At 63.2% G+C, this 109,132-nt stretch carries 123 protein-coding genes, 2 tRNA genes and 1 rRNA gene (1 of these 126 cut by a window edge); 52 read left to right on the top strand and 74 right to left on the bottom strand.

What is annotated here, in order from left to right; genetic code table 11:
• The 8 genes from ppx to HA052_RS11295 all read right to left on the bottom strand — a co-directional run.
• Positions 1-1,450 carry the 5' portion of an exopolyphosphatase gene (ppx, locus tag HA052_RS11330; RefSeq protein ID WP_439823238.1) on the bottom strand. The gene continues 38 nt to the left of window position 1, outside the view, so the window shows 1,450 of its 1,488 coding nt (coding positions 1-1,450); the start codon lies at positions 1,448-1,450; the stop codon falls past the left edge of the window.
• A gap of 179 nt (positions 1,451-1,629) precedes the next feature.
• Positions 1,630-2,331, bottom strand: coding sequence for a phosphate signaling complex protein PhoU (gene phoU / locus HA052_RS11325; RefSeq protein ID WP_081550253.1), 702 nt, complete (start codon positions 2,329-2,331; stop codon positions 1,630-1,632).
• A gap of 142 nt (positions 2,332-2,473) precedes the next feature.
• Positions 2,474-3,133, bottom strand: coding sequence for a ribose-5-phosphate isomerase RpiA (gene rpiA, locus HA052_RS11320; protein ID WP_166452026.1), 660 nt, complete (start codon positions 3,131-3,133; stop codon positions 2,474-2,476).
• A 113-nt stretch (positions 3,134-3,246) separates the two neighbouring features.
• Positions 3,247-3,723, bottom strand: a complete 477-nt coding sequence (ispF, locus tag HA052_RS11315) for a 2-C-methyl-D-erythritol 2,4-cyclodiphosphate synthase (RefSeq protein WP_166452025.1) — start codon at positions 3,721-3,723, stop codon at positions 3,247-3,249.
• Between the two features lies 1 nt (position 3,724).
• Positions 3,725-4,408, bottom strand: a complete 684-nt coding sequence (gene ispD, locus HA052_RS11310) for a 2-C-methyl-D-erythritol 4-phosphate cytidylyltransferase (RefSeq protein ID WP_166452024.1) — start codon at positions 4,406-4,408, stop codon at positions 3,725-3,727.
• Positions 4,405-5,124, bottom strand: coding sequence for a DNA polymerase III subunit epsilon (gene dnaQ, locus HA052_RS11305; protein WP_166452023.1), 720 nt, complete (start codon positions 5,122-5,124; stop codon positions 4,405-4,407). The genes ispD and dnaQ overlap by 4 nt, the downstream gene beginning before the upstream one ends.
• Positions 5,125-5,194: 70 nt before the next feature.
• Entirely contained in the window at positions 5,195-5,638 is a 444-nt protein-coding gene (gene rnhA, locus HA052_RS11300; protein WP_081550245.1) for a ribonuclease HI, read from the bottom strand.
• A 46-nt stretch (positions 5,639-5,684) separates the two neighbouring features.
• Positions 5,685-6,410 carry a class I SAM-dependent methyltransferase gene (locus HA052_RS11295; RefSeq protein WP_166452022.1) on the bottom strand — a complete coding sequence of 242 codons (726 nt, stop codon included), beginning with the start codon at positions 6,408-6,410 and terminating at the stop codon, positions 5,685-5,687.
• Between the two features lie 13 nt (positions 6,411-6,423).
• Here HA052_RS11295 and gloB point away from each other — a divergent pair, with 13 nt between their 5' ends.
• Positions 6,424-7,188, top strand: coding sequence for a hydroxyacylglutathione hydrolase (gloB, locus tag HA052_RS11290; protein WP_166452021.1), 765 nt, complete (start codon positions 6,424-6,426; stop codon positions 7,186-7,188).
• 314 nt (positions 7,189-7,502) lie between these two features.
• Positions 7,503-9,314, top strand: coding sequence for a lytic transglycosylase (locus HA052_RS11285; protein WP_081550239.1), 1,812 nt, complete (start codon positions 7,503-7,505; stop codon positions 9,312-9,314).
• Between the two features lie 56 nt (positions 9,315-9,370).
• Here the strand turns inward: HA052_RS11285 and HA052_RS11280 are convergent, their stop codons facing one another.
• Both HA052_RS11280 and dtd read right to left on the bottom strand, forming a co-directional pair.
• Positions 9,371-10,450, bottom strand: a complete 1,080-nt coding sequence (locus tag HA052_RS11280) for an FUSC family protein (protein WP_166452020.1) — start codon at positions 10,448-10,450, stop codon at positions 9,371-9,373.
• Between the two features lie 3 nt (positions 10,451-10,453).
• Positions 10,454-10,906, bottom strand: a complete 453-nt coding sequence (gene dtd, locus HA052_RS11275; protein ID WP_081550235.1) for a D-aminoacyl-tRNA deacylase — start codon at positions 10,904-10,906, stop codon at positions 10,454-10,456.
• 135 nt (positions 10,907-11,041) lie between these two features.
• On the opposite strand from dtd, the gene yaaA reads away from it, so the two are divergent.
• A complete protein-coding gene (gene yaaA, locus HA052_RS11270; protein WP_166452019.1) occupies positions 11,042-11,815 on the top strand; it encodes a peroxide stress protein YaaA in 774 nt (257 codons plus the stop codon).
• Positions 11,816-12,073: 258 nt separating this feature from the next.
• Here the strand turns inward: yaaA and HA052_RS11265 are convergent, their stop codons facing one another.
• The 7 genes from HA052_RS11265 to HA052_RS11235 all read right to left on the bottom strand — a co-directional run bounded on the left by HA052_RS11265 (position 12,074) and on the right by HA052_RS11235 (position 18,867).
• Positions 12,074-13,069, bottom strand: coding sequence for a 2-hydroxyacid dehydrogenase (locus HA052_RS11265; RefSeq protein WP_166452018.1), 996 nt, complete (start codon positions 13,067-13,069; stop codon positions 12,074-12,076).
• Between the two features lie 148 nt (positions 13,070-13,217).
• A tRNA-Met gene (locus HA052_RS11260) sits at positions 13,218-13,294 on the bottom strand.
• Between the two features lie 424 nt (positions 13,295-13,718).
• On the bottom strand, positions 13,719-14,345 hold the full coding sequence (locus HA052_RS11255; protein ID WP_346774556.1) for a VC0807 family protein: 627 nt from the start codon (positions 14,343-14,345) through the stop codon (positions 13,719-13,721).
• A 173-nt stretch (positions 14,346-14,518) separates the two neighbouring features.
• Positions 14,519-14,704 carry a hypothetical protein gene (locus tag HA052_RS11250; protein ID WP_019103612.1) on the bottom strand — a complete coding sequence of 62 codons (186 nt, stop codon included), beginning with the start codon at positions 14,702-14,704 and terminating at the stop codon, positions 14,519-14,521.
• Between the two features lie 255 nt (positions 14,705-14,959).
• Complete coding sequence (gene metG, locus HA052_RS11245) at positions 14,960-17,020, bottom strand: methionine--tRNA ligase (RefSeq protein ID WP_166452016.1); 2,061 nt, start codon at positions 17,018-17,020, stop codon at positions 14,960-14,962.
• Positions 17,021-17,170: 150 nt separating this feature from the next.
• Positions 17,171-18,433: an MFS transporter gene (locus tag HA052_RS11240; protein WP_166452015.1), complete on the bottom strand. Its 1,263-nt coding sequence runs from the start codon at positions 18,431-18,433 to the stop codon at positions 17,171-17,173.
• Positions 18,433-18,867, bottom strand: coding sequence for a hypothetical protein (locus tag HA052_RS11235; protein WP_166452014.1), 435 nt, complete (start codon positions 18,865-18,867; stop codon positions 18,433-18,435). The genes HA052_RS11240 and HA052_RS11235 overlap by 1 nt, the downstream gene beginning before the upstream one ends.
• Before the next feature lie 127 nt (positions 18,868-18,994).
• Here HA052_RS11235 and HA052_RS11230 point away from each other — a divergent pair, with 127 nt between their 5' ends.
• The 8 genes from HA052_RS11230 (at position 18,995) to HA052_RS11195 (ending at position 26,454) form a co-directional block, all read left to right on the top strand.
• Positions 18,995-20,389, top strand: a complete 1,395-nt coding sequence (locus tag HA052_RS11230; RefSeq protein ID WP_166452013.1) for an L-cystine transporter — start codon at positions 18,995-18,997, stop codon at positions 20,387-20,389.
• 179 nt (positions 20,390-20,568) lie between these two features.
• Positions 20,569-21,906 (top strand): CoA-disulfide reductase, encoded by a 1,338-nt coding sequence (locus tag HA052_RS11225; RefSeq protein ID WP_166452012.1) that lies wholly within the window; start codon positions 20,569-20,571, stop codon positions 21,904-21,906.
• Between the two features lie 153 nt (positions 21,907-22,059).
• Positions 22,060-23,151 (top strand): iron-sulfur cluster carrier protein ApbC, encoded by a 1,092-nt coding sequence (apbC, locus tag HA052_RS11220; RefSeq protein ID WP_081550219.1) that lies wholly within the window; start codon positions 22,060-22,062, stop codon positions 23,149-23,151.
• A gap of 10 nt (positions 23,152-23,161) precedes the next feature.
• Positions 23,162-23,944, top strand: coding sequence for a glutamate racemase (murI, locus tag HA052_RS11215; protein ID WP_166452011.1), 783 nt, complete (start codon positions 23,162-23,164; stop codon positions 23,942-23,944).
• Positions 23,941-24,393, top strand: a complete 453-nt coding sequence (locus HA052_RS11210) for a ribonuclease domain-containing protein (protein WP_081550215.1) — start codon at positions 23,941-23,943, stop codon at positions 24,391-24,393. Before murI ends, HA052_RS11210 begins: the two co-directional genes overlap by 4 nt.
• Positions 24,384-24,662 (top strand): barstar family protein, encoded by a 279-nt coding sequence (locus HA052_RS11205; protein ID WP_166452010.1) that lies wholly within the window; start codon positions 24,384-24,386, stop codon positions 24,660-24,662. The genes HA052_RS11210 and HA052_RS11205 overlap by 10 nt, the downstream gene beginning before the upstream one ends.
• Positions 24,663-25,017: 355 nt before the next feature.
• Complete coding sequence (locus HA052_RS11200) at positions 25,018-26,250, top strand: dicarboxylate/amino acid:cation symporter (RefSeq protein ID WP_166452009.1); 1,233 nt, start codon at positions 25,018-25,020, stop codon at positions 26,248-26,250.
• A 114-nt stretch (positions 26,251-26,364) separates the two neighbouring features.
• A tRNA-Ser gene (locus tag HA052_RS11195) sits at positions 26,365-26,454 on the top strand.
• Positions 26,455-26,468: 14 nt separating this feature from the next.
• On the opposite strand, the gene HA052_RS11190 is transcribed toward HA052_RS11195, so the two are convergent.
• The 19 genes from HA052_RS11190 to HA052_RS27945 all read right to left on the bottom strand — a co-directional run bounded on the left by HA052_RS11190 (position 26,469) and on the right by HA052_RS27945 (position 39,506).
• Entirely contained in the window at positions 26,469-27,575 is a 1,107-nt protein-coding gene (locus HA052_RS11190; RefSeq protein WP_369598568.1) for a tyrosine-type recombinase/integrase, read from the bottom strand.
• Positions 27,458-27,778 carry a helix-turn-helix domain-containing protein gene (locus HA052_RS28245; protein ID WP_369598567.1) on the bottom strand — a complete coding sequence of 107 codons (321 nt, stop codon included), beginning with the start codon at positions 27,776-27,778 and terminating at the stop codon, positions 27,458-27,460. The genes HA052_RS11190 and HA052_RS28245 overlap by 118 nt, the downstream gene beginning before the upstream one ends.
• Positions 27,779-28,018: 240 nt before the next feature.
• Positions 28,019-28,615, bottom strand: a complete 597-nt coding sequence (locus HA052_RS11185) for an ead/Ea22-like family protein (protein ID WP_166452007.1) — start codon at positions 28,613-28,615, stop codon at positions 28,019-28,021.
• Between the two features lie 301 nt (positions 28,616-28,916).
• Positions 28,917-29,690 (bottom strand): hypothetical protein, encoded by a 774-nt coding sequence (locus tag HA052_RS11180; RefSeq protein WP_166452006.1) that lies wholly within the window; start codon positions 29,688-29,690, stop codon positions 28,917-28,919.
• Positions 29,683-30,603, bottom strand: a complete 921-nt coding sequence (locus HA052_RS27370) for a hypothetical protein (protein ID WP_206118868.1) — start codon at positions 30,601-30,603, stop codon at positions 29,683-29,685. The genes HA052_RS11180 and HA052_RS27370 overlap by 8 nt, the downstream gene beginning before the upstream one ends.
• Entirely contained in the window at positions 30,588-31,016 is a 429-nt protein-coding gene (locus tag HA052_RS11170) for a hypothetical protein (protein WP_166452005.1), read from the bottom strand. The genes HA052_RS27370 and HA052_RS11170 overlap by 16 nt, the downstream gene beginning before the upstream one ends.
• A 2-nt stretch (positions 31,017-31,018) precedes the next feature.
• Positions 31,019-31,309, bottom strand: coding sequence for a hypothetical protein (locus HA052_RS11165; RefSeq protein WP_166452004.1), 291 nt, complete (start codon positions 31,307-31,309; stop codon positions 31,019-31,021).
• A 6-nt stretch (positions 31,310-31,315) separates the two neighbouring features.
• Entirely contained in the window at positions 31,316-31,966 is a 651-nt protein-coding gene (locus HA052_RS11160; RefSeq protein ID WP_166452003.1) for an ASCH domain-containing protein, read from the bottom strand.
• 88 nt (positions 31,967-32,054) lie between these two features.
• Positions 32,055-32,384 carry a hypothetical protein gene (locus tag HA052_RS11155; RefSeq protein ID WP_166452002.1) on the bottom strand — a complete coding sequence of 110 codons (330 nt, stop codon included), beginning with the start codon at positions 32,382-32,384 and terminating at the stop codon, positions 32,055-32,057.
• 413 nt (positions 32,385-32,797) lie between these two features.
• The gene (locus HA052_RS11150; RefSeq protein ID WP_166452001.1) at positions 32,798-33,091 is read right to left on the bottom strand and encodes a hypothetical protein; all 294 of its coding nucleotides are present in this window, start codon (positions 33,089-33,091) and stop codon (positions 32,798-32,800) included.
• On the bottom strand, positions 33,091-33,474 hold the full coding sequence (locus HA052_RS11145; RefSeq protein WP_166452000.1) for a hypothetical protein: 384 nt from the start codon (positions 33,472-33,474) through the stop codon (positions 33,091-33,093). Before HA052_RS11145 ends, HA052_RS11150 begins: the two co-directional genes overlap by 1 nt.
• A gap of 48 nt (positions 33,475-33,522) precedes the next feature.
• Positions 33,523-34,425 carry a ribosome modulation factor gene (locus tag HA052_RS11140; RefSeq protein WP_166451999.1) on the bottom strand — a complete coding sequence of 301 codons (903 nt, stop codon included), beginning with the start codon at positions 34,423-34,425 and terminating at the stop codon, positions 33,523-33,525.
• A 12-nt stretch (positions 34,426-34,437) separates the two neighbouring features.
• Complete coding sequence (locus HA052_RS11135; protein WP_166451928.1) at positions 34,438-34,650, bottom strand: hypothetical protein; 213 nt, start codon at positions 34,648-34,650, stop codon at positions 34,438-34,440.
• Positions 34,651-34,653: 3 nt separating this feature from the next.
• Positions 34,654-35,262, bottom strand: coding sequence for a 3'-5' exonuclease (locus HA052_RS11130; protein WP_166451998.1), 609 nt, complete (start codon positions 35,260-35,262; stop codon positions 34,654-34,656).
• A 32-nt stretch (positions 35,263-35,294) separates the two neighbouring features.
• Positions 35,295-37,109 (bottom strand): AAA family ATPase, encoded by a 1,815-nt coding sequence (locus HA052_RS11125; RefSeq protein WP_166451997.1) that lies wholly within the window; start codon positions 37,107-37,109, stop codon positions 35,295-35,297.
• Between the two features lie 7 nt (positions 37,110-37,116).
• Entirely contained in the window at positions 37,117-38,133 is a 1,017-nt protein-coding gene (locus HA052_RS11120) for a hypothetical protein (protein WP_166451996.1), read from the bottom strand.
• A complete protein-coding gene (locus HA052_RS11115) occupies positions 38,130-38,948 on the bottom strand; it encodes a PD-(D/E)XK nuclease family protein (protein ID WP_166451995.1) in 819 nt (272 codons plus the stop codon). The genes HA052_RS11120 and HA052_RS11115 overlap by 4 nt, the downstream gene beginning before the upstream one ends.
• Positions 38,948-39,292, bottom strand: coding sequence for a hypothetical protein (locus HA052_RS11110; protein WP_166451994.1), 345 nt, complete (start codon positions 39,290-39,292; stop codon positions 38,948-38,950). Before HA052_RS11110 ends, HA052_RS11115 begins: the two co-directional genes overlap by 1 nt.
• 79 nt (positions 39,293-39,371) lie before the next feature.
• The gene (locus HA052_RS27945; RefSeq protein ID WP_277345091.1) at positions 39,372-39,506 is read right to left on the bottom strand and encodes a hypothetical protein; all 135 of its coding nucleotides are present in this window, start codon (positions 39,504-39,506) and stop codon (positions 39,372-39,374) included.
• A gap of 243 nt (positions 39,507-39,749) precedes the next feature.
• On the opposite strand from HA052_RS27945, the gene HA052_RS11105 reads away from it, so the two are divergent.
• The 3 genes from HA052_RS11105 to HA052_RS11095 all read left to right on the top strand — a co-directional run bounded on the left by HA052_RS11105 (position 39,750) and on the right by HA052_RS11095 (position 42,140).
• On the top strand, positions 39,750-40,058 hold the full coding sequence (locus tag HA052_RS11105) for a hypothetical protein (RefSeq protein WP_166451993.1): 309 nt from the start codon (positions 39,750-39,752) through the stop codon (positions 40,056-40,058).
• Positions 40,059-41,013: 955 nt separating this feature from the next.
• Entirely contained in the window at positions 41,014-41,772 is a 759-nt protein-coding gene (locus HA052_RS11100) for a helix-turn-helix transcriptional regulator (RefSeq protein WP_166451992.1), read from the top strand.
• A 170-nt stretch (positions 41,773-41,942) separates the two neighbouring features.
• Entirely contained in the window at positions 41,943-42,140 is a 198-nt protein-coding gene (locus tag HA052_RS11095) for a hypothetical protein (RefSeq protein ID WP_166451991.1), read from the top strand.
• A gap of 22 nt (positions 42,141-42,162) precedes the next feature.
• Here the strand turns inward: HA052_RS11095 and HA052_RS11090 are convergent, their stop codons facing one another.
• The gene (locus HA052_RS11090; RefSeq protein WP_166451990.1) at positions 42,163-42,525 is read right to left on the bottom strand and encodes a hypothetical protein; all 363 of its coding nucleotides are present in this window, start codon (positions 42,523-42,525) and stop codon (positions 42,163-42,165) included.
• A gap of 106 nt (positions 42,526-42,631) precedes the next feature.
• Here HA052_RS11090 and HA052_RS11085 point away from each other — a divergent pair, with 106 nt between their 5' ends.
• From HA052_RS11085 to HA052_RS11000, 18 genes are all read left to right on the top strand, one after another.
• Positions 42,632-42,877, top strand: coding sequence for a hypothetical protein (locus HA052_RS11085; RefSeq protein WP_166451989.1), 246 nt, complete (start codon positions 42,632-42,634; stop codon positions 42,875-42,877).
• The gene (locus HA052_RS11080) at positions 42,874-43,332 is read left to right on the top strand and encodes a phage regulatory CII family protein (protein WP_166451988.1); all 459 of its coding nucleotides are present in this window, start codon (positions 42,874-42,876) and stop codon (positions 43,330-43,332) included. The genes HA052_RS11085 and HA052_RS11080 overlap by 4 nt, the downstream gene beginning before the upstream one ends.
• Before the next feature lie 37 nt (positions 43,333-43,369).
• Positions 43,370-44,266: a YdaU family protein gene (locus HA052_RS11075; RefSeq protein ID WP_166451987.1), complete on the top strand. Its 897-nt coding sequence runs from the start codon at positions 43,370-43,372 to the stop codon at positions 44,264-44,266.
• Entirely contained in the window at positions 44,256-45,092 is an 837-nt protein-coding gene (locus tag HA052_RS11070) for a hypothetical protein (protein WP_166451986.1), read from the top strand. Before HA052_RS11075 ends, HA052_RS11070 begins: the two co-directional genes overlap by 11 nt.
• Positions 45,089-45,532, top strand: a complete 444-nt coding sequence (locus tag HA052_RS11065) for a RusA family crossover junction endodeoxyribonuclease (protein WP_166451985.1) — start codon at positions 45,089-45,091, stop codon at positions 45,530-45,532. The genes HA052_RS11070 and HA052_RS11065 overlap by 4 nt, the downstream gene beginning before the upstream one ends.
• Positions 45,529-46,101: a hypothetical protein gene (locus HA052_RS11060; protein WP_166451984.1), complete on the top strand. Its 573-nt coding sequence runs from the start codon at positions 45,529-45,531 to the stop codon at positions 46,099-46,101. The genes HA052_RS11065 and HA052_RS11060 overlap by 4 nt, the downstream gene beginning before the upstream one ends.
• A 187-nt stretch (positions 46,102-46,288) precedes the next feature.
• Complete coding sequence (locus tag HA052_RS11055; protein WP_166451983.1) at positions 46,289-46,591, top strand: MDR/zinc-dependent alcohol dehydrogenase-like family protein; 303 nt, start codon at positions 46,289-46,291, stop codon at positions 46,589-46,591.
• A gap of 12 nt (positions 46,592-46,603) precedes the next feature.
• Positions 46,604-47,053 carry a terminase gene (locus HA052_RS11050; protein ID WP_166451982.1) on the top strand — a complete coding sequence of 150 codons (450 nt, stop codon included), beginning with the start codon at positions 46,604-46,606 and terminating at the stop codon, positions 47,051-47,053.
• 2 nt (positions 47,054-47,055) lie between these two features.
• On the top strand, positions 47,056-48,534 hold the full coding sequence (gene terL, locus HA052_RS11045; protein ID WP_166451981.1) for a phage terminase large subunit: 1,479 nt from the start codon (positions 47,056-47,058) through the stop codon (positions 48,532-48,534).
• Complete coding sequence (locus tag HA052_RS11040; RefSeq protein ID WP_166451980.1) at positions 48,516-50,714, top strand: phage portal protein; 2,199 nt, start codon at positions 48,516-48,518, stop codon at positions 50,712-50,714. The genes terL and HA052_RS11040 overlap by 19 nt, the downstream gene beginning before the upstream one ends.
• A gap of 15 nt (positions 50,715-50,729) precedes the next feature.
• Entirely contained in the window at positions 50,730-51,911 is a 1,182-nt protein-coding gene (locus tag HA052_RS11035; RefSeq protein WP_166451979.1) for an HK97 family phage prohead protease, read from the top strand.
• A gap of 69 nt (positions 51,912-51,980) precedes the next feature.
• On the top strand, positions 51,981-53,507 hold the full coding sequence (locus HA052_RS11030) for a hypothetical protein (RefSeq protein WP_166451978.1): 1,527 nt from the start codon (positions 51,981-51,983) through the stop codon (positions 53,505-53,507).
• A gap of 51 nt (positions 53,508-53,558) precedes the next feature.
• Entirely contained in the window at positions 53,559-53,885 is a 327-nt protein-coding gene (locus HA052_RS11025) for a hypothetical protein (RefSeq protein ID WP_166451977.1), read from the top strand.
• 3 nt (positions 53,886-53,888) lie between these two features.
• Positions 53,889-54,407 carry a head-tail connector protein gene (locus HA052_RS11020; protein WP_166451976.1) on the top strand — a complete coding sequence of 173 codons (519 nt, stop codon included), beginning with the start codon at positions 53,889-53,891 and terminating at the stop codon, positions 54,405-54,407.
• Positions 54,404-54,892: an HK97 gp10 family phage protein gene (locus tag HA052_RS11015; RefSeq protein ID WP_166451975.1), complete on the top strand. Its 489-nt coding sequence runs from the start codon at positions 54,404-54,406 to the stop codon at positions 54,890-54,892. Before HA052_RS11020 ends, HA052_RS11015 begins: the two co-directional genes overlap by 4 nt.
• Positions 54,889-55,320 (top strand): hypothetical protein, encoded by a 432-nt coding sequence (locus HA052_RS11010; RefSeq protein WP_166451974.1) that lies wholly within the window; start codon positions 54,889-54,891, stop codon positions 55,318-55,320. The genes HA052_RS11015 and HA052_RS11010 overlap by 4 nt, the downstream gene beginning before the upstream one ends.
• Positions 55,321-55,387: 67 nt before the next feature.
• Positions 55,388-56,161, top strand: coding sequence for a hypothetical protein (locus tag HA052_RS11005; RefSeq protein ID WP_166451973.1), 774 nt, complete (start codon positions 55,388-55,390; stop codon positions 56,159-56,161).
• A gap of 43 nt (positions 56,162-56,204) precedes the next feature.
• Positions 56,205-56,540, top strand: a complete 336-nt coding sequence (locus HA052_RS11000) for a hypothetical protein (protein WP_166451972.1) — start codon at positions 56,205-56,207, stop codon at positions 56,538-56,540.
• Here the strand turns inward: HA052_RS11000 and HA052_RS10995 are convergent.
• On the bottom strand, positions 56,537-56,875 hold the full coding sequence (locus tag HA052_RS10995) for a hypothetical protein (protein ID WP_166451971.1): 339 nt from the start codon (positions 56,873-56,875) through the stop codon (positions 56,537-56,539). The two genes, HA052_RS11000 and HA052_RS10995, sit on opposite strands and share 4 nt — an antisense overlap.
• Here HA052_RS10995 and HA052_RS10990 point away from each other — a divergent pair.
• The 16 genes from HA052_RS10990 to HA052_RS10915 all read left to right on the top strand — a co-directional run bounded on the left by HA052_RS10990 (position 56,865) and on the right by HA052_RS10915 (position 72,170).
• Complete coding sequence (locus tag HA052_RS10990; RefSeq protein ID WP_166451970.1) at positions 56,865-57,269, top strand: hypothetical protein; 405 nt, start codon at positions 56,865-56,867, stop codon at positions 57,267-57,269. The genes HA052_RS10995 and HA052_RS10990 overlap by 11 nt on opposite strands.
• A 55-nt stretch (positions 57,270-57,324) precedes the next feature.
• Positions 57,325-57,609: a phage holin family protein gene (locus tag HA052_RS10985; protein ID WP_048408939.1), complete on the top strand. Its 285-nt coding sequence runs from the start codon at positions 57,325-57,327 to the stop codon at positions 57,607-57,609.
• Entirely contained in the window at positions 57,606-58,037 is a 432-nt protein-coding gene (locus HA052_RS10980) for a lysozyme (RefSeq protein ID WP_114154663.1), read from the top strand. The genes HA052_RS10985 and HA052_RS10980 overlap by 4 nt, the downstream gene beginning before the upstream one ends.
• A gap of 30 nt (positions 58,038-58,067) precedes the next feature.
• Positions 58,068-61,355, top strand: coding sequence for a tape measure protein (locus HA052_RS10975; protein ID WP_166451969.1), 3,288 nt, complete (start codon positions 58,068-58,070; stop codon positions 61,353-61,355).
• Positions 61,352-61,645 (top strand): hypothetical protein, encoded by a 294-nt coding sequence (locus tag HA052_RS10970; protein ID WP_081545947.1) that lies wholly within the window; start codon positions 61,352-61,354, stop codon positions 61,643-61,645. The genes HA052_RS10975 and HA052_RS10970 overlap by 4 nt, the downstream gene beginning before the upstream one ends.
• Complete coding sequence (locus HA052_RS10965) at positions 61,645-62,241, top strand: DUF2460 domain-containing protein (RefSeq protein ID WP_166451968.1); 597 nt, start codon at positions 61,645-61,647, stop codon at positions 62,239-62,241. Before HA052_RS10970 ends, HA052_RS10965 begins: the two co-directional genes overlap by 1 nt.
• 3 nt (positions 62,242-62,244) lie before the next feature.
• Positions 62,245-63,099, top strand: a complete 855-nt coding sequence (locus tag HA052_RS10960; protein WP_166451967.1) for a phage/gene transfer agent baseplate hub protein — start codon at positions 62,245-62,247, stop codon at positions 63,097-63,099.
• A 31-nt stretch (positions 63,100-63,130) separates the two neighbouring features.
• Positions 63,131-63,328 carry a hypothetical protein gene (locus HA052_RS10955; RefSeq protein ID WP_166451966.1) on the top strand — a complete coding sequence of 66 codons (198 nt, stop codon included), beginning with the start codon at positions 63,131-63,133 and terminating at the stop codon, positions 63,326-63,328.
• Positions 63,329-63,384: 56 nt separating this feature from the next.
• Positions 63,385-63,822 carry a C40 family peptidase gene (locus HA052_RS10950; protein ID WP_114154653.1) on the top strand — a complete coding sequence of 146 codons (438 nt, stop codon included), beginning with the start codon at positions 63,385-63,387 and terminating at the stop codon, positions 63,820-63,822.
• Positions 63,823-63,824: 2 nt separating this feature from the next.
• On the top strand, positions 63,825-68,879 hold the full coding sequence (locus HA052_RS10945) for a phage tail protein (RefSeq protein WP_166451965.1): 5,055 nt from the start codon (positions 63,825-63,827) through the stop codon (positions 68,877-68,879).
• Positions 68,880-68,921: 42 nt separating this feature from the next.
• Complete coding sequence (locus HA052_RS10940) at positions 68,922-69,350, top strand: hypothetical protein (RefSeq protein WP_166451964.1); 429 nt, start codon at positions 68,922-68,924, stop codon at positions 69,348-69,350.
• Positions 69,351-69,389: 39 nt separating this feature from the next.
• Positions 69,390-69,899 (top strand): hypothetical protein, encoded by a 510-nt coding sequence (locus HA052_RS10935; protein WP_166451963.1) that lies wholly within the window; start codon positions 69,390-69,392, stop codon positions 69,897-69,899.
• Positions 69,900-69,936: 37 nt separating this feature from the next.
• Complete coding sequence (locus HA052_RS10930) at positions 69,937-70,269, top strand: hypothetical protein (protein ID WP_166451962.1); 333 nt, start codon at positions 69,937-69,939, stop codon at positions 70,267-70,269.
• A gap of 340 nt (positions 70,270-70,609) precedes the next feature.
• Positions 70,610-70,987: a hypothetical protein gene (locus HA052_RS10925; RefSeq protein ID WP_166451961.1), complete on the top strand. Its 378-nt coding sequence runs from the start codon at positions 70,610-70,612 to the stop codon at positions 70,985-70,987.
• A 232-nt stretch (positions 70,988-71,219) separates the two neighbouring features.
• Positions 71,220-71,540, top strand: a complete 321-nt coding sequence (locus tag HA052_RS10920; protein ID WP_166451960.1) for a hypothetical protein — start codon at positions 71,220-71,222, stop codon at positions 71,538-71,540.
• Between the two features lie 198 nt (positions 71,541-71,738).
• The gene (locus HA052_RS10915) at positions 71,739-72,170 is read left to right on the top strand and encodes an excinuclease ATPase subunit (protein WP_206118867.1); all 432 of its coding nucleotides are present in this window, start codon (positions 71,739-71,741) and stop codon (positions 72,168-72,170) included.
• Between the two features lie 15 nt (positions 72,171-72,185).
• Here the strand turns inward: HA052_RS10915 and HA052_RS10910 are convergent, their stop codons facing one another.
• The 28 genes from HA052_RS10910 to hemE all read right to left on the bottom strand — a co-directional run bounded on the left by HA052_RS10910 (position 72,186) and on the right by hemE (position 97,569).
• The gene (locus HA052_RS10910; RefSeq protein WP_166451959.1) at positions 72,186-73,409 is read right to left on the bottom strand and encodes a beta-ketoacyl synthase N-terminal-like domain-containing protein; all 1,224 of its coding nucleotides are present in this window, start codon (positions 73,407-73,409) and stop codon (positions 72,186-72,188) included.
• A gap of 2 nt (positions 73,410-73,411) precedes the next feature.
• Positions 73,412-73,879: a hypothetical protein gene (locus tag HA052_RS10905; protein WP_166451958.1), complete on the bottom strand. Its 468-nt coding sequence runs from the start codon at positions 73,877-73,879 to the stop codon at positions 73,412-73,414.
• Positions 73,880-73,898: 19 nt separating this feature from the next.
• Positions 73,899-75,122, bottom strand: a complete 1,224-nt coding sequence (locus HA052_RS10900; RefSeq protein WP_166451957.1) for a beta-ketoacyl-ACP synthase — start codon at positions 75,120-75,122, stop codon at positions 73,899-73,901.
• A complete protein-coding gene (locus HA052_RS10895) occupies positions 75,122-75,847 on the bottom strand; it encodes a 3-ketoacyl-ACP reductase FabG2 (protein ID WP_166451956.1) in 726 nt (241 codons plus the stop codon). Before HA052_RS10895 ends, HA052_RS10900 begins: the two co-directional genes overlap by 1 nt.
• A complete protein-coding gene (locus tag HA052_RS10890; protein WP_166451955.1) occupies positions 75,844-76,302 on the bottom strand; it encodes a hotdog family protein in 459 nt (152 codons plus the stop codon). The genes HA052_RS10895 and HA052_RS10890 overlap by 4 nt, the downstream gene beginning before the upstream one ends.
• The gene (locus HA052_RS10885) at positions 76,299-77,480 is read right to left on the bottom strand and encodes a beta-ketoacyl-[acyl-carrier-protein] synthase family protein (protein WP_166451954.1); all 1,182 of its coding nucleotides are present in this window, start codon (positions 77,478-77,480) and stop codon (positions 76,299-76,301) included. The genes HA052_RS10890 and HA052_RS10885 overlap by 4 nt, the downstream gene beginning before the upstream one ends.
• Positions 77,477-78,028 carry a DUF3261 domain-containing protein gene (locus HA052_RS10880; RefSeq protein ID WP_166451953.1) on the bottom strand — a complete coding sequence of 184 codons (552 nt, stop codon included), beginning with the start codon at positions 78,026-78,028 and terminating at the stop codon, positions 77,477-77,479. The genes HA052_RS10885 and HA052_RS10880 overlap by 4 nt, the downstream gene beginning before the upstream one ends.
• A complete protein-coding gene (locus tag HA052_RS10875) occupies positions 78,022-80,367 on the bottom strand; it encodes an MMPL family transporter (RefSeq protein WP_166451952.1) in 2,346 nt (781 codons plus the stop codon). Before HA052_RS10875 ends, HA052_RS10880 begins: the two co-directional genes overlap by 7 nt.
• Positions 80,367-80,996 carry a LolA family protein gene (locus tag HA052_RS10870; protein WP_166451951.1) on the bottom strand — a complete coding sequence of 210 codons (630 nt, stop codon included), beginning with the start codon at positions 80,994-80,996 and terminating at the stop codon, positions 80,367-80,369. The genes HA052_RS10875 and HA052_RS10870 overlap by 1 nt, the downstream gene beginning before the upstream one ends.
• Before the next feature lie 2 nt (positions 80,997-80,998).
• Complete coding sequence (locus HA052_RS10865) at positions 80,999-81,445, bottom strand: acyl-CoA thioesterase (protein ID WP_166451950.1); 447 nt, start codon at positions 81,443-81,445, stop codon at positions 80,999-81,001.
• Positions 81,445-82,983 (bottom strand): HAL/PAL/TAL family ammonia-lyase, encoded by a 1,539-nt coding sequence (locus tag HA052_RS10860; protein WP_166452039.1) that lies wholly within the window; start codon positions 82,981-82,983, stop codon positions 81,445-81,447. The genes HA052_RS10865 and HA052_RS10860 overlap by 1 nt, the downstream gene beginning before the upstream one ends.
• Before the next feature lie 48 nt (positions 82,984-83,031).
• On the bottom strand, positions 83,032-83,940 hold the full coding sequence (locus tag HA052_RS27630; RefSeq protein ID WP_240937339.1) for a lysophospholipid acyltransferase family protein: 909 nt from the start codon (positions 83,938-83,940) through the stop codon (positions 83,032-83,034).
• Positions 83,937-84,686 carry a glycosyltransferase family 2 protein gene (locus tag HA052_RS27625; RefSeq protein ID WP_240937338.1) on the bottom strand — a complete coding sequence of 250 codons (750 nt, stop codon included), beginning with the start codon at positions 84,684-84,686 and terminating at the stop codon, positions 83,937-83,939. The genes HA052_RS27630 and HA052_RS27625 overlap by 4 nt, the downstream gene beginning before the upstream one ends.
• Positions 84,683-85,042, bottom strand: a complete 360-nt coding sequence (locus tag HA052_RS10850) for a 3-hydroxyacyl-ACP dehydratase FabZ family protein (RefSeq protein ID WP_166451949.1) — start codon at positions 85,040-85,042, stop codon at positions 84,683-84,685. The genes HA052_RS27625 and HA052_RS10850 overlap by 4 nt, the downstream gene beginning before the upstream one ends.
• Before the next feature lie 20 nt (positions 85,043-85,062).
• On the bottom strand, positions 85,063-86,394 hold the full coding sequence (locus HA052_RS10845) for an AMP-binding protein (protein WP_166451948.1): 1,332 nt from the start codon (positions 86,392-86,394) through the stop codon (positions 85,063-85,065).
• A complete protein-coding gene (locus tag HA052_RS10840; protein WP_166451947.1) occupies positions 86,391-86,957 on the bottom strand; it encodes a COG4648 family protein in 567 nt (188 codons plus the stop codon). Before HA052_RS10840 ends, HA052_RS10845 begins: the two co-directional genes overlap by 4 nt.
• A 1-nt stretch (position 86,958) precedes the next feature.
• Positions 86,959-87,204 (bottom strand): acyl carrier protein, encoded by a 246-nt coding sequence (locus HA052_RS10835; protein ID WP_166451946.1) that lies wholly within the window; start codon positions 87,202-87,204, stop codon positions 86,959-86,961.
• Between the two features lie 2 nt (positions 87,205-87,206).
• A complete protein-coding gene (locus HA052_RS10830) occupies positions 87,207-87,467 on the bottom strand; it encodes a phosphopantetheine-binding protein (protein ID WP_166451945.1) in 261 nt (86 codons plus the stop codon).
• Positions 87,464-88,246, bottom strand: a complete 783-nt coding sequence (locus HA052_RS10825) for a 1-acyl-sn-glycerol-3-phosphate acyltransferase (RefSeq protein ID WP_206118866.1) — start codon at positions 88,244-88,246, stop codon at positions 87,464-87,466. Before HA052_RS10825 ends, HA052_RS10830 begins: the two co-directional genes overlap by 4 nt.
• The gene (locus tag HA052_RS10820; RefSeq protein ID WP_166451944.1) at positions 88,233-88,961 is read right to left on the bottom strand and encodes a beta-ketoacyl synthase chain length factor; all 729 of its coding nucleotides are present in this window, start codon (positions 88,959-88,961) and stop codon (positions 88,233-88,235) included. The genes HA052_RS10825 and HA052_RS10820 overlap by 14 nt, the downstream gene beginning before the upstream one ends.
• A 141-nt stretch (positions 88,962-89,102) precedes the next feature.
• Entirely contained in the window at positions 89,103-89,801 is a 699-nt protein-coding gene (locus HA052_RS10815; RefSeq protein WP_166451943.1) for a class I SAM-dependent methyltransferase, read from the bottom strand.
• Positions 89,802-89,949: 148 nt separating this feature from the next.
• A complete protein-coding gene (locus HA052_RS10810) occupies positions 89,950-90,954 on the bottom strand; it encodes an NAD(P)H-dependent glycerol-3-phosphate dehydrogenase (protein WP_166451942.1) in 1,005 nt (334 codons plus the stop codon).
• A 9-nt stretch (positions 90,955-90,963) separates the two neighbouring features.
• Positions 90,964-91,407 (bottom strand): SH3 domain-containing protein, encoded by a 444-nt coding sequence (locus HA052_RS10805; protein ID WP_081550203.1) that lies wholly within the window; start codon positions 91,405-91,407, stop codon positions 90,964-90,966.
• A 13-nt stretch (positions 91,408-91,420) separates the two neighbouring features.
• Positions 91,421-91,873: a protein-export chaperone SecB gene (gene secB, locus HA052_RS10800; protein ID WP_081550201.1), complete on the bottom strand. Its 453-nt coding sequence runs from the start codon at positions 91,871-91,873 to the stop codon at positions 91,421-91,423.
• A 131-nt stretch (positions 91,874-92,004) separates the two neighbouring features.
• Positions 92,005-92,262, bottom strand: coding sequence for a glutaredoxin 3 (gene grxC, locus HA052_RS10795; RefSeq protein ID WP_166451941.1), 258 nt, complete (start codon positions 92,260-92,262; stop codon positions 92,005-92,007).
• 98 nt (positions 92,263-92,360) lie between these two features.
• The gene (dacB, locus tag HA052_RS10790) at positions 92,361-93,743 is read right to left on the bottom strand and encodes a D-alanyl-D-alanine carboxypeptidase/D-alanyl-D-alanine endopeptidase (RefSeq protein ID WP_240937337.1); all 1,383 of its coding nucleotides are present in this window, start codon (positions 93,741-93,743) and stop codon (positions 92,361-92,363) included.
• A gap of 16 nt (positions 93,744-93,759) precedes the next feature.
• The gene (locus HA052_RS10785) at positions 93,760-95,934 is read right to left on the bottom strand and encodes a primosomal protein N' (protein WP_166451939.1); all 2,175 of its coding nucleotides are present in this window, start codon (positions 95,932-95,934) and stop codon (positions 93,760-93,762) included.
• 567 nt (positions 95,935-96,501) lie between these two features.
• A complete protein-coding gene (gene hemE, locus HA052_RS10780) occupies positions 96,502-97,569 on the bottom strand; it encodes a uroporphyrinogen decarboxylase (protein ID WP_166451938.1) in 1,068 nt (355 codons plus the stop codon).
• 108 nt (positions 97,570-97,677) lie between these two features.
• Between hemE and HA052_RS10775 the strand changes: the two genes are divergently transcribed.
• Entirely contained in the window at positions 97,678-98,358 is a 681-nt protein-coding gene (locus HA052_RS10775; RefSeq protein WP_166451937.1) for a Dph6-related ATP pyrophosphatase, read from the top strand.
• On the opposite strand, the gene HA052_RS10770 is transcribed toward HA052_RS10775, so the two are convergent.
• From HA052_RS10770 to HA052_RS10755, 4 genes are all read right to left on the bottom strand, one after another.
• Positions 98,346-99,191, bottom strand: a complete 846-nt coding sequence (locus tag HA052_RS10770) for a substrate-binding periplasmic protein (protein ID WP_166451936.1) — start codon at positions 99,189-99,191, stop codon at positions 98,346-98,348. The genes HA052_RS10775 and HA052_RS10770 overlap by 13 nt on opposite strands.
• 92 nt (positions 99,192-99,283) lie before the next feature.
• Positions 99,284-99,799: a chromate transporter gene (locus HA052_RS10765; RefSeq protein WP_166451935.1), complete on the bottom strand. Its 516-nt coding sequence runs from the start codon at positions 99,797-99,799 to the stop codon at positions 99,284-99,286.
• Positions 99,796-100,353, bottom strand: a complete 558-nt coding sequence (locus HA052_RS10760) for a chromate transporter (protein WP_081550184.1) — start codon at positions 100,351-100,353, stop codon at positions 99,796-99,798. The genes HA052_RS10765 and HA052_RS10760 overlap by 4 nt, the downstream gene beginning before the upstream one ends.
• 95 nt (positions 100,354-100,448) lie before the next feature.
• Positions 100,449-101,327 (bottom strand): LysR family transcriptional regulator, encoded by an 879-nt coding sequence (locus tag HA052_RS10755; RefSeq protein ID WP_166451934.1) that lies wholly within the window; start codon positions 101,325-101,327, stop codon positions 100,449-100,451.
• A gap of 106 nt (positions 101,328-101,433) precedes the next feature.
• On the opposite strand from HA052_RS10755, the gene HA052_RS10750 reads away from it, so the two are divergent.
• Entirely contained in the window at positions 101,434-102,033 is a 600-nt protein-coding gene (locus HA052_RS10750; RefSeq protein WP_166451933.1) for a short chain dehydrogenase, read from the top strand.
• A gap of 9 nt (positions 102,034-102,042) precedes the next feature.
• Here HA052_RS10750 and HA052_RS10745 read toward each other — a convergent pair whose 3' ends face one another.
• The 3 genes from HA052_RS10745 to HA052_RS10735 form a co-directional block, all read right to left on the bottom strand.
• Positions 102,043-102,759 carry a substrate-binding periplasmic protein gene (locus HA052_RS10745; protein ID WP_166451932.1) on the bottom strand — a complete coding sequence of 239 codons (717 nt, stop codon included), beginning with the start codon at positions 102,757-102,759 and terminating at the stop codon, positions 102,043-102,045.
• Positions 102,760-102,861: 102 nt separating this feature from the next.
• Positions 102,862-104,826: a DNA topoisomerase IV subunit B gene (gene parE, locus HA052_RS10740; protein WP_166451931.1), complete on the bottom strand. Its 1,965-nt coding sequence runs from the start codon at positions 104,824-104,826 to the stop codon at positions 102,862-102,864.
• Positions 104,827-104,942: 116 nt separating this feature from the next.
• Positions 104,943-105,470: an RNA pyrophosphohydrolase gene (locus HA052_RS10735; RefSeq protein ID WP_019103838.1), complete on the bottom strand. Its 528-nt coding sequence runs from the start codon at positions 105,468-105,470 to the stop codon at positions 104,943-104,945.
• A gap of 198 nt (positions 105,471-105,668) precedes the next feature.
• On the opposite strand from HA052_RS10735, the gene pssA reads away from it, so the two are divergent.
• Positions 105,669-107,009, top strand: a complete 1,341-nt coding sequence (pssA, locus tag HA052_RS10730) for a CDP-diacylglycerol--serine O-phosphatidyltransferase (protein ID WP_166451930.1) — start codon at positions 105,669-105,671, stop codon at positions 107,007-107,009.
• A gap of 94 nt (positions 107,010-107,103) precedes the next feature.
• Positions 107,104-108,891, top strand: a complete 1,788-nt coding sequence (locus tag HA052_RS10725; protein ID WP_166451929.1) for a GAF domain-containing sensor histidine kinase — start codon at positions 107,104-107,106, stop codon at positions 108,889-108,891.
• Between the two features lie 118 nt (positions 108,892-109,009).
• Here the strand turns inward: HA052_RS10725 and rrf are convergent.
• Positions 109,010-109,124, bottom strand: a 5S ribosomal RNA gene (gene rrf, locus HA052_RS10720).
• Positions 109,125-109,132: the final 8 nt, after the last annotated feature.

Below are 109,132 nucleotides of genomic sequence, written 5' to 3'. Positions count from 1 at the left end.
TCCACTGGCCAATCTCCTGTTTGAAGCCGCTGGCGGTCAGCGGGCTGCCTTTCAGCCAGACTTTGTTCAGAGTCAGCGCGAAGCCGGTGGCGTGCTGACGCAGGTCCAGCATTTCCGGCAGCGCGATGCTGTTGCGGCTGCGGTGGAACAAGACCGCCAGCCGCAGCGACACCACCGCCTGCCACAGGCTGGAGTCTTCCATGTATTGCCGCATCTTGCCCATGTCGCCACGGTGGCCCAGCACGATGGCGGCCAGCGTGGCCTGCTCGCGCTTGGAGAAGCCGGGCATGTCGGCGTGCTGCAGGATGTAGGAAGAGTGCTTGTGATAAGCGGTGTGCGAGATGGTCAGTCCGATCTCGTGCAGCTTGGCGGCCCACAACAGGCGCTTGAGCATGGCCTGGTCCACATCTTCGCCGGCCACCATCCGGTACAGACGCTCGGCCAGCGTGGTGACGCGCTCGGCCTGGCCGGTGTCCACATGGTAGCGGCGTTTGAATTGGGCGACGGTGGTATCGCGCATGTCCTTTTCACGCTGGCGGCCTAATAGATCGTATAGCACGCCGTCGCGCAGAGCGCCTTCGGCCACCGTCATCTTGTCGATGGCCAACTCCTGAAACACCGCGATCATGATGGCGAGGCCGCCTGCCAGCACCGGCGCGCGGTCGGCCTTGAGGCCGTTGACGTCGATGGCGTCTATGCTGCCCTGGCGGATCAGCAGCGCCTTGAGCTTTTCCATCCCGGACAGGGTGATGTCGGCCGTGCTCCAGTCGTTGATTTCCAGCACGTCGCGCAAGGAGCGCGCGGTGCCGGAGGTGCCCACAGCCAGTTGCCATTCCTCGCGTTGGTATTGATGGGCGATGCGCTGGATCTCATTGCGCGCGGCCAGAATCGCGTCCTGAAAATTGGCCTGGGTCAGCTTGCCGTTGCCGAAATAACGCAATGTGTAGCTGACGCAGCCCAAGGGCAGGCTTTCCGTGACCAAAGCCTTGTAATGGCTGCCGATGATGAACTCGGTGGAGCCGCCGCCGATGTCCACCACCATGCGCCGCTCCTTGGTGTCCGGCAGCGAATGGGCGGCGCCCAGATAGATCAGCCGCGCTTCTTCGCGGCCGGCGATCACTTCAATGGGGAAACCCAGCAGCGGCTCGGCCTTGGCGATGAAATCCGCCGCGTTCTTGGCCACGCGCAGGGTGTTGGTGCCCACCGCGCGTACTTGGGCCGGGGTGAAGCCGCGCAGACGCTCGCCAAAGCGAGCGAGGCAGGCCAACGCCTTGTCCTGGGTTTCCTGGTCCAGCTGTTTGTCGGCGGTCAGGCCCGCGCCCAAGCGCACGGTCTCCTTCATCACGTCCAGCGCGTACAGCTGGTCGTCCACCACCCGCGACACTTGCAGGCGGAAGCTGTTGGAGCCCATATCGATGGTGGCGAGCACGTTGTTTGGGGGCGTGGTCAGTGTCAAAGACACCCCTTCTCTCTTTATCAAGGCCCGCGCCGAGCGCGGGGTGGATTCGTCATGGATTGAAACGCCGAGGCGGGCACGGACGCCAGACGCGACAATGGCGGCAACACCGAATGTTACCGCCATTTTAGGCAAACCGTCATGTCAAGTCGCCGTGGCCGGCGCTGCCGGGCTCAGCCCAGGGTTTCTCGCTTCTTGGTTTCCAGCGTGGTGTGACGGATGTCCTTGCCCTTGACCAGGTAGACCACGTATTCGGAAATATTGGTGGCGTGATCGCCGATGCGCTCTATCGCCTTGGAGATGAACAAGGTATCGATGGACATGCTGATGGTGCGCGGGTCTTCCATCATGAAGGTGATCAGCTGACGCAGCTCCGCGGCGAAATCCTCGTCCAGCTCCTGGTCGGCCTCGGCCAGTTCCAAGGCGGCGCTGGTATCCAGGCGGGCGAAGGCGTCCAGCGCGCGGCGCAACATGCCCAGCGCCGAGTCCGCCATTTTCTCGATTTCGCGGAAGCGCGGCACCTGATAGCGCTCCGACTGATAGATGGTCTTGCCCATGCGCGCAATCTTCTTGGCTTCGTCGCCGATGCGCTCCAGATCCGTGATCACCTTGATCACGGTGAACACGATGCGCAGATCGCTGGCGGCCGGCTGACGGCGGGCGATGATGTGCAGGCAGTCGTCGTCGATGGTGACTTCCATCGCGTTGACCAGCGCGTCTTCGGCAATCACCTTGTCCAGCTTGTCAATGTCGCCTGCCAGCAGGGCTTCCATCGCGGACAAAATCTGCTGCTCCACCAGTCCGCCCATCTGCAGGACGCGGGTGCGGATGGTTTCCAGCTCCATATCGAACTGTTTGGAAATATGCTCTGCCATGTCTGCCCCAAACCAAAACCTGTCAAAAAACGCTATGTTAATGCGGACAGATGACGACGATGTGACAATTCATCTGCCCGCGTCCGGGCGGCGCAAGCCTGTTCAGAGGCAGGTACGCGCCGTCAGGACTTTGAGCTGGCCGTTAACGGATTTCTTCGACGCCGCTCTGACGACCCAACACCAGCACATCGGCGCGACGGCGCGCGAACAGGCCGCAGGTAACCACGCCGGCCAGGTGGTTGATGATTTCTTCCAGTTCCACCGGCTTCTGAATCTTCAAGCCGTGCACGTCCAGAATCACATTGCCGTTGTCGGTGGTCACGCCCTGGCGCAGCTCCGGGTGGCCGCCGAGCTTGACCAGTTCGCGCGCCACATAGCTGCGCGCCATCGGGATGACTTCGATGGGCAGCGGGAAGCCGCCCAACATGGCGACGTATTTGGTTTCGTCGGCGATGCAGATGAACTGCTCGGCCACGCTGGCGACGATCTTCTCGCGGGTCAGCGCGGCGCCGCCTCCCTTGATCATGTGCAGGTGGTGGTTGATTTCGTCGGCGCCGTCGATGTATACCGGCAAGGCGTCCACTTCGTTCAGGTCGAACACCGGGATGTGGTGGGCTTTGAGACGGGCGGTGGAGGCGTCGGAGCTGGACACCGCGCCGCGGATGCGGCCCTTGATCGCGGCCAGTTCTTCGATGAACAGATTGACGGTGCTGCCGGTGCCCACGCCGACGATGCTGTCTTCCGGCACGAATTCAATGGCCTTCTTGGCCACGGCCAGCTTCAGTTGGTCCTGAGTCAACATGGTAATGCCTCCTGTGTTTGGATGGTGTTGCGCCGGGCGGATTATGGCACGGGGCGATCCGCCAGACACCTGTCATCAATTGCGAGCCGCAAACCGCGAAGCGCGGCGCGGTTTTACACGGACGTCAGCAGGCAGACGGCTTGCGCCTCTATCGCCTCGCAACGCCCCAAATAACCCAGCTTCTCGTTGGTTTTGCCCTTGACGTTGACCGCGCCTAAGTCCAGGCCAAGGTCTTCGGCGATGGCGGCGCGCATCGCGTCGATGTGCGGCGCCAGCTTGGGCTGCTGCGCAATCAGCGTGCTGTCCACATTCACCGGTCGCCAGCCGGCGGCGCGCACGCGCTTGGCCGCCTCGCGCAGCAGCGCGCGGCTGTCAGCGCCCTTGAACTCGGGATCGGTGTCCGGAAAGTGACGGCCGATATCGCCCAGCGCCGCCGCGCCCAACAGCGCGTCGGTAATCGCGTGCAGCAAGGCGTCGGCGTCGGAGTGGCCCAACAAGCCCTTGTCGTGCGGAATACGCACGCCGCCCAGGATCAACGGCCGGCCGGCCACCAGCTGATGCACGTCGTAGCCCTGTCCCACTCGAAACATATCAATCCTTTCTTGCCGACAGCACCGCGCGCGCCAAGGCCAGATCGCGCGGATAAGTCACTTTGAAATTCTGGGCGTCGCCCTCCACCAGCCGCGGCTTGCCGCCGCAGCGCTCTATCGCGGAGGCTTCGTCGGTCACATCCGCCAAGTCGCCGCCTTGCAGGGCCTCCCGCAATTTGCCGTGGCGGAACATCTGCGGGGTTTGCGCCAGCCACAGGCCGGCGCGCGAAACGGTGACCGCCACGCGCTGTTCGGCGTCGGCGCGCTTGACGGTGTCCGGCACCGGCAGGGCCAGCAAGCCGCCCACCGGATCGTCGCCCACCTCGGCCAGCAGCCGCTCCACCGCGTCCGCGGTCAGGCAGCAGCGCGCGGCGTCGTGCACCAGGATCCAGTCGTCGGCCTCGCAGTCCAGCGCCTCCAGGCCGTTGCGCACGCTCTCGGCGCGGCTGACGCCGCCCACGCGCAGCACTTGCAGCTTGGGAATGTCCCAGTCGAAATCGTCGAACCACTCGTCGCAGGGGGAAATCACCACCGCCACCGCCTCGACGGCGGGCACCGCGGCCAGGGCCTGCAGGGTATGCCACATCAGCGGCTTGCCGTTCAGCTGCAGGTATTGCTTGGGACTGGGCGCGCCGAAGCGGCTGCCGTGGCCGGCGGCCGGCACCAGCGCCAGATAGCGGCTCACGCGCCCTCTCCGGCCGGCGTCTCCAGGCTGCGCCACAGGCAGGTTCCCTTCACCGATTTGTCCAGATCGTTCAAATAGGTTTGATGATCCGCCAGTTCCCGCTCGTTGGCGCGCTTGACGATCAACGGCTTGCGCTCGAAATCCATCGCGCCGTGCTGGCCGCCGGGCAGATCGACGTCGATGTCCATCACCAGGCTTTCCTGGCCGCGGGTCATCCATAGATAGACTTCGGACAGCAGTTCGCAGTCCACCAGCGCGCCGTGCAAGGTGCGGTTGGAGCGGTCGATCTCGAAGCGGTCGCACAAGGCGTCCAGGCTATTGCGCTTGCCGGGGAACTGGTCGCGCGCCTCGCGCAGGGTGTCAATCACATTGGCGCACAGGTTCTTGATGGACGGCAGGCCCACTCTTTCGAATTCGGCGTTGAGAAAGCCGACGTCAAACGGCGCGTTGTGGATGATCAGCTCCGCGTCGCGCAGGAAGTCCGCCATTTCCTCTGCCACCTCGCGGAACTTGGGTTTGCCTTCCAGAAACTCCAGAGAGATGCCGTGCACGCGCTGGGCGTCCGGATCGATGTCGCGCTCCGGATGGATGTAAAGATGCAGATGTTTGCCGGTGAGCTTGCGGTTGATCATTTCCAGGCCGGCGAATTCGATGATGCGATGGCCTTGGGCGTGTTCGAGACCGGTGGTTTCGGTATCGAGAATGATTTGTCTCATGCGCTATCCTGGCGGCGGCCGCAGCCGGCGGCGCCGCTCTGAATCCTGAATAAGGGCGGGCGCGGCCGGGTCAGGCCAGCTCTACGCCGCGGTTGGCCAACTGATCGGCCCGTTCGTTGAATTCATGGCCGGCGTGGCCTTTGACCCAGCGCCACTCCACGTGCAGGTGGCGGTTGCGTTCGGCGTCCAATTGCTGCCACAGATCGGCGTTCTTCACCGGCTCCTTGGCCGCGGTCTTCCAGCCCCGCGCTTTCCAGCCGTGAATCCACTCGGAAATGCCTTTTTGCACATATTGGGAGTCGGTGTACACCACCACCTGGCAGGGCCGGTTCAAAGTGGCCAGGCCCTTGATCACGGCCAGTAACTCCATTCGGTTGTTGGTGGTGTTGGCCTCGCCGCCGCACACTTCCTTTTCCTTGCCCTTGAAGCGCAGCAAAGCGCCCCATCCGCCCGGTCCCGGATTGCCCTTGCAGGCGCCGTCGGTATACATCTCTACCTTGTCTTCAGTCGTCATGCTGTCTCGTCATTGCCGGGGCTTGCGCCCCGCTTGCTGTGTTGTCTCATGGTTCCCTGTGGCTGTGATGGCGCTCGTTGCCGGCGGCCACCGCCAGACCGGTTTTGGCCTTGGCCTGCTTCCAATTGGGCAGGATCAAACGCATGCCGCGCTGGCGTTTGATCGCCTCAATGCCGTACACGCCGGCAGCCAGCGGCCACCAGCGGTCCCCGGCCCGCTCCATGAAGCGGAAGCGTTGCACCCAGTCGCAACGGGAAAACGGCGGCGCGTAGCCCATGAAGCCTCCGCTCGCGGGCTCCAGCTCCAACAGGGTCAGCCAGTCCTTGATGCGCACCAGCGACAGAAAGTTGCCGCTCCACGGCGTGTTTTCGCGCCCCTGAATCAGCCTGCGCACGCCCCACAACGACACCGGATTGAAGCCGGTGAGGATCAGCCGGCCCTCCGGCATCAACACGCGCTCGGCTTCCCGCAGTACCTGATGCGGCACAGTGGTAAAATCCAGCACATGCGGCATCACCAACAGGTCCAGGCTGCGGCTTTCGAACGGCAGTTGCTCCGGATCGCACAGGATCTGCGCCGGCCCGGAATCCGCGACGCGGCACTGCCAGGGAATGCGGTTGGCGCGCAGGAAATCGACTTCCGGCAATCCCAGCTGCACCGCATGAAAGCCGAACACGTCGGCGACGGCGCGATCGAAATAAGCCTGCTCCCGCTCCAGCAGATAACATCCCAATTCGCTGGAGCTCAGCCAGTCGCTAAACGAATTCTTCATTGAGAGAAGCCTTATGCCAGCCAAATTCACCGTCAGCCCGGTAGGGGCCTTCAGTGACAATTATATCTGGGTTTTGCATCACAGCGGCCGCGCTGTCGTGGTGGACCCGGGCGAGGCCGCGCCGGTCTTCGCCTTCCTTGAGCGGGAAGGGCTTCAGCTGGAAGCCATCCTGATCACCCACCACCACGCCGACCATATCGGCGGCGTGGCCGAGCTGTCCGCGCACTGGCCGGACGCCGCCGTCTACGGCCCGGCCGACATCGCCTTGGTCTCCCGCCCGGTGATGGACGGGGCTCGCGTCGAGCTCTCCTTCGGCGCGGCCACAGTGCTGGAAGTTCCGGGCCACACGCTGAACCACCTGGCCTACGTGATCGACGACGCGCTGTTTTGCGGCGACACCCTGTTCGGCGCGGGCTGTGGCCGGCTGTTCGAAGGCACGCCGCGGCAAATGCACGATTCGCTGACCAAACTGGCCGCGCTGCCGAACGCCACCAAGGTCTACCCGGCTCATGAGTACACCGTGGCGAATCTACGCTTTGCGCTGACGGTGGAGCCCGGCAACCCGGTGTTGGCCATCCGCATGAGCCGGGACCTGAAATTGCGCGAACAGAACCAGCCCACCCTGCCCTCCACCATCAGCCTGGAGCGCGCCAGCAACCCTTTCCTGCGAGCGCATGAGCCGGCGGTGCGTCAGTCCGTCGCGCACTGGAGCGGCCAAGCTCTTAATGATGTTGTCGAAGTCTTTGCCGCGTTGCGCGAGTGGAAAAATCGCTTCTGAGGGCTTTGTTCACGATCTCGCGAGTTAAGGCGAAACAAGGCGAAAACGACTGAGAAAACGGAAAGCACGTCGCTGTCCATCAGTGTTTCAAAGGGGTTTTCAAGGCCGCATCGCCAGCGCTCAGCGGGCCGTGAACAAGCGCTGAAACCATGACAAGGAACTGAATCCTGATCGCCACTGTTAAAAATAACTGGCACAGGACAGTCTGCATGGCCTATATGTCAGCAAAGCACATGAAGTTATTTGGTTTTTTGGTTGACACCCCTATGTTGGCTGTTTAGCATCAGCCGAAATCAGAATTCCGGGCCCGCCAAATGAATCGCTTCACCCCGTTGGCACTTTCGCTGTCATTTGTTTTTTTATTTGCCTCCGCCGCGCATGCGGACGGGGCGTTTCGCCAATCCGTCGGCGTGGACGAGGGCCTGGCCGCCGGCCTGGACATGATGCTGCTGAACTCCAGCCTGCTTCGCAACGGCGACAACGTCTGGGAGCGCGCGCGCGAAGGCTTCCAACTGCCGGAAGTGAACGCGGACATCGTACGCCGCCAGGAACGCTTTTATGCCAGCAAGCCGGAATACTTCCGCCGCACGCTGGACCGCAGTAGAAAATATCTGTTTCACATCATGAACGAGGTGGAGCGCCGCGGCATGCCCACCGAGCTGGCGCTGTTGCCGCTGGTGGAAAGCGCCTTCGTTCCCACCGCGAAATCCCATGTCGGCGCCTCCGGTCTGTGGCAGTTCATGCCGGCCACCGGCCGCCACTACGGTCTGGAACAGACCTGGTGGTACGACGGCCGCCGCGACGTGATGGAAGCCACCCGCGCCGCGCTGGACTACCTGGAAAACCTGTACGGACAGTTTGGCGACTGGAATATCGCCTTGGCCGCCTATAACTGGGGCGAGGGCAACGTCTCCCGCGCCATCGCCCGGCTGCAGGCCAGCGGTCAGGAAGTGACTTACGAAAACATCCGCATGCCCAACGAAACGCGCAACTACGCGCCTAAGTTGCTGGCGGTGCGCAACATCCTCAACGATCCGGCCAAGTTCGGCGTGCGCTTGGACAAATTCCCCAACAAGCCTTATTTCGTCGCGGTTTCCACCGGCAAGCACATGAATATCGACATCGCCGCCAAGCTGGCCGGCGTGTCCATCGGGGAATTCAAAGAACTGAACCCGGCCTTCAACCTACCGGTATACGCGCACAAAAACGGCCGCCAGATGCTGATCCCGGCGGCCAAGGCCGACAAGTTCCAGGCCAATCTGGCCAAGTGGGACAAGCCGCTGCTCACTTGGGAAGTCTACACTCCGCCCGCGGACGCCAACGTCAGCCTGATCGCCAGCGAGCACGGCATGAGCGCCGGCCAACTGATGAGCGCCAACAATCTGAGCAGCAGCTCGCTCAAGGCCGGCCAGCCGGTGCTGGTGGCGATGAGCAAGGATCAGCGCGACATCCGTCCGCTGGACGCCACCGACACCGCCTTGCCGGAAAGCGGCGACAGCGCCACCCTGTTGGCGCAGGCGGAAACGCCGCGCGCCGCGCCGGCGGTGATGGTCGCCTCGGCCCAAGCCGTCCCGCAAGCCACCCCCGTCGCCCAGGTTCAGACGCCGCCGGCCTCCGGCCAGCCCGCTCCTGTCCTGGCGGCAGCGCCGGAAGCCCCGCCGGCCCCAGCCAAAACCGTCCTCGTGGCGGCCGCGCCCGCGACAACAGCCACGGCCGACGCCGACGGCAATTACACCGTGGCCGCAGGCGACACCCTGTACAGCGTCGCCCGTCGCTTCAACCTTAGTCTGGACGATTTGAAAACGGCCAATCAGCTGGATTCCAACACCGTTCTGGTCGGCCAGGTGCTGAACGTCAACAAAACCTTGGACAAGAGCGTGACCCTGCTGGCGGACAGCCGCGCCAGCCAGGCTCAGCAAGACGCCTTGCTGAAAGTCAGCGGCCTGCAGATCAACCAGCGCGCCACCGGCAGCGTGCCGGCGGAATACGTGGTGCAGCGCGGCGATACCCTGTTCAGCATCGCCCGCCGCTTCGGCGTCAATCACAACGACATCCAGCGCTGGAACGATTCCCGCCAGTTGACCCGGCTGCAGCCGGGCCAGAAAGTGCGCATCCAGGGCCTGTAAGGGCTTGGGCCGCAAGAAAAAGCCAGGGCTCGCCCTGGCTTTTTTCATGCCCGCCGCTAGCGGCTGCGCCCCTGGCTGGCGCTGCTCAGCCAGTGCCACACCATCAGCAGCACCCCGCGGCTGGGCGGCGGCACCTGCATCAGGCTGGGCAGCAGCAGCGCCAAATCCTCGCGCAAATGCTCGGCGACCAGATTGAACTCTGCGGTCAGCCAGTGGCAATACGAGGGCTTGTCCAGCGCCAGCGGACTGACCGCCTCGCTCAGCACCTCCGCCAGCATCGCCGGCTGATTGAAGCGCATGCCGTGAGCGGCGCGCATCAGCGTGCGCACGATGGCGCGGCGTTGTTCAGCGCCATCGCTCAGGGCCGGCGTATCCTGGGCCACCTCGCCCATACGGTCCAGCAGGCTGCACAGCGCGCGCTGACGCCGCTGGATGGCGTCGAAACCCGCCGCGGGCAGGCCGGACTCCTGCACCGCCGCCGCCACCAAGGCCCGCATCCGGATCAAACGGCTGTTGAAACGCTCCAGCGCCAAGCCGGCGTCCACCTCGCGCCGCCGCGCGATCTTGCTATACAGGGTGGCCGCTTCGCGCAAATTGTCCGCCAGCAAAAAACGCCAGCTGTCTATCGCCCGCAAAGGGAACAGGCCGGCGGCCACCAAGCCCAGCAGGGAACCGGCCAGCACATTGAAGCCGCGCCACAGCGCGGCCTCCACCGGCTCGTTGCCCAGGCCGGCCACGATCACCATGGTCAACCCTACCAGCAGCGCCAGATACTCGCCCTTGCCCAGCGCGAACCAGGCGCTGAGCATCACCAGCGCCGTCATCCACAGATAGCAGGACAGCGGCGAATGGCGGTACAAGGCCATGGCCACCAGGCCGGCCGCCGCCCCCAGCAAAGAGCCGCCCATGCGCTGCAAGGCCTTGCGCCTCACCCCGCCCCAGTGCGGCACGCTGCCCAGCACGATCAGAATGGTCACCAGCATCCAGCTGCCATGCGGTATCTCGAACAGCAGGTTCAAGGCCAAACCCACCAAAAACGCCGCAGCCACCCGCAGCACATGCGCCTGCCGGGCGTACAGGTTCAGATAATACGGCGTCAATAGAATGCGCCAGGACCGCCAACGGCTGCCTTCCATCGTTTACTCCATCGTCTTGCTGTCCAGCCAGATCGTCACCGGACCATCGTTGACCAGCGCCACTTGCATGTCCGCGCCAAACACCCCGGTGGGCACCGGCTTGCCCAAGGTCTGCGCCACCGCGGCGACAAACTGATCGAACAAGGGACTAGACCGCTCCGGCCGCGCCGCGCGCGAATACGAGGGCCGGTTCCCCTTCTTGGTGCTGGCGAACAAGGTGAACTGGCTGACCGCCAACACCTCGCCTCCGCAATCCAGCACCGAGCGGTTCATTACCCCGGCCTCATCGTTGAAAATCCGCAACTGGCTGAGCTTGCGCGTCAGCCAAGCGATATCCTCCGCCCCGTCTTCCTCCTCAATGCCCACCAGCAACAGCAGGCCGGGACCGATCTCCCCGGTCACGCGCCCCTCCACCGTCACCGAAGCCTGCCTCACCCTTTGCACTAATACCCGCATGTCCTCTCCTTGCCAAACCATCATAGATTCAAATCCCGGCCTGCATTCTAGAGCCAAGCGCGCCGCCGGTCACGACGGCGGGCCAAGCCCGACGCAGTCCAGTACAATGGCGGTTGCTCAATAAGGATTCGCCTCATGCTGATGGTCATCTCCCCAGCCAAGACGCTGGACTTCGACACCCCCGCCGCCACCAATCACTACACCCAGCCGGACTTTCTGCACCACAGCGCCGAGCTGATCCAGGTACTGCGCGCCAAGAGCCCGCTGGAAATCGGCAAGCTGATGAGCATCAGCGACGCGCTGGCGCAATTGAACGTGGGCCGCTACCACGATTGGCAAGCGCCGTTCAGCCCGGCCAACGCCAAACAGGCGGTGCTGGCCTTCAAGGGCGACGTCTACGAAGGCCTGAACGCCGCCAGCCTGGAGCCGGGACAGATGAGCTATCTGCAAAACCATTTGCGCATTCTGTCCGGCCTCTACGGCACGCTGCGGCCGCTGGACCTGATGCAGCCCTACCGGCTGGAGATGGGCACCCGCCTGAACAACCCGCGCGGCAAAAACTTGTACGAGTTCTGGGGCGACACCGTCACCCACGCGTTGAACGCCGTGCTGGAGCAAAGAAAAGACCCGGTACTGGTGAACCTGGCCTCGGAGGAATACTTCAAGGCGGTGAAGCCGACCAAGCTCAACGGCAGCCTGATCACCCCAGTGTTCCAGGACCGCAAGAACGGCCAGTACAAAATCATCAGCTTCTACGCCAAACGCGCGCGCGGCATGATGGCGCGCTGGGCCGCGCTGCATCAGGTCAGCCAGCCGGAGCAGCTCAAGCACTTCGACAGCGCCGGTTACGCCTTCGATTCGGCGGCCTCCAGCGAACTCACCTGGGTATTCCGCCGCGACCTACCCTAAGAACCTGTTTACGATCTACTGCGCGTCGGCGATACGGCGTTGAAAACCTCGTCGAAATGCTCATGTACCACGTGTACATTCCGCTTTCTCAGCCGTTTTCGCCTTGTCTCGCCTTAGCTCGCGAGATCGTAAACAGGCTCTAAGACCCGCTAACAAAACCCCTGATCCTACGTTGCGCCTCCTTGTCGTACGACTCGTACTGCCTGCGTCGGCGCGCCTTGGCTCAGCTTCTCTGCGTGGTTTTGTTAGCCGCTCCAACTAGACGGAGATGGCGTTGACCAGCGCCTCTCCCCGCTCGAAAGCGCCGGCATTGCCCAAGGTGGTGTCGGCGATATTCATCAGCGCCTCCCGCGTCAGAAAGCCCTGGTGGGAAGTCACCAGCACATTGGGAAAGGTCAGCAAACGCGCCAGCTGATCGTCCTGCAGCCCGCTTTCCGACAGGTTCTCGAAAAACACGCCCTCTTCCATCTCGTACACGTCCAGGCCCACGCCGGACAAGCGCCCAGCCTTCAACGCCTCCAACAAGGCGGCGGTGTCGACCAGGCCGCCTCGGCTGGTATTGATCAGCACCGCGCCCGGCTTCATCCGCCCCAGCGTATCGCGATTGATCAGGTGCCGGCTCTCCGCCGTCAACGGCAAATGCAGGCTGATCACATCCGCCTGTCGCCATATTTCCTCCAAAGAGACAAACTCGCAACCTAGACTAGCCGCCAGTTCGGCGTTGGGGTACAGATCATAGGCCAGCACCCGCATGCCGAAGCCGCGGGCGATGGACATCGTGGCCCGGCCGATTCGGCCGGCGCCCAACACGCCCATGGTCTTGCCGTGAAGATCGAAACCCACCAGCCCATCCAGCGAGAAGTCCATCTCCCGCACCCGGGTGTAGGACTTGTGAATGCGGCGCACCACCGCCAGCAATAAAGCGAAGGCGTGCTCGGCCACTGCGTGCGGCGAATAGGCCGGAACCCGGGTCACCGCGATGCCGTGCTGACGGCAAGCCGCCAGATCCACGCCGTTGTAGCCGGCGCAACGCAAAGTCACCAGCTTCACCCCCGCCGCAGCCAGCTTCGCCACCACCGCGGCGTCCAGCCTGTCGTTGACGAAAGGGCACACCGCAGCCACTCCCTGAACCAGCCCCACGGTGTCCAAGCTCAAGCGCGGTTCGAAAAACTGCAGTTGATGGTGGTGGTTTTGATTGGCGGCCTCCAGTGCCTGGCGGTCGTAATTCTTGGCGTCAAAAACGGCAATGCGCATGCTGAGGCTCCCGAATGTGAATAGATGAAACCACTATAAAGCAGCTCTTCTCTCAACTAAAAGCCTGGCGCGCAGCCAATTCCGGCCCTCCCGGGCGAGACTAAAAAAGCAAAAAGCCCGAAGCTTGTAAGCTTCGGGCTTTTTAACTTGGTTGCGGGGGCAGGATTTGAACCTACGACCTTCGGGTTATGAGCCCGACGAGCTACCAGACTGCTCCACCCCGCGTCTGATCTGTCTGCCGTGTTTCGTGCAGAGGAGTGAACTATACCCCGCCCCGTTTCCTTGGTCAAGTCTTTTGACAAAAAAGATTACGGGCACGCAGAAAGTCCGCACCAAGACGATTCATACTTGTTAACAGTTGATCTTTACTGCCACACACCTGATCAACAAAGACCGGCTAAAGTGAACTCAAGGTCAGCGCAGTCGTTCTCCCCGAGCGATTGCGGCCCGAGAAGTCAGCCGCCTGTCTGCCAACAGGCACTGCCGATGCGGTCGCGATCTTGTGCATTTTGGAAGACATTGCCGCTGCGGTTTCGACTGCCAGCGAAGCCGCAAAACAAGCAGCCGTGTCTTTCCTCCTAAGTGTTCATCACGGAACTTCAGGGCCGCTTTTGCGGCCCTTTTTTTTGTCTATTCGCCGCGATCCGCTTCAAAGCGCGGCCATGGCCACGGCGGCTTCTCGTCGCATCCGCCGGCGATACAGCAAAGTCATCAGGCACAACCCGCCCATCACGCCGTAGCTGATGAAGGGCGCTACCAGCAGAAAACGCTCCACCGGCCAAGTCCAGGCCAGATAAGCGCGCACCCCGGCCTCCAGGCTCAGGCCCAAACCCCACCACAGCGTCATCTGCTGGATGGCGCGTCTAAAACCGTCAACGCGCCACAACTGTTCAAACCGTTCCCGCCCCTGCTCCGACTCCCGCGCCAAGGTCGCCCGCGCCAGATAAAACACTAGCGGCCGACGCAGCGCCAAAGACAACAAGAAACCGCAACCGATCAAACCGGTGATCAGGGACTCGCGCAGCAACAACAACCGCGCGTCGCCGCCCAGCAGCATGGCCAGCAAGGACAAGCCTATGCCCAGCAGCACCAGCAGGCTCAAGGCGTCCACTCGCCGGAAGCGCAGCAACTCGACCACGCTCCACAATACAGGCGGCAAGGCGGAGAACATCAGCGCGCCGGCTTCTCCCCAACGCGGCTCGCCATAGCGGTAACACAGCCAGGGCAGCAGGAAATTAACGATGATTTCCAGTATCAGTTTTGCTCGTTGCGGCACGGAACCTCCGCCATCAAATGCAAAAAGCATGAACAATTTGCATCGAAACGTCAACTGCCTGACTTGAGTTTTTCGCAGGGGAAGAAACAGACCGGCCAAAAACAAAGCCCCGCGTTTTGCGGGGCTTCATCTGTAATCTGCGCAATGGAATGGACAAACGCAGGGAAGTGGCATCAGGCGGCCGCCTGAATGAAGGCATTGGCGGGATACAAGGCGCTGGCCAAGCCCAAGGCGGACTTGAAAGTCACTTCAAACATCTTGCCAACCTGTCGAATGCTGACCACTTCGTAATGCATGGTAGAGCCGCTGTCCTTGTGCTCAAGGATTTTGTAGCCGGGTTTCAGTTGAGAAATTTTCATGATGGTTCATTCCTTTTTCTTTTTTTTGGGTTGTTCAAAATTCATTTCATCTAGAGACATACCATATTTTCAAAAGTTCCGCCAGCCGGACGAGAATGTTTCGCATTTGGCTTGCAGTGAATGTAACAGCCTCAGATGACAGCCCGGTGAAGATTTCGGGGCCGCGAAATGACGCGGCCCCTGCATGCCAATATGACAGCAGGGGCCGCGGGACCCAACTAGCAAAAAGAACAGTCAGGATTAGGAACTACCGGCTCAGCCTATGCGCATGCCCGGCTTGGCGCCTTGATCGGCGTCCAGCAGGAACAGGCCTTCGCTGTCGTCCTGGCCGGAAGCGCAGACGATCATGCCTTGCGATACGCCGAAGCGCATCTTGCGCTCGGCCAGATTGGCCACCACCACCACATTGCGGCCCACCAGTTTTTCCGGCTCCTGATAAGCCTTGCGGATGCCGGAGAAGATGTTGCGCTTCTCAAAGCCCATATCCACGGTGAACTGCAGCAGTTTGTCCGAGCCTTCGACGAAGTTGCACTCCAGCACCTTGCCAATGCGCAGGTCCAGCTTGGCGAAGTCGTCGATCTTGATGGTTTCGGCCAGCGGCTCGTATTGAGCGGCGGCCGGGGCGTCTGCGGTAGCTTGCATATTCTGTTTGTTCGCTTCTATCAGTTTGTCGATCAGCACCGGGTCGATGCGCTGCATCAGGTGCTGGTAGGCATGGATCTTCTTGCCCAACAGCAGGTTTGCGGCGTCGCTCCAGGCGAGCGGCGCCACGTCGAGGAAGGCTTCCACGCCTTCGGCCAGCTTGGGCAGCACCGGCTTCAGGTAAATGGCAAGCAGGCGGAAGGCGTTGATCAACACGGTGCAGACTTCCTGCAAGCGCGCGTCCTGGCCTTCCTGCTTGGCCAGCTCCCACGGCTTGTTGGCGTCCACGTAGGCGTTGACCACGTCGGCCAGCGCCATGACATCGCGCAGCGCCTTGGCGTATTCGCGCGCTTCGAAGGCGGCGGCCAGTTCATCGGCGGCGGCCTGCAGCTTGGCGAGGATGTCGCCGTCGCTGACCTGGCTAGCCAGCATGCCGTCAAAACGCTTGGCGATGAAGCCGGCGGAGCGGCTGGCGATGTTGACGAACTTGCCCACCAGATCGGAATTCACCCGCGCGACGAAGTCGTTCAGGTTCAGATCGATGTCTTCGATGCGGCCGTTCAGTTTGGCGGCGATGTAATAGCGCATCCACTCCGGATTCAGCCCGCAATCCAGATAGCTCTTGGCCTGGATGAAGGTGCCGCGAGACTTGGACATCTTCTGCCCGTCCACGGTCAGAAAGCCGTGGGCGAACACGCCGGTAGGCGCGCGCAGGCCGGAGTAGTTCAGCATCGCCGGCCAGAACAAGGCGTGGAAGTACAGGATGTCTTTGCCGATGAAATGGTACATCTCGGTCCGGCTATCCTTGCCGAACCATTCGTCGAAGTTCAGGCCGCTGCGATCGCACAGATTCTTGAAGCTGGCCATGTAGCCGATAGGCGCGTCCAGCCACACATAGAAGTACTTGCCCGGCGCGCCGGGGATCTCGAAGCCGAAATACGGCGCGTCGCGGCTGATGTCCCAGTCCTGCAAGCCGCCGGAAATCCACTCGTTCATTTTGTTCAGCGATTCCGGCTGCAGATGCGGCTGGGTCGCACCGTCTGAGCGCACGCTGCTGCCGCCGGTCCACTGCTTGAGGAAGTCGGCGCATTCGCCCAGGCGGAAGAAATAGTGCTCGGAGGTTTTCAGCACCGGCTTGGCGCCGGACACCGCCGAGTACGGGTTCTTCAGTTCGGTGGGGTTGTAGGTGGCGCCGCAGACTTCACAGTTGTCGCCGTACTGATCCTTGGCGCTGCACTTAGGGCATTCGCCCTTGACGAAGCGGTCCGGCAGGAACATTTGCTTTTCCGGATCGAACAGTTGTTCGATGGTGCGGCAGGCGATTTTGTCGTCGGCCTTCAAGGCCAGATACACCTGCTCCGCCAGCGCCTTGTTCTCCGGGCTGTTGGTGCTGTAGTAGTTGTCGTGGCCGATCAGGAAGCCCTGGGAATCCGCCAGGTGCAGTTCGCGCACGCTGTCCACCAGCTGTTCCGGGGTGATGCCCTGTTTTTCCGCCGCCAGCATGATGGGGGCGCCGTGGGTGTCGTCGGCGCAGACGTAATAGCATTCGTGGCCGCGCATCTTCTGGAAGCGCACCCAGATATCGGTCTGAATCTGTTCCAGCATGTGACCCAGATGCAGCCCCGCGTTGGCGTAAGGCAGTGCGCTGGTCACCAGAATCTTGCGTTTGCTCATTAGGATTGTTCCAAAGGTGCGATCTGAAACGATCGATTATAGAGGCAGTCGCCCCCGGCGGTCACGATGGATTCCGGGATGCGGCCGCAGATAAAACAAAGCCCGACCCGCATGCGCGGCCGGGCTTTGTTTGCGGAATCAGGCGCCGGCTCAAGAACCCTGGCTAGCCAGTTCCAGCTGCTTGGCTTCTGCTTGCTGCGCGCGCTCCAGCATCGCCCAGCGCACGGTGCGGCGCGCCACTCGCACATAGGCCAGCGAGAAGGCCAGCGACAGGCAGGCAAAACCGAGCATGCCCGCCTGCTGATAAGCGATGCGGAACAGTTCCACGCCCAGCGCGTAGCCGGCCATGGACAGCATGCTCATGCTGGCGGACACCGTGCCCTTGCCGACGGCGTCGCAGGACATCAACGCGAAGCGGTACAGCACGCCGAAGGCCAAACCTTCGCCGAAGGCCATCAGCGTCATGCCGGCCACCATGAAGTATTGCGGATGCGCGGACCACAACACGCCGGACAACATCAGGCTGAGGCCGATCACGATGGGCCACATGCCGATCAGCGCGGAACGGCCCAACGGCCAGCGGCCTGCCACCAGCACCAAAGCCAGATTGCCGGCGATCAGGCCGCCAAACACCGGCAGCTGCATCAAGCCGTATTCCAGCGCGCTCATGTGCAGATCATGGATCAGCAGCACCGGCGACATGGCGATCCAGCCCATCAGCGGCAGCGCCAGCAAGGGAATGCACAGCGCGGACAACACAAAGCGGCCGTTGCTGAACACTTTCAGGTAATCACGCCCCATCTGCGCCAGCGGCAGCTTTTCATGGCTGGGCTGAGTGGTTTCCGGCATTTTCCACAGCAGGCCCAACAAGGCCAGGAAAGACAGCGCGGCAATCAGCAGGAAGCTGGTGCGCCACGGCGCCAGCTCCATCAGCGCGGCGCCGGCCAGCGGACCGGCCAAGGGCGCGATCAGCGCCACATTGGCCATCAGCGCGGTGACCTTGACCGCGGCCTTTTCTTCAAAGGCTTCCTGCACCGCGGCATAGCCGACGGCGTTGATGAAGCACAGGCCGATGCCCTGCAGCAGGCGCAGCGCGATGAAGGCTTCGATGGAGCTGACCAGATAGGTGGCCAGGCAGGTCACGGTAAAGTAGGCGACGCCGAACAGCAGCACCGGCCGCCGGCCGATACGGTCGGACAAGGGGCCGGTCAGCCAGGACAGCAGCGCGCCGCCCAGCAGGAAGGCGGTCATGGACGCAGGCACCCAGGAGGCGTCGACCAGGAATTCCCGGGTCACGGCCAACATCGCCGGCTGCACCATGTCGTTGCAGATGTAGACGGCGAATTCAAACAGAACCAGAGCCAGCGGGAACAATAGATTGGAACGGCTAAGCTTTGCGTGTAGAGCGGACATTACGGAGATGCAGCCTTTCTGAGACCGGCAAGCGGCGGCGCGCTTGCCCATGCGGCCGGGACAAGGGCCAATAAAGCGAAAAAAGGGCGTAATTGTACCTGCAGAACACCTACCGCGCAAAGCAATTTTTGCCACAAACGCAATAAAAACAGCCATTTGCAGTCAAGACAATCAATCTTACCCATGCAAGAGGGACAACGCGCCACGCCATTGCGACCCTTCGCTTTATCGCCCCGGCCCAAAATCGCCGCACGGCTGATAGAAAAACAATCAATAAGCTTATTCTTATTAATATAAGTAAAACGAGTGGAAACTCGGTAAAATCGCGCCTTTATCACTGTATCTCCCGGCTTGGCCGCGCGTATTCCCTCGCGTATCGCCCGGCCTGGATGAAGCTTTTTATCAGGATTCCACGCTCGTCTGACCTCGCTCAAAATGCCGACGCCAAGCCGTCGCTACCCTGAGCCCAGCTCGCCGCCCCACCCAAAATCTCCAGTACTCAGCCGGCCTGGGCGGCCAGTGAAACCTGACGACAAAACCAAATAGATTAAGGGGTTTCCCATGACCTTGACCGTCATCGCCACGCTAGCCGTCACGCTGGCCTTGCTGGCGCTGCTGTGGCAGCAGCAACGCACCCACGTTTCCTTCACCAAGCGGGTCTTCACCGGCCTGGCGTTGGGCGTCGCCTTCGGCGCCGCGCTGCAATGGCTGGTTCAACCCGGTTCGCCGGCGCTGGCCGCCTGTCTGGAGCTGAGCGAAATCATCGGCTCCGGCTATGTGAAGCTGCTGCAGATGATCGTGATCCCGCTGATCATGGTGTCCATCATCGCCGCGCTGCTGAAACTGGAAGGCGGCTCCTCGCTGGGCAAGATCAGCGCCGCCACCCTGGGCGTGCTCTTGTTCACCACGATGCTCGCCGCCGGCGCCGGCATTCTGATGGCCAATCTGTTCGGCCTCAGCGCCGAGGGCCTGACCGCCGGCGCCGCCGAAGTGGCGCGCGGCGAATCGCTGGTGAAGAACCTGAGCACGGTGGAAGACCTGTCCTTCAGTAAGCTGGTGCTGGACTTCCTGCCGGCCAACCCCTTCCTGGACATGACCGGCGCGCGCAAGACCTCCACCATCGCGGTGGTGATCTTCTCCGTGCTGGTAGGCCTGTCCGCCACCGGCATCGCCCGCAAAAAGCCCGAGCTGTTCGCCAGCTTCAACCATTTCATCGCCGTGACCCAGGCCATCGTGATGCGGATGGTGACCCTGGTGCTACGCCTAACCCCCTACGGCGTGTTCGCGCTGATGACCAAGGTGGTGTCCGGTTCCAGCTGGGCCGACATCGTCAACCTGATCAACTTCGTACTGGCTTCCTACGGCGCGATGCTGCTGATGTTCGCCGTGCACCTGCTGCTGGTGGGCCTGGCCGGCGTCAACCCACTGCGCTGGACGAAGAAAGTGATCCCGGTGCTAACCTTCGCCTTCACCTCGCGCACCAGCGCCGGCTCCATTCCGATGAATGTGGCCACGCAGAACAAGCTGCTGGGCATTCCGGACGGCATCGCCAACTTCGCTGCCTCCTTCGGCGCCACCATCGGCCAGAACGGCTGCGCCGGCATCTACCCGGCCATGCTCGCAGTGATGATTGCCCCCACCGTGGGCGTCAATCCGATGGATCTGCACTTCATCGTGCCCTTGATCGCCATCATCACCATCAGCTCCTTCGGCGTGGCCGGCGTTGGCGGCGGCGCCACCTTCGCCGCCCTGATCGTGCTGTCCGCGCTGGACTTCCCGGTAGCGCTGGCCGGCCTGCTGATCTCGATCGAACCCTTGATCGACATGGGCCGCACCGCGCTCAACGTCAGCGGCTCCATCACCGCCGGCACCGTGACCAGCCGCCTACTGGGCCAGACCGATATGCAGGTGTTCAATAGCGACCGCGAGATCAATCTGGACGAAGAAATGGCTTAACGCTCTGCGCGCGAATCAGCCTTGAAAACCGCCTGGGAATGCCTATTTACAGCCTGTAAACTAAGCATCCTCGGCGGTTTTTCCATGAAAGCGGCCAACAGCCCCGCGATGCAGACCGAGCCCGCCCCAGCGCGAGCCGGCGCCGCGCGGCACAGCAATAACCCCGACGGGAATACACTATGAAAATCGTCATCATCGGCGGCGAAGCCGCCGGCATGAGCGCGGCGGCCAAGGCGCGCCGCAGCGCGCCCCAAGCTGAAATCGACGTCTACGAGATGTCGGAGGTCATTTCCTTTGGCGCTTGCGGCCTGCCCTACTTCGTCGGCGGCGAGTTCGACGAGCCCGGCTATATGGCCGAATTCAGCGTGGAAGACTTCGCCAAGCGCCATATCCGCGTGCATACCGGCCACCAGGCGCTGAGCATAGACCCCGCCGCCAAGCGGGTGCGGGTGCGCCGGCTGGCGGACGGCGAAGCCTTCGACGCCGCTTACGACAAGCTGATGATCGCCACCGGCGCCAGCGAAATCCGGCCGCCGCTGCCTGGCCTGGACTTGCCGGGCGTGCACACGCTGCGGGTAATGGAGGACGGCCTGGCGCTGCGCGCGGCCGCGGCCCGCGAGGAAGTGCGCGAGGTCACCATCATCGGCGCCGGCTTCATCGGCCTGGAATTGGCCGAAGCCATGGTCCGCCTGGGCAAGCGCGTACGCCTGATCCAGCTGGCCGAGCGGGTAATGCCGGACGCCTTCGACGCCGAAATCACCGGTCTGATGGAGCAGGAATTGCGCGAACACGGCGTGGCCTTGCACCTGTCCGAGGCCGTCACCGCGCTGCGCGGCGACGGTAAGGTGCAAAGCGTGCTCACCGATCGCGGCGAATACCCGGCCGATCTGGTGGTGCTGAGCATAGGCATCCGCCCCAACACCGCCTTCGTCGCCGACGCCGGCCTTACGCGGCTGGGCAACGGCGCCATCGTGGTCAACGCTTACGGCGAAACCAGCCTGCCGGACATTTACTCCGCCGGCGACTGCACCGCCGCGCCGCATCAGCTGACCGGCCAACCGGTCTACGTGGCGCTGGCCACCGGGGCCAACAAGCTGGGCCGGCTGGTGGGCGAGAACCTGGCCGGCGGCCGCCAGGCCTATCCGGGCACCCTGGGCTCCGCCGCGGTGCGGATGCTGTCTCTGGACGCCGCGCGCACCGGCCTGTCCGAAACCCAGGCGCGCGCCGCCGGCTTTGATTGCCAAAGCGTGCTGGTCAAGGACAAGAATCACACCAATTACGTGCCGGGCCAGGCGGAAGTCCACGTCAAGCTGACTTACGAAACCGGCAGCCAACGGCTGCTGGGCGCGCAGATGATAGGCCGCAACGGCGATGTGGTGCACCGGCTGGACGCGCTGGCCGTGGCCATCGCCAAAGGCGTCAGCGCGCGAGAACTGGGCATGATGGACTTCTGCTACGCGCCCCCCTTCGCCCGCACCTGGGACGTACTCAACGTCGCCGGCAACGTGGTCAAATAAACCTGGCCGGCGGGACGCCCTTCCCGCCCGCGCCGATGCCAGCGCGGGCAAGTTGGGGTACACTGCCGGACAGCCACAGATTCAACGGATGTCCTCCCCATGCTCTCCAAGCTCACCCGCCTTTTCCAGTCCTCACCGGGAACCGAAAACAGCATGTCACTCAGCGATGCTCAAGTGCTGGAAGCCGTGTCCAGCCTGATCGACGACAACACCGGCAAACCCTTCGTCGCCGCCAAGGCGGTGAAAAACATCAAGATCAGCGATGCCGAACTGTCGCTGGACGTGGTGTTGGCCTATCCGGCCAATAGCCAGCACGAGCCCGTGCGCCAGCGCTTCGAAGCCGCGCTGGCGCCGCTGGCCGAGCAACGCAAACTCAGCGTGCGCGTGGGCAGCCTGATCACCAGCCACTCCGCCCAGCGCGGCGTGCCGCTGCTCTCCGGCGTCAAGAACGTGATCGCCGTCGCCTCCGGCAAGGGCGGCGTGGGTAAATCCACCACCGCGGCCAACCTGGCGCTGGCGCTGTCCGCGGAAGGCGCGCGCGTCGGCATCCTGGACGCAGACATCTACGGCCCGTCCCAGCCGCTGATGATGGGCTTGCAGGGCCAGCGTCCGGAAACCCCGGACGGCAAGAGCCTGAAGCCGCTGGAAAGCCACGGCGTGCAGACTATGTCCATCGGCTATCTGGTGGACGCGGACCAGGCCATGGTCTGGCGCGGCCCCATGGTCAGCCAGGCGCTGCAACAGCTGCTCAACGACACCCGCTGGGACAATCTGGACTATCTGGTCATCGACATGCCGCCGGGCACCGGCGACATCCAGCTGACGCTGTCGCAAAAAGTGCCGGTCACCGGCGCCGTCATCGTCACCACCCCGCAGGACATCGCGCTGCTGGACGCGCGCAAGGGCGTCACCATGTTCCAGAAAGTGGGCATTCCCATCCTGGGCATGGTGGAGAACATGGCCATCCACGTCTGCACCCACTGCGGCCACGCCGAACACATCTTCGGCGAAGGCGGCGCGGCGCGGATGGCGGCGGACTTCGGCGTGGACGTGCTGGGCTCCCTGCCGCTGGATATGGGCATCCGCCTGGCGGCGGACGGCGGCACCCCCACGGTGGCGGCCGATCCGGATGGCAAGGTGGCAGAACTGTACAAGGCCATCGCCCGCAAAGTGGCGGTGAAGGTGGGCGAGAAAGCTCAGGACTTCTCCGGCAAATTCCCCAAGATCGTCATCCAGAACAACTGACACACGCCTCATGATCGCGATGTTCGACTCCGGCCTCGGCGGCCTTTCGGTATGGAAGGCCGTGCGCGCCGCGCTGCCCGGCTGGGGCATCACCTATCTGGCCGATCAGGCCTACTGCCCCTACGGCCAACGCAGCCACAGCGACATCGCCGAGCGCAGCGTCAGGATGGGCCGCTACCTTCAAGAACAAGGCGCCACCCTGCTGGTGGTGGCCTGCAACACCGCCACCACCGCCGGCATCGCCGCCATGCGTCGCGAACTTTCCATTCCGCTGGTGGGCATAGAGCCGGCGATCAAGCCGGCTGCGGCCATGAGCCGCACCGGCCGCATCGCGGTGCTGGCCACCCAGGCCACGCTGCAAAGCGAGCGGGTGCGCAAACTGCTGGACACCCACGCCGGCCACGTTGAAGTGCTGCGCCGCGTGGGCGCGGGCTGGGTGGAACAGGTGGAGGCAGGCGAACTCGACAGCCCGCGCACGCGCGAACTGGTGGCGGACGTAGTGCGGCCGCTACTTGGCGAGAACGTCGACCACATCGCGCTGGGCTGCACCCATTATCCGTTTTTAGAGCCGCTGATCCGCGAGCTGACCGGCGACGGCATCGCCTTGTACGATCCGGCCGAAGCCATCGCCCGTCGCGTGACCTCGCTGCTGCCGGACGCCGCGCCCACAGCCGAGCCGGCCTACCGCTTCATCACCACCGACGCCGATAGCGCCGGCATGCGCCGCATCCTGCCGCTGCTGATAGGCGCCGATTATCCGGTTGAATCCCTGCCCATGGAGCAAGCCCAATGATTCCACGTCTATCGCGCCTGCTGGCGCTGGCCTGCCTGATCGCCGCCCCCGCCGCCTGGGCCTTGCCCCAATGCTCGCTGGTGGCGGCCCAGATCAATCAGCAAGCCGGCAACCGGCTCAACCAGAACGAACTGAGCGCGGTGCTAAGCCAGTTGGGCAAGAACGGCCAGCTACCGCCGCAATTCATCAATAAACGCCAAGCCAAAAACGCCGGCTGGCAGCCTGGCCGCAGCCTGTGGAGCGTGCCCGGCCTCAACGGCAAATCCATAGGCGGCGACCGCTTCGGCAATTACGAAAAACGCTTGCCCAAAGGGCAATGGCAGGAAGCCGACTTGAACTATAAAGGGGGCAAGCGCGGTGCTTACCGCATCGTGTTCTCCGGTTCCGGTCAACGTTTCATCACCGTGGACCACTACAACCGCTTCATCGAGGTGCCACCATGCCAGTGAAAGTTTGCGAACTGCACCACATCAAGAGCCTGGACCAGCTGTTTGACGAGCTGAGCCGCCAGTTGCTCCTGCCGGCCCACTTCGGCCGCAATCTGGACGCGCTGTACGACAGCCTGGCCAAAGACGTGGCGGGCCCATTCGAAATCGTCTGGCGCGAAACCGAGGAAGCGCGCAAAGCGCTGGGCGTGGACCTTTACGCCACCATTCTGGAAATTCTGGAAACCGTGGCCGAAGAGCGCGGCGACGTCACGCTGGACATCCACCACTGACATACTAGGCCGCCGCCGCAAGGCGCCGGGGGCGGCCCCTCATCCCGATGGCAAGTTCATCATCATTCGTTTCCGCAACACACACTCCGCTGCGAAATTCAAGACTCGAAATACAACAAAGACAAGCGTTCGCTAATTCACTATAATCCCACCCCTAAATAGGTCAACAACTGTCCTACAACTGGCAGCAATGCCAATAAAATCAAACAACAATAACGTAGGCAGGCCACTACATCGGCAACCTTGACACACACGAAGCGGCTGCTCCCTCCACCGGACCGGCGCCGGCATTGTTTCATTGCGAACTTGCCGTGTTGTTATCAAAACGCTCTCAAATACAGGTAGGAACTTCTCAATGCAGTCGAAAAAACTCACAGGGCTGATCCTCATCGGCCTGGTGCTGGGCATCATCACTGGCTATCTCTACCGCGAGAACGCCGCCAATGAAGCCGACATCCAAGCCTTCGCCAGCAATATCTCCATTCTGACCGACATCTTCCTGCGCCTGATCAAGATGATCATCGCGCCCTTGGTGGTTTCCACCCTGGTGGTAGGCATCGCCAAGATGGGCGACGCCAAGACCGTCGGCCGCATCGGCGGCAAAACCATGTTGTGGTTCATCAGCGCCTCGCTGATGTCGCTGACGCTGGGCCTGATCATGGTCAACCTGCTCAAGCCGGGCGTGGCCCTTGGCCTGCCGCTGCCGGACAGCCACGCCACCAGCGGCATCCAGGTCGGCGCGCTGTCGGTGAAGGACTTCATCACCCACGCCATCCCCAAGAGCGTGTTTGAAGCGATGGCCACCAACGAGATTCTGCAGATCGTGGTGTTCTCGGTATTCTTCGGTTGCGCGATGGCGGCCTTGGGCGAACGCGCCAAGCTGCTGATCGACACCATCGACGTGGTGGCCCACGTGATGCTGAAAGTGACCAGCTACGTGATGCTGTTCGCGCCGCTGGCCGTGTTTGGCGCCATCGCCGCCACCGTGGCCAAGGAAGGCCTGAGCATCCTCGCCACCTACGGCAAGTTCATGGCGGAGTTCTACCTGTCCATCGGCATCCTGTGGGGCCTGCTGATCCTGATCGGGGGCCTGTTCATCGGCACCCGCGTGCTCAAGCTGATGGGCATGATGCGCGAACCGCTGCTGCTGTCCTTCACCACCGCCAGTTCCGAAGCCGCTTACCCCAAGACCCTGGAACAGCTGGAGCGCTTCGGCTGCTCCAACAAGATCGCCAGCTTCGTGCTGCCGATGGGCTACTCCTTCAATCTGGACGGCTCGATGATGTACTGCACCTTCGCCGTCATCTTCATTGCCCAGGCTTACGGCATTGATCTGACGCTGGCGCAGGAAATCTCCATGCTGCTGATCCTGATGCTCACCTCCAAGGGCATGGCCGGCGTGCCGCGCGCCTCACTGGTGGTGATCGCCGCCACCCTGGCTCAGTTCAACATTCCGGAAGCCGGCCTGCTGCTCTTGCTGGGCATCGACCACTTCCTGGACATGGGCCGCTCCGCCACCAATGTGGTGGGCAACTCCATCGCCACCGCGGTGGTGGCCAAGTGGGAAGGCGAGCTGAAAAAACACTGAGCATGGTCTGCTCCGTTGAACTCGCCGCCCCTCCGGGCGGCGTTTTTTATCGCTCATCGCAGCAAGGCTATTGACAGCTAAACCCTTGCCCAATAGAATGCCCCACTCTGAGTCGGAGAGGTGGCAGAGTGGTCGAATGTACCTGACTCGAAATCAGGCGTACGTGCGAGCGTACCGAGGGTTCGAATCCCTCCCTCTCCGCCAGAAACCCAGATGAATCAAGGCGCTGCCGCAAACAGCGCCTTTTTTCTTGTCTGCGTTTCCTCTTCAGTCAGGGACACCTGTGACAGATTTGTACCGCTGTCGATCAGGCTGTCGATACTCTCCACATGCTCGCGCAGATGCTCCGGCGCAAGGTGTGCATACCGCTTCACCATCTCGATCGAGTGCCATCCGCCCAGCTCCTGGATGATGTGCAACGGCACCCCAGCTTGAACCAGCCAACTCGCCCAAGTGTGTCTCAAGTCGTGGAAACGGAAATTGTTGATCCCCGCACGCTTAAGCGCATTCTTGAACCCCGTCGCGGCCTTCTGTTTCAGCTTTGACCCACGGTAAGTAAACACATACTTCGGATGCTTCCCTACCTGGGCAACCAAAACTTCCAACGCTGTTGCGTTCAACGGCATCCCGATGGCCTCGCCGGCCTTTGCTTGGTCCGGGTGAATCCATGCCATTTTATTGACCAGATTGACCTGCGACCACTCCAAGCCGATGATGTTGGCGTGACGGAATCCAGTAGCGAGAGCAAATTGCACTATGGACCTCAAGTGCGGGGCGAGCTCGGATAGCAGCCGGGCTGCCTCGCTTTTCTTAAGCCACCGAATCCGGCTCTTGGCTTCCTTGCGCTTCTTAAAGACCGGAGCTTTCGGAATCCACTCCCACTCGTTCGCAGCCAGCCTGAATAAAGCAGACGCAAACGCCAGATACCGGTTCTTTGTCGAATCGCTGACCGGCTTGCCGGTTTCCCAGCGATGGCCAATCGACACACCCCGCACATGAACCAGCTTTGAGACCGCATCCATTACCTCGTCACGCTTGATCGAGCGCAACTCACGGCCGCGGAAGTAGCCGGTGAAGTACTTGATCTTCGTGACGTCGTCGGACAAGCTCTTCTTGCTGTCCTTCTCACGCAAGTAGCGGACGCACGCTTCATCCCAGGTGTAAGCCGGCGTCTCGCCCAACTGCTCGACCCGCCAGCGCTCCGACTTCAATTTGTCGTAGAGTTCCTGGGCTTGCGTCCTGTCACGCGTGCCAAGAGATTGTCTAACTCTGCTTCCGCCTGGCGTTGCGAAATCGCACCACCAAGTCTTTCCTCTTTGATAGATCGGCATACTGCTCCTTTCTCTTCGCCGACCTGTGCCTCCTGCCGGCCTTCATTCTGGTCCGCCCGGAGGTAGCTCACAAGATCAGATTTCAAAAACACCCATGCACGGCCAACTTTGCGACCGTGTAACTTCTGTTTCCGCGCCAGCTGATATACCGTGTCTTCGCAGCAATGAAGGAACACGGCAGCCTGGCCAATGCCCATCGTCGATTCGTCCATGCCCATGCCCATATAAAGAAGAAGGGCCACCCTCGGGCAGCCCTCAAAACACAATCTCCGGCGGTGACCAATCCCCGCCCCACTCCGCCGTTTTGTCCGGCAGCCACTCGCTACGGGTGCAGCTCGTACCAGGCGTAGGCTCAGGCGGCTCCGGGCCCAGGTAGATGACCTCGGCGCCGCGCCGCTGGATGTAGCGGTATATGGGCGGCGCCGGCGGCGCGGTTGTCACGCCGACTCCGGCGGATGCCGCGTGCACGGCCAGCGAAGCGAGCCACCCGATGGGCAGGTGCAGCGCGGTGGCGCCATCACGGCGTCGATGGCCGCGTCGAATTCCGCTGCTGTTGGAATGGCATCATGGCCGCGTTCCCCGCATACTCGTTCCCCAAGCTCATACATCGCCTCGCCCATCGGGTTGTTTTCCAGCTCGCCAGATACCAGCCCATCGCGCATAGCGCGATACCGCGCCGCGTCCTTTTCCTGAGAAACTATGCGCTGGCCCAGCTCCCGACGAACCTGCGTGACCGTACTGTCTCGCGACGTCTGCGCTTCCTGCGCGGCCAGTTGAGCCTCGCGACGTGCTTCGTGTGCTTGCGCCAACTCAGCGATCAGTGCAAGGACCATAGCGGGGTTGGCTGCGGCGATGAAGGACATGTCCGCCGGTGAGGCCGCGCCGTTGGCCACGACGTCACCATCTATGCACCCGCGGCTTGCGGAGGTTGTGCCCACGCGGCGCCATCCGTTGCTGGTCTGGTTTTCCCACGGCCCGGGCGTCGCCGCGCGCGCCAGGCTGGTCAGCTCTGCCAGTTGTTCCTTGGTGATCATGCTGCCGCTCCTCTCTTAATGGGTGCCCACCACCCGCGCCGGCACCGGCCGGTGTAACCGCATTCGCTGCAGCCAGAACCGGTTCCGTAATAGCTGTCGCGCCCCTCGTAGCATCCGCTGCAGGCCTGGCTCCAGGTCGCGGACTCGCAAACCTCGCCGTCGATAATCGCGTAAGCCTTCCTACGATCCAGCCGCCGGCCCGCAATCCGGTCTGCTTCTTCGAAGGTGCTTGGGTGGTCGTCATGCTTGATGAACCCGTTCTCCGTCGTGGTGCTGAAGCGCTTGATTACGCTGCCGGCCATCACTCGCCCCCTTTCGCCTCTGCCGCCAGGCGCGTGGCGGCCGCGCGGATTGCTGCGCCGATGTCGATGCCGTCGTACTCGCACTCATCCCACTGCTGTGCGATCTGCTCGACGATCTGAGTCGCGTCGATAGCCGGCGCCTGCTGTTCGACCTGGGCCGACGCCGGCGCTGGGCCTGTGAGGATGTAATCAACGAACAGCATGTCGCCCAGGCCGTCGCGCCCGTCGTAGTCATCTTCAACGGCGACTTGCTGAGTCGTCCCGTGGACTACGCCCCAGCACACATTCTCGACGCCTTCGTCCCATCCATCGCCAGCCGCGTCGCGGTACGCGTCGATGGATTCCTGCGCAAAACTCATGGCCTCGGCTTCGGTGTTGAACTGTTCAAATCCCGTGTCTGGGTCGTAAGCAAAGTACGACAGCCGGCCGGCCGGCGCCTGCTGAACTATCAAGGAATCCTTGACGGTTGCCGGCGGCGCGGTGGCGACCATGGCATCAAGCATTCGCTGAGGCAGGCCGTCGACACCGTTCGCCCGAACCAGCACTTTCACCGCGGCGCGATGCATGTCCTCGGTAATCGGCGACTTCACGAGGGCCCAACCCTCCGGAACGGCCGGATAGTTGGGCGCCGGCTGGGCGCTGGTGGCTGCGGCCTCGGCGGCGGCGATGGCAGAGCGAACCTTGGCCACATACTCGGCCGGCAGAAGCGGCAGCATGTCGTCTGCCAGTATCGAGCGCGCTACATCGAGCAGCTGCTTTTCCAGTTCAGTCATGTCCACGCTCCAATCTGGTCCTGTTGACCTGCTTGATGGCTCCTTGATTCACGCCTCGGCCATCCGGAACCGCTTCAAACAACTGGACCTTTGCGGCTGCGTACTTGCGTCCGGCGCCAAGGCCAAGAGCGTTTATCAAGTACAGCGCGCGGTTGGCTCCGGCCATATCGGTATGGTCGCCATCCACTAATTTCGGGCTGCCATACTGGTCCAGTTCGGCAAGCCACCACTGCGTGGATATCGGGGCCGTGGATTCGACTGGCCTTGCACCAGCCGCTTCAGCCAACACCGACGGATCGGCGCCGCGCTGGTGCAGCATCATCGCTAAATTGGCCACGTCCTCGAAGTTGCCGGCGTTGTCTTTGCCGATGTGGCCGACGAGCAGCTGCGCCAGGAACTCGACAGAGCATTTCGCCGGGTCGTCCCAGCCGGTGCGGCCCTTGGCGCGCGCGTCCGCGAGCTTGGCCTTCATCGCCAAGGCGAAACGGTCGACTGCCAGGTCATCGGGGTGCTGTTTTGCAGCTATGGCGGCAAATGTGTGCTGCTCCGGGTTAATGTGTGCAATCGCTGCCTTGGACACCAACGAGCTGCGATCGAACGTCTCGCACATATGGTCAGCAGGAGACCTGCTGCAGTCATGGTTGAGCGTGCACCGATCAAGATCTGCTTGAGTGGCTTGACGAAGAGTCAAGGTTTCCCCGTGCGCCACGTCGTACCACCATCCGCGTTGCCCTTCCGGAATGTCGCGCTCCATCTGAGCGCGTGTCTTAAGCTGCGCGCGGTACACCTGCGCCATCTGGACATCCGGCGTATCGGTTTCCTTCTCCAGCGCGTCGATCAGTTCGTCGGTCAGCTCGCCGGCGCGGTCTGCTGCGATAACAGCGCGCGCCGCGTCGATCAGGTTCTGTTGCATTCTGCCTCCCTCTCTTCCTTGTCGTTTTGCGCCTTGAGCGCTGCAAGAGCGATTGTGAAATGCTCCGGGCCTTGGCCGTCGCCATCACCGCCGTATAGAGCGATGCGGACCACGTCCAGCGCCAGCTTGATTGCCCAAGTTTCAAACCCTTCTTCTGTGAGCAGAGCACCAAGGGTGCACAGCTCCTCCTCCGCGACTTCAAGGGCTTGCTGCATCATCACGATGGTTTGGATCACCGGCTTGGCTTCGGCGTTTTTGACAATGTGCTGGGCTTGGTCCCAGGCAACGTACATCTCGGGGGTGATCGGTCCAGCGTGCTGAGCCGAAACCATCGCCTTGCAGGCGTGCAGCATGGTCCCGTATGCAATTGCGACGGACGTCGGCGGCGTGTTGGGCTTGGAGTTCTGTTGCATTGTCATTCCATCACCTCCGCGTCTACTTCCAGGTTGCGAACCTGGTATTTGATGGCAGCCTCTGCATCCGGATCGCAGGTTTTTTCCCACTCAGCCTTGCCGACCCCCTCAACAAAACGCGGGTCAGATTGGTCAGCAAACTGAGAGGCGACATATTTGAAAATACCGTCTTGACTTCCGCCTACATCGAACATGAAGCTCTCGAATTCAGCGATAGATTCGGGCGTCAGGTGTTCGTCAGCAATGTCCAGTTCGACTTCAAATGTCATGGTGACTTCGACTGTTTTCTTCATTTGCGCTCACCTCTCAACTCGTTTGAACGAAATTCGCCACACATATGGGTTCGCATCCCAGCTGCCGGCGCCGTATAGCTTCTCCCATAACTGCTCGAACCACCCACGGGCAGTGCCATTGGGGTGATCTACCGGGCCGCCCTCTGCCACAGCATCCGCCTCGCTGATATCCTGCAACCGCTCAACACGGACGTCGGTTATCTCCAGCATCAAGCGGCAGGCAGCCCGCGGCATGTGGATCGATGGATGCCACAGCGAACGGGGCTCGCCGCCACCATCGTCGTCGTCTGACCATTCATTCGGGCCATCAGCGGCATAGATGACGTGGCCGGAGTAGTAGCCATTGCCGAATGGCATCTCGCTGATTGCCGTGGCCGGCCGGTTTGGGGTCCACTTAACCCTATTGCCGTGCCTGTCCCACGAGTGGCTGATGACGCCCCACGTCTCCCGCACCCAAAGCCGGTCGCCGGGCTCCCCGTAGGGGCAGATGATGGGGCGGCCATGTTCGTCCTCCCAACCGGCGCGGCCGGCAACCACTATCGGATTCCAGCGGACAAGCGACGGTGCACCTTTCACAACCCGCCGCGTCTGGGTCTTTGCATCCGCCAGGACTTTTCGAACCATGGCGCCGGTGTACAGCATCGGGCGTTCTTTCATGCTCACTCCCAATAAGTAAGGGCCGCCGCGGCGACCCATCGAATTACCATCCGGCCATCTCGATAGCCGGTGTGGACCCGGCGGCCGGTCATGCCGAGCGCTGCGCCATCAGGCCGCGCGCCTCCCTCAACACATCCGGGTAGTAATCGACATGGCCGCACGGGTTGGTCCAGTTGTGGACGCTGTAAAACCAGCCCTCTTCGCAGTAGCGCTGCATGGCCGGCTTGCCGCGCGGGCCGCCGCATTTCGGGCAGGCGCTGGATATCGTCACGGTCACGACGTTGAGGCTGTGGTTGTGGTCGCGCTCGCTGACGATCACTTGCATGGTCTGCTTGGCGTTAAAAAGCCCACTTGCGTGGGCTTCGTTGATCGCGGCCAGGGCGGCGCCGGTATCGGGTATCAGTTCCAGGTGTTGCATGGCGTTTTCCTTCAAATAGGTTTCAGCCTCCCGATAGCAATGACATCTGCTAAATTTGCCTCTCGTTAACTTTTGTCGGAGTTGCTATGGATGATCGGGAGCCTTACAGGCAAAAACTGAAAAGGGAGGGTCCAGAGGGATTAAGGCGCTGGATCTCTCAAAATCAAAACCATGAAAGCGCAGTGATTGCCCAAGAAGTTCTGTGGGAATTTCAATGCGCTGAGGAGGCAGAGAGAAAGAGAGAGACGGCTGAGTCGATAGCGGCAGCACAAGATTCGGCCAGACACGCGAGAACCTCTGCCTTCTGGACCATGATGGCTGCTTTGGCTACGGCGGCAGCGGCACTTCTGAGTGTCGCAGATAATCATTGGTTTGGATGATCGCCCCGACAAACGTCGGATAGATCGCCGAGATCATGCGCTCACCTTCTTGTATATCTTGAGCTGCCGCTCCCTGCGCACGATCTGCAACAGCCCGGCGTTGACAGCATCGGTACAGATCAGCCGCGCAGACTCGATGCTGAGACAGAGCAATTTGGCGACGTCAGCGCTCGTGAACTCGCCCCTGGGCATGTCCTCGACGCGATGCTCCACCCGATCCAGCGAGTACCGCGCGCCGGCGGGGCGCTTCTTCTTCGGCTCAGGCCGATAGAAGAGATGCGCGAGCCCGGGGACGACGCGCGGATCGCTCTTGATGTCGGGGTACATCACGCCGCGGCCTGTACGAGATCGATCACGTTGCTGCGGGACTCGGTCGGCAGCAGCGCGACATGCAACGCGGCTTCCAACTCGATGACACGGCGGTCGCGCGCTTCGAGCTGGCGCTCCAGCAGTTCGACACGCTCGGCCTCGGCGCGCAAGCCTTCGATCTCGACGCCCTGGTCGGCCAACTGGCGCTGTTGCTGGCGCACCTCCAGCTCCAGAGCCTGGCGGAGCTTTGCATTCCACTCCACCGCCTTCTGCGAATCATTTCTCTGCTCTTCAAGAATGATCGCCCGCGCCTTCAGTGCGCGATGCGCGGTCGTCAGCCGCTCCAAGCGGCCGGCCAGTTCTTGGGGCTCTGCCGGGATGGCGATAGCGATGATGGTCATGTTGTGGTCCTCAGCGGGCGCCCACGGCGCCCGGGTGTGATTCGGTGATTACGCGGCAGCCGCGGTGTCTGCGTCGTTGCTGCTATTGGCGTCCAACTGCTCCAGCGTGCCGCCGGCGTCAAGCCAGGCCTGAACCCAAGCCGGCTTACGGCCGCGGCCGGTCCACGTCAGGCGGGAATCGTCCGGATGCTGGTAGCGCACCGCCGGGCTCGTGGTAGCGGCCGGCGCATCGGGTTCCGGGCCGTCCCCGCCGTTCGGCTCTGCCTGATCGCCGCCGGCCAGCTCCTTGTGGAACTCCTTCCAGCCTTTGACCCATTCGATGCACAGCGCGCCGGACATGATCGGGCAATCGCTCTCCGGCTTGCCGGAGAGCGCCGCGTCGTAGCCGTCATCGAAGGCTTTGTCGAGCTGTTCTTCCGTCGGCGTTTCATCGCCCGGCGCCGGCAACTGCGGCGCGTCGGATACGAACTCCGCGTCGACTACATCGCCGCCGAAGATGTCGTCCATGCCGCCGCCGTCGTTGTCGTGGTACTCGTGTCCGAGGTCCATCGCGCGCTGGTCCGGTTCGCCGACGATCTCGTCCATGCCGCCGAGGTTTTCGTCGGCGTTGGCCACCACCAGCAAGCAAGTCTTGCCTGTGGCGCGCATCAGATCCACGACGCCGGCGGCGTTCTGATTAACTTTAAACTGGACCTTCACGCCGTCCTTGCTGACGAACTGCTCAAGATGGGCGGGCACGGTGACGCGGCCTTCCGAGCTAAGCAGGTGGATGGCCATTTTGACGTTCGACTCCACGCGCTTGCGCATACGCTCGATCACGTCGTCCTGCTTGGCCTGGCTGAGCTTCTGCCAGACATCCGGCAGCAGCTTCACTTCAGCCACCAGCGCGCTGAGCAGGTCTTTACCGATTGTGTCGGAGGTCATCGCGCGGAAGTCTTTGTTGTCTTGCATGGGGTGATCCTTTCAGATTGAGGAGGCAATGCGTTCAAGGTGATGGCGCTGCAGACTGCTGATGTGCATGCCCATGCCATACTGCTTCAGCCGTGCATGCATGGTTTCGATGAAGTCGCGGTCCCAATCGCTGTGGGCGTTGGTTTCCGCGTCTGAGAGAAGGTCTCGCAGCCGGTCGGGCGTATAGAGCGAGCTTGCCGGCCGCGTGGAGATGACGCGGCTCATGGCCTACGCCGCTTTGCGGTGTTTCAGAATCCCGAAGTACACGTCGCGGCAGCCGGCGACATCCACCATGGCATTGTGCGCGCCGTCCAACTTGCGGCCGGTGAAGAACTCGAAGGCCTCGCCCAGGTTCGGCGGCTTGGCGTTTTTCTTGCCGGCGGCCAGCATCTTCTCGGTCGGCGGCAAGTTGACGATCTTGGTGCTGTTCGAGCATGTGCAGAACGCCGAGCCCTCTTTCCAGTCATCGGCCACGGCCTCGCCATACACGCGCATCAGCTCGATGCGGACCATGCGCATATCGAACGATTCGTTGTGACCGACGCGGATATCCGCACGGCTCCACAGCCCCAAGAACAGGTCCATAACCTGGCCGAGCGCGACGCCGAAGGCTTCGCAGAGCTCGGTGGTAATGCCGGTCAGCTCGGCGACATCGTCCGGGATGACCCAGCCGTCCGGCTTGATCAGCAGATTCATGCCGGCAAGAACAAGGCCGCTGTCCTCGTCGACCAGCTCGGCAGCGATCTGGGTAATGTGGGGCTGGGACAGGTCTTCGGACGGCAGATTCCACTGCGGCAGTCCAGTCGTCTCGGTGTCGTAGAACAGAATGGGTTTCATGGGTTTTCCTTTGGTAATCATGGTCAGAAAGGTCAGGCGGCTTTCGCGAGATCCTGGCCGGCGACCTCGCCGTCCTGAATCCAGATGGCTTGGACGATCTCGTCGCTCTCCGGCGCCGCTTTCAGCGCTCCGAAGACCAGCGCGGTGTCGATCTGGTCGTCCAGGCCTTCAAGCAGGTCCAGCAGTTGGCCGCGGCCGGCCATGCTCAGCACGTCGAACCGGTCAAGCAGCACAATGCGCAGTCCGCTCATGATCGACAGCGCCAGCGCAATAACGCAGTCCGCGCGCCACTGCTCAGACTCGGACAGCAGGCCGTACAGACGTCCGTCGGCGCTGATGTCCATTTCGCGGCTGATCTGCACCCGCGACCAGCCAGCCATCTGCGAGAGCTCGAACAAGCGGTCGTTCACCGGGCGCAGCGCCTCGGCCAGAATTTCGGCCGGGATGCCGTCCGGAGCCATGGCGCTGGTCACCGCCGACCAGGCTTGAACGTCGGCGTGGTGCAGAGCGGCCTGCTTGGTGCGCTGGACCGCCTCGGCGGCTTCGCGGTGCTTCTCCAGCAGCCGCGCCAAGTCAGCGGCCAGTTGCTTGTGGCTGTCCTGCAACGAGTTGATCCGCTCGGCCAGCTGGCTTACCTCATGCTCGGATACCGGCGCCGCAGCTCCGTCGCTCAATGCTTTCAGCTGCGCCTCTGCGTCTTCTGCGATCTTCAGGTCGCGCTCATCGTTGGCCACCGCGCGGCTCATCATGTCCAGCGAATGCTGGAGATCCGGCAGGCGCGCCAGATCCTGAGCGCTCGGCGGGATACCGTCGTCGGCCAAGCTGCCATGCTCCGCTGAGTACTGATCCAGCACCTGGCCGGCGGCCTTCAAGTGCCCACGTTGTTCCGCATTCATGTCGCCAAAAGGAATGGCCATGGTCAGCGACACATTCAGCGCACGCGCCAGGTCATGAACAAGACCAACGCGCCGCACAGGGCCGGCGGTGATGGATTCCACTTGATCACGGACATTGGCCAGATCAAGCTGGTCTTGCTTCAGCTTGTTCCTGATGCGAGGGAGCATTGCCGCCAGCTCAGTCAGTTTGGCGGCCTGGCGCTGCCGGTCATCCTGCTGCTGCTTGCGAGCCCGCAACTCGCCCAGGCTCTGCTGGCACTGGCCGATTTCATCCTGAACCGCCTGTGCGGCTGACTTGGCCCGCTGGATTTCCGCATCCGGCACTTCCACCGCGTCGACGCTCCAGTCCTCGGCTTTCTTGTCGCCGTACACCTCGCCCGTCACCCCTTTCCATGCGCCGCGCGCTTCGGTTGCGCGCCGCTTTGCGTCGGCCTCGGCCGCCGGAAACCCCGCGCCCACCACCGGCAGCACCGCGTCTATATAGCGCTGCTCCACGCCGCGTTCGAGCAAGCGCTGCTCCACGCCGCGTTCGTCCACGCCGCAACCGGTCAAGGCAAACAGCGCGGAGCGCCGCGCATCCGGATCTGCAGCTGCGAATGCCGCCGGGTTCAGAGCGAACGGCAGCGCAGCGCGGAAGCTTTCCGAGTCCTCAAGCGCGCCGCCGCCAGCGAAGACGACCTTGCCGTCCGGCAGTTTCAGCGTGGCGACGCGGCCGTCGTCAAACTCGACGCTTACCGACGCCCCCTTCTGACCTTCCATCACCAGTTGGCCAAAGTCCTTTTTCTTGGCCACCCGCGACGGCAGGCCGGACAGCGCCATCGCGATGGCGTCTCGCAGCGAGCTTTTGCCCGCGCCGTTGTCGCCGGCGATCAGCGCGATGCGGCTGGAAAGAGAAAGGCCCGCGTGTCGCAGGCCTTGGAAGTTTTTCGCGATAATCGCGTTGATTTTCATGTCGTGATTACTCCAGATTCCGCTGGCGGCGCGGGCGGTCCGCGCTGGCCTGCTGGTTGTTGATGGTCTGCTCGACGATTGCTTGATCCTTCTCCGACAAGCTGCGAGCAATGTCGCGCGCCATGTCCGGATCACCCTTTCTCACGAAGGCCAGCGCCTCTTCCAAGGTCGGCTGGTTGATCTGGTCGAACTGCTCGGGCTCGCTGGCGTCGCCGCGGTCGTCATTGACGCGCACCTGTTCAGCCTGGCGCCGCTGCTGCATCGCGTTTCGGAACTGCTGCTGGGACAGCACTTCGCCGGTGCTGGTATCTACGTCGTCCGGGGCGCTCAAAGCGGCGGCCTGCGATGCCGTAGCCCTGGGCGCGCGTCTCTGCTTTTGCAGATCCTCAAGCGGAACCTCGTAAACGCCATCCTCGCCGCGCTTGGCATCGTAGGTGTCGGCCAACTCCTCCTGCGACGGCAGGCCCATGCTGATTTCCGGCGCGTATGCACGCTGCCAAAATGCGGCCGAGCGGTAGACGAACATCTGGTCCTCCATCGTCAGCCACTTGCTCCCGCTTTTCTTATTCCAGCCCTCCGCCTTCACCATCTTCCAATCGATCCAGACGCCATGGAGCTTCTCGCCGGTCGACTTCTCGACAGTCCAGGCTCGGCAACCGTAGTCGTCCGCCCCTTTCTCGCCACGCCACTCGTAGCGCAGAGACTCGTAACGGCCGCAGGTGTTGACGCTGGCGATCAGGAACTTGGAAGACCAGCCCGGATTACCGTGAACGATGTACAGGTTCTGCATGACCATCAGCGCATCGGCGCGCAGGCGCTCGGCCAGGTTCAGCGCGATCATGCAGTTGGCCACATTGCCCTGATAGGTCTGCGGGACCAGCGTCGAGCTGGCGAAGGCCTTGGCAACGCGCTGCAGGAGCTCGAAGCCCTGCAGGTCAAAGAAACTTGCCCGGACAACCGGGAGGCTGGCTTCCGCCGGCGGTTGATTCCGGAGAGAGTGGATAGAGGTCGCGACTTCGGTCATTGCTGGTCATCCTTGAATTTGCACACCTTCCAGCGCGCGCAATACTTGGCGCTGCACAGGTGGCTGGTTGGGTTGGGTGGGAAAAGCCCGCTGCGGAACATGTCCGCGGCGTAGTCCATCAGGCCGGGCGAATCATCGGTGCCGATCAGCTGGTCGCGGGCGCCGACGATCTGGCCGGTGGCGACCTCCGGCGAGCCGCTGGTTTTCAGGCCGATAATGTCTGCCGGCAACGTCACCGCCTGGCCGGTGGTGCGCTCGTACAGCAGTTCATAGGTGCCGATCTGCGGAGCGTGCCCTTTCGTTTTCGCGCGCCCTTGCGTTACCGCGCTTACGCCGCTCTTGATGTCGCAGATGCCGACGCCGCCGGCGCCATCGGCGCGCGCGCGGCTGCGGTCCAGCGTCCCGCGGATCTCGATGACGATGCCGCCGCCGCAATCGATCCGCCAGGGCACGACCTCAAGCTCCACCGCGACATAGTGGTAAAGCGGCGCGATCTCTTGGCAGTACCGGGTCAGCAACTTGCGCCCGATCACCTCGGCGTCGCGCCGGCTCAGCTCGTCGGCGGACCAATCAACATCCCGCTCCGGCGAGGTCAACTCATCAACCAGCACCGGCACAACGTCCAGGGCGCGGAGCTCTTCGCCGCGCATCCTGGCTTCATCGAAAGCGGCGGTTGCCGCATGTATTGCGGTGCCAAGCTGAGCACGCGGGCTGCTTGGCATCCGCATGCCAAGGATGTTTGCGCCCTCCCAGCGATGGGCGCAGTCGAACAGGCTGGCCCAGCTGGAAGCGCGGACACGGAAAGCACCAGACATCACTCGGCCTCGCTCTTCAGCTGGTTAGCTGCCGCCGCATCGACGAAGCGCCGCGCCGCGCTCGTCAATTGCGCAAAGCTCGGCCCCATCGGGTTGCGATCGTGCACCCGGCGCAGCAACTGCTGCCCGATATAGAGGTGCAGCTCGTCCAGCAGGCCGGACGGCGTGCCGGCGATCAGTTGGTCGATGAAGGACTCGCCCATGCCGCGGGCGCAATCGGTGTCCGACAGCATCAGATCCGCTTCGCGTTCAATGGCGAGCGTTTCCAGCTCATCCGCCGCCATCGCGGCGCCGTGCCGTCCCAGGTCGGCAAGCACTTTGCAAGACAGGTTTTGCAGGCTCATGGTGATCAACTCCAAAAAGGTTGCAGCGCCAGCAGCAGCACGATGGCCGCGCCGATGGCGATTGATTGAAGGGCGTAGCTCATCGCGCCCTCGCGACGACTTGGTGAACCGGTGTACCTCGGCGGCTGAACCACATGAAGCGCAAACACTCGCCGTTGGCGCGCAACTGCTGCGCCTGGGCGTCGCTGAGCCAGCCGATCATGAAGCGAGGCATGCTGTGACCTCCAAAAAGAAGCCGCCCGGCGGGGAGCACGGGCGGCCAAGGTACTGCGGGGGGAAACTGGTGGGGCCACGCTGGCCCCTGAAGCCGTTGTACTCAGGCCGCTCTCGCCTGTTTGCTGCTGCGCGTTCTCTCACGCCGTCACGAATCTTTCGTCCATCGTTGCGCCGCTATCGGCAATGCGGTATGCCGCTCGAGTACAATGGCAATTCCACTCACCTATACTCGGAGAAAAAAATGTCAAATGACATAATCGACCCTACGGAAGAGATCAATGCTGTCTTTGCAGGAATTCACGGTCGCATAGATGCTTTACAGCTGGTTCAAGTTGCAATGCTTAAATTGCTTACCAAAGAGACCGCAGCCGATATCTATCCGTTAATTGATCAAGCAATAAAAGCGCTAGAGAACGATGTTTCCGATGGCGAGGCCAAGATTCGAACGCTATCTGCATTGAAGCCGTTGCGCGAAATTGGTGAGATCATCAAAGACGCGCAACAAGGGAAGAGCTCCCGTCTGGATTCATGCTCCGTATCGTTAAGCTAGGAATGGACTGATCAAGGAATTTTCTTAGTTTTGCTTCGCCCTGCCGCCGCAGGGCTTCTGCTTTCTCAAGCTCCAATATCCGCTTGTTCAGCATGCTCACTTGATTGTTTAAGGCTCCAATTTCCGCCCGAAGCATTTCCATGTCATTTCCCATACTGTATCTACCTCCTTTGTTATGCTGCTCACATCGAAGCGGGCCAGGTTCGACACTGGCTGTGGCAGGACTCCCCTTCTCGGTAACGGCGCTTCTGCGCTGACTGTGTTCCTGCCCGGAACTTCCAAGCCTTTCGGCCCCATATGCGCGCTTGTTCCCGCGCTTCCCGCACGTCCATCCGTGCTGCCGCTTCAATGTGCCGCCTCTTTCGAAGCGGCGATTCACTCCACACCACCCTCCCCTCATCTGCGATTTAAGGCCCTTGCCATCGTCCGGGTTTAGCCTCTGCCTCCCGGATCGCGCATTGGTTTGAGTGGTACTTTGTGTTTGGCGATGCGCCACCATGAATGCTTGTTGTGATGGGTTTGCGCTTTTGCTCGTGCTGGCGCCCTCGCCGGGCGCTATCCCCACATCCACGTCAGCATGTTGAAACTGGATCGTTGTGCCGTTAGGAGCGCTCACGCGCTTGCACCCGGTCTGATGACTCTCCACACACACTGGCCTTACTGTCGTCTTGCAGGCACCGTTTCGGGATTGCTCCCGGTGGGCGGTTGAACTGGGTTGTTAAGGATCGGCGCCCGGTGTGCTGGGCTGGTGACCTGAATACTATCTTTTCGATATTGGTTAAGCAATATCTTTTCGCTAGCGCTCGTGAAAAAAGTTGGCTTACTGCAACAAACACACAACGAATTCGCTAGCAATGGAGGTATCTATAAGGAAGAAAAAGGGGGCAACACCATCACCTGGCTGTGGTTTTTCTAGCCCGGCAAATAGCCTAATGTGAACAATGAGGAGGTCTTAATGCAGATAACGCTTTCAAACCTGCCGGAGGCCGTGGAGCTTTTCAGGCAGCGGACTGGCGCCGTGGTACACGACGTGGCGGTGCTCAGGCGGGTGCTAATCAAGGTGCGAACTGCGCACGATCTTGAAGCGGCCCTGGCCCTGGTGCGTGCGGCCGCCGGCGGAGTACCGCTCATCTTGGTGGCGTTCTTCGGCGACCAAGGGTTCGACAAAGCACTGAACATAAACCTCGGCTGGCCCAAGGCCTGGATCACGACTTACTCGGCGAACCAGTTCCATCGCGTTGATCCTGTTGCTTACGGCCCGGCCGGCGCCGTGTTCCCGTGGTCGCCGATGCTGACGACGCTGGAGCCACGAACCAAACTCGACGAGCAGTTCGCGCGGGCCGTCAAAGAAAACCAGATGCAATACGGTCTGTCATTCATTGGAGAGTGGCAGGACTGCCGCGTGATTCTGTCGATGATAGGGAAAGAGATAGAGGACGACAGGGAGACTCGCGATTTGCTGGAAGTGCTAATGCCGGATCTGGTGGACGTTGCCTATAGAGTTTTTGCTTCAAACAGAAAAACTTCCCAAATGGAAGTAATTCAGCAAACACTAATAGAACTGTATTGTCACAAGGGATTAAAAAAAGACGAGATAGCATTAGAATTAGGCATGACAAGAAAAGGCGTGGATTACCACATAAACCAGCTCATGGACCGTTATTCTGCCAACACTATAGAACAATTGATGTTCAAGATTGGTGCATGCGAATAGATCATATCTCTTAAATAGTTACTTCAAAAATACGTAGAAATACTGTGTACAGTTTTGACTTCCTCTAGGGAAGTGACACTGAACTCCGTCAAATGGGAAAATATCGTCACAACACAACAACATAGTGACAAATGACAGGCCCTACGCTCGACGAAGAAACGGAGTAAGAAATGCAATGCGGTAAAAGTAGCAACACGAATCACCCATGCATCCACGCGACAAACTGCCATCACTTCAAGGCAATCGTGGACGCGGACGACGAAGAAGGGCCTATCGCCCAGCTGCTGGTTCAGATCCTGCCGTCTGGAAAGCTGCGATTGAGCGGCGCAGATGGTGAGGTTGGGAAAATCCTGAAGTTCTTCTCGTGATAAATGGCGCCTCCCGGCGCCATTATGCTTTCTTGGCGTGCTGGGCCAGCGCGTCGGTGATCAGCTTGTGCAGCGCGCCCGTCTCCAGCTCGCCCAGAATGCCGGCCAACTCTTCAAGCGAGCTCGCCTCAATCCGCTGAATTGCGCCATCACCATTCGGGTGCGGGTGATCCATCCAGCCAGTCGGCTTGCCACAGCCCTGTTCCAGCTTTCTTGCAAGTGCGTGCCCCACTCCTCGCGGGCGACCGCTCGGGAGCAGCACACCGTTCAGGATATGTGAGAGGTAGGCCTCATTGGTATCTGACTGCCGTGCAACCTGGGCGATCGTCTCAAACTCCGCGACCAGCGCCTTCAGATTGACCAAGCGAATGTCTTTAATGTCCATGTCGAACTTATAGCAAAAAGATAGCCAAGCAAGAACGAGCGAAAAGATATTGCCTTTATGCTATCGAAAAGATAGTATTCGACTCATCACCACCAAAGGATGAGTCATGAAGCTTCAAGACCTCTCTCGGCAAGAGCGACTTGTTCTTGCCGAGGCCACCAGCACGAACGAGCAATACCTCTATCAGTGCGGCGTCGGCCTCAAAAACCCCAGCCCCAAACTCTGCAGACGAATCATTGAAGCCGATCCGCGCTTCACTCTGCCCGAGCTCCGTCCTGACATCTGGGACGTCAATACGAGCGTAGCAGTCAGCTCGAATGATGAATGCATGAATAGCGAGGTGCAATCATGAGCTCCCGCTACATTCACATCACGGCCGCGGCCCAGACGATCGCGAAGAGCTACCACAACGGCATTGCCGGCCTCGCCATGGTCATGCGCAAAAGCCCGACCATTTTTGCCAACAAGCTGAACCCCAACTGCGAAACCAACCAGCTGACGCTGGAGGAGGCCGCAGAGATCACCGACCGCACGCAAGACCCCGCGATCGCTGACGCGCTGGCAGCCCTCTGCAACCGCGTGACTGTGGCCCTGCCCGATGCGGAGATAACGCTCAAAGAACTCTCCCGCGAGTGCTGCCGGCTGACGACGGAATGCGGCGACGTCGCGCGCGAGATTTCCGAGGCAGAGCAGCCGGAATCAGAGTGGGGCGAGCGCGTCAGCCCGGCTGAAGCCAAGCGGATCGAGGCCGCGCTCTGGGATCTGGTCTCGGTGACCATGGGCATGATCCAGCGAGTCAGGGGGTAGGCATGGAACCCCGCAGCATTGCTCATTGGGGGCAGGCATGAACTATTACGAGCACCACCTCGGCGACTACGCCGAAGCCACGGCGCACCTCTCGTTCGTTGAGGATGCCGCCTATAGCCGGCTCATCCGAAAATACTACGCGACGGAGACCCCACTCCCGGCGGATCTGCGAACCGTGCAGCGGCTGGTCGGCGCCAGATCTGAGGAAGAGCGCCAGGCCGTCGAAATCGTCCTCAGCGAGTTCTTCACTCTGGCCGATGACGGTTACCACAACGCGCGCTGCGATCAGGAAATTGAGCGCTTCCGCGATAAGCAAAAGAAGGCTCGCCGCAGTGCGAACGCACGCTGGAATAAGGACAAGGAGCAATGCGAAGACGATGCGAGCGCACCAGGCCATGCATTGCAACCGCAATGCGAAGGCAATGCGAGCGCATCCGAGCCGCATAAGCCTAGCAATGCGAACGCATCGAAAAAGGCATGCGAACGCATAGATTCAGGATGCGAAGGCAATGCTCACCAGTCACCAGACACCAATACGCAATCAGTAGATTGCTATGTGAGTGATACGCGCGCAGGAATTCCCGTCCCTGACGACTTTCAACCGGCACGGGTTGACGTGGCGAAAGCACAATCGCAAGGCCTGGATCTGGCGACCGAAGTCGATCGCTTCGTTGCCCACTACCAAGCCCGACGCGAGACCCGTGCCGATCTGCAAGCCTGGCAGGCCCAATTCCGCAAGTGGATGCTGGACCAGCAGCAGTTCAACGCCGACCGGCAGCGCGTCACCGACGCAAAGGTTCAGGCTGCGCAGAAGTCCACCACCAGCACCACCGCCAAGCAGGCCGCCCTAGGCTCAGCCCTCAGCCCACCACCGCGCGACCCATACCCGATCGAGCGAGAAATCCACGGAGAGGTGATCCAGCATGCACCCTGACCTGATCCTGAACGCCGCAGGCAGCATCCCGCTGCGCTGGGTCGATGAGATTTTCCGCCGGCTCTCCGGCCGATTCGGAGCCCAGTTCACGGAGAAATTCCGCAGCGGCATCATCGTCGATCAACGCACAGGCAAAGCCCCGAACCCGAGCGACAGCATGGACTTCGCCGTTGACTCTGGCCTCGAGGAAGCGAAAAAGGTCTGGGCAGAAGAACTGGACCTGGCGCAGATCACGCCCGACCAGATCAAGCGCGGCCTGCTGGCCCGCCATCAGTACCCGCCGAGCTGTGACGAGTTCATCCGTGGCTGCAAGGGCACTGACGGCGCCAGCCAAGACCCGGAAGCCCTGTTCTACCGCGCCCAAGCCGAGATGGGGAAACGCCGTGCACGCCAAGCACAAAACTGGCCGAGCTCGTCGCTGTTTTGGGCTGCCGCATCCCTTGGCAACGATCTGCTGCACAGCGACTACCGCAGCATGCGTGGCCGCTGGATCGCCGCACTGGACTCGAATCAGCACCACGTCGGCGATATTCCCGATGTGAGCGACGACGTGGCCTTGCCGGCGCCGAAGATGACCCGCGAAGAGGCCGAAGTGCAAATCGCACAGGTCAAGCGCGCAACCCGCAGCATGACATTCCCCAACGACAACAAGCGCCGGCTGGAATGGGCATACGCCATCGCAGATGAGACCGCGCGAGGCGTCTACAAGGGCGGGATGCATGGCAAGCGTATGGCGGCCGAAGCGATCCGAGAATCGCGCAAGCCGGTGCCGGAAAGCCTGGTGCCGTTCCTGACGAAAATCAACCCCATGGAGGATGTGGCGTGACCCCGATCCGCTTCACCGTACCCGGCGCGCCAGTCGGAAAAGGTCGCCCAAAGGTCTCCACCCGCGGCGGCAAGTTCGCCCGGATGTACACGCCGGAGAAGACCGCGAGCTACGAGGGAATGGTCGCGCTTGCCGCCCAGCAAGCCATGGCCGGCCGCGCACCGCTCACCGGTCCTGCTGACGTCCGCATGCTGATCACGCTCCCGATCCCCGCGAGCTGGAGCAAGAAAAAACAGGCTGCCGCCCTCGCCGGCCAGGTGCTGCCCACCAAAAAGCCCGACGCCGACAACGTGGTCAAAGCGCTGTTCGACGGCATGAACGGCATCGTGTGGGCCGACGACGTCCAGGCCTGCGACATCGTCGTCCGTAAGCGCTATGGCGAGACGCCTGGGGTTGTCGTGCAGGTTCAGGAAATACAGGGCGCGCTGTTCGCCGCATGACCGTGATGACCAAACAAGACCAAAACGAAATCGAGGGCGATATGCAGTTCTCAACTATCCGCGCGCTGGTTGGCTGGGCGTTTCAGATGTCCGAGGCGATCCCGGTGAAAGTCCAGAAGTTCGCAGAGGCGGCACCTCGCGAGTTCGACGCGCTTACACCGGACGAGTTGAAAATGCTGGCTGTGGACATCCTTGCGAAGGTGGCCCGGCTGCCGGCGCGAGAACAGCAGGTGCTGGCCGCATACTTCACAGCGGATACCCGGGCAGTAATTGAGGCTGCCCGGCTGCTGCCAGGTGGCTGGCCAACTGCGTTGCGCCGAGAGCTCACCCGCGGTTGGGTGAACGAACAGGAGATGGCCCGGAGTCAGGAGGACATGGGCCAGACCTACATGCTGTCACAGCCCACCATCTGCCGGCGCCAGCATGAGGCGTTCCGCATCCTCAGCGGCACGTTCTCAACCGCGCTTGCTGTAATCGAGGTGCAGGTGCTGGATTTGGTGAAGCATGCAACATACCGGAACGCCAAGCGCAGCAAGGCTTTCCACAGTAACACTTGCGTTGCTACGTGAATAAATTTATACTGTTTTACAGCAGCCCAAACCACGTCCATGGTTTGGGCTGTTTTGTTTTCAGGCCTCCTCAAGACCCTCTGCACATCCCCATAATGCAAGGGTTTCGCCCCAGATACCACATGAATAATCCCCCTTATTCATGACCTCGCCCCGCCTCCTGCGGGGATTTTTTTTGGAGCTCCAAATGCTGACCCTCACCCCCATCAACGAACCGATGTGCTTCTGCATCCGGCCGGTCAACGTCAACCAGGACGGCTCGATCTCCGCAACCGTCTCCCTGGGCGTGGTCCGGGAGACTGCCCCCGCAGCCGAGGGTCAGCCCGCAAGCCGGACATTCGTCACCTTCGCCCAGCAGTCCCACTTCATCACGCCGGAAGAAGCTGTGACCGTCCTGGCAACCCGCCCGGATGAAGGCGAATCCCTCAATGACGCGCTTTCCCGCGCAGTTCACACCGCGCTGAAGGCCAAGGGCGTTATCCAGTTCTGAAGGAAATAGCAGATGGCGAACCATACAAAGCTGACAGCTGAAAAAATGGCGCGCTTTCTGGAAGTGCTGTCGAACACCGCCAATGTTTCGGCGGCGGCCAAGACGATACGTGTGTCGCGCGGCCATCTGTACGAGGTCCGCGCCGGCAACGACGACTTCGCCGCCGCATGGGACGAAGCGGTCAAGCTGGGCACATCGGCACTCGAAGACGAGGCCGTGCGGCGCGCCACCGAGGGCACGCTGAAGCCGGTCTTCTACAAGGGCCAGAAGTGCGGAACGATCCGCGAGTACTCCGACACCCTGCTGATCTTCCTGCTGAAGGCACGCGACCCGGACAAGTACGCTGACCGCGTGCGGAAAGAGCTGACAGGCCCAGGCGGTGGACCGATTCAGCAGCAAACCCAGCTCAGCAGCGTTGCCGAGTTCCAAGAGGTTCTGAAGGGCATCATCGACGAGGTCTGACCATGAGGGAGTTCAGCGCGAAGGAACGCGAGGCTGCACGCATCGCGGCGCGCGAGGACTTCTATTTCTTCGTGCGCTGGATGTTCCAGCAGCGCAAGAAATTCAAATGGCGCCGCGCCAGGCAGCACAAGGTGATCTGCGAAGCTCTGATGCGGGTCTTCCGTGGCGAGTGCAAGCGGCTGGTCATCAACATCCCGCCGCGGTACTCCAAGACTGAGATTGCGGTCGTGATGTTCACGGCCTGGGCGATGGGGAAATGCCCGGATAGCGAATGGATTCACACCTGCTATTCCGGGAAGCTGGCCGCCAAGAACAGCGCCGAGATTCGCGAGATTGTGCGCTCACCGGCATACCGGGAGATTTTCCCCGACGTCCACCTGCGCGACGACAGCCAGGCCAAGGACGACTGGGGAACGACGGAAGGCGGCGTCTTCTACGCGGTAGGCGAAGGCGGCACGATCACCGGCTATGGCGCCGGCAAGGTGCGCGAAGGCTTTGGCGGCGCGATCGTCATCGATGACCCCCACAAGGCCGACGAGGCGCGCAGCGACACGATCCGCAACGGCGTGATCGAGTGGTTCCAGAACACGCTTGAGAGCCGCTGCAACAGCCCTGAAACGCCGATCATCCTCATCATGCAGCGACTGCATGAGCGCGATCTCTCCGGCTGGCTGCTGGATGGCGGAAACGGCGAGAAGTGGGAGCACGTCAAGCTAAAGGCCCTGCAGGAAGACGGCACGGCCCTTTGGCCGGAGAAGCACACCGTCGAGCGGCTGCAGATCATGCAGCGGGCCAGCCCCTACACCTTCGCCGGCCAGTACCAGCAAGAGCCATCCCCCGGCGACGGCAACACCTTCAGGCCCGACGCCATCCCGATCATCGACGCTGTACCAGCCGGCACTCGCTGGGTAAGAGCGTGGGACTTCGCCGCAAGCGTGCCAAAACCTGGCAGTGACCCAGACTGGACAGCCGGCGGCAAGCTTGGAATTACCCCCGATGGCCGTTTCATCATCGGCGACATGGTGCGCATGCAAGGCGCGCCGCACGACGTGGAGAGCACGCTCAAGAACACGGCAGACCGCGACGGCAACAGCGTCAAGGTCAGCATCCCGCAAGACCCTGGCCAGGCCGGCAAGTCCCAGGTCGCCGCATTCACCCGCCTGCTGGCGGGCAAGTCCGTCAGTTCGTCGGTTGAGTCCGGCGACAAGTTGACGCGCGCCGAGCCGTTTGCGGCTCAGTGCAACGTCGGCAACGTGATGATGCTGCGCGCGCCCTGGAACGACGCGTTGATCGCCGAGATGCGCGTATTCCCCAACGGCGCGCACGACGACCAGGTCGACGCCCTATCACGCGCATTCCACGAGCTGTTCGGCGGCAACACCGGGATGCTCGACTACCTGCAGAAGCTTGCGCAGGAGGCCGAGGCCCGAGCCGCAGCAGCGCAGCAACAACAGGAAAACCCATGGCTCAACCCAAGATAACCCCCATCGAACCGGGACTGCTCGCCCGCGTGGTCGCCGGCGCGCGCTACATGCTCTCCGGCAATGTCCCCGACGAGTGGTTCGGGCCAGGCGAGCCGCCGGCGGCAACCGCGCCGGATAGCGTCGCCGGGCGTCAGTCTGACTTCCGGACAGGCATCAACCTGACCAGCAAACCGCGCCAAGACGAAGCGGTTACCTTCGCCCAGATGCGCGCGCTGGCCGACAGCTACGACCTGATGCGCCTGATCATCGAGACCCGCAAGGATCAGCTGGCCAAGCTGAAATGGACAGTCAAGCGCAAGGACAAGGTCGGCACGCCGGCGAACGAATCAGCGGAGCCGGACGCGCGCTGCGATCAGTTGGTCGAGTTCTTCCAGTCCCCGGACAAAGAGCACGACTGGAACACCTGGCTGCGCATGCTGCTGGAAGACCTGCTGGTGATCGATGCCCCCGCCGTCTACCCGCGCAAGACGCTGGGCGGCGCGCTGTACTCCCTGGAGCCGATTGACGGCTCCACGATCAAGCGGGTGCTGGACCAGGGCGGCAGGACGCCGGCGCCGCCTGATCCCGCTTACCAGCAGATCCTGAAGGGGCTGCCAGCGGTCGACTACACCCGCGAGGAGCTGATCTACATGCCGCGCAACCCACGCACGCATAAGGTCTACGGACTCTCTCCAGTCGAGCAGGTGATCACCACCGTTAACCTTGCGCTGCGCCGGCAGGCGTATCAGATGTCCTACTACACCGAGGGCGCCACGCCTGACCTGATTTTCTCTGTCCCCGAGACCTGGTCTGCTGATCAGATCGCGCAGTTTGAATCCTTTTGGAATTCGATTTTGGCGGGTAACGACAGTGAGCGCCGCCGGACTCGGTTCGTCCCTGGCGGCGTCAAGCCGTTCAACACCAAGGAAATCGCACTCAAAGACGAAATGGACGAATGGCTGGCGCGCATCGTTTGTTACGCCTTCAGCGTCTCACCGCAGCCTTTCATCAAGGAGATGAACCGCGCCACCGCGCAGACCGGCGCCGAACAGGCACTGGCCGAAGGCCTCGCCCCGATGCAGGAATGGGTCAAGGCGCTGATGGACCGGATCATCCTGCGCCATTTCGGATGGAGCGACATTGAGTTCGTCTGGCATGAAGAGGAGTCAGTCAAGCCGCTGGAGCAGGCCGAGATCGACAAGAAATATGTCGAGGCGAAGATCCTGCACCCCGACGAAGTCCGCGCCAAGCGCTTCGGCCTGCCGGCGCTGACGCCCGAGCAGCGCGCAGACATGAACCCTGCCCCGCCAGTGGTCGATAACGGCCCAGGATCGGGGGCTGATGACCCAGGCGAAGCCGGCGACGGCAAGGAAGACGACGGCGACAAGGAGGCGCTGGCCAAAGCAAAAAAAGCCATTCGCCCGATCAACCGCGAGCGGGCTGCGGTTGTTCGGGCGCGTGCAGCGATGAGTGGCGCTATTGAGCAGTTCCTCGCCGGCCTTGCCGAATCGCTCGCAGAGCTGGCGCTGCATGGCAGCACGGAAAAAGACGAAGGCGCCATGGACTACAGCCCGACCGCATTCGAGGACGCGATCGAGCGCGCGCGCTGGGATTTGCTGGCGAAGCAGGTACGCAAGAGCCTGCGCTCGCTGGCGAAGGATGGTGTCGCCGCCGGCTTCGGCCAGCTCGGCGCGGATCTTGGGGACGTGCCGGCGGATGTCCTGGCGCAGGCCAACCAGAACGCAATCGCCTACGCGGACAGCCGCGCGGCCGAGTTGGTGGGCATGCGCTGGGTGGATGGAAAGCTCGTGCAGAACCCTGACGCTCGCTGGCGCATCGACGAGACAACCCGCGCGCGGATCAATGAGCTGGTCACCTCAGCAACCGAGGACGGCTGGTCCGCCAGCACGCTGGCCAACGCCATCAGCGAAGACAAGACCTTTGGCGCAGCCCGCGCGGAGATGATCGCGCGAACCGAGTCGGCATTCGCTGACGCCGAGGGCAACCTTGCAGCCTATGCGGAAAGCGGCGACGTCGAGGGCGTGGAGTGGATCACCGGCGCCGGCTGCTGCGCCGCATGTGCAGCCCTGGACGGCCAGCGGCGGGCACTCGGCAAACCATTCCCCCATGGCCGCGGGACCGCACCGGCACACCCGCACTGCCGTTGTGACGTTGTGCCGGTACTGATAGACGAATAACCCGGAGAAGTGAAGATGAGCAAGAAAACCCTGTACGGTGCAATCTCGAAGGTGGAGGAGCTGGACGACGGCACGCTGAAGGTCTGGGGCATCGCCTCGACCGAAAGTGAGGACTCGGACGGCGAGATCATCACCGCCGCGGCGATGAAGGCCGCCCTGCCTGATTACATGAAGTTCGGCGCGGTGCGTGAGATGCACCAGCCCAAGGCCGCCGGCACTGCGCTGGAGGCGGAAGTAGGCGACGACGGCAACACCAAGTTCTGCGCTCACGTAGTCGACAGCGAGGCGGTTAAGAAGGTGAAGACGGGTGTCTACAAGGGCTTCAGCATCGGCGGCCGCGTCACTGGTCGCGACGAGCTGAAGAAAACCACCATCACCGGCCTGCGCCTGGCCGAAATCAGCCTGGTTGACCGCCCGGCCAACCCGGACGCGGTGATCACCTGCTTCAAGGCGGACGGCATCGAACTGGACGAACCGCTGGCCAAGGGCCTGTACAGCGTGAGCCGCTTTGCTGACCTGCTCGATAGCCTGGGCTATCTGGTCTCCAGTGCCGAGTACGAAAAGCAGTTCGAGCAGGACGACAGCCCGATTCCCCTGCAGATGCGCGAGTGGCTGGCCCAGGGTGCGGAGCTCCTGAAGGCCATGGCTTCCGAGGAGGTCGACGAGTTGCTGGCCAGCCTGCAGTCGGCGGTCAAGTCGGCCAAGCCGGAAGACCTCGCCAAGGTGGATGGCGGAGAAGATGACCTGGCCAAGGCCGGCCGGCGCAACAGCAACACCGACCAGGCCACCCTGAACCAGATCATGAAGCTGCTCAAGGAGCTGGGCGCCGAGGACACGGACGACGACGAGGCCGACAAGGTGGCCAAGTCCGAGCAATTCGGTGAACTCACCAAAAAGGCCAACGACCACGATGCGCTGCTGAAGGCCTGCGGCGCGGCCGGGTGCGCCGATGGCGAGATCGCCGCCGACTTCGTTGCCAAGCTGGGCACCGAGCGCGACACGCTTGCCAAGCGCGTCAAAGAGCTGGAGGCCACGCCGGAGCCTGCGAAAGCAGCCTTGAAGGCTCTGACCAAATCCGACGACCTCGGCGGTGGCGCTGACGACACCCCTGCGCCCCAGGTCCAGAACGGCGACGGCAGCACGAACGAGGTCGCCAGCCTGATCAAGATGGTCCAATCCGGACGCCGCATCGGCTGACCAACAAAGCGTTAAACCCGACCCGCCCAATGGCGGGTTTTTTCATGTCCTCACAGGAGTAAACACGCCATGGGCGCGAACCAAACCGAAGAAACTCTGGAACTGATGAAGTCCGTACAAATGAAAGTGTTGCCGGATGAAATCCTCAAGGCCTTCATCCAGCCGAACAGCCCCACCTCCGGCCTGCAGGCCTACGATCTGGAAGGCCCATCCAAGAAGCTCTACCCGATCATGACCCCGCTGCGCAACAGCATCCCGCGCGTTGGCGGCGGCTTCGCCACTCAGGCGAACTGGAAGGTAGTTAGCGGCATCAACGTCGGCAACCAGCGCGCCGGCGTGTCTGAAGGTCGTCGCGGCGGCGTGATCCAGCACCAGACCGCGGACTACTTTGCCGCCTATCGCGGCTACGGCTTGGAAAACAACGTCACCTTCGAAGCGAACTACGCGTCGAAGAACTTCGAGGACGTGAAGGCCCTGGCAACCTCCCAGACCCTGGAAGCGACGATGGTTGAGGAAGAGCGGCTGATCCTGGGCGGCAACACCTCGGTTGCCCTGGGCACCACCCCGACCCCGACCGTGATCGCCAGCAACGGCGGCGGCAACTTGCCCGCCGGCAACTACTCGGTGATTTGTGTCGCCCTGGGCGTTCAGGCCTGGCTGGATGCCTCCGGCCCGAACAATGGCGCTATCGGCCAGGCGTTTGATCCGGCATTCAGCCGCGTGCCCGGCCAGATCAGCCGCAACAACGCCGACGGCACCGTCGAGACCTTCGGCGGCGGCTCGGCGCAAAAGTCGGCGCCGGGCTCCGGCACCACCTCGGGCACCACCGGCTCGCTCACCGCCACCGTTTCCGCCGTTCGCGGCGCGGTCGGCTACGCCTGGTATCTGGGCGCGGCCGGCGCGGAGAAGTTGGTCGCGCTGTCCACCATCAACAGCGTGGTGCTGAAGGATGCCCCGCAGGCCACCGCGCAGCCGGCCAGCGAACTGCAAGCGAGCGACAACTCCACCAGCCAGCTCGATTTCGACGGCCTGCTTGTGCAAGCCTTCAAGCCCGGAAGCAACAGCTATGTGAAGGTGATGCCCACCGGCAACGCCGGCCAAGGCACCCCGCTGACCAGCGACGGCGCCGGCGGCATCTCGGAGTTCGAAGAGGCGTTCGCCTGGTTCTACAGCCGCTACCGACTGAGCCCGTCGACGATCTACGTCAGCACCCAGGAACTGCTGAGCGTCACCAAGAAGATCATCGCCAACGGCGGTGCGCCGCTGCTGCGCCTGTCGATCGATGCTTCGAATCCGGCGACCATCTCGGCCGGCACCGTGGTCGGCGACTACCTGAACAAGATCACCGGCGATCGCGTCAACATCCGCGTGCATCCGAACATGCCGGCCGGCACGGTGTTTTTCTTCACCGAGCGCCTGCCCTACCCGCTGGCCAACATCGGCAACATCGTCCAGATGAAGATGCGCCAGGACTACTACCAGATTGAATGGCCGCTGCGGACCCGCCGCTACGAGTACGGCGTCTACGCCGATGGCGTGCTGCAGCATTACGCGCCGTTCTCGATGGGCGTCATCACCAACATCGCCAAGGATTAACCCCTGATGCCCGGCCATGCCGGGCAGCACCATCACCAAGGAGATTCACACATGGCCAAATTCAAATGCCCGGAGGGCGTCAGCTCCGTCAGCGTGGGCGGCGAGCAGTTCAATGCCGACGATGACGGCTTCATCGAAGCGCACGACAACCTGGCCGGCCTGCTGGAACCGCACGGCTTCGCGCGCGTGAAAGAACCTACCGCGCCCCAGGGTGAGCCCGAGCAGGCCGCGCCGACCGATGGCGCCGTTACCGACACGGCCACCACCGGCACCGAAGAGCAAACCCAACCGCCGGCCCCGCAGCAGGAAGAACAGAAGCAGTCCCGCCGTAAGGCCGCCACCGCGCCCCAGGGTGAGCCCGAGCAGGCGCAGGAGTAAGCCATGCTGACCACACTGGAGAACGCGAAGGCGTGGCTGGAAATACCCGATAGCACCAGCGATGCCATGCTGACGCGGTTGATCATCGCTGCCAGCGAGTTCATCGAAAACTGGTGCGGCCGGCGCTTCGCCAAGCAGGAATACACCGAACGACGCGATGGCCACGGTAACGACGTGATGGTGCTGGGCGCGTGGCCGGTGTCCCAGGTATCCAGTGTGGTCATCGACGGCCATCAGGTGAACTTCGTCTTCGACAAGAGCAAGGTCGGGCTTGTCGGCGGCCATCGATTCACCCGCGGCCGCATGAACGTCCTGATCACATACCAGGCCGGCTATGACACAACACCGCAGGACATTGAGCAGGCGTGCATCGATCTTGTTGCTCTGCGTTTCCGTGAGCGTGACCGCATCGGCCACCAGTCCAAGAGCTTGGCCGGCGAAACCGTTACCTTCTTCATCGGCGATCTGTCGCCCGCGGCGCGCGGGGTGCTGACCCAATATCGAAAGGTGGTGCCGATATGATCCGCCACGAGATTGTGGGCGATAAGCAGACAATCGAGTTCCTGCGGCAGGCCCACCCGCAGGTGCAGCGCAACGTCGAGGCTACCATCGGCCGGCTGACCCTGAAGCTACTGGCGAAGGTCAAAGCTGAAAAGCTGTCCGGCCAGGTGCTCAACGTCCAAACCGGCCGCCTGCGGCGCTCGATCAACCGGCGCATCGCCGGCGCGGGGACGACCTCGATTGCCGGCTTTGTCGGCACCAATGTCGAGTACGGAAGGCGCTGGGAGCTGGGCTTTCATGGCACCGAGACCGTGCGAGAGCACCTTCGCCTGGTCAAGCAGGCCTGGGGCAAACCCATTGAACCGCGCATGGCCATGGTGAAGGCCCACAGCCGCAAGGTCGAATTGCCGGCGAAGTCGTTCCTCCGCTCTGCTCTGACGGAAATGGAAGGCGAGATTGTCAGCGCGCTATCTGAGGCGACGCGGAAAGGGATTCAACGCCGATGAACCGAGAGCATATTTACGCCGCGCTGTTTGAGCGGCTGAAAGCCATTCCCGGGCTGAGGACCACAAGCCGGCGCTTGAAGCAATGGGGGGATGTCGATTCCTCCCAGCAGCCTGCCCTGTTCCTGGCCCAAGGGCGGGAGACTGCAACACCTGGCGATCCCGCTCGAGGCGTTCCGACGAAGTGGCTTTTGCACCCGGAGGTCTATCTCTATGTGCGAACGACCGGCAACCAGGCGCCGGGCACCGTGATGAATCCGCTTCTTGATGCGATCGAGGCCGTGACCAAGCCCGACAACCCGATGCAGCGCGTCCAGACCCTCGGCGGCCTTGTTGAGCGCTGCTGGATCGAGGGCGACATCGAAACCGACGAGGGCACCCTCGGCGATCAGGCGGTGGCCATCGTGCCGTTCCGCATCCTGGCGACCTGACGGCGCCGCATTTTCACCAATCCAGCCCGGCCCCGCGCCGGGCTCTCTCGTTTATGGAGACTCCACAATGTCGCAATTTGGATTCGGCTCGGGCATCCTCTGGGCCACCCCGCAAAAAGACGCCCTGGGCAATGTCATCGCCAACCCGACGCCGATCATGGTCGGCGTGATGCAGGAAGGCAGCGTCGACATCAACTTCGAAAACAAAACGCTGCACGGCCAGAACCAGTTCCCGGTCGCGGTCGGTCGCGGCAAGGGCAAGATCACCGGCAAGGCCAAATTTGCCCAGCTGTTCGGCTCCATGTTCAACAGCATCATTTTTGGACAGACCCTCACCGGTGGCCTGGTGACCGCCAACTACGACACCGCCGGCCAGGCCATCCCGGCATCGCCGTCGCAGGTCACCGTCAGCCCGCCGAACGGGGGCACTTTTACGCGCGACTTCGGTGTCATCGGCAGCAAGGGCTTGCCGTTGAAGCGTGTCGCCAGTGCACCGACTGCCGGCCAGTACATGGTCGCCGCCGGTGGCCAGTACACCTTCGCGACGGCCGACGCCGGCAAGACGGTATTCATTAACTACGAATACACCGTCGACACCGCCAGCGCGCCGGATGCAACCAAGTCCACGGTAATGAACCTGCCCATGGGCTCCGCGCCGGCGTTTACCGCCGACCTGTTCATGCCCTACCAGGGCAACAGCATGAAGATCACGCTGTTCTCTGCCATTGCCGGCAAGCTGAGCCTGTCCACCAAGCAGGACGACTTCCTGGTGCCCGAGTTTGACTTCGAGGCCTTCGCTGACCCCATGGGCCGTGTCGTCGCTTATAGCCTGTCCGAGTAACCCACCAGCCCGGCCGCCGGCCGGGCGCTCTGGAGCGTAAAGCATGACCGAGATCGTCAAAGTCAAAGGCGTCCCCGTGACGCTGGGCGACAAGAAATACATCATTCCGCCGCTGAACCTGGGCGCGCTGGAGCAGTTGCAGGAGCGGCTTGCCGCGTTCACCGGTGGCATTGATGCCGCCAGCGTCGGCACGGTGCTGGATGCTGCGCATGCCGCGCTGCTGCGCAACTATCCCGACATCACCCGCGACGACGTCGCCGCCGTGGTCGACGTCGGCAACATGGGCGAGGTGATGGAAGCCGTCATGGACGTGTCCGGCCTCAAACGGAAAGCCATCGAGGCCGAGGCCGCCGCGGGGGAGCTGACGGGGAAGGGCTAGAGGGCTGGGGCGAGATTTACTCCCACATCATCGCCTGCACTGGCTGGAGCTGGGAATATATCGCCGAACACATGGACCTTCCCCGGCTTGAAGCCATGAACACCTACTGGCGCAATCACCCGCCCCTGCACCTGATGGTCGCCGCATATTTTGGCATCAAGCCTGAGCCAAAGAGCACGGCAGGAGGCCAACCCGATGACCAGCCCGATCTGGCCGCCTTGCTTGCCCAGTTTCCACAAGCTGGCGTGTAAGAGTAGAATTCTTTTGTCATTAAATGTGGATGCTGAAATGTCAAAAAAAGGATACTCCTCCATCGAATTTCTGATGGCGATCATTCTCTTCATTATTGGAGTTATTGCTATCGCGGCATTTAAAGGGTGCTCTAGCAAGGAGAAAGTCAATCAAGCGGACCAACAAGCATCACCGCCCGCCGTTGTAAATGACTACTGTGACTCAAGCACTTCTCCGCCATCAAAGGCATTTACTTTGGCCAAGTTCGCCGTAAAGGAAAATCTCAAGAACCCTGCAGATGCTGAGTTTGCAGGCATAGGAGATGCGAACATTGTGCGCCACTTTGATAAGCGCTGGCCCAAGTGTGGATTTGTGGTTAGCTCCTATGTTGATGCAACAAACAGTTTTGGTGCCAAGATCCGCAATCGCTGGGCGGTCTACATAGAGTGGCGCGGAGGAGATGACTATTCAGTGGATAAGGTCAAATTTCTGAAGTGATTTTTTTGTTAATCAAACCCGCCTCCCGGCGGGTTTTTCTATTCAAGGAACCATCATGCAGGAGCACGAGAAAGGTGTTCTGTACTTGGTCGTAATCGGCGCCGTAATTGGCCTGGGCAAGCTGCTCGTGAGCTCGGAAAAGATCACCGGCCGCCTGGCGCTGGGCCGGGCCATCCTGGGCGGCGCGACGTCCACCGTTGCCGGCGTCGTGCTGGCGCAATTTCCTACCATTCCTCTGCCTGCCCTCATTGGCGTGGGCAGCGCGCTGGGCATCCTTGGCGCCCAGTTCCTGGAAGCGTGGCTGAAGACCCGGGTCAACCAATTGGAGCAAAAACCATGAAAACAAGCGATGCAGGAATCACGCTGGTGAAGAGTTCCGAGGGCCTGAAGCTGGTCGCATACAAATGCCCGGCCGGCATCTGGACGAACGGCTACGGCCACACCGGCCCGGACGTTACGCCTGGACAAGTCATCACCCAGGCGCAGGCCGACGCGCTGCTGGCGCGCGACTTGGAGCGATTTGAAGCCGGTGTCGCGCGGCTGGTCAAGGTGCCGCTGAACCAAAACCAGTTCGATGCGCTGGTCTGCTTCAGCTTCAACCTGGGTCTCGGCGCGCTGCAAGGCTCTACGCTGCTGCGATTGCTGAACGCGGGCGACTACGCCGGCGCGGCCGCCCAGTTCCCACGCTGGAACAAGGCCGGCGGCAAGGAGCTGCCCGGCCTCACCCGGCGCCGCGCAGCCGAGCAATCCCTCTTTCAGGCCGCTTAACCAGCGGCCTTTTTCTTTTTGGTGGTCTAGATGAGCAACGATATCGAAGTTCGGATTGGCTCGCGCACGAGCGATCTGGAAGCCGGCATGGGCCGGGCAACCCGAGTTATCGCGGACTCGATGTCCGATATCCGCCGCCAGCTCGACGGCATCGGCAATATGTTCAACAGCGTCATCGGCCTGGCCGGCGGCGCTGGCCTTGCGATGCTTGGCCGGCAGGCCGTTGGCGTCATGTCCAATTTCGAACAGTTGGAGATCCGGCTCAACTCGGTGATGGGCAGCGTCGGCAAAGGCCAGGAGGCGTTCGCCTGGATTCAGCAGTTTGCCAAAGACACGCCGTATCAGGTCAACGAGGTCACCCAGTCTTTCATGCTGCTGAAGAACATGGGCATCGACCCCATGGGCGGCGCGATGAAGTCGATCGCCGACCGCGCGGCGCAGACTGGCGGAGGCTTCGAGACGCTGCAACGGATATCCCTCGGCCTCGGCCAAGCCTGGACGAAGGGCAAGCTGCAGGGCGAAGAGGCGATGCAGCTGCTGGAAGCCGGCGTCCCAGTCTGGGACATGCTGTCAAAGGTGCTCGGCAAGACCACAGCGGAAGTCCAAGAGCTCTCCTCAAAAGGCCGGCTCGGTCGTGATGTGCTGAAGGCCCTGATCGACGAAATGGGGCGTTCGTCCGAAGGCGCAGCGGAAGCCCAGATGAAGAGCCTGGGCGGCATGTGGTCGAACTTCATCGACAACATCGAAGGCGCGCTGAACCGCCTGCGCAAAGACGGTGCGCTCGATCCTCTGAAGTCGATGATGTCCGAGATGAACGCCGAGTTCGAAAAGCTCGAAAGCAATGGCACCCTTGCCCGCTGGAGCTCCGAGCTTGCCGAAAGCATCAAGGCGGTCGGCAGCGGCATGGCCAGCGCCAAGCAGTTTGTTTCGGAATATGGCGACCAGATCAAGTTCCTGGCCGGCGCCTATGTGACCCTGAAGGCGGCCCAGGCCGGCAGCAACATGGTCAGCCAGTTGACAGACGAGATGCGCGCGCGCGTTGCTGGGATGGCCGCCGCGAAGGAGAAGGCTGCCGCGGATCTGGCATCCGCAAATGCTACCAGCGTCGCAGCAAAGCAGGCTCTGCTGCTGGCTGAGAGCGAGAACACCGCCGCGCGCGCGGAGCTCCAGCGAGCCGCAGCCCAGGCGGAGAGCTGGCAAGCGGCCCTTCGTTCTGCAAAAGCCGAAACAGACCTGGCGGCGCGCACCCGATTGACTGCGCAGGCCCAGACCGAGCTGACCGCAGCCCTGGCCGCTAGAAACGCAGCAGTTGCCCGTGCGGCGACCGCAACTGAGGCCCTGGGCCGCGCCAATACGGCGGCCACTGCCAGCACGAAAGCCGCCACCGTTGCCCAGGTCGCTTTCGAACGTGCAACAACCGTTGCCGGCCTGGCGGCGCGCGGCTTCTCCACGGTCATGACCGCGCTCGGCGGTCCTGTCGGCATCGCCATCATGGCGCTTGTCGCCCTGGTGACCCACTGGGACGACGTCGCGGCCGCCGCCGGCAACGCCGCGGCCAAGTCGCGCAAGGCAGCCGACGACATCAAGCAAGCGCTGTCCGATGTCGACGTCTCGCGCATGCGCCAAGGGCTGAAGGAGGCCACGGACGAATACAACCGCCTCAAGCTGAAGCGGCAGACATCCGGCGGCAACCTGACCGTTGACCAGCGCGCACTCGGCGCAGCCGAGGATGAGGCCCGCGGCCGGATGCTGCTTTACCAGAAAGGCTTGGACGACGTCCAGAAAACTCAGGCCCAAAATGCCTACCAGCCAATCTTGGACAAGTACAAGGGGGAAGATCCGGAGTGGCGCAAGCAGCAAGAGGAGAAAAAGGGCGACAGCACCGCCAGCGGCCCGCCGAAGCTGCTCGACGAGAAGGAGAAGAAAAAGCGTAAGCCGAAGGAGGAGTCGCGCCTCAGCGAGTGGAACAACGAACTCGACTCGAAACGCCTTGATGCCGAAATGGCTGGGAGCAAGCTTTCTGCCCAGGCGGAGGCGGATTTCTGGCAGCAGAAGCTGGCGCTGACCAAGGCGGGCAGCAAAGAGCGCGAGCAGGTCGTGCGCCAACACACCCATGCGCTGCTGGCAATACAGCGCGAGGGCGACCGCAATGCGAAGGAACTGGAGCAGGCGCAAATGGACGCGCGCCGGCAAGCGCAAGACACTGCCTTGCAGATCGATGAAGCCGCCTACCAGCGCGAAGCCGAAATGCTTGGGATGTCGGCTCAAGAACAGGAATCAGCACTGATTGCTTTCGAGCAGCGCCGGCTTGAGATCAAGCAGTCATTCCTTGACCAGCGCATCGCGGCACTGGAGCGCGACCCGGACCACAACATCGCTGAGGTCTACCGACTGCATCAGGAGCGGGAGCAGGCCGAAATCCAGCACCAGGCCAGGCTTGCGGAGATCAGGGGCGCATCCGCAAAACCGGGATACGACCGCTGGCAGGGTGCGGAGGACGACACGAGCAGCATGTACGAGGACGGACTTCAACGGATGCTGCAAGGCACCCTGTCGTTCAAGCAAGCAATTCAGGGTGTTTGGGCAGAGATTGGGCGCATCATGGTGCAAAACTTGGTGTTGAGGCCAGCCGCCGAACTTGCCGGAAAATACACACGGGAAATAGCCCAAGAAAGCGCTCATCATGCAGCCTTGTTCGCCATCGAGCAGGGATGGCTTACCAAGAAGCTGGCGATCAAACTGGGCCTGATCAAGGCGGACGCCGCCGCCACCGCAACGGGGGAAACCGTCAAAACCGGCGCAGTCGCCGCGGGCGAGGCGGCTCGAACTGGGGCGACGGCAACCGGCACGCTCGCGCGCCTGGGACTCAAGGCAATGGAAGCGGTGAAGTCCATCATGCTCAGCGCCTGGGAGGCCATGGCCTCAGCATTCAAGGCAATCGTCGGAATCCCCTATGTCGGACCAGTCCTTGCTGTTGGCGCTGGTGCGGCGGCCTTTGCAGCCGTATCTGGAATCGCAAGCAGGGTCAAATCCGCACGCGGAGGCTACAGCATTCCGCGAGGCGTCAACCCGATGACCCAACTGCACGAAGAGGAAATGGTGCTGCCGCGCGGTGAGGCGGCTGTAATTCGTGGGCTGGCAGGCCGTGGCGGTGGCGCCGGCAGCGGCGAAGAACCCGCCTCTCCCTCTTCGGTTTTCCAGGTGACCTACAACGACCACAGCGGCAAACTGACCCAGCAGGATATCGACGACAATGCCCGGAAGATTATGCGGGCGCTGGAAAAACAACATCGCAACTTTGCAAGGAGCAAGCCATGAGCAACGTCATCACCTTCCCTAGCCATGCTGCCCGTGATTGGGCAGGAATTGAGCGTTTGCTGCGTGAGGTGATCCTTGAGGGCGGCGGCGACCAGGATCTTTTCGGCTTTGTTGTACGCCGCTTGAAGGCCGACTACCACGCTCTTGCGCAAACATTACCCGTCCCGGTGCCTGATGGCATGGCAGAAGCCGCTGAAACGATTAATGCCTTTCACCAAGAGAACACCGCCAAGCTGCTGTTCAGTCTCTCCAAGGCTTATATCGAGCTGTACCAGCATGGGGCGCGCTGATGTCGAACGCCATCTTCCCAACCTTCCCCGGCTTGGCCTGGGGGGTGGTCAAGGCTCCGCAGTTCACGACGCGCATTCAGCGCGCCGCCAGCGGTAGAGAGCTGCGAGCGTCCTTGACCGCCTACCCCACGTACACGATCCGGCTGTCATTCGAGTTCCTGCGCGCTGACGAATTCCAGCAGCTGCTGGGCTTCTTCCTGGCGCGGCGCGGCGCGTGGGACTCGTTCCTGTTCACGGACCCTGATGACTGCCAGGTGACGGACTATCGGATCGCCGCCGGCGACGGCAATCGCAACCTGTTCCAGCTGCTTCGCCCCTGCGGCAGCTTCATCGAGCCAGTCGAGAACGTCAACACGATAACCGAGGTCCGTGTCGGCGGCGCGGCGAAGGTCCAGGGCCGGGACTACACCGTCACGCCTACCGGCATCCTCGTCTTCAACCCGGCGCCAGGGCCTGGCCAGGATGTGACGTGGACGGGGAGCTACTACTACCGGTGCCGCTTCAAAGACGACTCCGCCGATTTCTCAAAATTCATGCAACAGCTCTGGGAGTTCAAGAAGTGCGAGCTCGTGGGGGCGACTGGAAATAAGGTCTGACACATGCGCAATGCAAGCCCTGCCCTGCAGGCCCTGCTGAATTCCGGCAGGGCTTTTTTCATGGCCGATCTGTACACCTTCACGCTGGTCGGCGGCGCCATTGTCCGGTACACGAGCGCCGACGTGGACCTTGCCGTCAATGGGCAGTCGTTTTCGTGCAAAGGGCCGCTATTCAAGCGCGGCCGCACGCGCCTGACTCTGGGCCTGGAAGTGGACACGCTCGACCTGACCCTGTACGCGGACAGCACCCACACGATCAACGGCGTGCCGTGGCTACACGCCGCGCGCGTCGGCGCGCTTGATGCTGCGGCCGTGCGCCTGGAGCGCGTGTTTGCGACCGACTGGACCGATACCAGTGCCGGCAGCATCCTCCTTTTCGAGGGGCGCATCGCCGACGTGAAGCCGAGCCGCACGGAACTGCGCTTGACGGTGAAATCCGAACTGGAGCTGCTGGACACCCAGATGCCGCGCAACCTCTATCAGCCTGGTTGCCTTCATACCCTGCACCAGGGCGGTTGCGGCATCTCGAAGGAGGCATTTGCCATCAACAGTACCGTCAACGGTGGCAGCACCGTCAACCGGATCAACTGCTCGCTGACTCAGGCTGCCGGCTATTTCTCGCTGGGGACCATCCGCTTCAACAGCGGCCCGAATGCCGGCGTGATCCGGTCTGTGAAAGACTACAGCCCCGGCGTTGTGACGCTGTCCGCCCCGCTGGTAATGCAGTGCAACCCGGGCGACAGCTTCACGATCTATCCCGGCTGCGACAAGACCAAGGCAACCTGCCAGTCCAAGTTCAACAACGTGATCAACTTCCGCGGCCATCCGTATGTTCCGGCGCCGGAGACTGTGCTGTAATACGCATTCTGGGTAAAAAGGAAAGTTGAACATGATTGAAATGAAAATCGTTTTAGGCGGTGGTCTTGGCCCCGAAGATGCGGTGGCCTCTCTCGAAAGCTTGGTGAACTCCCATATCAGAGAAGGGTGGGAGATGCACGGGCAAGCCTTCATCATCCCAGATGATCGGGATATCGGAGGGAATCAATATATCTCAATGGCCCAACAAATGATCATGCGTCCGCGATAACCGCACTTCCTTTTTCAACAAAGCGCCTCCGGGCGCTTTTTTTATTGCCGATCGCCATGCACAAAACCGAGCAAAAACAGCGTGCCGCCGTGGTGGCCGAGGCCATGACCTGGCTGAACACGCCATACCACCACCAGGGCAACGTCAAGGGAGCCGGCGCCGACTGCGCCTTCCTGCTGATCCGCGTCTTTCATGCCTGCGGCCTGCTTCCCGACATTGACCCGCGCCCCTACCCGATGGACTGGCACCTGCACCGCGGTGAGGAGCGATATCTCCGCTGGGTTGAGGAATACGCCAGGCCGGTGGAAACGCCTCAGCCCGGCGACATCGTGGTCTACAAGTTCGGCCGCTGCATCAGCCACGGCGCGATCGTCATTGACTGGCCCACCATCCTGCACGCCTACGTCGGCGAGGGCGTGGTGCTGACCGACGCGGAGAACACCCCGCGCCTACAAGACAGGCAGGTCGGCTTCTATTCGATTTGGGAGAAATAAGCATGGGTGGAATGTTTGGAGGGGGCGGCACCAAGATTTCGACCAGCGCCCCGGTCGTGTCCAGCCTGCGCATGCAGACCTCTGCCTATGGCCGGGCCATACCCTTGCTCTACGGCAAGGCTCGCGTTGCGTCCAACGTGATCTGGTACAGCGACTTCATATCGATTGAGCGCCGCAGCACACAAAGCGCCGGCGGCAAAGGCGGCGGTGGCGGCGGCACGACCGTCGAATCGATCTCGTATACCTACCAAGTCGCTATACAGCTCGGCTTGTGCGAGGGCCCGGTGCGCAGCGTCACAAACTCCTGGGTCGGCAAGAAGGTCGGCACCATCGATCACTGGAACCTGTCCCAGTTCAATGGCAGCTACAGCCAGCAGCCCATGGGCTATGTCCAAAGCCGCCATCCTGACCAGGCTCTGGCATACCGCGGCACTGCCTATGTTGGCACCGGCGTCTTTGAGCTGGGTGAAGATCCGACGTTGCCGAACATGACGTTCGAGATCGACAGCGGCTTCGGCTTCTCCAACGACATCCGCGACGCCAACCCGCGCGACGTTGTGATCGACTTCAGCACGAACCCCTATTACGGCGCCGGCGTACCTGCGTCCAAATTCGGCGACCTCAAGCCTTTCTCCGATTTCTGCATCGCGAACGGACTGTTCATTTCTCCGGCGTACACCGAGCAAGAGCCCGCGCACGAGATCCTTGCGCGCCTGTTCCGTCTGACCAACAGCGGCGTGTACTTCAGCGAGGGCAAGATCAAGGTCGTGCCCTATTCCGACACGGCGGCATCCGGCAACGGCGTCACCTTCACCCCGAACATGACCCCGGTCTACGACCTGACCGATGACGACTTCCTGGCCAGCGGCAGCGAAGACCCGATCCTCTGCACCCGTGCTGCCGCATCCGATGCTCATAACTCGGTGCGCGTGAAGTTCTTCAACCGCGGCAACAGCTACAACGAGGAAGTGGCCGAGGCCAAGGATCAGGCCAGCATCGAGCAGTTCGGACTTCGCACGCTCGAAGTCGAGCTGCATGAAGTCGCCGACGCCGGCGTCGCTCGTCTGGTCGCTCAACAGATCCTGCAGCGCAGCCTGTACGTCCGGAACAGCTACGAATTCCGCCTGGGCTGGAAGTATGCCCTGCTTGAGCCGACCGACCTCGTGACCCTGACCGATGCGGCGCTTGGCCTGGACAAGACCCCCGTCCGGATTACCGAGATCGAGGAAGACGAAGACGGCGAGCTGCTGGTGCGCGCCGAAGAAGTGCCGCTGGGTTCTGTTGGCGCTACCCGCTATCCGACGCAAAACGGGGATGGGTATTCGTCGAACTACAACATGCCTGCCGGCCCGGTGAGCCAGCCCGTTATCTTCGAGCCGCCGCTGTCGCTGGCCGGCGCGCCGCAGATCTGGATTGCCACCTCCGGCGGCAAGAACTGGGGCGGCTGCGACGTTTGGGTGTCCGACGACAACGCCACCTATCTGCGCATCGGTCGTATTGTTGGCCGCTCGCGCCATGGCGTGCTTGCCTCCAAGCTGGACAATGGCCCTGGCGTTGACACCGTCAACAACCTCCGCGTTGACTTGTCCGTGTCCGGCGGCGCGCTGCTTGCGGCAACCCAGCAGAACGCCGAAGAGCTGGTTACCCTCTGCTATGTTGATGGTGAGCTGTTGGCATACCGCGACGCGACGCTGACCGCGCCGAATCAATACGACCTGGGCTATCTGGTGCGTGGCGCTCACGGCACCGTCATCAGCAGCCATGCGGCCGGCAGTAAGTTTGCCCGGCTGGACCAGGCCCTGGCCAAGTTCCCATACGACAAGGCCAAGGTCGGGAAGACCGTCTACATCAAGTTCCAGTCGTTCAACATTCACGGTGGCGGCGTAGAAGACCTGTCCACGCTGACCCCGGTGACCTACCAGATCACCGGCGCGCCGTTGGCGGATGTCACCGGCCTGGCGCTGGAGCAACCTTTCATCGGCCGCAGCTGCAAGATCAAATGGAACCCCGTCGACGGCGCCGCAAACTACACCGTTGAGGTGTGGGCCGGCACGCCGCAGACCCTGCGCAGGTCGGCATCGGTAGGCGACGCCCGTCGCTTCGAATACAGCTGGGAGGATGGCAAGGCCGATGGCGGGCCATGGCGTCAGCTCGTCTTCCGCGTGCGCGCCACCAGCCAGACCGGTGCCTCGGGCAACTGGGCAACCTTGGTTGCATCCAACCCAGTGCCGGCGGTGCTGACCGGCGTCTCGGTGAACCCGGGCTTCAAGTCCGCATTTTTCTCATGCAATCAGCCTGCCGACACGGACATTACCGGCATCCGGATCTGGATGTCGGCCACGTCGGGCTTTTCGCCTGCTGACGACTGCCTGGTCTATGACGGGCCGGACTTCTTCACCACCCTGTATAAGCTGTGGTCTGGCGCCGAACTTGCCGCTGGCACCACCTACTATGTCAAAGCCGCGGCATACGATAGCTTCGGAAAGGATGGGCTCAATATCTCCAGCGAGGTCGCCGTTACGCCGGTATCGGTCGCCGGCGGCATCAAGCCAGGCGAGATTGAAGCCGAGATGATCAAAGCCATCGACGCTTCGAAAGTGGTCGGGACGCTGAAGGACTGGCAGATCGATGCAATCAACGCGCTGAAGATCACCGGACAACTGGGCGATGCCCAGGTGTCTGGTCTGTCTGTTGAAAAGCTGGTCGGCCAGGTCAAGCTGGCGCAGTTAGCTGGTGATGTTCAAGGCCCGCTAAACAGCGCTGTCAGCACAGCAAACCAGGCACTTGTAAAGGCGAATGAGTCCGCCAGCGCGACCACGGTCCAAAAGCTGCAAGCAGCCGTCGGCCAGCGCCGACGCATGCTGTTGCGCTCCAGCGGATTCAACGATCCGCAGCGTGATAGCGGCCTGTGGGTCGATGATGTGAAGGTCTTGGCCGGCGGCCTGGGCTACACGCTAGCGACGATCAATGAAGCGGGAAACGTCGTGGCGTCGGCCAAATTTGATTTTCAGTCTGACGAGTCTGCCCAGGCCGCAGCAAACTGGCTCAATGCTGTGCCTACAGGAACTTCCGTATTCGTCTATACGGACGAGGACGCATGGGCGCGGCGTCTGAAAAGTGGCTTCCCGGACGCGCTCTACCGCGTCGGCGCCAGCAAAGCCATCTTCGGGAATCCAGCGTTCAAATCCAGATCGGCATACCTGCTTGTTGGCCGTGCCGGCGTTGGAGAAGGCAGCGGCTTTGAAATGTATGCCGGAAAAATATTCAACGATCCGGCTTCGCGCGTAGAGCTGAAGTTTGACTGGCTCAATGGCAGCCCCATGGGACTCGGTAACAATGCGCTCGGCTCACTGCTTCAGACCAACGTCGACAGCGCGCTGACGCGGGTGAGCTGGGTTGAAGCCGCGATGAACGACAAGGCCGCGGCCAGCGACCTGACGTCGCTGCGGTCCGAGTTCGCCGGCAACAAAGCCACTGTTGACGAGCGGCTGACCACACTTGCAGACAAGAGCCAAGCGCTCTCCAGCAATGTTGAAACCGTCAATGCTCGTGTCGGCACCACCGAGGCAAGCGTTACCCAGATCCAGCAAGCCCAGGCGACGCTGGACGGCAAGGTCTCCAGTAAGTGGGGGGTGGTGCTGGGCGCTGCGCAAAGTGACGGACGGCAGAAGCTGGCAGGCATTCAAGCATTCAATGACGGTACGGTTTCCCAGTTCGTGATCACCGCAGATCAACTGCTAATTAATCCTGGCGAAAGTTTGATACCCGATCCAAATTATTACCAGCTTGATTGGTGGGGACGGCCAGGCAACTTAATAGAAGTTGATACTGCTGCCGGCTGGGCACGTAGCACGCGCAGACTTCGTTTAGAAGTCGGTTCGCAAAATGAATCTATTAGCAATAAATTCGTTCTCGAACCCGATGCGACCTATCGCCTAGAGGTCGAAATATATGGTAATTCGGCTCAAGGCGGCATAGCGGTGATGTTACATATGCCTGGAGTCAGTTGGTGGTCATTCGACGGTGGTGGTAATGATGTTTACCTCACCATGTCTCAAAGTGGGAATCGGACATTTTCTAGTACAGTGAAAATACCGAGGAGTATCACATTTAACTGGGGCCAGATCAGGATCAAGCACTCCATCACATCGGGTAGCTATGTGATTGGCTTGATCTCAGTTACTCGTGTCTCAGGGTCAACCTTAATCGAAAATGGAGCAATCACAACCGATAAAGTGGCGGCCAATGCGGTCACGGCGGACAAGATCGCAGCCAACCAGATTACTGCGACTCACATCGTCGTGGGATCGTTGACCGGCGACCGCCTTGCCGCCAATAGCATCACCGGCGACAAGGTCCAGGCCGGTGCGATCACGGCCAATCACATCGATTCGCGCGGCCTTACAATCAAGGACACTGCGGGCAACATCATTTTCGGCGCTGGCCAGAATCTCGACGTTAACCGAGTGGCCGGACTGGGAAGCTTGGCGAGAAAGTCGCAGGTCGCCGCCAGTGACATGGCGGTCGGTCAGTTGTCCGCGATCACGGCCAACATCGGGGAAGTGACTGCCGGGATCATGTATTCCAATGACCGGCAGAAGTATTTCAACCTCGACCCAAGCCGTAGTCCTGCAATGATGTTTGTCCCCGGCGCGGTGCAGATCAACTTCGACGGCTCGGGCTATTTCGCCCGCACCATCGTATCTGCTCCGGACGTTCGCGCCAGCGGCGTTGCATGGGTGAACTCAGGCTGGGTTGGTGGTAGTGGGACGTGGACCACCTTTATCGATACCGGCGTGAACTTGCCCAGCGGCTGGTCAACTGCTTCGTCCGACATGTTCCAAGCCTCTGCCACTATCGCCGGCGGCAACAGCCAGTCCGGCGGGGCGATGGGTTACACATCGGTCGAAGTCGTGCACGGTGACGGCTTGCTTGCCGGAGCCGCGAACAGCCCAATCGATAACCGGATGTACATCAAGTTCACATGGAACGGCGCTGGCACGTCAGGCGGGGTGATCAACATCACCCGCATCGACTGGAAGCTTGTTCGGGTCTGACCCTTTTTTCCCAACAGCAGCACCCTTTGATAGGAGACTCTCATGAAGCCTCTGGCTTTTCTATTGCCGATCGTATTTGCAGCATCTGCGCATGCTGTCGAAATCACTCCGAGCCTTATCGCGGCCACAACCAGATGGCAGCAAGGCGGAAGCATTGCAGACCCTGGCGCCGGCGTGGCGCTCAACATACGGCTGCAAGATGGGCCGGAACTTGGCGCGGCATACATGCAGCACCGGCTGAACGGCTCGGTTGAGCATGTTGTCGCATTCGGCCCGCGCTGGCAGACAGCAGGCCGGTGGCATGTAGGCGCCAGCCCTCAGATAGTGGGATTGCAGTACGAGGGCCGCACCATCGCACGCCCTGCCCTGACGCTGACTGGCGGTTACAGCGGCTATCACCTTGACCTGATGCTCATGCCAAAGAGCAACCGGCCGCCCGGTGCGTGGCTGTGGATCAGGACAGACCTTTAAGGCCGGACTTCCGGCCTTTCTCTATGGAGGTGCTTATTCATGAATTGGATCAAAGCTGCGGCGGCCTTGCTATTGGCCGCCGTTTTACTTTTCGCCGGCTGGCATTACCGGTCGGCGCTGGCCGAGCGTGACACAGCAGCACAGCGCGCCGAGGCGTCGGAGCGGGAGGCGGCAGGAGAGAAAGCGGCCAGGGCCACTGAGCAAAAAACAGCTCGCAGCGACAACGCGGCCGCGGCCGCTTATCAGGAGGAACTTGAGAATGGAAAAGTTGAATTGCAGGGTTCTATTGCTCGTCTGCGCGCTCAGCTCCGGCTGCGCGACCAGCGCCCCGCCGGCGGCGGAAATCTGCCCGAAACTTCCTCCGGCGCCGGCCAGCGTGATGGAGAAGCAAGCGCCGAATTTTCTGGAGCGCAGCGAGAAAAACTTGCAGCAGCTCTTGAGCGATTTGGGATTGAGCAGTACTCAATCGCCAGCGACTCCGACAAAGCTGCAAAAGGACTCGGCACCTGCCAGGTGATTCTGGCCGGCGACCGCATCGGCGTCGAGTGATGTCTATGCTGGAATCTGGACACAACCGGATTCCAGCATGCCCCCCGAAGAGATTCTTGAACGCGCGGCAATCGCGTTTGACCACCTGGGCCGGAGCAAAACCTTAACCCTCGGCCAGGGCGCGCGGATCGTCGCATCGTTTCGCGGCGTTGAGCCGCTATGCGGCGACCTGTTCCCTGCCGATGACCGGCAGCTTGAGTTGGCTACGTGGATGCTGATGCTGATATCTGACCTGGATGGGGTGATGAGACGATACCGCCAGCTGGGGCTGGCTGGTGAGACGCGAATGGCAGATGTGCCATTGCTTCAAGACGCGATCAAGGAACGCTATAGAGTGGTTATGGACGGCAGGCCGGCCAAGCCATTTTGATGTGGCGGATTTGTACCGCGCACTTTTGAGGAAAACAGCAAATGTGACGAAACCGCGCCTCAGCGCAGTTGTGCTGAGCAGTACTGTGACGCAGCGTGCCGTAACTTGCGTGTAGGCAAAAGGCGCAAGTCGTTGATTTTAATACAATTATAGCAAAACAATCGGACTCGAAATCAGGCGTACGTGCGAGCGTACCGAGGGTTCGAATCCCTCCCTCTCCGCCAGACCAGACATTGAAGCCCTGAGCCATCAGGGCTTTTTTGTTTTGTTCTTCCGCTTCTCCCCCGCTCCGTTTGCGCCTACCATTACAGCCTTCCGCACCTGTCCAAGCCGCAGCCGCATGAATCATCTGGTCAACTACGTCAACGCCATCCTGAACGCGCCCTCCCCGCGCCGCGCGCGCCTGGACGGCTCAAGCCGGAACCGTTGGACGGATCAGGGCTATACGGTCGTTGCAGAGCAGTCCACCTATGTTTTCGACGATGGCGCAATGATCCAGCGGACGACGGAACAGGACGATTACCCGGCCGAGGCCGCCTGCGCCGAGTGCTGGATTCGTTACGAAGTCGTCCGCCAGCCGCCCGGCGACGCCATCCAGCCCGGCCATATCTGCTTCAACAACGCCTGCCGCGAAGCTTTCTGGCGGCGCTACTTCTCTCCGGAGCCGCCGGCCGCGCCTGCTTGCAGGCCTTGCCCCCCGCCAAAGCCGCTGGCTTGACCCTCCATCCCCAATCAGTAACAATCGCCGCGTGCCGCCTCATTCTGCGGCATTTGGGTGTAGCAGCTCATAAAGCCATAGCCTCGCCATAGTCCCCGCCTTATCAAAGGCAGGCGCTGGCGGGGAGGCGCATTCGTGCGCCTGCCGGAGCTATGGCCGGTCTGCTACCCTCGTCATCCGCCTGCCAAATCCGCGTAGCAGCGAGGGCAGGCCCAGCCATAGGAGCCTTCCGATGACGCACCAAACCCGGCGCTATCGCGCCCTGCTGTCTCCCTCTCTTCCCCTGAATGCGCTGCTCTCCGAATTGCGCTCGTTCTACAGCGTGGCGCCGGCCTCGCTGAAACGGCTGGAAAGCCGGCTATACGCCCGCGAGCAAAGCCTGAGCAGCGCCATACGCGATCTGCGCAAGGGCCACGAAAGCCTGCGCGCGGTATTGGCGCTGCTGGAGCAGGCCAAGGAACAGCCCTGCCCCTGCAATGTGCTGCATCTGACGCTGGAACCGGCGCAGCAGTGGTTGCAACACGGCCTGGACGCGCTGCAGGCGCAGCCTTGAAAGTGTCCGCGTAGGACTGACGCCGCGGCAGCGCGCGAGTAAGGCCACGTCCGGAAGCGCGCCGTTTCAATGTTAATACTGTCTTTGGAATGGGCTGCGCGCGCGAGTACACTGCGGGGCCTCGATTCGACGCGGCGGCGCGGCAGGCGCGCCGCCGGCGTCGTTCATCAGCCTCTTAACAGCCGAATCGCCAAACCCATGACTCTGCACAAACGAATCGCCTCTCTGCTGCTGGCCTGCGCGCTGGCGCTGCCCGCCGTCGCCCACGCCGCGGATGAAAAACTGATGCTGTCCATCGAAGACGCGCTGAACAGCGATCTGGCCAAGGAAAAGCTGGACCCGAACATCGCCTTCCGCTTTGCCCGCGGCGGCAAAGGCAAGGTGCTGGGCGAATGGGTGAGCAATAAAAAGACCAATAGCTTCGGCAAGGACAACGCCGCCGCCTGCCAACGCGCCTTCATTTCCGCGCTGCTGGAGTTCCAGGAGCGCGCGCGCAAGGAAGACGGCTCCGCCGTGGTCAATATCCGCAGTTATTACAAGTCTGAGGAGATCAGCAACGCCAAGGAATATATGTGCGGCAGCGGCTTCTTGATGGCGGGCGTGGCGCTGAAGGCGCAGGTGCTCAAGTAAGCCTGAAGCGGGGCCTCAAAGCCCCGCGCGGGAGAACACCAGACAGGCGTTGGCGCCGCCGAAACCAAAGCTGTTGCACAGCACGCTGTCCAACTGGGCCGGCCGAGCGTGCCGAACGAACGGCAGACCGGCCAGGCAATCGTCCAGCTCGCCGTATTGCGGCGAGGCGGCGACAAAGCCGTGGCGCATCATCTGCAAGCTGAAGATGGCTTCCATTGCGCCGGCCGCCGCGATCGCGTGGCCGGTCAGGCCCTTGGTGGAGGAGAAGGCGGGCACGGCCTCGGCGCCGAACACGGCCCGGACGGCCTCGATTTCGACGCGGTCCCCTTGCGGCGTGCCGGTGGCGTGGGTATTGATGTAGTCCACCCGTTCCAAACCGGCGTCCGCCAGCGCCAGCCGCATGCAGCGCTCTGCGCCCGCGCCGCTGGGCGCCACCATGCTGTGTCCATCGCTGCAGGCGGCGTAACCGGACAGTTCGGCGATGATGGGGGCTTTGCGCGCCAGCGCGTGTTCCAGCGCCTCCAACACCAGCACGCCCGCGCCGCCGGCGATGACGAAGCCGTCTCGGTCAGCGTGATAAGGACGAGACGCGGTGTCCGGCGTCGACGCGTCGCCGTCGGCCAGCACGCCCATCACGTCGAACAGTACCGCGGATTGCCAGCTCACTTCTTCCGCTCCGCCCGCCAGCATCACATCCTGTTTGCCGAACTGAATCTGTTCGAAAGCGTAGCCGATGGCGTGCGCGGAGGTGGCGCAGGCGGAGGTCACGCCCAGGCTGAGCCCCTGGACGCCCAGATGGGTGGCCAGATTGGCGGATACGGTGTTGCCCATGATCTGCGGCACGTAATAAGGCGTCAGCCGGTGAATGCCGCGGCTGGCCAGAATCGCCATCGCCTCGCTCAGCTTGGCCGTGGAGCCCACGCCGGAACCGACGACCAGGCCGGTGCGCGGGTGTTGCAGGACGGAAGCCGGCAGCCGCGCATGGGCAATCGCCTGCTGGGCGGCGTGCCAGCCGTACAGGGCCGCGTCCGCCATGAAGCGTTGCAGCTTGCGCGGCGGCAAGGCGATGTCGTCGCGGCGCGGCGCGCCGGCCGCCCGGCTGTTCATGCCAAGCTCGGCGAAATCCGGCCGCGCGGCGACGCCGCTGCGGCCGTTGCGCAAGGCCGTCAGCGCCGTTGCCTCATCGTTGCCGATGGGGCTGGCCAGACCATAGCCGCTGACGACGACGCGACGCTTCATGTTCAAGGCGCGATCTGGTTGGCCGACGCCTGGATCTCTTGCACCATGATGGAGACCCAGCGGTTGTAGTTGGGGTGGATCAGCACGGTGCCTACCGGCGCTTTTTCCGCGGCGCCGCTATAGTTTTTGTTCTCGCTCTTGGTTTCCACGTTCAGGTTGTTGGCGGACAGGTATTTGACGCTGTAGCGGTCCGCGCCGTAGCTGATGGCCACCTTGGCCTGATGCTTGCCGCGCACGTCCAGGCTGGCCAGCAGCTTGCCTTCGCCGTCGGCCACCACCACCCAGCCCTTGCTGCCGGCGCCGGCGATGATGGCGCGACGCAGCATGTCCGCGGTCATCGGCTTGCCGTCCATGCGCGCCACCAGTTGGTCGGTCACGTCGCGCACCGGCACGCTGGCCGGCGCGGCCTGCGCGGAAACGGCGGTCATCGCCAAAAGCAGGGCTGCAATATAAGCGCGTAGTTGACGCATGTTTTCTCTCCTGGCCGCTTTAACCGGCCTGTTTCAAAATCAGGGATGTGTTGATGCCGCCGAAGGCGAAGTTGTTGCTCATCGCGTATTCGACATCGGCCCGGCGGATGGCCCCGGTCAGGTAGTCCAGTTCGCCGCAGGCGGGGTCCACCCGGTCCAGGTTCAGTGTGGGCGCCAGCCAGCCTTCACGCAGCATTTCCACCGTCAACCACACTTCCAGCGCGCCGCAGGCGCCCAGGGTGTGGCCGAAATAGCTTTTCAGCGAGCTGATCGGCGCCCGCCCCAGCACGGCGGCGGTGGCCTGGGTTTCCGCGATGTCGCCGCGGTCGGTGGCGGTGCCGTGGGCGTTGACGTAGCCTATCGCGCCGGCGGATAGACCGGCGTCGTCCAGCGCCAGCCGCATCGCGCGCGCCATGGTCGGCGCTTCCGGCTGGGTGATGTGGCTGCCGTCGGAATTGGTGCCGAAGCCGCAGATTTCGGCATAGATGGCGGCGCCGCGCGCCAGCGCGTGCTCGCGTTCCTCCAGCACCAGGGTGCAAGCGCCCTCGCCCACCACCAGGCCGTCTCGGTCGCGGTCGAAGGGCCGCGGCGTATGCGCCGGCTCGTCGTTGCGCTGGCTGGTGGCGTACAAGGTGTCGAACACCGCCGCGCCGCCGGCCGACATTTCCTCCGCGCCGCCGGCTATCATCATGTCGCAGCGGCCGAAACGTATGGTTTCGTAGGCGTAGCCCAGGGCCTGGCTGCCGGAAGTACAGGCGCTGGCGGTGGGAATCACCCGGCCGGTCAGGCCGAAGTACAAGCCGATATTGACCGCGGCGGTGTGGCTCATCATCTGGATGTAGCTGGTGGAGGTGACGCCGGCCATGGAGCCGGTGGCCAACATCTGGCCGAAGGCCTGTATCGGCGCCACGCTGCCGGACGAGGAGCCGTAGGCCACGCCCATGCGGCCGTCCTTGATGCAGGGGTCTTGCAGCAGGCCGGCGTCCAGCAGGGCGCGTTCGGTGGTGCACACCGCCATTTGCGCCACTCGTCCCATCGCGCGGGACATCTTGCGCGGATAGTGGGCCGGCAGCGCGAAGTCGTCCACCGGGGCGCCCAGGCGGGTGTTCAAATCCGGAAAGCCGTCCCACTCCGGCATGGCGCGCACGCCGTTGCGGCCGGCCCGGATCTTGGCCGCGATGGCGGGCCAGTCATGGCCCAGGCTGGTAATGCCCGCCATGCCGGTGATCACGACGCGGCGCATCAGACAATGCCTCCGTTCACGCCTATCACCTGGCGGGTGATGTAGGCGGCGCCGTCGGACATCAGGAAGGCCACCAGAGCGGCCACTTCCTCCGGCCGCCCCACCCGGTTCATCGGCACCATTTTCAGGGCCTCGTCCACCGGAGCGCCTTCCAGGATATCAGTGTCGATCAGGCCCGGCGCCACGCAGTTCACCGTGATCTTGCGGCTGGCCAGTTCCACCGCCAGCGCCTTGGTGGCGCCGATCAGGCCCGCTTTGGCCGCACTGTAATTCACTTGCCCGCGGTTGCCCATCACGCCGGAGACGGAGGACAGGGTGACGACGCGGCCGCCGCTGCGGGCGCGGACCATGGGCATGATCAGCGGATGGGTCACATTGTAGAAACCGGCCAGCGAGGTGTTTACCACCAGGTCCCAGTCTTCGCCCTCCAGCGCCGGGAAGGCGTTGTCGCGGGTCACGCCCGCGTTCAGCACCACGCCCCAGAACGCGCCGTTGGCGGCGATGTCCGCTTCGATGGCCGCGCGCGCGGCCTCGCGGTCGTTGACGTCGAATTGCATCAGCGTCGCCGCCGCGCCCTCCGCGCGGGCGGCCGCTGCCACGGCCTCCGCTTCTTCACGGCGGCTGCGACAGTGGATGGCCACGTCGAAGCCGTCTCTCGCCAGTTGCAAGGCCACTGCCCGGCCTATGCCCCGGCTGGATCCGGTGATCAGGATTCTTTTTTTCATTGTGCGCTGCTTTCCTGCAGAAATAAGGCGAAATCTTCCGGTTCGAACACATTGATGGTGGCCTCGGCCAGCCGGTCTTCACCGCAGGCGATCTCGCACAGGAAGGACCCCATGCCGGACTCGTCGCGATAGACCGGGCTGGCGGTCACCCGCAGCGGCCGCCCGGCGGCGAACGTCGCGCAGGCCGGCTGGTAACGACGCGTGCCCAACAGCACGCCCTGCTTGACCGGCAGCCCCGCCTGGCGCGCCGTCAGGCCCACCCAGGCGGCCACCGCCTGGGCCATCAGTTCGATGCCGATGTAGGCCGGCATATCGCCGGCGGCGTCCGCGTACCATGCCGCCGCGTCCGGCGTGGCGCGCGCCTCCAGGCCCGCGCTGTCGTAGCGTTGCACCGCCTCCAGCAGCAACATGCCGCCGCGGTGCGGCAAGACTTCGGTGATAGCCGGTAACATCATGCGTGTTCGTTCTCGTCCGTCGCTGTTGCCGCCAGCAACAGCGACACGTTATTGCCGCCAAAGGCGTAAGAGTTGCTCATCACCAGCGGCCGCCCCGCGGGCAGCGCAGCGCCGGCTTGCGTCAGTTTCAGCGCCGGCAGGGCCGGGTCCGCCGCGCCGTCCCAGACATGCGGCGGCAGCCGGCGCCGGCTGTCGCTCAGCACCAGCCAGCCGAAGCCCAGCTCGGTGGCGCCGGCGGCCCCCAGCAGGTGGCCGACCAAGGGCTTGGTGGAACTGGCCGGCACGCCGTCGGGAAACACCCGCCGCATCGCCAGACTTTCCATTTCATCATTCTTGACGGTGGCCGTACCGTGCAGATTCACGTACCCCACCTGGGCCGCCTCCGCGCCGGCCATTCGCAAGGCCCGCCGCATCGCCTCCTCCGCGCCGCGGCCTTCCGGGTGCGGCGACGACATATGCCAGGCGTCGCTGCTTTCGCCGTAGCCCAGCAAGGCCACCGGGCCCGGCTCGCGGCTGGCGATGAACAAGGCGGCGCCCTCGCCGATATTGATGCCGTGGCGTCGCGCGCTCATCGGCTGGCACAAGACGGGACTGACGGACTCCAGGGCGGCGAAGCCCTGCCGGGTCAGCTGGCACAGGCTGTCCGCCCCGCCGCAAATCACCGCGTCGCACAGCCCTTGCGACAACAAGCGGGCGGCGGCGGCCACCGCCTTGGCGCTGGAGGAACAGGCGGTGGAGACCACATAGGCGACGCCGTCCAGCCGCAACAGCTCGGCCAGGAACAAGGCCGGGCTGCCCATTTCCTGCTGTGCGTAATCGTAGCGCTCCGGCCGCACCTGCCCGGCCGCCTCGGCGGCGACCGCCAGTTCCGTCTCCAGGATGCCCGAGGTGCTGGTGCCCAGCACCACGCCGATCCGATGACGCCCGTAACGCGCGGCCAGCGCCTCCACGCGGGCGCGCAAGGGCTCCAGCGCGGCCAGGAGCAGCCGGTTGTTGCGGCTGTCGTAGCGGACCAGCTCAGCCGGGATCTCCGGCAGCGCGCCCGCCACCCGGCCCACCACCGCGCCGGCCTCCTCGCACATGCCGCCGCAGTCGCCGGCCAGCAAGCGCCGGTGGATCTCCGGCAGCTCGCGGCCCAGCGCGTTGATCATCGCCAATTCGTTCAGATAAACCGTCATTGAGCCTCCGCCTCCGGCGCCATCACCGCCAAGGATTCGATCTCCAGCGTCATGCCCAGCTGCGGCAGCCGGACGCGCCGTCCCTTGGGCGTCGGCGCGTCGATCAGCAGGGTTTGGTCGCCGTTCATCAGCCGACGCTGGCCGTCCGCCGCGTGCAGCCACCAGGCGGGCGCGCGGCCGAAGCCGTCCAGAACGGCGGCCTCGGGCAGGTGCAGCCATTGCACCAGGGCCAGCATCGCCGGCCCCTGGTCGCTGACCCGGTGGCCGAACGGCGAGCTCGCGCTCCAGCGTCGGCCGTCCCAGCCGGCGCTCAGCAAGGGCTGGCCCAACGGCGACAAGGCCGCCAGCGACAGCCGCTGCCCATCGGCCTCCAGCTGCAGCAAGGACAGTTCGCGAAAACCGCTGCCGCTCGCCGTCACCAACTGGCTGGCGTTATAAGTCTCGGCGGGTTGCCGCAGACAGTAGGCCGGGGTTTGCGGCAGGCGAACGCAATGGCCGCCGCCGGCGCAAGCGGCGAGCAAGAACAGCAGGGGCAGCAGTTTCAACATGACTCGGCCCTTCCCGCGTCCCCGGTCTTGAACAGGGTCACCATAGGCGCCAGCAGCACCGCCAGGCCCACGCCTATCAATTGAGTCAAACCGAAGCTGCTGACCGCGGGGGTGGCGCTCGCGGCCAACAAGCCGAAGGACAGCAAGGTGGTCAAGGCCGACAGCCCCACCGCCAGCAACGCCGCCTGCTGATGATGACGGCGGCCCTCCTCCACGAAGATCGCGTAGTCCACGCCCACGCCCAGCACCATCAGGAAGCCGAGCACGACGAAAAGATTGGCGCTCACGCCCAGCCAGCCCAGCGCGCCCAGGGTGAACAGCACCGCCAGGCTGACCGGAGCGGCCAAGAGCAGCGCGCGCCGCCAGCCGTAACGGCGCTGCATCAGCGCCACGATGGCCAGCAGCGACAACGCGAACATCAGCGTGGAGGCCTCGCGGAACTGGCGGAACAGTTCGGACACGCTGGCGGCCTTGTCCACCAGCGTGACGCCGTCCAGCCCTTGCGCCGCTTGCCGCAAAGCGTCCAGCTTGCGGAAGTCGCCCGGCATCACCGCCATGCGCCAGACGCCGTCGTGCCGTCCCAGCCACAGGTGGCGCAGCGGCGCGGCCAGCGGCTGAGCCAGCAGCGTTTCCGCCGTCAAGGACGGCCCCGGCCGCGCCAGGCCGGCCAGATAGCCGCCGGCGATCTCGTCGCGCACACCGGCGTCCTGCAGCACTTGCCGGCCGGCGTGTCGCATTGCGTCTTGCAGCAGCGCGTGGTCGGCCTGTTGCCGCTCCGGCGGCGGCAGCAAGCTGGACAAGGATTGATAGCCTTGCAGCTGGCCGGCGCTCACCAAGGCGTCTAGGCGGCCGTCCAACTGCCGGCCCAGGCGCAGCAAGGCGGCTTCGCTGGGTGCTTCCAGCAGGAAGAACTGGCGGCTATTGCCCTGCCCCGCCAGCTCTCGAATCAAGTGTTCCTGCGCCAGCAACTCAGCCGAGGGCCGAATCAACTGATGCACATCGTCGTCCGCCTGCAATCGGGCCAGCCCCGGCAGCGACAGCGCGCCCAGCGCCAGCAAGAGCGCGGCCAGGCGGCGGCCGCGCATGAATTGGCAGTAACGGCCGAAAGCGCGGCCTATCGGCGGCAGAATGCCCCGCGCCGACGCCGGCGCGGCCTGACGCACAAAGCAAGGCACGCACCACAGCACGGTCAGATAGGCGCCGACCAGGCCGGCGCTGGAGAAGAAGGCGATCTGGCGCAGCCCCGGAAACGGCAGCAGAGCCAGCGCACCGTAGCCCAGCAAGGTGGTCAGCAGCCCCATGCGGATGGCCGGATGAATGGCGGCCAGCGCTCGCTCCACGTCCCAATCCGGCCCGTCTTGCAACTGGCTGGCGAACAGATGGGTCGAGTAGTCTATCGCCACGCCGATCAGGCTGGCGCCCATCACCAGGGTCAGCAAGTGCAACTGGCCGTACACCGCCAGGGTGGCGGCCACCGCCGTCAGCGTGCCCGCGGCGATCACCGCGCCGGACAAGGCCAGATGGCGCAGCCGGCGGAACACCAGCAACATCAGGCCGATGACGGCCGCCATCGACACGCTGCCTATCCTGTTCATTTCCGCTTCGGCGCCGCCGCGCGCCTCGCCGGCGAACAGCACCGCGCCGGTGGCGGCCAGCTGGCCGCCGCCGGCCTCCGCCAGCGTGCGCAGTTCCGCCACTTCGCGGCTCAGGACTTGCTGCAGCGCCGGATCGTAAGCGTCGCCGTTCAAGGGCGCGCTCAGCAAGCGCCAGGACACGCCGTCTCGCTCCGTCGCCAGCCAGCCGTCCTTGATCTGCAACGACGACTTGGCCATAGGCAGCGCGGCCAACACATTACCGAACAGGCCGAAGGGATCCTCCGCCAGCGGCAGGCCGAAGGCGCCCTGTCCCGGCAGGCTCAAGCGGCGCAGCAACAGGGTTTCCAGATACGCTTGCGGGTTTTGCCGCAGCCCCTCGCGGTCGGCGTCGGTCAACAGGCCGTGGCGGTAAGGGGCGTAAGGCCGCAACAGGCGCGCCGGGTCAAGGTCGCCAATTTTCCCTTGCACCGAGCGCAAGGCCGGCAGGGCGCGCAGCCGGGCGGCCGCCTGTTCCGCCAGGCGGCTGGCCTGGGCCGGATCGCGATGCCCCACCATCACCACCAGGCGCTCGCCCGCCTTGGCCGCCAGTTGCGCCAAGGCGCGCTCCACCTCGGGTTGGCGCGCGTCGTCCGGCAGCATCGCCAGCATATTGGTCTGCACCGGCAAGGGCCGCCCCAGATAGGGCAGCAGCGAGGCCAGGCATAGCAGCATCAGCGCCAGCCAGCCATAAAAGCGCTTGCGCATCAACGCCCTCCCAGCAAGCGGCTTTCCTCGGCGCTCAGCGGGCTTTGCGCATCAATCCGGCTGAAGCGGATCTGTGTGCTGTCGCCGCCGGGCTCGGTCAGCGACACGCGTTCCAGCTGCGCGGCGCCGGCAAGCTCCACCGCGCCCAGGCCTTTTTGCAAAGGCCCCGGCTTGGGCTTCAGCAACAGGGTCCAGGCGGCGGGACTGCCCTTGGCCTCCACCGCGAAGTGCTGCTGCAGCAAATTCCTGTCCCCGGCCAGCAAGCCGCGGAACAAGCCCTCCACCGAGCCGATGCCGGGGATGTCGCGGCTGGCCCGCTCGCGGCGGCTGCCGTCGGGCAGCAGTTCGCTCACGCCCTTGGGCGTCATCACATAGCCCAGTTGATACGGTTTGACGATGGACCAGATCACGCCGTTTTCACGCGACAACACCATGCGTCCGGACAACTGCAGCGGCTTTTTCAAGGCGGCCATCTGCCGGCTCTGCGCGAAATCCGCGTGCAAGACCGAATTCGCCGCCAGTTTTCTGGAAATCTGGCTCAGCAAATCCTCGGCCTGCGCCAGCGGCGCAAGCCCGGCCAGCAAGAGCGCCAGCAAGCCGCCTGCGCGGCGCGTCCACGGTTTCAACATCGTCATTCCTCGCATGGGATGCCCAGTTTGTTCCACAACACCGCCGGCGTGACGAACTGCAGCGCCATGTCGTCGGCCAGGTCCAAGGCCACTTGCACGGTGTGGCCCTGAGTCAGTTTTTCGCCGCTGAGGGCGTCGCGCAGTTGGTAAACCACCTTGAGGCGGTTTTCGTATTCCGTCAGTTGCGCGCGCGCGATCACCCGCTGGCCGTAGCGGGCCGGGCGCACGTATTTCAGATAGCACTCGGTCACCGGCCAGGCGTAGCCGGAATCGCACATCTGCGGGTAGTCGTAGTCGAAGCTGCGCAGCAGCGCGGTGCGCGCCAGTTCGAAGTACTTCACGTAATGGCCGTGCCAGGCCACGTGCAGCACGTCCACGTCGTGGAAGGGAATCTCGATTTCGATCTCCGCCGCCGGCAAAGACGCGGCCGCCTTGGCTTCCACCGCCATCAGTACAGGCTCCAGGCGCGTTGCTGAATCCGCTCTATCGCCAGGCGCAGTTCGCCGTCCTGACGGCGGTCCTCGTCCAGGAAGGGGGACAGCGTCTCCAGTTCGGCCACGAAATCGCCCAGCGCCGGCGGCAGCCGGCTGATATCCAGTTCGCCGGATTGCCGCCGCAAGCGCACGCCCTGCGCCGCCGCCAGCGTCAGGCAGGCCGCCACTTGTTCGGTCAGCTGCAACACGCGCAGCGCGTCGCGCGCGGCGATGGTGCCCATGCTGACCTTGTCCTGGTTGTGGCATTCGGTGGAGCGGGAGAACACCGAGGCCGGCATGGTCAGCTTCAAGGCTTCCGCCGCGCAGGCCGAGGCGGTGATCTGCACCGCCTTGAAGCCGTGGTTGATCGCCGCCCGTTCGCCGCGCGATCCGGACAGATTCTGCGGCAGGCCGTGGTTGTAGCGGGTGTCCACCAGCAGCGCCAGTTGCCGGTCCATCAGGTCGGCCAGATTGGCCACCGCGTTTTTCATGCCGTCCATGGCGAAAGCGATATGGCCGCCGTAGAAATGGCCGCCGTGCAACACCCGCTCCAGGTCCGGATCGATGATGGGGTTGTCGTTGGCGCTGTTCAGTTCGTTCTCGATGTCGCGGCGCAGCCAGGGCAAGGCGTCGCGCAGCACGCCGATGATGTGCGGCGCGCAGCGGATGGAGTAACGGTCTTGCAGGCGGATCTGTTCGCGCGCTTCGCCGCCGTCGTCCAGATCGGCGTAGATCCAGGCGGCCACCTGGTTCTGGCCTTCATGCGGCTTGACCGCGAACAGCTCCGGCGCGAAATGGCCGCGATTGCCTTTCAAGGCCAGGCAGGACAGCGCGGTCAGCCGCGCGCTCAGCCGGGTCAGGTATTCGGCGCGGGCGAAGGCCAGGCAGGCCAGGCCGGTCATCACCGCCGTGCCGTTCATCAAGGCCAGCCCTTCTTTCGGCGCCAGCGTCAACGGCGGCAGGTCCAGTTCGGCCAGCACCGCCGCCGCCGGCCGCACTTGGCCCCGGTAGCACACTTCGCGCTCGCCGCACAAGACGGCGGCCACATAGGACAGCGGCGTCAAATCTCCGCTGGCGCCCACCGAGCCCTCGGCCGGAATCAGCGGCAGCACATCGTGCCACAGCAGGGCGGCCAGTCTTTGCAGCAATAGCCAGCGCACGCCGGACACGCCCTGGGACAGGGAGTTGAGCCGGGCCAGCAGCACCGCGCGCGTGGACGCTTCATCCAGGTAGTCGCCCAGGCCGCAGCCGTGGTAGCGCGTCAGATGCAGCGGCAGCTCCGCCACCAGCGCGGCGGGAATCGTCACCGTGCAGTTGTCGCCGTAACCGGTGTTGACGCCGTAGACTTCGCCGCCCTCGGCCAGCAGGCCGGCCAGGAAGGCGGCGCCGCGTTCGATGCGTTCCGGAAACGCGCCGCCGGCCAACTCCACTTGCACTTGTCCCTGCGCCGCCGCGCACACGTCTTCAATCGTCAAACGTCCGGCGCCCACGCTGAGCGCCTCCTTGCTCTTCATCACTACGGACTCTTTCTCGCCGCGCCACGCGGCAGCTGTCGCTTCCGGCTAAGCGCGCCAGAAATCGTAAAAATTGAACCATTGCAGCGGCGAGCGCCGCGCATGCCAGGCCAGGCGATCGGCGTAACGCTGAATCGTCCGCCGCAGGGCCTCGCCGCGCTCGCGGCGCGGCAGGCGGAGCCGTTCCTCGAACGGCTCCAGCGTAATGTGGTAACGCCGCTGCCGTTTGAGACAGAACAGCAAATAGACCGGACACTCCAGCAGGCTGGCCAGAATCCACGGCCCTTCCGCGAAGGCGGCCGAGCCGCCCAGGAACTCGGCGCGCTGCACTCGCCCATTGTCGCTGGCCGGGGTGCGGTCGCCAACGATCACCACCCACTCGCCGTTGTCTATCTTGTCCTTGAGCAGGATGGCGGTGTCCACGCCCATGTCCTGCACCTGGATCAGGTTGACGGCGTAGTCGCCGCTGGCCGCCGCCAGCAAACGGGAAAACCGCGCGGCGTGCCGGGTGTAGACCACGGCGTTGACCCTGCGCGCGCCGGCCGCGTGTCCCAGCGCCCGGCACATTTCCAGATTGCCCAGGTGCGAGCCCACCAGCAGCGCCCCGCGCCCTCTCGCCAACAGCGCCCGCATATCGTCGCTGCCCGGCGCCTCCACCGCCTCCGGCGGCAGGCCTCCGGCCCAGGCCGCCATTTTGTCGGCGGCGGCTTCGGCGAAGCTGTAGAGATGGCGGTAGACGTCCAGCGCGCGGACGGGCGACGGATCGCCGTCGTCGGCGCGCGCGCGCCGCAGAAAATCCCTCGAGGCGGCGCGCGCGGCGCGGCCGGTGAGAAAGAAATAGGCGACGATGGGATAGAGCAGCAGCCGCACCGAGCGCGCGCCCAGCAGGCGGTAGAAGCCCAGCAGGATTTTCATGCCCAGCAGCGAGCCGCGCTCCGCGGTGGCCGCCCAGCTCATGCGCGCGCCTCGCGCCAGCGACGGCGCAGCAAGCGCGGCACGCGCGGCAGCATGCCCAAGGCCAGCCGGGTGTGCATCAGGCTGATGCGGGCATTGTCTCGCAGGGCGTCGAAATGGGAGAGGCCGCCGCTCGGATACGTCACCCTGGTCGGCAGGTTGAGCACCGGCGCGCCGGCCCAATGCAGACGCACGATGATCTCGATGTCGAAATCCATCCGCCGCGGAATGCGGGTTCGCCGCAGCAAAGCCTCCGTCGCCGCCAACGGGTAGCAGCGGAAGCCGCACATGGAATCGGCGATATCGAAGGACAGCGTTTCAATCCAGACCCAGAAATGGGTCAGATAGCGGCCATATAGACGAGCTTTGGGCACGCTGGCGTCGTACAAGGGACGGCCGGCGATCACCGCGTCGGGCCGCTCCGCCGCCCGCGCCAAAAAACGCGGCACGTCGCTCAACGCGTGCTGGCCGTCCGCGTCCACTTGCAAAGCGTGGCTGTAGCCCTCTCGGTAGGCCAGCCGCATCGCATGCATGACCGCGGCGCCCTTGCCGCCGTTACGCGGCAAACGCAGCAGACGCACCCAAGGCTCCGCGCGCGCCAGCGCCTCCAGCATCTGCCGGGTGGGTTCCTCGCTGCCGTCGTCCACCACCCAGGCGGGCACGCCGTAAGGCCGCAGCCGCTCCAAGACTCCGCCCATGGTGGAGCCGTGGTTGTAGCAGGGAATGATCAGACAGGGACGGAAGCTCATTGCGCTTGCATCCGCAGCCGACCGGAGGACATTTTCCGGCCCGCCACTTCATAGACGAAATTCAGGCGGCCATTGGCCGCGTCCAGTTGCAACACCAGTTCCAAGGCGTCGCCCGGCCGGACGATGCCGGTGAATTTGATCTGATCCATGCCGGCGAAAACGCCGGCGCTGCCCAGAGTCCGGGCGGCGATGCGCGCCGCCCAATGCAGCTGCACCACGCCGGGCAGCACGGGGAAGCCGGGAAAATGGCCGTCAAAGCAGGCCGCGTCCGCCGCCAGCGGGATGGACACGCGGCAGGCGTCCTCCGTCTGTTCCAACACGGAATAAGGGGGCGTGAAAGCCTGCGAGGGGGTCATTGCGCCAATACCTTCCAAATTCAAAACAATCCCGGCATCGCCGCTCGGTCCGGCTTGCCGCGTTCGGTCTGCGGCAGAACGTCGACAAAGCGCCAGCGACGCGGCAACAGCACCGGCTCGTACCAGGCCGTCAGATAGCGCCGCAGCGCCTGCTGCGTCGCCAACTTGCCCAGGGCGGCGAGTTGCGCCCTCCCCTGCGCCGACAGCGCGACAACGGCGCACAGCGTGTCGCGCCGCGCCGGCAGCACCAGCAGCGCGGCGGCATCCAGCCACGGATGATCGGCCAGTCTTTGTTCCTGCTCGCCCAGCGACAGCCTTTTTTCCGCCAGTTTCACCACACGATCGCGCCGGCCTTGCAAGAGAAAGCGGCCGTCCGGCAAAAACTCGGCGGCGTCCGACGCCAGCCAGGGCGCGTCGTCGGGCAGGAAGGGCGACACGATCCGCAACGCGCCTTCCTCGCCGACGGAGCAGCGCACCGAGGGCAGCGGCGTCCAGGCGCGGTCGCCGTCGCTTTGACGGCGCCAGGCCACGCCGCCAGTCTCGGTGCTGCCGAAGATCTCCAGCGGCGCCTGGCCCCCGGCCGCGGCAAACGCCGCGGCGGCGTCGGCCGGCAGCGGGCCGCCCGAAGACACGCACAGCCGCGTGCGGGACAGCAAGGCCGGCAGGTCGATCAGCTCGGGCAGCCGCGACAGCTGCGCCGGGCTGCCGATCAGGGTCACCCCGCCCAAGCCCGCGGCGGCCTCCAGCAAATCCTCTGGCAGGAAATGCGGCGACACTTCGAAGACCCGGCCGGCGCTCAACGGCCACAGCAGACGGAACAGCAGTCCGTAAATATGATGATGCGGCACCGTCGCCAGCACGCAGGCGTCGCCGGCTTGCGCGCCGAAACTGCGCTCCAGCACCGCCACCTCGGCCGAGAGCTGCCGCAGGCGCTTGACGATGGACTTGGGCTCGCCGGTGGAGCCGGAGGTGAACAAGGTCAGCCGGCAGCGCTCGCCGTCCAGCAGGCGCGCCGCTGCGGGCGCGCCCGGCGAAGCCATCCGCGCCCGCAGCGCGGCGTCGTCCAGCGCCTCGTCGAAAGACTCCGCCAGCCCGCTCAAGGTGGCGGGCAAGGCGTTGTTGGGCACCATCGCCTCCGCGTCCGCGCGCCAAACCGCAAACAGCGCGACGGCGAACAGCCAGGCATCCGCGGCGATCAGCGCATAACGCCGGCCGGGCTCCAGCGTGGCGGCCACGCCGGCCACCGCGTCGCTGAAGTCGCGCCACGTCAAGGGCCGCCCGTCGCGCAAAGCCGCCACCCTGTCCGGGTCGCGGCCGCCGATCAACACGCTCTCCAGAGCCAGCGCGCTCATGCCCGCGCCTCGGGAAAGCGCCAGCGCCGATACAGCCATTCGACGGCGAACAAGGCGCCCATCAACAGATAGGACGCCAGGCCGTTGTACCAGAGCCAGAAGTCCTGCCCCGCCGGCAAGGCGGTGTACAGGGCCGCCGCGGCGTTGAAAACGAAAAACCCGCACCAGACGCGGGTCACGCGCCGGGTGTAGGCCACGCCTTCCGGCGGCAAGTCCGGCGTGATCTGACGGGCGAAGCGCTCAATCATCGTGGGCGGATGACGCAGCGAGTGGGCGAACACCCACAGCATGGACAGGCTGATGAACGCCGGCATCAAACGCAATAGCAAGGCGCTGCCGGTCAGGGCCACCAGGGCGGACAAGACGATCATGCCCAGCAAGGCGCCGCGCTGGGCCGCGGCCAGGTCTCGCCACAGCGCGCGGCTTTGCCGCCGGTAGCGCAGCAAGAACAGCAGCAGCAAGGCGGCGCCCACCGCGCGGGGCGGAAAATATTGCAGGCCCAGAAAAACGGCGAGCGGATAACAACAAGCGCCCAGCGCCGCCAACAGGCGCGTCGCCGGCATCTCAGGCGGCCAGCAGCTGCTCGACCGCGGTGATCACGTCATCCACGGTCCGCACCGTTTTGAAGCCATCCGGCTTGATGCGTTTGCCGGTCAGTTGCTGCAGCTTGATCGCCAGGTCCACCGCGTCGATCGAGTCCAGCTCCAGATCGACGAACAGATTGGCCTCCGCCGTCACGCGCTCCGGCTCGATTTCGAAAGTGTCCTGCAGAATGATCCTCAGTTCATTCAGAATTTGCTCACGGGTCATTCTCATGCTTCCTGTTGCGTTGCGACAAAGCGAGCCAGGCTGGCCACCGAGGCGAAATGCGCCTTGGTGGCGGGATCGTTGGCTTCCAGCTTCACCTTGTATGTCTTTTTCAATGCCACGCCCAATTCCAGCGCGTCGATGGAATCCAAGCCCAGTCCTTCGCCAAACAACGGCGCTTCGGCGTCGATATCCTCGGCACCCATGTCTTCCAGTTCCAGGGCCGAAATGATCAACAACTTGATTTCATGTTCCAGCGCACTCATGTCCAGCTTTCCTTCCTTGCCAATGTTTGGCTGAAATAATCTTGCAAGGCCTCGCTCAAACGGCGGGAGGCCAGCGACGGCTGCGTCTCGGCCGGCAACAGTTCCGCCAGGGCCAGCGGCCGGCCGGTGTCCAGGCCGAAGTCGAAACGCCGCGCCGGGATCTGATGCCAACGCTTGTCCTTGGTCAGCGTGGACGGGCTGCAACTCAGCGTCACCGGCAGAATGGGAGCCTGAGCCGCCAGCGCGATATGGGCGGCGCCGCGTTGAAACTTGAGTTCGCGCCCGGGCACGGTGCGCGTTCCCTCCGGGAAGATGAGCAGATTGTCGCCTCGTCGCAGCGAGGCGGCGCAATCCGCGATCAAGCTCCCGGAATCGTCGTTGCGGATATAGCCGGCGGCGCGCACCACGCCGCCCAGAAAGGGGCTGTCCCACAGCGCGGCCTTGACCACGCAATTGGCGTTGGGCATGCGGGCGATGATCGCCACCACATCGATCAGCGTCGGATGGTTGGCCAGCACCAGCGTGCCCCGCGCCTGTTCCAGCCGCCCCTCGCCGCTCATGCTCAGCCTCATGATGCCGCTGAGGCGCATGAAGCCGATGAACAAGGCGAAAGCGCGCTGGATGATGGCCCGCGCCAGCCGCTGGCGGCGGCCGTTGCGATTGGGCACCAGACGCAAGGCCGGAAACACCACCAGCGTCAGCAGCAAAGCGCCCTCGCTGAACAAGGAGAAGGCCAAGGCCGTCATCAGCAAGCGCCAGCCATAACTAAGCCCCCTCACGGCTCAGCCTCCAGCCGTTCAGTTCCAGCTGCGTCCGTCCGCCGGCCAGTCCGTGCGCCAGCCAGGCCGGCTGCGGCCAGCCTTCCGGCGCGCGCGCGCGCGCGTCCTGTCGCAAACTCCAGCGCGGCGCGCCGGCCCGCAGCAGCAAGGCCAAGCCCTGGGGTTGGTCCAGTGCGTCGTCGGCGCCTTGATAGAACGGAAGCAGGGGCAGATCCGCGAACAGCAGCAGCACCGGTTGCGCGGGGTCTTCCGCCGCCGTCAGCGCCGCCTCCAGCAGGCCGTAGCCCAATGTGCGTTCTCCGGCGGCCACCGCCGTCGCCGCCGACTCGTCGCGCCGCAACAAGGACAGCGTGCCGGCAATCGCGTTATGCACGGAAAGCCCGAACACCGTGGGGGAAACCGGAGAGTCCGCCGCGATGTCTTCCAGCATCAAATGCGTGCGGTTGACCTCGCCGTGGCGAGAGGCGAACACCAGCTTCGCCGCCGGCGCGTCCGCCGCGCACGCTTGGGCCAAATGCAGACAGATGCGCGCCAGCGGACTCAAGCGCCGCCGCTGCGCCGCGTCGACGAAACGGCAGTCCGGATACGCAATGGGCGCCTCGGCCGCCTGCAACGGCCGTTGCGCCCAGTCGGCGGCCGACTCGCGGCCCGGCATCCAAGCCGCCCAACGCTGTATCGCCAACGTCGGTTCGCCGCTCATTGTCACTTCCGCCATCCACAAGCCTGTCAATCAAAAAAAGGAGCGTATTCTAAATTGTTCACACTCAGCCAACAAGCAAACAAGCATACGGCATTAAACAATGGTTACGAATCCGTCCCATTTTGTCGCAAGCGCAACAAAAACGCACCCGCGGGATTAAACGGCCGGTTTGATCGCCACCGCGTTGACCAGCGTTTCCTCCCGCTTCTGCGGCACTTTGAAGCCAAACCACTCCAGCGCCCCCAAGTCCGGCCGGCTCCACCACAGATAGGGCATGGACACGCGCGCGTCCGGCAGCTCAAAACCGGCCCCGCGCAGCAGGCCCAGATATTCGTCGGCGGTTTTCTGGATGTCCATCGGGTGGCGGAACAGCAGCCGGATAGGCAAGGAGTGGATGTAGCGTTTGGTCGACTCGGCGAACAACAACATCCCGCCCGGCTTCAGCACCCGGAAAAACTCCTTCATCGCCGCCTCCTGCTCCACCAGGTGATGGAAGCTTTGATGGCAATACACCATGTCGAAGCTCTCGTCGGCGTACTCCATGCGCGAAGCGTTGCCGAAAGCCAGCGTGACTTTGCTTGAGCAACGGCCGGCGGCAGGACGCGCCCGCTGCTCGATTCCCGGATCCGCGTCCAGCGCCACGATCTCGTCCGGCGCGAATCTGCGGGCCAGCTCGTCAAACGAATGCCCAAACCCGCACCCCACGTCCAGCACCCGGGCAAACGCGCGCCGCGGCGGCATCATCCGCTCCAGATCGTTCAGCGCGCGGCGCAGCACATGCACTTTCCAGGTGGCCGTATTCAGGAACCAATTGCCAAAACGCGTTTCTTCAACAAACGGAAAAGTATTCTGCATTCTCAGATTCAAGCAAGGTATCCAACAAAAGCAGCCAGCCTCTCGCCCTAGGCCCCATCGACTCGGGTAAAAGGAAGGGCGCGCTCGCTGCAAAGACAAAAAACAGCCGCCAAGGCGGCTGTTATCGCATCCAATCAAACCGGGGGGACTACTGCAACAATTCGCCGGCCTCCGACTTGGGCGAACGGCTCAGCAACTCCTGAACCACCCGCTGCGGGTCGTGCCCCTGGTAGAGCAGGCCGCAAACCGCGGCGGTGATTGGCATGTCCACTTCCAGCCGTTCAGCCATGGTCAGCACTTCGCGAGCGGTGGCCACACCTTCGGCTACGTGGCCCAGTTCCTGCAGCGCTTGCTGCAAAGGCTTGCCCTCGGCCAGCTTCAGACCCACCTGGCGGTTACGCGACAGCGCGCCGGTGCAGGTGAGAATCAGATCGCCCATGCCGGCCAGACCCATCATGGTCTGCTGGCTGGCGCCCAGCGCGGTGGCCAGGCGGGTGATCTCGGCCAGGCCGCGGGTGATCAGCGCGGCGCGGGCGTTCATGCCGTATTCCAGACCATCCGCCACGCCGGTGGCGATGGCCATCACGTTCTTGACCGCGCCGCCCACTTCCACTCCCACCAGGTCGGCGTTGGCGTAGAGGCGCAGCAGCGGGCTGTGCAGATCGCGCGCCACTTGCCGGGCGAAGGCTTCGTCGTCGGAGGCGACGGCCGCCGCTGCCGGCAAGCCCTGCGCCACTTCACGGGCGAAGCTGGGGCCGGACAACACGCCGCAGCGGTGGTTGGCCGGCAGCTCCTCCGCCACCACCTGGTGCGGCAACAAGCTGGAGCCGGCCTCAAAGCCCTTGCAGGCCCACAGCAACGGCGGCAGTTGCGAAGACAGCGCGGTCAGCGCCCGCAGCGTGGGCCGCAAGCCGGCCATCGGCGTGACGATGAGGATGAGTTCGGCGTCGTGGATGGCGCGCGGCAGTTCCGCGGACAGCTTGAGCGCGTCCGGAAACGGGCAATCGGGAAGATAGCGCTGATTGACGCGCTTGGCGGCCAGTTCGGCCACCTGGTTGGCGTCGCGCGCCCAGAGCGTGACTTGATGGTGACGGGCGAAGGCGATGGCCAGGGCGGTGCCCCATGCGCCAGCGCCCAGGATGGCCAGTTTCATGCGTAGCCCTTACAAGCCCCAGAGGTCGGTAATACGAGCATAGCCGATGCTGCCGTCGCGGTGACGCACTTTGACCCAGCCGCCCTTGGGCGGCTCTTGCAGCTCCACCACGCCGTCCTTGGGCACGGTGTAGGCCAGCGGGCCGTCGTTGGCCGGCGCGGCGCGCACTTCCGCCTTGTCGGCGGTGATCAGCAGCCAGCGCTGCTTGGACAGCGCGGCGGCCGGAATCCAGGCGATGCCGCCGGTGGCGTCGCGCACGCGCGACCATTCTTTCTGACTGCTCAGCACTTCCACCGGGTAGTAGCGGCTCACCACGAACAATTTCTTCGAGGTGAGCGCCGGCGCCTCGTACAGCGCCACGCCGGTTTCCTTCACTGAGCGAAACTCAAGTGCGGCGGCGCTGTGGGCCAGCAGGCCCAGGCTCAGCGCCAGCGGATATACGAGGCGTTTCATTGCTTGCGTCGCCTCAGGCGTTGCCGGCTTCGGCCTGTTGCGCGCGTTGCTGCATGTACAGGGCTTCGAAGTTGATCGGGGACAGCAGCACCGGCGGGAAGCCCGCGCGGTTCACCACGCTGGACACGGCTTCGCGCGCGTAGGGGAACAGGATGTTGGGGCAAGCCACGCCCAGGATGGGGTCGATGTCTTCGGTCGGCACGTTGCGGATCTGGAAGATGCCGGACTGGCCCACTTCGCACAGGAACATGGTTTTTTCCGGCAGCTTGGCGGTCACGGTCACGGTCAGGGTCACTTCGTAGAAACCGTCGTCCAACTGCTTGCCTTCGCTGGCCAGCTGCATGTCGATTTCCGGCTGTTCTTGCTCCAGGAACACCTGCGGCGCGTTAGGCACTTCCAGGGACATGTCCTTCACATAGATTTTCTCGATGGAAAACGCCGGCTGCAGCTCTTGTTGTTCGCTCATCTCTTTGTCTCACACGGAGGCCGCTCGCAAGCGGCCGGTTTTGGAATGGTTAAAACAGGCCTGCATCATCGCACGAAAGCGGTTCAGGGCCAACCGCCCGCAAACGGGGGTTTGATCGCGGGCAAAACGGCTCAATCGGCCAGCAGCAAGTCCAGCTTGCCGGCCTGGTTCAGCGCCACCAGGTCGTCGCAGCCGCCGACGTGGGCATCGCCGATGAAGATTTGCGGCACGGTGCGGCGGCCGGTCAGATCCATCATCTTGTCGCGCTCGACCGGGTCCAGGTCGATGCGGATTTCCTTGATATCGGCCACGCCTTTGGCGGCGAGGACTTGCTTGGCGCGGATGCAGTAAGGGCACACCGCGGTGGTATACATGGTTACGGGTTTCATCGATGGCTTTCGCGAAATCGGGCGCTCCGGCGAGGAGCGCGCAAAGCCCGATATTATACCGCCGCCGCGCGCGCCGAAACCGTCAATCCGCCATGTTCTTACTTGGATGCCTCAAAGCGGTCGATCAGATCGGCGACGATCTGGTCCATCGCCTTGCCCATCTCCGGCGCGCGCGGGCTGTTGACGATCACCGTCAGCGCCAGCCGGCGGCCGTCCGCGCCCAGCCAGTAGCCGGCCAGCGCCTTCACGTCCTTCAAGGTACCGGTCTTCATCCTCAGCCACGGCCCTTGTTCGGCGAAGCGCTTGCGCAAGGTGCCGTCCTCGCCGGCGATAGGCAGGCTGGCCAGGAATTCGCTGGCGTACGGTCCGCGCGCGGCGTTGAGCAGCACCTGCCCCATCAGCCGCGCGCTTACCCGCTCGCGGCGCGACAGGCCGGAACCGTTCTCCAACACCAGGGTTTCATCGGAAATGCCGTTGGCCGCCAACAGTCGCCGCACCGCGTGCTCGGCGTTGGCGCGGGTGTCTTCGCCGCCGCCGCTCTCCTTGCCCAGGGTCAGAAACAGGGTGCGCGCCATGGTGTTGTTGCTGTATTTGTTGATGTCGCTGATCGCCACGGTCAGCGGCTGCGAGTCGTGGCCGGCCAGTTCGCGTGCGCCGGCCGGCACTCGCCCCAGCCCCGCACCCTTGGGTCCGGCCCCGCCCAGCGCCAGCCACAGGGCGGCGAAGTCCTGGCTGGCGAAGGCGTCGTGGTCCAACACGTTGACGAAGGTTTTGACGCCGTCGCAGCTGGGCGGCAAGGTGCCGCTGACGGTGACGGAACGCAAATCGTTGGCGATGCTGACGTAGCGGCGCACATCGGAACAGTCGTTCGGGCCGCCCTGCCCGCCGGCCTGAAGCTTGGCGTTGACGCTGACGCCGGCCAGCGGCGGGTCCAGCGCCACGCGCGCACCGCCGGCGTCAACGTAAAAGTTGAGCCAGGCCACTTTCAGATTGGTCAGGTGGCTGTCCGGCTCCACTGTGAAGGCGCGACCGGCGTCTTCGTCAAAATCGTGGGCGCTGGACACGCCCTTGAACGCGCTCTTGTCCAACACCAGCTTGCCGTCTATCCGTTGCACGCCGCGCAGCCGCAGGCCGTACAGCAGATTGAGCAGGCTGTCGTTGTTGAAACGCGGATCGCCGGCGCCCAGCCAGTACAGATCGCCTTGCAGCGCGCCGTCGCGCACCGGCGCGGCGGACCACAACCCGGTATGCCAGCGGTAGCCGGGCTTGAGCAGGTTCAGCGCGCTCCAGCTGGTGATCAGCTTCATGGTAGAAGCCGGATTGACCGCGCTGTCCGCGCGATGGCCGGTCAGCTCCTTGCCGCTTTCCACCGGCGCGGCCCAGACGGCCACCTCCTCCGGCTTGAGGCCGTGCAGGTCCAATGCGCGGGCCTGCAACGCCGGCAACAGCAGACAAGCCGCCATCAGGATTTGTTTCTTCATTGCTTTCATTCGGCGATCACATGTCTTGTGGATCCACGTCCAGCGACCAACGCAGGCCGCGTCCATGGCGTTTGGCCGCCGCTTCCACCTGCGGCAGCAATTGATTCAAAAATCCGTGCAGCGCCTGCCGTTGCGGGGACTCCAGCACCAGCTGTGCGCGTTCGCGATTGGCCAAGCGCGCCATCAGCGCCGGCGCCGGGCCGGCGATCAACACCTGCTCGGCCAGCGGCTCGGCCAGCCGCCGCACTTCGGCCAGGAAGGCGGTGGCCAATTCCAGGCTGGGGCTGTCGGCGCGCAGCAGCGCCTGGTAGGCGCAGGGCGGAAAACCGGCGATGCGTCGCTCGTCCAGCAGGGCCTTGGCGTAGCCGTCGAAATCGTGACGCGTCAGCGCCTGGTATAGCTCATGATCCGGCCACTGGGTCTGGATCAGCACCTCGCCGGCGGCCTCGGCGCGGCCGGCCCGGCCCGCCACTTGCATCAGTTGCGCAAACAACCGTTCGGAGGCGCGGAAGTCCGCGGAATACAGGCCGCCGTCCGCGCCCAGCGCCACCACCAACGACAGGGTGCCGAAGTCGTGGCCCTTGGCCAGCATCTGGGTCCCCACCAGCATGTCCACCTCGCCCGCATGGACCTTGCGATAGATCTCGTCCCACGCTTCCTTGCGGCTGGTGGTGTCGCGGTCTATGCGCAGAATGCGCGCCTCGGGAAACAAACGCGTCAGCGCGGACTCCAGCCTCTGGGTGCCTTCGCCCAGCGGTTTAATGTCGGGATTGCCGCAATCCGGGCAGGCGCGCGGCACCGCCTCTTCCCAACCGCAATGGTGGCAGCGCAGCTTGCGCTCCAACAGATGCACCACCAGCTTGGCGGAACAGCGCGGGCAGCCGCTGGTCCAGCCGCAATCAGTACAGGCCACCACCGGCGCGAAGCCGCGGCGGTTGATGAACACCAAGCTCATCTCGCCGCGCGCCAGGCGCTGGCGCAGCGCCTGGATCACGGGTTCGGACAAGCCTTCCGCCAGTTTTTGCCGCCTCACGTCGACCAGCCTCACATCCGGCAACCGCGCCGCGCCGTGCGCGCGCCGGCTCAGCGACAAACGACGATAGCGGCCGGCCTCGACATTGGCCACGGTCTCCAGGCTGGGCGTGGCCGAGCCCAGCAGAATGGGCACGCCGGCCCGGCGCGCGCGCCAGATCGCCAGATCGCGCGCATGGTAGCGCAAGCCGTCCTGCTGCTTGAACGAACCGTCGTGCTCTTCGTCCACCACGATCAGACCCAGGCGCGGCAACGGCGTGAATACCGACAAGCGGGTGCCTATCATCACGTCGGCGCGCCCCTGCCAGCCGTCCAGCCAGCCCCTCAGGCGCTCGCCGTCGGCCAGGTGGCTGTGCTGCACCGCGATGCGGCTGTCCGGAAAGCGTTGGGTAAAGCGCGTGATCAACTGCGGGGTCAGATTGATTTCCGGCACCAGCACCAACACTTGACGGCCGGCGGCCAGATGATCTGCGATCAGCCGCAGATAGACTTCGGTCTTGCCGCTGCCGGTAATGCCGTGCAACAGCCAGGGCTGATAGCCGGCCTGGCCGCGCAAGGCGTCCAGCGCGGCTTGTTGCTCTTCGTTCAATTCAGGACTGTCCGCCACCCGCAAAGGAACGGGCTCCGGCTCCACGCGGCGGACCTTGTTGTCCGCCAGCCAATCCGCCAACACCTTGCCGGCCTGCGGCGTCACCGCCTTGGCCGCGGCCAGCGTCAACGCGCCGTCCTGCAAAGCCTGCCACAGCGCCAAGCGGGCGCGCTGGCGAGCCGGCGGCGCCTCCGCCTCGCCTTCTGGCGTCAGCGCATATGGACGCTCATCCGGCAAAACGATGTCCCGGGGCTCGCGCAGCCCGGTGGGCAGAGCGGTGAACAGCGCCTGCCCCAAGGGATGGTGGTAATAATCCGCGGCAAAGCGAACCAGGGCCATGAAGTCTTCCGGCAGCGGCGGCAGCCCGGACAGCACGGACTCCACCGGCTTGAGCTTGGCGGGATCGATACCCTGTTGAGGCATATCCGTGACAACCACGCCACACAGCCGGCGGGGACCGAAGGAAACCGCTACTCTTTGCCCGGCCATGACAGACAACTGGGTCAGGTAACTGAACGTACCTGGCAGCGGCACATCCACGGCCACTTGTACGATGCTTTGCTGCCCCATCCGGCGCGCCCCCGAAGACAAATGCTGTTGTGACAAGGCTTTGCGGCCACTGTGCACAGATGCTGTGGATAACTTTGTGAACAAGCTGCCGATCAGAGGTTGAAACGGCCTCAGATCAGCGTTTCCGTTAGATTGCGCAAAAATTAATCAATTATTTTTCTCTTTATTTTCAAAGACTTAAATTGATCAAAAAAACATGAGCAATCGGCTTGACAAGGCACTGAACTCTGACTAGCAAATGTGCATAACTCAGAGAACGACTATGGTTCGCCTTGTCAATATCCTTATTCATCACAGTGTAAAAATACAATCCGGCCGCAGGAGAGCCATTGGCCGGACAAGTTAGGATACCCCGACGACGCGCGAACGGCCCCAAGAGAAAAGTTAAGTTTTCTGTTGAAAAAACAAATCCTTTTCCGCTGGCCGCGCTAACAACCGCTTGATGTCGGATTTAGACACTGATAAAGCCGGCTTTAATGCCCGCCGGCCCGCGCCAACTTGGTGCGTTCGCCAAAGGGAATCGCGTCGGGCCGACAGAAACATGCCGTTGAACTTAAACCCGGTTTGTCAGACCGCGGCGTGGTAGGGACGGGACAAGCGATGCACCGCCTCCACCAAGGCTCCGGCATGCTCCGGCTTGACATGTTGCGAGATGCCGTGGCCCAAGTTGAAGACATGGCCGCTGCCGGCGCCGTAGCTAGCCAGGATACGGGCCACTTCGCGCTCAATGGCGGCCGGCTCGGCGAACAAAGCGTTGGGGTCGAAATTACCCTGCAAGGCCACCTTGTCGCCCACCCGCGCGCGCGCGGCGCCCAAATCCGTGGTCCAGTCCAGGCCCACGCAGTCGGCGCCGATAGCTGCGATTTCTTCCAGCCACTGGCCTCCGCCCTTGGTGAATACGATTACCGGCACGCGGCGGCCGTCGACTTCGCGCTTCAGGCCAGCGACAATTTGGCGCATATAGGCCAGCGAGAACTCGCGATAGGCCGCCTGGGTCAGCGCGCCGCCCCAAGTGTCGAAGATCTGCACCGCCTGCGCGCCGGCGTCGATCTGGGCGTTCAGGTAGTCAATCACAGTGCGGGCATTCACGTCCAGGATGTGGTGCAGCAATTCCGGACGGCTGTAGAGCATGGCTTTGACGTGACGGAAATCGTCGGAGCCGCCGCCTTCAATCATGTAGCAGGCCAAGGTGAACGGGCTGCCGGAGAAGCCGATCAGCGGCACGCGGCCGTCCAGCGCCTTGCGGATGCTGGACACCGCGTCGAAGACATAGCTCAGCTTGTCCAGCGCCGGCACCGCCAGCGCGCGGACGGCGGCCTCGTCGCGCAGCGGACGCTCGAACTTGGGCCCCTCGCCGTCCGCGAAGTACAGCCCCAGGCCCATGGCGTCCGGCACGGTCAGGATGTCGGAAAACAGGATGGCGGCGTCCAGCGGGAAACGCTCCAGCGGCTGCAGCGTCACCTCGGTGGCGTAGTCGGGACTGGTGCACAAACCCATGAAACTGCCGGCCCGGCTGCGGGTGGCGCGGTACTCCGGCAAATAGCGGCCGGCCTGGCGCATCATCCAGATCGGAGTGTATTCGACGGGCTGGCCAAGCAGCGCGCGCAGGAAGGTATCGTTCTTGAGCTGGGTCATGCGGCAATCAGTCCTGAGAGGCGAAAAAATAGACCGTCATTATACCCGAGTCCCCCGGCTCAGTCCCCCCGCTTGGCGGCTCGCCTCCGCGCGGCTAAGCTGTACGCCATGAAGAAAACCGTTCTCTTGTCCTGGAGCAGCGGCAAGGACAGCGCTTGGGCGCTGCACGTGCTGCGCCGGGATCCCGACGTTGAAGTCGTCGGACTGTTCACCACCGTCAATCAGGCTTTCCAGCGCGTGGCCATGCACGCGGTGCGGGTGGAGTTGCTGCAGGCGCAGGCGGCGGCGCTGGGCTTGCCGTTGCGCCAGGTGACCATCCCCTACCCTTGCAGCAACGAGGATTACGCCAGCCGGATGGCGGACTTCGTCAGCGCCTGCCGCGCCGACGGCGTCAGTCATATGGCCTTCGGCGATCTATTTCTGGAAGATGTGCGCGCCTACCGAGAGCAGAATCTAGCCGGCAGCGGCATTGCGCCGCTATTCCCGTTGTGGGGCCTGCCCACCGCGGAACTGGCGCAAACCATGCTGCGCAGCGGGCTCAAAGCCAGGCTGACCTGCCTGGACCCGCGCAAGTTGCCCCGCGACCTGGCCGGCAGCGAGTTTGGTCAGGCATTGCTGGACGCGCTGCCGCCGGACGCCGACCCTTGCGGCGAATACGGCGAGTTCCACTCCTTCGCCTGGGACGGCCCGATGTTTCTGCGACCGGTGCCGCATGCAGTGGGCGAAACGGTGGAGCGAGACGGCTTTGTATTTACCGATCTGCTGCCGCTGGACCCTCAGCGCGGATAGAACCACAGCTCCTTCCGCTTCAGCGGCGTCTCCTTGGGCAACAAGGGATTGGGCAGCTCTATGATGCGCCGCTGCGCCAGGTTCAAGGCGCGTAGGCGAGGCCCGTTGAAACGCATGAACAGCTTGTCAAAGCTACCGTCCTTAACCGCGGCCTCCAGGCCCTGGGTCAGCGCCCGGGCCAGCTCCGGCCGGCGCGGCGACACAAAGAAATAAAAGACCGCCGGATAGTGCAACACAATGAAAGGATCCAGCATCAGGCCCTTGGCGACGTCTGACTCCAGTTCCTGACCCACCTCGATCACGCTGCGCGGGAAGTAGTCGAAGCGCCCCTGTCGCAGCATGGCGAACAGCGGCAAATACAAAGGGCTCGCCACCACCGGCAAACCCGCGTCGCGCAGAATCTGCGTATCCGGCCAATCCTGCCCCTGCCCTGCGCTCAGCGTCTTCAGATCCGCCAAGGTGAAAACCTTCTCAAACAACCGGCCGCGCTTTTGTGGCACCAGCGGCACTCGCCAGCCAATCAAGCCCTTGTACAAAGGAATTCGCACCGGCAGGGCCTTCTGTTCGCGCTCGCGGCTGCTCATGCCCCAGAACAGATCCACGCCGGCATTGCCGTGCGCCATCTGCTCCAGCGCCCTCCCCTGATTCATGTCCAGCGCGCTGCTCAGTTCGCAACTGAATTTGACCTCGCTGCACGCCAGTTGCAGCAAAGCCTGCATATAAGGCAAATGGGGGTCTTGCTCTCCGGACACCAGCGCGTAGCGGATCGACAAAGTTTGCCCCAACGCCGGCAGCGCCAGAACGCACAGCAGCAGCATCAAGATTCGCATCATGCGGGTCCTCCCGAGAAAACCCTGTTCATTATGGCCACCGCGTAGAGCCTGTTCACAATCTCGCTAACTAAAGCGAGACTTTGAACGCAATCCTAGAGCAACCCCAAACCGCCTAGCAAAGCGCCGGCCGACAATAGCCACAAGGGATTGATCGCAGTGCGCCACGCCGTCAGCGCCACCGCGCCGCACAGCAGCCAGGCGCCCGCGTCGGCATTGGCCGCCTGGCTCAACAGCCAGGCGCTGGCCGCCACCAGCCCTATGGTCAGCGGCGCCAGTCCCCGCTGGATTGCCCGGGTCAACGGCGCCTGCTGATAACGCTGCCACCAGCGCGCCACGTAAAAACTGAGTACCGACGACGGGCCACAGATACCCACCATGCTGACCAGCGCGCCCGGCACCCCGGCCACCTGCCAGCCGATCAGACAGACTACCAACACATTGGGGCCGGGCGCGGCCTGGGCGATGGCGAACAGCGCGGCGAACTCGCGCGCGTTCATCCAGCCCTGCTCCACTACCAGGCGCTGCAGCTCGGGTATCAGCACATTGGCGCCGCCCACCGCCACCAGCGACAGTATGGAAAACTGCCACAACAGCACCAGCAGAATCATGAGTCCTCCTTCGGTCTGTCTCGCCAGGCCAGCCCGATGGCGATGGGCGCCAGCAAGGCCAGCGACCACAGCAAGGGCAGTTGCAGAACGCCCAGCGCGCAGAAGGTCAGCGCCGCCACCAGCGCGCACCACAGCTTGCGCTCAATACGCGCCAGCAAGCGCAGCCCCATCGCCGCGATCAGGCCGGCGGCGGCAGAGGCCAGGCCATGCAGCACATTCTGCACCAGCGGCAGCTGCCGGTAATGGCCGTAGAAGGAAGCCAACAACAGCACGATGACCATGGGCGCCAGCAACAGGCCGGCGATGGCGGCCAAGGCTCCGCTCACGCCGTGAAAGCGGCTGCCCACCGCCACCGCGACATTGACGATATTGGGGCCGGGCAGCACTTGGCCCAAGCCCAGCACCACGGCGAAGTCGGCCTCGCTCAGCCAGCGGCGGCGCAGCACCATCATCCGGTGCGCCTGCGGCAATACGCCGCCGAAACCGGTCAGCCCGATAGAGAAAAAGCCGGCGAACAAATCACGCCGACTGGGCGTCCGCATATCCGGTTCCATGCCCTTTCCTCTCTCCAAATCATCCACGCGTCCACGCTACGCCGATGCGCGCCGCCGCTCAAACGAAAATCGCTGACAGGCCCTGTCAATAAAACTCACAGCGCGCCCAGGCGCTCCAGAATGAAGTCGATGAACACACGCAACTTGGGCAAAGGCCGGCGGTCCTGCAGATAAATCAAATGCATGGGCTTGGGCGGCGGCAAACAGCCCGGCAACACCTCCACCAGCCGGCCGGCGGCCACATCGTCGCCCAGCAAGGCCTCGGCTTGCAGCACGATGCCGCCGCCGGCCAGCGCCACCATGCGTAGCGCCTGGCCGTGATTAGACTGAAAGCGGCTGGCGCGGGCCCACTCGCCGGCCCCCAGCAACTCCCAGCCATCGTCCTTGCGCCACAGCGAGAAACCCAGGCAATCATGCGCGGCCAGATCCGCCGGCGCGCGCGGCACGCCCTTGCGCGCCAGATAGGCGGGCGCTGCCGCCACCATCATCCGATAGGGCTGCAAGGGCCGCGCCACCAGGTCGGAGTCCGGCAGCCGGCCGATGCGAAAAGCGGCGTCGTAGCCGTCGGCCACCAAGTCGACCAGCTCGTCGGACAAACTCAGGTCCACGGTGATGTCCGGATAAGTTTGCATGAACTCGGCCAGCAGACCGGCCAGCCGCAGAGAGCCGAAAGTCACCGAGGCGTTGACGCGCAGCACGCCGCGCGGCGCGCCGCTGATCAGTTCGGCCCCGCTTTCCGCCGCGCGGATTTCCGCCAGAATGGACTGGCAGCGCTGGAAATAGTGCGAGCCCAATTCGGTCAGTTGCTGGCGGCGGGTGGTGCGCGCCAGCAGCCGGCCGCCCAGCCGCCGCTCCAGGCTGGCGATATGCTTGCCCACCATGGGTTGGGACAAGCCGTGCGCCTCCGCCGCCGCGGTGAAACTGCCGCGCTCCACCACCGCCACGAACAGCTCCATGCTCAATAGGCGATCCATGCCATTCATAACCCACAGTTTTCAATCTTGTTCATCTTAGCGGATTAATCAAGGCGCCGCGCGGGCGCAAAATGGCCGGGTCTTGTACTTGTCCGGGAGATCCCCCATGAAAAAAATTCTCATCGTCGGCGCCCACGGCACGCTGGGTCAGGCCATCAGCCAGGCGCTGTCCCATCATCAGCTGATCAAGGCCGGCAGCCGCCGCGGCGAAGCGCTGGTGGACCTGACCGACGGCGACAGCATCCGCGCGCTGTTCGAACGCATAGGCAAGGTGGACGCCATCATCAGCGCCACCGGCAAACTGCATTTCGGCCCCCTGGCGGAAATGAGCGCCGATCAGTTCCGCGTCGGCCTCAAGGACAAGCTGATGGGCCAGGTGGAACTGGCCTTGATCGGCCAGCACTACCTGAACGCCGGCGGCTCCATCACACTCACCAGCGGCATCGTCAGCGAGCAGCCCATCCGCTTCGGCAGCAACGCCAGCGCGGTGAACTCGGCGCTGGAAGGCTTTGTCCGCGGCGCGGCGGCGGAGCTGGATGGCGGACGCCGCATCAATGTGGTCAGCCCCAACGTGTTGCAGGAGTCCTGGGAACAGTACCGGGACTTCTTCCCCGGTTTCGAAGCGGTGCCGGCAGCGCGCGCGGCCCTAGCCTATGTGCGCAGCGTGGAAGGCGTGCAGACCGGTCAAACGCTGCGCGTCTGGTGAGCCCCTGTCTCAATCGTAAATCGTCAGCAAGCCGGCCATCTCGCGCTTGCCGGCGACGGACAGACAAGCGGCCTTCAATTTGCCCAACATGACGGCGTCGCGCGCCAGCTCGCTGCGTTTGGATACGTAGAGCGCCATTGGCTCGTCGCCATGCACGTATTCGGCCAGATTGGGCAGGCCCCCGCCCATTTGCCTCTGCGCGTGGCCGCAGCCTGGACGCACGCACATCATCGCGTCCAGCCTGCCGGCTTGCAGCATGCGAAACCCCTGCGGCATGTCCGACACCTCCACCGGCGTCGCACCGCTTTCGGCGATAAAACCGTCCAAGGTGTGGGTACCGCGCAAAACGCCCAGGCTGCGCTGGCGGAACCAAGACGGGCCGATGGGCGACACCAAGCCGCGGCGATGGTAGAGCACGGAAATGCGGATAGACACTGGCCGGCACAGCTCCACGGCAAAACGCGCGCGCTCCGACGAGGCTGTCACCAGCGCCAGCGCGTTGCGCCCATTTCTCAACTCCTCTATCGCGCGCGGCAGCGGCCGGACATCCTGAGTCAGCGTCAGTCCCGCCTGCTTCGCCACGAAGCGGATGAAACGCGGCGCCAGGCCGTCCTGGCTCGCGCCGTCGCCCCAAGGCCCGATGTCCTGGCTGGAGGAGTGATAGCCGGCAGCCAGCGCGGGCAGCGCCAGCCACCCCGCCAACAGCCCCCGCCATCGCTTGGCCATGCCATTCCCCTTGATTGAGACACCACGCCTAGCCTTACTAAAGCCCCCGCAAGCAAGACTTGCGGGGGCTTCCCGTCCTTTGTGAACAAGCGGCGTGGCTGCTCAGATATCGGCCTCTACTGCGTTGCCATTGGCTTCCATCCAGCTGCGGCGGCTGGACGCCTCCCCCTTGCCCATCAGCATGACGAAAGTGGACAGCGTCTGCTCCAGTTCGCCGGTGCGCACCCTCACCTGGGACAAGCGGCGGGTATCTGGATTCATCGTAGTGTCCTTCAACTGTTCCGGGTTCATCTCGCCCAGGCCCTTGAAGCGGGAAATGCTCCAGGCGTTCTCACGCACGCCTTCGCTGCGCAGCCGGTCCAGAATGGCGGTCATCTCGCCTTCGTCCAAGGCGTACAGCTTGCGCGGCGGGCGGTGCTTGCCCTGGCCCGGCACATCCACGCGGAACAACGGCGGCTGGGCCACGTAGATGTTGCCGTTCTCGATCAAACGCGGGAAGTGGCGGAAGAACAGCGTCAGCAACAGCACCTGGATATGGGAACCGTCCACGTCCGCGTCGGACAGGATGGCAATCTTGCCGTAGCGCTGGCCGGACAGGTCCGGGTGATCGCTGGGCCCGTGCGGATCCACGCCGATGGCCACCGAAATATCGTGAATCTCGGCATTGGAGAACAGCTGGTCCTTGTCGGTTTCCCAGCTATTGAGCACCTTTCCGCGCAGGGGCAAGATGGCCTGGTATTCCTTGTCTCGCGCCAGCTTGGCCGAGCCTCCGGCGGAATCGCCCTCCACCAGGAACAGCTCGTTGCGGTCGATATCCTCGCTCTCGCAATCGGTGAGTTTGCCGGGCAGCACGGCCACGCCGGAGCCCTTCTTCTTCTCCACCTTCTTCACCGACTTCAGGCGCGACTGCGCCTGACGGATGGCCAACTCGGCGATCTTCTTGCCGGACTCCACGTTCTGGTTCAGCCACAGCTCCACCGGATCGCGCGCCAGGCCGGAAATCAGCTTCAACGCGTCGCGGCTGGTCAGCTTGTCCTTGGTTTGCCCCTGGAACTGCGGGTCCAGCACCCGGGCGGACAATACGAAGCGCACGCGGCTCCACACATCCTCCGCCATCAGCTTGACACCGCGCGGCAGCAAGTTGTGGTGATCGATGAAGCTCTTCACCGCGTCGAACACCCCGGCGCGCAAACCGGCCTCATGGGTGCCGCCCACCGGCGTCGGAATCAAGTTGACGTAACTCTCGCCGCTGGCGCCGTCCTCGAACCAGGCCATCGCCCACTGTACGCCCTCGCCCTTGGCGAACTGCTCGTGATCGTCGCCGATATAGGCCTCTCCGGCGAACAAGGGCGCCACCGGCTCGTCGCCGTTGCACAACTCGGCCAGATAGCTCTTCAAGCCCTCCGGGTATTGCCAGACTTTGACCTCATCGCCGCTGGGGCGCTCCACTACCAGGGTGACCGCGACGCCGGGCAGCAGCACCGCCTTGGCGCGCAGCAAGCGTTCCAACTCCGGCAAGGAGTAACGAGGGCTTTCAAAGTACTTGCCATCGGGCCATACCTTGACCCGAGTGCCGCTGGTGCGCGGGCCGCAATCCGCCACCCGGGCCAAAGGCTCAATAACGTCGCCGCCGGAAAACACCAGGCGGTGCACGCCGCCTTCGCGCTTGACCTCCACCTCCAGCCGGGTGGACAACGCATTGGTTACCGACACGCCCACCCCGTGCAGGCCTCCGGAAAAGGCGTAAGCGCCGCCGTCTTTCTTGTTGAACTTGCCGCCGGCGTGCAGCCGGGTGAACACCAATTCCACTACCGGCACGCCTTCCTGCGGATGCAGGCCCACCGGAATGCCGCGGCCGTCGTCTTCCACCGACAGCGAACCGTCCTGATGCACCGTCACCGCGATCTTGCGCGCAAAGCCGCCTAGCGCCTCATCGGCGGCGTTGTCTATCACTTCCTGGCAAATATGGGTGGGGTCGATGGTGCGGGTATACATCCCCGGCCGTTCCTTGACCGGCTCCAAGCCTTTCAGCACCCGTACCGACGACTCATCGTATTGTTGCGTCATGTTTGAATCTTGTTGCTCAGCAAATTACGCCAAACGCCGCGGCCAAGGCCACGGCGCAAAAAAAGACAGCGGGCCAGGCCCGCCGTGTCGCTTCGAGGCGCGCAGACGGCGCCGCATCAATGCGGCTCCTGGGCGCGGCCAAGCCGGGCCAGATAGGCCTCCCGGCTTTCCACTCCGCGCAGGAAGCGCGACAGCTCGGCCAACGCGCGCTCGTACACCTCGCGCTTGAACTCGATCACCGCATCCACCGGCGCCCAATACTCGTTCCAGCGCCAGCCGTCAAACTCGGGGTGGCTGCTGGCGCGCAGGCAAACGTCGCACTCGCGCCCCACCAGCTTCAGTAGGAACCAAATCTGCTTCTGCCCCTTGTAACTGCCGCGCCACTCCCGGCGCACCCAGTTGGTCGGCACCTCGTAACGCATCCAGTCGCGGGTGCGTCCCAGTATTTTCACATGTTGCGGCAGCAAACCCACCTCTTCCAGCAGCTCGCGATACATCGCGGCCTCCGGACTCTCGCCAGGCTTGATTCCGCCTTGCGGAAACTGCCAAGAATGCTCCCGCACTCGCTTGCCCCAGAACACCTCATTTTTACCATTGATGAGGATGATTCCGACATTGGGGCGGTATCCGTCCCGGTCCAGCATTGGAAAACCTGCAATTCATCTAGTTGAACGAATTTTTGCACATTTCGCTCCGCCTTGCCATGGACTCTATCGCCGGCCTCGCCAAGCTTAGACTTCGTCCGGAACTGCGCTGGCGCAAGGATTGCGCAGGCGCGGACTCCCCCAAGAGGCGAAAACGATGCTACGATTCCACGATTAAACGTCAAACCCAACGCTTACATGGCATTTCTGCTAAAAAGATCGTTGCTGGCTCAGCTTCCCAAGCTGCGCATGCAAGCCGACGCCATCACCACCCTGCATCAGACCGCCGACTTCCGCCTTTGCCTGCTGGAGGCGATCGCGCAGGCCCGGCACCGCGTCTATATCGTCGCGCTCTATCTGGAGCACGACGAAGCCGGCCAGGAAGTACTGGACGCGCTGTTCGCCGCCAAACAGCGGCAGCCGCAACTGGATATCCGCGTCATGGTGGACTGGCACCGCGCCCAGCGCGGGCGCATCGGCGAAAGCCAGGACAGTTGCAACGCCGCCTGGTACCGGGCCCAGGCGCTGCGGCACAACGTTGACGTGCCCATCTACGGCATCCCGGTGCAAACCCGCGAACTATTCGGCGTGCTGCATCTTAAAGGTCTGATTGTTGACGACCAGGTGCTGTACAGCGGCGCCAGCATCAACAATGTCTACTTGCACAAGCTGGACAAGTACCGTTTCGACCGCTACCACCTGATCCGCAATCAGGCGCTGGCGGATGTGATGTCCAGCTATATGCACGAGCAGTTCTTCAACGACCCAGCGGTATTCCGGCTGGACAAGCCGGCGCCGGCCACGCGCAGCATACGCAAGGAAATCCGCGCCTTCCGCGACAAGATCAGCCATAGCCAATACCGGATTGACAACCAGATTGGCGCGGAAGACGGACTGGCCATCAGCCCGATTGTCGGCATCGGCAAGGGCAACACGCTCAACCGGGTGATTCTGGAACTGATTGCAAATACCCGCAGTTCGCTGTTCATCTGCACCCCCTATTTCAACTTTCCGCGGCCGGTGGTGCTCGCCATCAGCAAGGCGCTGCGCCGCGGCGTGCAAATCGACATCGTCGTCGGCGATAAAACCGCCAATGACTTCTACATTCCGCCCAGCGAGCCCTTCCGCGTCATCGGCGCGCTGCCCTATCTCTACGAAATGAACTTGCGTCGCTTCGCCAAGCGCCAACGCCACTACATCGGTGTCGGCCAGCTGCGAGTGCACCAGTGGAAAGACGGCGACAACACCTATCACCTCAAAGGCATGTTCAGCGACCAGCGCCACATGCTGCTGACCGGCAACAATCTCAATCCGCGCGCCTTCCGCCTGGACATGGAGAACGCGTTGCTGATCAGCGATCCCAACGCCGAGCTTAAGCACCAGAACCTGCAAGAACAGGAAAACATCTTGCGTCACAGCCGACAGTTGCTGCATTACCGCGAGCTGGAAGACGTGCGCACCTATCCCGAACAAATCAAAAAACTATTGACCCGCCTGAGCCGCGTGCGCATCGACCGCATGCTAAACCTGATGCTGTAAACGGTTCAAGGCCCGCTAAAACGCCGCCGTTCCCCGCCGGCATCGGCCCATATGCTAAAAAGATGAAAACGCTTAGCAAAACATGGAGCCCCCGATGCCGGCCATCAAGATCGACACCCAAAACCTGAGCATCAGCCGCGATCTGTCGGAAAAGTGGCAGCAGGTGCTGGATCTGCTGGCCAAAATCGTCGACATCCCCGCCGCGTTGATCATGCAAAAGCAGGCTCCGCGCATCAAGGTCTTCCTCTCCAGCCATAGCCAAGGCAACCCCTACGAAGAAGACGAACTGGCCGACCTCGACACCGGCCTGTATTGCGAAACCGTGATGAGCAGCCGCAAGGAGCTGCTGGTGCCCAACGCTTTGAAAGACCCTGACTGGGATCACAATCCCGACATCAAGCTGGGCATGATCTCTTATCTGGGCATGCCGCTGATCTGGCCCAACCAGGACATCTTCGGCACCATCTGCGTGCTGGACCGCGCGGAGAATCCCTATAGCCCGACCCACAAGCAATTGCTCAGCCAGTTCCGCTCCATGGTGGAGCGCGATCTGCATCAGGTCTACCACGATATGGCCAGGGAACAAGAGGACGCCATTTTGCGCGCGGACGAGGCCGAACGCGTTAGGCGGGAGTTCGAATCGCTGCGAGCCGGGGAGCGGAAAGCGCTACAGGCTTTGCGCGAAAGCGAGGAACGCTGGCACTTCGCGCTGGAAGGCGCCGGCGACGGCGTCTGGGATTGGGACATCGCCGGCAACGCCGTCTTTCTCTCCACCCGCTGCCGGCAACTGCTGGGGCTGAATGATCCGGACACCGGCGCGTTCAAACTCTGGCACACCGGCATCCATCCCGACGACCTGCCCGAAGTCCAGGCCGCGATCAAGCGCTACCAGCGCCAGCCGGAAGGGCCTTTCACCTCGGAACACCGTTTCCGCTCGCAAGACGGCTGGATCTGGCTGCTGAGCCGCGGCATGGTGGTGGGCCGCGACGAGTTGGGGCGGCCATCGCGCATGATAGGCACCTACTCCGACATCAGCCAGCGCAAGCAGGCGGAATCCGAGCTGCAACAGCTCAATAGCCACTTGGAAGACCGCGTAGCCAAGCGAACCGCCGAACTCAAACAGGCGATGCAGCAAATCAGCATTGCGGAAAAACAGGCGGCGCTCGCCCGCATGGTCGCCGGCATGGCGCACGAATTGAACACGCCGATAGGAAATATTCTGCTCAGCGCCTCGGTATTGCACGCGGACCTCAAGTCCATCATCCACGTCGACGAGGCCAAGCAACTCTCGCGCGGCAATCTGCAAGAGTTTCTGCGTAAGGCGGTCGAAACCAGCGAGCTACTGCAAAGAAACAGCGAGCTGGCCGGCGATCTGATCGGCCGCTTCAAACTGATCGCCTCCGACCAACTCAAGCAACCCAAGCGCGCGTTCAAGCCCGCTCAAACCCTTGCCCAATTAACTCGCTCGCTGCTGCCGCCCAAGCACTATCCCAACGTCCAGCTAACACTGGAAGCACCTCATGATCTGCAGATCGAGAACTATCCGGGCGCTTTGGAACAGCTTCTGTCCCACCTCATCGCCAACAGTCTTGCCCATGGCTTCGACGGGCACAATCGCGGCCGCATAGACATCCAATTGCAAGCGCAACAAGCAACGCTGCTGCTGCGCTATTCAGACGACGGCAAGGGCATTGCGCCGGAGCTGCAACACAAGGTTTTCGACCCCTTCTTCACCACGCAAATGGGACAGAGCGGCGTAGGGCTGGGGCTGGCCATGGTGCACAACATCGTACACACCATACTGAAAGGCGAGATTCGGCTAGACAGCGCACCCGGCCAAGGCGCGAGCTTCACCATCAGCTTTCCTCCCAACCAACTCTGAACCGCAAAGCAGATCCCCCCCAAACGCGCCAAAGCCTCCCATGGGGAGGCTTGGCTGTGGCGCCGGCGGCGCAAATGCATAAAGCCCAGCTCGTATGAGCTGGGCTTCGCAATGGGGCGTCTGGCGGTGTCCTACTTTCACATGGCGAATGCCACACTATCATCGGCGCTAAGGCGTTTCACGGTCCTGTTCGGGATGGGAAGGCGTGGGACCACCTCGCTATGGCCACCAGACATAAACT

The sequence above is a fragment of the Chromobacterium fluminis genome, from assembly GCF_011602385.1.
GTDB lineage: Bacteria > Pseudomonadota > Gammaproteobacteria > Burkholderiales > Chromobacteriaceae > Chromobacterium > Chromobacterium fluminis.
The sequence above is the reverse complement of the archived record's forward strand: the minus strand, read 5'-3'. Positions and strand labels throughout refer to the sequence as shown.

What these genes read in the sequence shown, in the direction of transcription:
- HA052_RS10760 (WP_081550184.1), bottom strand. Translation starts at nt 100,353, where the DNA reads ATGGAACCGGATATGCGGACGCCCAGTCGGCGTGATTTGTTCGCCGGC.
- HA052_RS11055 (WP_166451983.1), top strand. Translation starts at nt 46,289, where the DNA reads ATGCTGACCCTCACCCCCATCAACGAACCGATGTGCTTCTGCATCCGG.
- HA052_RS10815 (WP_166451943.1), bottom strand. Translation starts at nt 89,801, where the DNA reads ATGCAGAATACTTTTCCGTTTGTTGAAGAAACGCGTTTTGGCAATTGG.
- HA052_RS11005 (WP_166451973.1), top strand. Translation starts at nt 55,388, where the DNA reads ATGTCGCAATTTGGATTCGGCTCGGGCATCCTCTGGGCCACCCCGCAA.
- HA052_RS11265 (WP_166452018.1), bottom strand. Translation starts at nt 13,069, where the DNA reads ATGCGCATTGCCGTTTTTGACGCCAAGAATTACGACCGCCAGGCACTG.
- HA052_RS11105 (WP_166451993.1), top strand. Translation starts at nt 39,750, where the DNA reads ATGTCAAATGACATAATCGACCCTACGGAAGAGATCAATGCTGTCTTT.
- HA052_RS11135 (WP_166451928.1), bottom strand. Translation starts at nt 34,650, where the DNA reads ATGAGCCGCGTCATCTCCACGCGGCCGGCAAGCTCGCTCTATACGCCC.
- HA052_RS11145 (WP_166452000.1), bottom strand. Translation starts at nt 33,474, where the DNA reads ATGACCATCATCGCTATCGCCATCCCGGCAGAGCCCCAAGAACTGGCC.
- HA052_RS10865 (WP_166451950.1), bottom strand. Translation starts at nt 81,445, where the DNA reads ATGGCGGTGGAAGCCAAGGCGGCCGCGTCTTTGCCGGCGGCGGAGATC.
- HA052_RS10945 (WP_166451965.1), top strand. Translation starts at nt 63,825, where the DNA reads ATGGGTGGAATGTTTGGAGGGGGCGGCACCAAGATTTCGACCAGCGCC.
- HA052_RS11110 (WP_166451994.1), bottom strand. Translation starts at nt 39,292, where the DNA reads ATGAGCCTGCAAAACCTGTCTTGCAAAGTGCTTGCCGACCTGGGACGG.
- HA052_RS10830 (WP_166451945.1), bottom strand. Translation starts at nt 87,467, where the DNA reads ATGAGTGCGCTGGAACATGAAATCAAGTTGTTGATCATTTCGGCCCTG.
- HA052_RS27625 (WP_240937338.1), bottom strand. Translation starts at nt 84,686, where the DNA reads ATGAGCTTCCGTCCCTGTCTGATCATTCCCTGCTACAACCACGGCTCC.
- HA052_RS11125 (WP_166451997.1), bottom strand. Translation starts at nt 37,109, where the DNA reads ATGAAAATCAACGCGATTATCGCGAAAAACTTCCAAGGCCTGCGACAC.
- HA052_RS11285 (WP_081550239.1), top strand. Translation starts at nt 7,503, where the DNA reads ATGAATCGCTTCACCCCGTTGGCACTTTCGCTGTCATTTGTTTTTTTA.
- HA052_RS11010 (WP_166451974.1), top strand. Translation starts at nt 54,889, where the DNA reads ATGAACCGAGAGCATATTTACGCCGCGCTGTTTGAGCGGCTGAAAGCC.
- HA052_RS28245 (WP_369598567.1), bottom strand. Translation starts at nt 27,778, where the DNA reads ATGGGCATTGGCCAGGCTGCCGTGTTCCTTCATTGCTGCGAAGACACG.
- HA052_RS11205 (WP_166452010.1), top strand. Translation starts at nt 24,384, where the DNA reads ATGCCAGTGAAAGTTTGCGAACTGCACCACATCAAGAGCCTGGACCAG.
- HA052_RS10775 (WP_166451937.1), top strand. Translation starts at nt 97,678, where the DNA reads ATGAAGAAAACCGTTCTCTTGTCCTGGAGCAGCGGCAAGGACAGCGCT.
- HA052_RS27370 (WP_206118868.1), bottom strand. Translation starts at nt 30,603, where the DNA reads ATGCAACAGAACCTGATCGACGCGGCGCGCGCTGTTATCGCAGCAGAC.
- HA052_RS10955 (WP_166451966.1), top strand. Translation starts at nt 63,131, where the DNA reads ATGATTGAAATGAAAATCGTTTTAGGCGGTGGTCTTGGCCCCGAAGAT.
- dacB (WP_240937337.1), bottom strand. Translation starts at nt 93,743, where the DNA reads ATGAAGAAACAAATCCTGATGGCGGCTTGTCTGCTGTTGCCGGCGTTG.
- HA052_RS11130 (WP_166451998.1), bottom strand. Translation starts at nt 35,262, where the DNA reads ATGAAACCCATTCTGTTCTACGACACCGAGACGACTGGACTGCCGCAG.
- HA052_RS10735 (WP_019103838.1), bottom strand. Translation starts at nt 105,470, where the DNA reads ATGCTGGACCGGGACGGATACCGCCCCAATGTCGGAATCATCCTCATC.
- HA052_RS11170 (WP_166452005.1), bottom strand. Translation starts at nt 31,016, where the DNA reads ATGCAACAGAACTCCAAGCCCAACACGCCGCCGACGTCCGTCGCAATT.
- rnhA (WP_081550245.1), bottom strand. Translation starts at nt 5,638, where the DNA reads ATGACGACTGAAGACAAGGTAGAGATGTATACCGACGGCGCCTGCAAG.
- HA052_RS11080 (WP_166451988.1), top strand. Translation starts at nt 42,874, where the DNA reads ATGAGCTCCCGCTACATTCACATCACGGCCGCGGCCCAGACGATCGCG.
- HA052_RS11020 (WP_166451976.1), top strand. Translation starts at nt 53,889, where the DNA reads ATGCTGACCACACTGGAGAACGCGAAGGCGTGGCTGGAAATACCCGAT.
- HA052_RS10840 (WP_166451947.1), bottom strand. Translation starts at nt 86,957, where the DNA reads ATGCCGGCGACGCGCCTGTTGGCGGCGCTGGGCGCTTGTTGTTATCCG.
- HA052_RS10910 (WP_166451959.1), bottom strand. Translation starts at nt 73,409, where the DNA reads ATGAAGCGTCGCGTCGTCGTCAGCGGCTATGGTCTGGCCAGCCCCATC.
- HA052_RS11200 (WP_166452009.1), top strand. Translation starts at nt 25,018, where the DNA reads ATGCAGTCGAAAAAACTCACAGGGCTGATCCTCATCGGCCTGGTGCTG.
- gloB (WP_166452021.1), top strand. Translation starts at nt 6,424, where the DNA reads ATGCCAGCCAAATTCACCGTCAGCCCGGTAGGGGCCTTCAGTGACAAT.
- HA052_RS10810 (WP_166451942.1), bottom strand. Translation starts at nt 90,954, where the DNA reads ATGAAACTGGCCATCCTGGGCGCTGGCGCATGGGGCACCGCCCTGGCC.
- HA052_RS11210 (WP_081550215.1), top strand. Translation starts at nt 23,941, where the DNA reads ATGATTCCACGTCTATCGCGCCTGCTGGCGCTGGCCTGCCTGATCGCC.
- HA052_RS10990 (WP_166451970.1), top strand. Translation starts at nt 56,865, where the DNA reads ATGGCGATCATTCTCTTCATTATTGGAGTTATTGCTATCGCGGCATTT.
- HA052_RS10920 (WP_166451960.1), top strand. Translation starts at nt 71,220, where the DNA reads ATGACGCACCAAACCCGGCGCTATCGCGCCCTGCTGTCTCCCTCTCTT.
- HA052_RS11150 (WP_166452001.1), bottom strand. Translation starts at nt 33,091, where the DNA reads ATGTACCCCGACATCAAGAGCGATCCGCGCGTCGTCCCCGGGCTCGCG.
- hemE (WP_166451938.1), bottom strand. Translation starts at nt 97,569, where the DNA reads ATGACCCAGCTCAAGAACGATACCTTCCTGCGCGCGCTGCTTGGCCAG.
- HA052_RS11035 (WP_166451979.1), top strand. Translation starts at nt 50,730, where the DNA reads ATGAGCAAGAAAACCCTGTACGGTGCAATCTCGAAGGTGGAGGAGCTG.
- HA052_RS11100 (WP_166451992.1), top strand. Translation starts at nt 41,014, where the DNA reads ATGCAGATAACGCTTTCAAACCTGCCGGAGGCCGTGGAGCTTTTCAGG.
- HA052_RS10755 (WP_166451934.1), bottom strand. Translation starts at nt 101,327, where the DNA reads ATGGATCGCCTATTGAGCATGGAGCTGTTCGTGGCGGTGGTGGAGCGC.
- HA052_RS10875 (WP_166451952.1), bottom strand. Translation starts at nt 80,367, where the DNA reads ATGCGCAAGCGCTTTTATGGCTGGCTGGCGCTGATGCTGCTATGCCTG.
- HA052_RS27630 (WP_240937339.1), bottom strand. Translation starts at nt 83,940, where the DNA reads ATGAGCTGGGCGGCCACCGCGGAGCGCGGCTCGCTGCTGGGCATGAAA.
- rpiA (WP_166452026.1), bottom strand. Translation starts at nt 3,133, where the DNA reads ATGTTGACTCAGGACCAACTGAAGCTGGCCGTGGCCAAGAAGGCCATT.
- HA052_RS11085 (WP_166451989.1), top strand. Translation starts at nt 42,632, where the DNA reads ATGAAGCTTCAAGACCTCTCTCGGCAAGAGCGACTTGTTCTTGCCGAG.
- HA052_RS10765 (WP_166451935.1), bottom strand. Translation starts at nt 99,799, where the DNA reads ATGATTCTGCTGGTGCTGTTGTGGCAGTTTTCCATACTGTCGCTGGTG.
- HA052_RS10960 (WP_166451967.1), top strand. Translation starts at nt 62,245, where the DNA reads ATGCGCAATGCAAGCCCTGCCCTGCAGGCCCTGCTGAATTCCGGCAGG.
- phoU (WP_081550253.1), bottom strand. Translation starts at nt 2,331, where the DNA reads ATGGCAGAGCATATTTCCAAACAGTTCGATATGGAGCTGGAAACCATC.
- HA052_RS11030 (WP_166451978.1), top strand. Translation starts at nt 51,981, where the DNA reads ATGGGCGCGAACCAAACCGAAGAAACTCTGGAACTGATGAAGTCCGTA.
- HA052_RS10940 (WP_166451964.1), top strand. Translation starts at nt 68,922, where the DNA reads ATGAAGCCTCTGGCTTTTCTATTGCCGATCGTATTTGCAGCATCTGCG.
- HA052_RS10745 (WP_166451932.1), bottom strand. Translation starts at nt 102,759, where the DNA reads ATGGCCAAGCGATGGCGGGGGCTGTTGGCGGGGTGGCTGGCGCTGCCC.
- pssA (WP_166451930.1), top strand. Translation starts at nt 105,669, where the DNA reads ATGGCATTTCTGCTAAAAAGATCGTTGCTGGCTCAGCTTCCCAAGCTG.
- secB (WP_081550201.1), bottom strand. Translation starts at nt 91,873, where the DNA reads ATGAGCGAACAACAAGAGCTGCAGCCGGCGTTTTCCATCGAGAAAATC.
- HA052_RS10930 (WP_166451962.1), top strand. Translation starts at nt 69,937, where the DNA reads ATGCCCCCCGAAGAGATTCTTGAACGCGCGGCAATCGCGTTTGACCAC.
- HA052_RS10915 (WP_206118867.1), top strand. Translation starts at nt 71,739, where the DNA reads ATGACTCTGCACAAACGAATCGCCTCTCTGCTGCTGGCCTGCGCGCTG.
- HA052_RS10970 (WP_081545947.1), top strand. Translation starts at nt 61,352, where the DNA reads ATGAGCAACGTCATCACCTTCCCTAGCCATGCTGCCCGTGATTGGGCA.
- HA052_RS11250 (WP_019103612.1), bottom strand. Translation starts at nt 14,704, where the DNA reads ATGAAAATTTCTCAACTGAAACCCGGCTACAAAATCCTTGAGCACAAG.
- HA052_RS10860 (WP_166452039.1), bottom strand. Translation starts at nt 82,983, where the DNA reads ATGAAGAGCAAGGAGGCGCTCAGCGTGGGCGCCGGACGTTTGACGATT.
- HA052_RS11230 (WP_166452013.1), top strand. Translation starts at nt 18,995, where the DNA reads ATGACCTTGACCGTCATCGCCACGCTAGCCGTCACGCTGGCCTTGCTG.
- HA052_RS11015 (WP_166451975.1), top strand. Translation starts at nt 54,404, where the DNA reads ATGATCCGCCACGAGATTGTGGGCGATAAGCAGACAATCGAGTTCCTG.
- HA052_RS10895 (WP_166451956.1), bottom strand. Translation starts at nt 75,847, where the DNA reads ATGAAAAAAAGAATCCTGATCACCGGATCCAGCCGGGGCATAGGCCGG.
- dtd (WP_081550235.1), bottom strand. Translation starts at nt 10,906, where the DNA reads ATGCGGGTATTAGTGCAAAGGGTGAGGCAGGCTTCGGTGACGGTGGAG.
- HA052_RS11280 (WP_166452020.1), bottom strand. Translation starts at nt 10,450, where the DNA reads ATGGAAGGCAGCCGTTGGCGGTCCTGGCGCATTCTATTGACGCCGTAT.
- metG (WP_166452016.1), bottom strand. Translation starts at nt 17,020, where the DNA reads ATGAGCAAACGCAAGATTCTGGTGACCAGCGCACTGCCTTACGCCAAC.
- HA052_RS11000 (WP_166451972.1), top strand. Translation starts at nt 56,205, where the DNA reads ATGACCGAGATCGTCAAAGTCAAAGGCGTCCCCGTGACGCTGGGCGAC.
- HA052_RS10950 (WP_114154653.1), top strand. Translation starts at nt 63,385, where the DNA reads ATGCACAAAACCGAGCAAAAACAGCGTGCCGCCGTGGTGGCCGAGGCC.
- grxC (WP_166451941.1), bottom strand. Translation starts at nt 92,262, where the DNA reads ATGAAACCCGTAACCATGTATACCACCGCGGTGTGCCCTTACTGCATC.
- HA052_RS10870 (WP_166451951.1), bottom strand. Translation starts at nt 80,996, where the DNA reads ATGTTGAAACCGTGGACGCGCCGCGCAGGCGGCTTGCTGGCGCTCTTG.
- HA052_RS10770 (WP_166451936.1), bottom strand. Translation starts at nt 99,191, where the DNA reads ATGATGCGAATCTTGATGCTGCTGCTGTGCGTTCTGGCGCTGCCGGCG.
- ispF (WP_166452025.1), bottom strand. Translation starts at nt 3,723, where the DNA reads ATGTTTCGAGTGGGACAGGGCTACGACGTGCATCAGCTGGTGGCCGGC.
- HA052_RS10965 (WP_166451968.1), top strand. Translation starts at nt 61,645, where the DNA reads ATGTCGAACGCCATCTTCCCAACCTTCCCCGGCTTGGCCTGGGGGGTG.
- HA052_RS11075 (WP_166451987.1), top strand. Translation starts at nt 43,370, where the DNA reads ATGAACTATTACGAGCACCACCTCGGCGACTACGCCGAAGCCACGGCG.
- HA052_RS10985 (WP_048408939.1), top strand. Translation starts at nt 57,325, where the DNA reads ATGCAGGAGCACGAGAAAGGTGTTCTGTACTTGGTCGTAATCGGCGCC.
- dnaQ (WP_166452023.1), bottom strand. Translation starts at nt 5,124, where the DNA reads ATGAGACAAATCATTCTCGATACCGAAACCACCGGTCTCGAACACGCC.
- terL (WP_166451981.1), top strand. Translation starts at nt 47,056, where the DNA reads ATGAGGGAGTTCAGCGCGAAGGAACGCGAGGCTGCACGCATCGCGGCG.
- HA052_RS10935 (WP_166451963.1), top strand. Translation starts at nt 69,390, where the DNA reads ATGAATTGGATCAAAGCTGCGGCGGCCTTGCTATTGGCCGCCGTTTTA.
- yaaA (WP_166452019.1), top strand. Translation starts at nt 11,042, where the DNA reads ATGCTGATGGTCATCTCCCCAGCCAAGACGCTGGACTTCGACACCCCC.
- HA052_RS10925 (WP_166451961.1), top strand. Translation starts at nt 70,610, where the DNA reads ATGAATCATCTGGTCAACTACGTCAACGCCATCCTGAACGCGCCCTCC.
- HA052_RS11240 (WP_166452015.1), bottom strand. Translation starts at nt 18,433, where the DNA reads ATGTCCGCTCTACACGCAAAGCTTAGCCGTTCCAATCTATTGTTCCCG.
- HA052_RS10785 (WP_166451939.1), bottom strand. Translation starts at nt 95,934, where the DNA reads ATGGGGCAGCAAAGCATCGTACAAGTGGCCGTGGATGTGCCGCTGCCA.
- HA052_RS11070 (WP_166451986.1), top strand. Translation starts at nt 44,256, where the DNA reads ATGCACCCTGACCTGATCCTGAACGCCGCAGGCAGCATCCCGCTGCGC.
- parE (WP_166451931.1), bottom strand. Translation starts at nt 104,826, where the DNA reads ATGACGCAACAATACGATGAGTCGTCGGTACGGGTGCTGAAAGGCTTG.
- HA052_RS11090 (WP_166451990.1), bottom strand. Translation starts at nt 42,525, where the DNA reads ATGGACATTAAAGACATTCGCTTGGTCAATCTGAAGGCGCTGGTCGCG.
- HA052_RS10835 (WP_166451946.1), bottom strand. Translation starts at nt 87,204, where the DNA reads ATGACCCGTGAGCAAATTCTGAATGAACTGAGGATCATTCTGCAGGAC.
- HA052_RS11225 (WP_166452012.1), top strand. Translation starts at nt 20,569, where the DNA reads ATGAAAATCGTCATCATCGGCGGCGAAGCCGCCGGCATGAGCGCGGCG.
- HA052_RS10980 (WP_114154663.1), top strand. Translation starts at nt 57,606, where the DNA reads ATGAAAACAAGCGATGCAGGAATCACGCTGGTGAAGAGTTCCGAGGGC.
- HA052_RS11155 (WP_166452002.1), bottom strand. Translation starts at nt 32,384, where the DNA reads ATGCAACACCTGGAACTGATACCCGATACCGGCGCCGCCCTGGCCGCG.
- HA052_RS10890 (WP_166451955.1), bottom strand. Translation starts at nt 76,302, where the DNA reads ATGATGTTACCGGCTATCACCGAAGTCTTGCCGCACCGCGGCGGCATG.
- HA052_RS10885 (WP_166451954.1), bottom strand. Translation starts at nt 77,480, where the DNA reads ATGACGGTTTATCTGAACGAATTGGCGATGATCAACGCGCTGGGCCGC.
- HA052_RS10845 (WP_166451948.1), bottom strand. Translation starts at nt 86,394, where the DNA reads ATGAGCGCGCTGGCTCTGGAGAGCGTGTTGATCGGCGGCCGCGACCCG.
- HA052_RS11140 (WP_166451999.1), bottom strand. Translation starts at nt 34,425, where the DNA reads ATGCAAGACAACAAAGACTTCCGCGCGATGACCTCCGACACAATCGGT.
- HA052_RS11060 (WP_166451984.1), top strand. Translation starts at nt 45,529, where the DNA reads ATGACCGTGATGACCAAACAAGACCAAAACGAAATCGAGGGCGATATG.
- HA052_RS10725 (WP_166451929.1), top strand. Translation starts at nt 107,104, where the DNA reads ATGCCGGCCATCAAGATCGACACCCAAAACCTGAGCATCAGCCGCGAT.
- HA052_RS11295 (WP_166452022.1), bottom strand. Translation starts at nt 6,410, where the DNA reads ATGAAGAATTCGTTTAGCGACTGGCTGAGCTCCAGCGAATTGGGATGT.
- HA052_RS11180 (WP_166452006.1), bottom strand. Translation starts at nt 29,690, where the DNA reads ATGACTGAACTGGAAAAGCAGCTGCTCGATGTAGCGCGCTCGATACTG.
- HA052_RS10880 (WP_166451953.1), bottom strand. Translation starts at nt 78,028, where the DNA reads ATGTTGAAACTGCTGCCCCTGCTGTTCTTGCTCGCCGCTTGCGCCGGC.
- HA052_RS11160 (WP_166452003.1), bottom strand. Translation starts at nt 31,966, where the DNA reads ATGAAAGAACGCCCGATGCTGTACACCGGCGCCATGGTTCGAAAAGTC.
- HA052_RS10995 (WP_166451971.1), bottom strand. Translation starts at nt 56,875, where the DNA reads ATGATCGCCATCAGAAATTCGATGGAGGAGTATCCTTTTTTTGACATT.
- HA052_RS10805 (WP_081550203.1), bottom strand. Translation starts at nt 91,407, where the DNA reads ATGAAACGCCTCGTATATCCGCTGGCGCTGAGCCTGGGCCTGCTGGCC.
- HA052_RS10900 (WP_166451957.1), bottom strand. Translation starts at nt 75,122, where the DNA reads ATGCGCCGCGTCGTGATCACCGGCATGGCGGGCATTACCAGCCTGGGC.
- HA052_RS11040 (WP_166451980.1), top strand. Translation starts at nt 48,516, where the DNA reads ATGGCTCAACCCAAGATAACCCCCATCGAACCGGGACTGCTCGCCCGC.
- HA052_RS11025 (WP_166451977.1), top strand. Translation starts at nt 53,559, where the DNA reads ATGGCCAAATTCAAATGCCCGGAGGGCGTCAGCTCCGTCAGCGTGGGC.
- murI (WP_166452011.1), top strand. Translation starts at nt 23,162, where the DNA reads ATGATCGCGATGTTCGACTCCGGCCTCGGCGGCCTTTCGGTATGGAAG.
- HA052_RS27945 (WP_277345091.1), bottom strand. Translation starts at nt 39,506, where the DNA reads ATGCCTCGCTTCATGATCGGCTGGCTCAGCGACGCCCAGGCGCAGCAG.
- HA052_RS10975 (WP_166451969.1), top strand. Translation starts at nt 58,068, where the DNA reads ATGAGCAACGATATCGAAGTTCGGATTGGCTCGCGCACGAGCGATCTG.
- HA052_RS11115 (WP_166451995.1), bottom strand. Translation starts at nt 38,948, where the DNA reads ATGTCTGGTGCTTTCCGTGTCCGCGCTTCCAGCTGGGCCAGCCTGTTC.
- HA052_RS10750 (WP_166451933.1), top strand. Translation starts at nt 101,434, where the DNA reads ATGAAAAAAATTCTCATCGTCGGCGCCCACGGCACGCTGGGTCAGGCC.
- apbC (WP_081550219.1), top strand. Translation starts at nt 22,060, where the DNA reads ATGTCACTCAGCGATGCTCAAGTGCTGGAAGCCGTGTCCAGCCTGATC.
- HA052_RS11050 (WP_166451982.1), top strand. Translation starts at nt 46,604, where the DNA reads ATGGCGAACCATACAAAGCTGACAGCTGAAAAAATGGCGCGCTTTCTG.
- HA052_RS10850 (WP_166451949.1), bottom strand. Translation starts at nt 85,042, where the DNA reads ATGACCCCCTCGCAGGCTTTCACGCCCCCTTATTCCGTGTTGGAACAG.
- HA052_RS11185 (WP_166452007.1), bottom strand. Translation starts at nt 28,615, where the DNA reads ATGATCACCAAGGAACAACTGGCAGAGCTGACCAGCCTGGCGCGCGCG.
- HA052_RS11165 (WP_166452004.1), bottom strand. Translation starts at nt 31,309, where the DNA reads ATGAAGAAAACAGTCGAAGTCACCATGACATTTGAAGTCGAACTGGAC.
- HA052_RS11095 (WP_166451991.1), top strand. Translation starts at nt 41,943, where the DNA reads ATGCAATGCGGTAAAAGTAGCAACACGAATCACCCATGCATCCACGCG.
- HA052_RS10905 (WP_166451958.1), bottom strand. Translation starts at nt 73,879, where the DNA reads ATGCGTCAACTACGCGCTTATATTGCAGCCCTGCTTTTGGCGATGACC.
- HA052_RS10820 (WP_166451944.1), bottom strand. Translation starts at nt 88,961, where the DNA reads ATGGCGGAAGTGACAATGAGCGGCGAACCGACGTTGGCGATACAGCGT.
- HA052_RS11120 (WP_166451996.1), bottom strand. Translation starts at nt 38,133, where the DNA reads ATGACCGAAGTCGCGACCTCTATCCACTCTCTCCGGAATCAACCGCCG.